A 115,343-nucleotide genomic window follows, 5' to 3' on the forward strand; every position below is an offset into this window, starting at 1 on the left:
ATTGTCCCCTGTGCAATACAGAGTTCAATCCTTAGTAGCTGCTTAATATATTTGTCTAATTTTTTGGGTTCAGTTCAATTGGGGCAGTCTTTTTTTTAACACATTAACTGGGATGAATTTATGCTTATAATGAATGAGGATGGAGAATAGCTTAATGATGTTTAAAACTGAATTTCTCATATTATTTGTCGAAAAATAGAGGTATTTGTTAACTTTGTGTATAATTACAATCATATCGAATACAAATAAAGGAGATTATTATGGGAGTGTATTGGGGTACAAAAAGACATTCTTGGCTTAGTTATGTCTCATTTTGGCTAAGTATTTCATTTTTTGTGGTGTTTCTAATTGAAGTGTTTATTTTAAAAACACTTTCGGATAGCTCGGTGCAAATTGTTAAATATTTTTATTTTATACTCGTACCAGTAAACATCCTTCTTAGTTTAAAGTTACTTTTTAAGAAGAATGAAAAGAAAGCATTACCCATTTTTAGTTTAATTGTCTCAATATTATTTACAATTTTAATTATAGTATTAGCAATAGCAGCTACAGGGAAATTTATTTAGGGAGAGTGATATATCACTCTCCTTTTTTTGTTGTGAGTAAATAAAAAATAGGTGTTGAATAAAACTTACAGTAGAATAGTAAGTAACGGACTAAGAAACATAATAATGAAGATAGAATAAGTATTTTGTAAGTACTAATGAAGCAAATGAATACGGTAAGAACGGTGATATATGGTACAATGACTATGGATAGTGATAGAGATAAAGGGTATATAAAATACTCATCGTTTTTTAGTAAGAGAGGGGTTATCTTATGCTATACGAGGATTTGATGACATTATTTCAAGCAGCTCCAAAAAAAGATAGAGGTGGCTGGAAATATATAATCCAAGAACAAAATGATAAATATGAAATTGTTGATGAAATGTTGAAAAATCAAATGAGTATTGAATTGTATTTTAATGAATATGATGAGGTGAAAATCACTTTATATAAAGATGGAATTCCTATTTCTACTATGCAAAGAATTGCTATTTCAAAAGTTGAATTAGACGAGGATGAAGAAGGGATTCAATTCGTTTTAGAGCGCATGCCTAGTCGAATGATTCGATTGCAATTAAAGCCATATTTGGCATTGGAAATGGGACCGTACTGGGAAATATGTGATGATTGTGAATGAACATAAAGAAAGCATCCAATAAAATGGATGCTTTCTTTATGTTTTTTGAAGTTGTTTAAAAGCAATGATTGGAAGTAGAACGATACTTACCCATCCGATGATTGGATATAGAATGTGGAGTAGTTCACTGTAACCGATGTAACTAAAGCAATAACTAATTAGTAAAATGAAGAAAATAATATTGTTACTTTTCCACCCAGTGATAGATTGCATTTGTTTTGTCATCCCGAACACATTACCAACTAATGTTGTAAACACTTCACCGAAAATAATAAGAACAAAGAAAAAGTGAAAAGTTGCATTAAATCTTCTTATGACTTCAGCCATTGGAATATTGTATTGATAAAATTGGTCGACCGACAAGATAGCTAAATGGCTGCATAATAAAATTAAAGAAAGTCCTGCACCACCTAAAATTCCACCCCACAAAATGGCTTTTCGATCCTTTACTTCACCGGCTAACGGGACGAGAACGCTTTGGGCGAGAGATAGATTTAAAGCGACATATGTAATAGGGCTAGTAATCCACTTCATATTCCAGCTCTCTGCAGGAATTGTATTACTAATAGGTGTTGTACTGTGGAAAAAGGTTGTAATAGCAAGTCCTATAATAAATATCATCATAATAGGTACGACAAGTGTATTTACTTCAAAAACACCTTGTAATCCGCGGCTACCTATAATGAGACAGGCGATAACTGTAATGAGAATACCGAGTTGTCTTGGTAAACGAAGTTGCTCTTCAAATACCGCCCCAGCCCCTGATAGCATAACGCTCGTCACACCAAATAATACGAGTAGTAATAATGTATTTACAACATTTCCGAATACATCCCCAAATAAATATTTGTTAAAATCTTGCGCTGAAAATGCCCCGATTTGTGATGAAAGTAACATCATCTTTGTGCCGAGCCAAATAAAAAAAAATCCACTTACACATATGCCAATTGTTCCGTATAATCCGTTCACTGTAAAAAATTCAACAATTTCTCGTCCAGTAGCAAATCCAGCTCCAACGACAGTTCCGATATAAGTAGCAGCAACTTTCTTTGCTACTTGCCATTGTTGATTGTCCATGTTATCCCTCTTTCTTCTATGATGAGCTTGACTTACTATAATGCATATGTAGCAGCTTGGACGATTAGACATATGAAGTAGTTGAAAAAATACATGAATTGTATGATATTAGGGAAATATTAAAGGTGTTAAAACTTTGTTACATATGAGCCAATCATTCGAAAGGGTAGGAAATGTATGGTAAAATGTAATTAGGTTATTAAAAGATAAGCATTACAAAACGATAAGAGGAGTGGATTGTATGAGTACGAATACAAATGTTGTTGAAGTATTAAACAAGCAGGTAGCAAACTGGAATGTGTTATATGTGAAACTACATAATTATCACTGGTATGTGACAGGACCACACTTCTTTACATTACATGAGAAATTTGAAGAGTTTTATAATGAAGCAGGGACGTATATTGATGAGTTAGCAGAACGCATTTTAGCGTTAGAAGGTAAACCGTTAGCGACAATGAAAGAATATCTTGCAACATCTAGTGTCAGTGAGGGGACAAGCAAGGAATCAGCTGAGGAAATGGTGCAAACTTTAGTGAATGATTACTCTGCACTTATTCAAGAATTAAAAGAAGGTATGGAAGTTGCTGGTGAAGCTGGCGATGAAACATCAGCTGATATGTTACTAGCAATTCACACGACATTAGAACAGCATGTATGGATGCTAAGTGCATTCTTAAAATAACGATAAATATATTTTGGAAAATCCATTGAAAAATTTTTTCAATGGATTTTTTTGTGATTTTTCAGTTTTCTTTTATGCTATAATATAGTAAAAGGGAGGCGATGCAATGTTTCGCTTTTTCAGAACTGGAAAAGAAGAACGGGAAATTACGAAAGATGAATTAGAACAAGCGATGGCTAAGTTTCTAGAGACAAATGCTAATATCGTATATACAGTATTAGTAAATGATGATTATACAGTAAATTATGATTTGTTAAAGCCGTATTTACCTGTATTTCCGACAAATGTTTTTCTTATTACGAAGGAAACGCTTGAGGTATTTGAACATACAGAAGAAAATTTAAACCTAGTTAAAGAAATTGATATCGTACAAAAGGCAGTAGATCAATATGTAACAGAAAAAGAAATGTTTCCAATTGTTGAGGGTAGTGAAGATCGCCTTATATGCGGAATGAAGCTAGGGCCGTACTTAAATCGTCTATTAAAAAGAGACTTATATATTTCAGAAAAACATTATTTAGTTTCAAGTAAACCGGATAGAAAAAAACAAAAGAGCGGGTAGATGTAAAAAACAACAATAATATATTGTTGTCTTTTTTTGTTTAAAAATATATTGACTATTCTGTCTATTTAGTTTTATACTACACGTATTGGATAGGAAGAGGTGATGTATTATGTGTATACATACAGTAATTATTAAATATCATTCTGAGGATCAAGTATGGTTAGGTTGAGTTATTCAATATAACAATGTACATACCATGATCAAAGGATGGTATACAAGTTCGAGAAATAAATATTATAAACGGTTTCGGGGGATTGGTATATGAAAAATAGTATGACTTACATCCAGTTATTAAATGAAACGTTACGTTGTTATGCAAATAAAGGAAGTTTTGAAGCGTATACGTATATAATGGAACATGCTAAAGGTGTAATAGGTAATGAGGCACAAATATATAATTTTAAATATGCACTAGCAAGTGCAGCAGGACTTGAAGAAGAAGCATTGCATGTAATGAAGGAAGCTATTATAGAGAATGGATTTTGGTATGGAAATGAATATTTAATTTCCGACGACGATTTAAAACCACTACATAAGTTTGAAGAGTTTCATAAAATGGTTCAGTTATGTAAAGCAAGAGAAGAAGTAGCAAAGAAAACAGAACGAGCAGATGTGAAATATATTTACAGCGAGGAAAAGGGAAATCTACTAGTTACAATGCATGGTGATCAAGAAAATATAGGAATAATAGAACCATATTGGAAATCAGTTATTACACAAGATTATACGTTAGCGTTACCACAGTCTTCGCAAATTCAATTTTCAGATGGGTTTGTTTGGGATGATATACATAGAGGGAAAGAAGAATTAAAAGAGCATTACGATAAATTTATAGAGAATCATACAGTAGAAAATGTAATAATAGGTGGTTTTTCTGCTGGAGCAAGAGTAGCTTTACTTACGATTTTACAAAAAGATATAGATGTAGATGGTTTTATTTTTATGGCACCGTGGCTTCCAGAGATTGAAGAATGGAATGAGTTGCTGGAAGTGCTACAGGATAAACATATAAAGGGATATATAGTATGCGGGGATCAAGATGAAGATTGTTTCGAATGCACGCAGCAATTTGTACGATTATTAAGAGATAAGAATATAGAACATAAGTATAAAATTGTGCCTAACTTAAATCATGATTATCCTAATCATTTTGATGAGTTATTAAAAGAAGCTATTGAATATATAGGAAGTAAAAACAATAAGTAGTAAGAAAGGGAGATACATCGTCGTTGATGTATCTCCCTTTTACAATTATAAATTAAAAGCATTTGCTAGTAAGCGATAAGAATTTAATTTATGTTCAAATTGATGAGTAATCGTGACAACCATAAATTCGTCAGTATTGTACGCTTTACTTAAATTTACTATTTTTTCTTTCACAGAAGTCGGATCACCTACGATCATACGTTGACGATTTTCTTTTATACGGAATAAATCATACGCGCTGTATGAATAATTTTGAGCAGTTTCGATAGAAGGTGTACCAGTTGTACGTTTTCCTTGCTCTAGTAATAAGATTGATAAATCTAAACTAGAAGCAATTTTTTCTGCCTCTTCATTTGTTTCTCCGCAAATAACAAAAATCGCGACAATTGATTTTGGTTTATCTCCTAAATAGGAAGGTTGAAATTGTTCCTGGTAAGCCCTCATAACTTCTGGGCCTCCGAAGCCATTAATAAATTGTGCAAATGCAAAAGAAGCTCCGTTGTGCGCCGCAATTTTAGCGCTCTCTCCGCTAGAACCGAGCATCCACATTTCAGGTGATGTTGGAATAACTGGAGTAGCCTTTAAATTTGCATAATGATGATTTTCTGGTACTTGATCATGTAAATACATTGCAACATCTGCAACTTGTTCTGGGTATTGATCAAGTGAGACCATTTTTCCTTCTTGTAGTGCGCGAGTTGCTATTGGCATACCACCAGGTGCTCTACCAACACCAAGGTCGATGCGGTTTGGATAAAGTGCTTCTAAAACACGGAAATTCTCGGCAACTTTATATGGGCTATAATGCGGCAACATAACACCACCCGAACCAACTCTCATATGTCCTGTTTTCGCTGCAATATGAGAAATAAGTATTTCTGGACTTGAACCAGCTAAGCTTACGGAATTATGATGCTCAGATACCCAAAAACGTGTGAATCCGAGTTTTTCCACTTCTTGTGCAAGCGTAACTGTATGTGAAATAGCTTGGATTGCTGTGCTACCATCTGAAACAGGTGATTGGTCTAATACACTTAATTTGATCATAGAATATACCTCTCAATCTTAATGTACATCCTATTATATATTTACTTACGAAAAATGCGTAATGAAATGCTCAAAATGAAAAGCGGATCATTTTATATCCGCTTTTAACGAGAAAATCCCCGTTCATAATGATTCATTTCGACTAAGTTTAAAATATATTCATAGTTGTCAATTTCACATTTTAGCTGTTCACGTTCTTTTTCAGATAGTCTCTTATTGCTAAGTTTTTTACATAAGTTTTGTTTCTTTAATTCTAGATGTTTTTTTGTAGCGTGGTAATCATAAGTCTGTTTCATTTTCAACCACTCCTTCGTTGCAGTTGCTATATTATACGAAGCATAAAGAAATGTGAGATCTGTCTCTTATGTACTTTTAGTGAATATTCAAATTGCAATGGTGTTATGTTTATAGGGATTTATGAATAAAATGCACTAAACCACTAATGCGCATTTTATCCCGCATTAACGGGCAGTAAAACTCCCACCTCAAAATTCGGCTGGAGCAATGAAGTTAGGTGGGAGATTAACTGCCCATAAAAGCCCGATTGGTTCAACTAATAATCAGTGGGGGAAGAACACCCACTGATTATAGTTTCACTTTATGAAGTAAGGGGTGGAATTGTGCAGAAAGATTTAATGTATAACACTGAGATGGATGAAACGTTACAAGTTATAAATAAGGGATTGAATAAGACGACACGTCCGAAACAAATTATTGTAGTAGGGGCAGGCATGGCTGGATTAGTTTCGGCATCTTTATTAAAGGCTGCAGGACATGAAGTGAAGGTTTTTGAAGCAAACAATCGTGTAGGCGGCCGCATAGAGACAGTTAGAATGGAAGATACCGGATTATATTTAGATGTTGGGGCAATGAGAATTCCATATTCGCACACGTTAACGATGGCATATATAAGAAAGTTTGGGTTACAGGTGAGTCCTTTTATTAATAGGAATGAGACAGATATCATCTACGTAAATGGTCGGAAAACGACATTAAAACAATACGAAAAAGATCCAAGTATTTTAAGATATCCTGTGGAAATGAATGAAGTTGGGAAAACGTCTGAGGAACTATTATTGTTAGCGGTACAGCCCATTATAAATTTTATAAAAAAGAATCCAGAGAAAAATTGGGATGTTGTAGTAAAGGATTTTGGAAGATACTCTACAGGACAATTTTTAAAGTACCATCCTTATCAATATAATACGTATTTTTCACCAATAACGATTGAGATGATTGGTGTTTTATTAGATTTAGAAGGTTTTTTAGAAAGGTCATTCGTTGAGACGTTACGTTTTTTATACATTATGCAAGAGGAGAGCGGATTTTGTGAAATAATAGGTGGAAACGATAGATTACCAAAATCTTTTTTACCGCAATTAGAAGAAAATATTATTTATAATCAAAAATTAATGAAGCTACATCAACACGATAACGGTGTGACGGCTTTCTATCGAAACGAGGAAACTTTTGAATATAGTAGTATTACAGGGGATTTAGTTATTGTTACAATTCCGTTTTCGACAATGCGTTTTGTGGAAGTAGATCCATTTGACTCTATATCTCATGAAAAGTGGAAAGCAATTCGTGAATTGCATTATATGCCTGCGACGAAAATAGGCATTCAATTTAAAAGTCGATTTTGGGAAGAACAAGGGCAATTAGGTGGCAGAATTATAACAGATTTGCCAATTCGTTACGCCTATTATCCAAGCTATGGAATTGGACAGAAAGGAGCTGCTATGATGTTAGGAAGCTATACATGGTCTTATGATGCGTTACTATGGGATGGGTTATCGAAGGGGGATCGTATTTATTACACATTACACAACTTAGCAACGATATTAGGTGGTCAAGTATATGATGAATTCATGTCTGGAATATCAAAAAGTTGGACATTGGATCCATATGCACTTGGAGGATTTGCTCTTTTTCAAGCTGGTCAAGAATCTGAGCTACAACCAGTGATTGTAAAACCAGAGGGGAAAATATTCTTTGCTGGAGATCATACAACGTTATATCACGGATGGATTCAAGGTGCGATTGAGTCTGGAGTTCGTGTAGCGGTGGAAGTGAACGAATAAAACATTTAAAATTCAGAAATTTCTTTACTGTACAACTTGAGATGGATATTATTATATATAAAAGAATTATAGGGAGTGTTTACAGTGAATCCGTTATTATTTGATTTTCCTTCTGAATTTTATACTGACAGGCTTTTTATTCGAATGCCGAAACCAGGCGATGGTAAAGTTGTATATGACGCAATTCAAGCTTCAATACAAGAATTAAAACCTTGGATGGTTTTTGCACAGAAAGAGCAAACAGAGGAAGAAGTAGAAGAAAGTATTAGAAAATCACATATTCAATTTTTGCAACGTGAGGATTTAAGATTACTAGTATTTTCGAAAGAAACAGGTGAATTTATTGCATCTGCCGGATTACATCGTATTAATTGGGATATACCTCAATTTGAAATCGGATATTGGATTGATTCGAGATTTAGTGGAAAAGGCTATATGGTAGAGGCTGCGAAAGGTATAACGGATTATGCTTTTTCTGAACTGAAAGCAAACCGCGTAGAAATTCGTTGTGATGCTCTAAATAAAAAGAGTAGAGCGATACCTGAGAAATTAGGTTTTAAATTAGAGGGTATTTTAGAAAGTGCGAGTGTTGCGGTAGATGAAAATGGATTAAGGGATATGTGTGTATTTGCAATGACGAGAAATACATATGAAAAAGAAGAGCTGTAAAGAAACAGCTCTTCTTTTTCATATTATGGTACAGGATGACCGTTAGAGCTTTCAAAAATTGTAAACCATTGTTGACGATCTAAGTTAACTTTTGTAGCAAGAGCGGCCGTTTTTACACGATCTAATTTCCCAGAGCCAACGATTGGCATCATGTTAGCTGGATGAGCAAGCAGCCATGCATACATAATCGTATCGATGCTAGTAACACCTAGCTCATTAGCAACTTTTTGTACAGTTTCACGTACACGTACAGCACGTTCAGTTTGACCGGTAAAGATTTCGCCACCAGCAAGAGGTGACCAAATCATTGGATTGATTCGTTTTTCTTGGCATAAATTAATCGTACCTTTTTCAAAGTGCTCAAGCTGCAGCGCAGATACTTCGATTTGATTTGTAATGAGCGGGAAATCTAAATATGAACTTAACATATGAAATTGTGAAGGTAAAAAGTTAGATACACCGAAGTGACGAACCTTTCCTTCTTGCTTTAAGCGTGAGAACGCTTCTGCCAATTCATTTGGATCCATAAATGGATCAGGACGATGGATGAGTAATACATCAATATAATCTGTATGTAAGTTTTGTAATGAATCCTCCGCACTCTTTATGATATGTTCAGCATTCGTATTGTAGTGAGCAACATATCGCTCTGGAAATTTCGGTGATGGGGGAGCGATTCCACACTTGGTAACAATTTGCATGTTTTCTCGTAAGGAAGGCTTTAGTTGTAAAGCTTCTCCAAACAGCCCTTCACACGTATATCCACCATAAATATCAGCGTGATCGAAAGTAGTAATCCCCATATCCATACATTCTTCAATGAAAGAAAGTAACTCTTGTTTCGTCATATTCCATTCTGCTAAACGCCAAAATCCTTGAATAATACGAGAAAATTCTAGTGTTTCGGCCATTTGAACTCGTTCCATTATAAGTACCTCCTTGATGAATGATTATTATTTTGAAAAGGCTTTCTTACTACATATTATTATATAGTTTGAGGAGCGTACAAACAATAAATATGTTTTGCTACAAAAACGATTTTCTCTATATGCTATAATGTAGACATATATAGCTATAAGGAGATGTAAGGGATGATTCCAGTAACAATATTAACTGGTTTTCTTGGATCAGGGAAAACGACTTTATTAAATCGTATTTTATCAGAAAATCACGGTAAGAAATTAGCGGTGATTGTAAATGAAATAGGACAAATTGGTATCGATAATCAGTTGATTATGAATGTTGAAGAAGAAATTATGGAAATGACTAACGGTTGTCTATGCTGTACTGTACGTGAAGATTTACTCGTTGCGTTAAAACAATTACTGGACGTAAAAGCAGAAGGGAAAATGGACTTTGAAGGCTTAGTAATTGAAACAACAGGTCTTGCAAATCCAGGCCCGATTATTCAAACATTCTTTTTAGATCCTGTTATTCAATCTGCATACCAAATTAATGGCGTTGTAACGGTAGTAGATAGTTACCATATACATAAACATTTTGAAAAGGGACTAGAAGCAAAGGAACAAATTGCATTTGCTGATGTAGTGTTGGTGAATAAATTAGATTTAATTGAAGAAAGTGAAAAGGAAAATCTTTTGCATGAACTGCAAGGTATTAACCCCACTGCAAAGCTAATCGAGGCAACTAACTGTGAGGTAGATATACCATCATTATTACAAATTCAAACGTTTAAAACGAAAGATACGTTACAAATTTATCCTCATAAAGAGCAGAATCATTTAGAAGGTGTAAAATCATTTGTACTACGTGAAGAGCGTCCGTTAGATTTACAAAAACTAAATGAGTGGATGTCAGCTGTCGTGCAAGAGCTAGGGGAGTATTTATATCGTTATAAAGGGATTTTATCTATCGATGGAGTAGATAAACGTATCGTGTTCCAAGGTGTACATACATTATTTGCTGCTTCGTATGATAGAGAGTGGCAAGAGGGTGAAAAGCGAGTAAGTGAAGTCGTATTTATCGGTAAAGATATTAATAAAGAATGGTTCCAAGAACATTTTGGGGAGTGTGTGAAATAAGTCTGCGTCAACTGCAGGCTTATTTTTTTATGAGCATTCTATTGAGATTGTACTAGATTTCAATAACGAAACACATAAGGGAAAGAAACGGAAAATAGAAAATAACATTGATAAATATATAATAAAAAGCCTGTTTTCACAGGCTTGTGTTTTCGTTTATTAGTAACTCCATTACAACACCTACAACTGGACCCTCATCATCAATATCCCCGTTTAAATGGAAACCAAATGATTCATATAGGCCCATGGCAAGTTTGTTGTCCGGATGTAAACTTAAGTAAATTATTTTACATGTAAATTGTTGTTGTAAAAATTGAATGAGTAAGCGGAGGAAACGTTTTGCGTATCCTTTTCCTTGATGTTGTTGGTCAATCATAAAACGATCTAACCAGATGCTTTCGTGTTTTTTTGAATACCAACCGTACATTGCGTATCCAACAAGTGTTTCTCCATCATATAAACCTACTGACGTCCCGTTTCCTTCATATAATGATTCTGCTAAAGAAAACGCATTACTTTCAATAAATTGCTGCTGGTTTTTTGCGACGTTTAAAGCAGCTACTGAACGCCAATTTTTTGCTGTTACTTCACAAATGTGAAGATTCATAATTCCAACTCACCTTCTAAAAGAGTATAGCTTAAAGCTAATATGGATAATTTTACTTGTTATTTTGGTCAAGTCAAGGATACATACATAAAAAGGCAGCTGAACAATAGATTCAGCTGCTTAGAAAATATAGTAAATTAGTTTGTTGCTTCTTTCAATGTGTTTACGTTTTCTTCCATTAAAGTAAAGTAATCTTTATTGTTTTTCGCATCATCTTCAGAAATAGTAGCAAGGTGATTTAAGCGTAAAACTGTTGTACCAGTTTCTTTTTGAATAACTGATGCGACTTTTGGCGTAGAGAAAGTTTCAAATAAAATATATTTTAGACCGTGTTCTTTTACTGTTTTTGTAATGTCAGCAAGCTCTTTTTGAGATGGCTCATCAGAAGCTGAAATTCCGGCGATAGGAATCTGTTTTAAACCATAGCGTTGTTCCCAATAACCATAAGCAGCATGAGAAACTAAAATTTCTTTCGTTTTCGCATTTGCTACAGCAGCTTTAAATTGATCGTCTAAATCGGTAAATTTAGTTTGAAGTGCTGCAAAGTTTTTCTCGAATTCTTGTTTATGGTCAGGTTGTAATTCCACAAGAGCATTTTTGATTTTTTCAGCTTGTTTCATCGCAAGAGTAGGGTCTATCCAAACATGCGGGTCTTTATCATGATGGTGATCATCTTCTTTATGACCATCTCCGTGATCGTGATGTTCTTCTTCAGAAGAAGCACGAAGTTTAATTCCTTTTGATGCATTTACAATTTTAACATTTTCTTTTTGTAATGTTTTTTCCATCTTCTCAGCAAATGGTTCTAATTCAGCACCGTTATAAACGAATAAATCGGCTTTTGCAACTTGTACTGTTTGTTTTTGACTCGGTTCAAATGTATGTGAATCGGCACCAGGAGGGTAAATTGCTTCTACTGTTACATAGTCGCCACCAATTTTTTTTGCGAAATCTGCAAGAGGGAAGATAGTTGTATAAACAGTTAGCTTTCTATCTTTCTTGGCAGTACCTTCTTTTTTATTTGAGCAGCCAGTAAAAATTAAAGTGAAAATAAGTAAGAATGAAAATATAGTCAATCTTTTAGGCATGAAGTTCTCCTCTTTTCTTTTTTTACGGATATATCTTCAATTATAGAAGAAAAATATCATTTTAATACAAAACGGAATAATTACGTTTTAGTTTGCGAACTTAGTATAATACATCTTTCATAAAGTTGCAATAAATAATAATCATTACGATTTGATTTTGTTATAAAGTTGTCAAATATAGATGTATTATTTTTGTGAATGCATGCATATGTGACAACGCTGCTTTCATATATTTGAAAGGAAGGTGAAGAGGGGGATGAGCGCTTGGGATATTTAATGGAAGCTATCTTATTGATATTAGCGGTAGTATTGCCATTATCTTTCGTTTTAATCTTTTTAAGACGCTTAATAAGTAATTTAGGGAATGCATCAACGATAACGAAATTACCAGAGAAAGAAAAGAAAAAAGAGTAAGTAAAGCACTATGCATACGCATAGTGCTTTACTTATGGTAAAATAAAAAGAAGGAAACTCCTAAAAGTTGCATGTCACTGAAGGAGAGAAAAGTAAAATAAGAGGTATATGCATATATGAATAAGCGAACAGCGTTAGTACTTGGTGCAAGTGGTTTAGTTGGACAAGAGATAACGCGTCTATTACTTGAATCAGATTACTACGATTCGGTTACTATTTTTGTAAGAGAACCAATGCAATGGCAACATGAGAAGTTACAGCAGAAGAAAGTAGATTATTCGGCATTAGAAGAATATAAAGAATTTTTTGCAGTAGATGATGTTTTTAGTTGTCTAGGAACAACAATAAAAAAAGCAAAAACAAAGGCGAATTTCAAAAAAGTAGATTATGAATATACGTTACGAGCTGCTTGTTTAGCTGAAAAGCAAGGGGTGCAAAACTTCCTTGTTGTGTCTTCGATGGGAGCAAATCCTAAATCATTTTTCTTTTATTCACAAGTAAAAGGGAAAATGGAAGAGGAATTGCAAAAGTTAGTGATTGGTGGTATTCATATTTTTAGGCCGTCTTTATTAGTTGGAAATCGACAAGAGTTTCGTTTTGGTGAACGAATGGCTGAAAAGTTAACTCGAATTATTCCTTTTATATTTAAAGGGGCTTTCAAAAAGTATAAACCAATTTCAGCTAAAGATATGGCGAAAGGGATGTATATAACTGCGCTGCGAGAAGAATCTGGTCTCCACATTTATAATTCAAATGAAATTACAACGATAGAATAAATAAAACCGAGAAGAATGGCTTCTCGGTTTTATTTATTCATATTGATTTTCCCAGGAGCCCGCTTATATTGATACGGTTCTTGCAATTCAAAACCAAGTTCATTTGCGGCTATTCTTGGGAAGTACGGATTGCGAAGTAACTCACGTCCGATAAAAATTAAATCTGCTTCGTTAGTATTTAATATTTGCTCTGCCTGTGGCCCAGTCGTAATCAATCCAACTGCCCCAGTTGCAATGTTAGCATGTTCTTTAATATGTTTAGCATATTGTACTTGGTAACCAGGATAAACATCAATATGTGTCGGTACAACTGCACCAGAACTACAATCGATTAAATCTACTCCTTGTTCTTTCATCCATTTTGAATACCGAACGTAATCTTGAACGGTTAGCCCGTCAGGATGATAATCATTTGCTGAAATACGAACAAATAACGGTCCGTCCCAAACTTCATTTATAGATTCGATGATTTCACGTAAGAAACGATAGCGGTTTTCAGATGAACCGCCATATTCATCCGTTCGTTTATTGGAAAGTGGAGAAAGAAATTCGTTAATTAGATAACCGTGAGCGCCATGTATTTCAATAACGTCAAATCCAGCTTGTTTTGAACGCAGTGCAGCCTTTTGAAAAGCTAGTGCGGTGTCTTTAATTTGCTCTTTACTCATTTCCAGTGGTATTTTCATTGTTTCATTAAATGGAATTGCTGAAGGTGCTAACGCATCTGTTTCTAACTCAGCTTTTCTTCCGGCGTGAGCGAGTTGAATGGCAGCTTTTGCACCATTATCATGTATAAAAGTTGTCGCTGTATGTAATCCTTCAATTAGACTGTCGTCCCAAATACCTAAATCTTTGTTAGAAATGCGACCTTCAGGTAACACAGCTGTTGCTTCAATCATAACTAAACCGACTTGACCGGCAGCCCTAGTTCCATAATGAACGAGGTGGAAATTCGTTACTTTTCCATCCTCATTTTCCGAAGAATACATACACATAGGCGACATGACGATACGGTTTTTTAGTATAACATCCTTAATTGTGTAGGGTGAAAAAAGTTTGGAATGCATCAAACAGCCTCCTTGATTGAATTTTCTTATATTTTACCATTCTCTTTTTTGTTTCTCTAATAAAACGCTTATACGAAAAATTTTGTCTATTCGTGTTACAATGACTAAGTATGAACTGAATTGGAGGATGACATATGTACCAGGCTTATTATAAAAGTGAATTAGGTTTGCTAGAAATTACAGCGAACGAAGAAGGAATTACGTCTGTTATATTTGTTGATGAACGACAAGAAGAAAATACAAATGAAATGATAGATCAATGTATAAATGAGCTAGATGAATATTTTAAAGGAAAAAGAAAAGAGTTTACTGTACCACTGTCTGCAGAGGGAACGTCATTTCAAAAAAATGTATGGGATGCGCTCTACACTATTCCTTATGGCGTAAGTGCTTCATATTTAGATATTGCGGAGAAGGTTGGTAATACGAAAGCTGTACGAGCAATAGGAGGAGCAAACAGTCGTAATCCCATTTCAATTATCGTTCCGTGTCACCGTGTAATAGGAAAGAGTGGAAAGCTTGTAGGGTATGCGGGTGGTTTATGGAGGAAAGAGTGGCTGTTAAAACACGAAGGTATTTTGAAATGAAGTATGAATGGAAAGAGGGATTGTTTTGGAATGTATAAATTGTGGGCAACCTTGTGCGAATGAACAGTTAAATTGTGCAAACTGTCAGCAAAAACTGCATAATAAACAAGGTGAAGGAAGCTCGCTAATAGACAAAGAATTAGAAGAATATGTAGGGAGACAATATCCGTACTACAAAAAAAAATGGGAGCTTGAAAATAAGCGAATTGCAAAATGGAGCTGGAATGGTTGGGCTGCTATTTTTAATGTAGGTTGGCTTGGCTATCGTAAGTATTATTTACCTGCTGCACTATTTATACTGTTATTAGTAGTGTGTGATGCGTTTTCATATTATATGGGCTTCAACGTAGCATTGCCAATCATTAATATGGTGCCTCTTACGTTTTTATTACTCGTTTTTATCTTATTCGGGCTAGGGATTTTTGCGAATGGATTATATTATCAATTTGCAGAAAGACGTATATACCGCATAAAGGCACGTGAAATTAAAGATGAATCGGTTGAAAATTATCTCATTCGTGATAGTGGAGGAACGAGTAAAGTGGGAGCAACGATCGTTACAATGTTAGCAGTTGCTAGTATTTTGCTCAGTCATTTCTTTTTCCCAACTGATCGGGATATTATTCAAAAAGTTCGTACAAGCTCGCTTTATGAATATCCAGTCTTTTCAATTGGTGAATCGTTCGAAAATTATTTTCAAAATTCAGGATGGATATACTATCGTGGAACGGAAGGATTAGAATTAGTAGAATTTCAGGGGGAGAGTCCTGAGATGCCAAGGAAAAAGGTGACAATTCAATTTATTGTTGATTATAAATTGGGAGAAGTGGAACCATATTCACTTACGATTAACGGTGAATCTAAAAATGAAGAAGAGTTTTTGAAAATAATGGAGGAAATATTTAAAGTTCAAAATCCATTTGATATAGAGGATGGCTTACAAGTAAATGCTATTCAACAAAGCGGAGGGAAAGCAATTTCTGACCGCTTTTTTTCTTTTTATGAAAATAAATATTTAAAATAATCAGAATCTTTTGTATAATAAAATATATTATACAAGTTTTAACTTATACATATAGATTGGGGGAAGGAAGAATGAAGAGAAAGACAACAACAATTGCTGCACTTGCGTTATCGACTAGTGTACTGGTTGCGGGATGTGGGAATGGGGAGAAGGCTTCGACAACGAAGAAAGAATCAAGTAAGGGAATGGCAGATAAACAAGTTTTAAATTTGCTAGAAACAGCTGAAATTCCTTCAATGGATACATCTAAATCAACAGATTCTGTATCTTTCCGTGTATTTGTAAATGCAATGGAAGGATTATATCGTCTAGATAAAGATAATAAACCAACTCCAGGTATGGCCAAAGATGTGAAGATTAGTGAAGATAAAAAGACATATACATTTGAATTACGTGATGCAAAATGGTCAAATGGTGATCCAGTTCGAGCGCAAGATTTTGTATATGCATGGCAACGTACATTAGATAAAGCAATAGCAGCAGAATATGCATTTATTTTATTTGATGTGAAAAATGCACAGAAAGTAAATAAAGGAGAAGTACCGTCGGATCAATTAGGTGTTAAAGCGAAGGATGATAAAACGTTGGTAGTAGAATTAGAGCAACCAGCACCTTATTTCCTTGAGCTTACTTCGTTCCCTACATTCTTCCCATTAAATGAAAAGTATGTAAAAGAACAAGGGGATAAATACGGATTAGAAGCAGATAAATTATTGTACAATGGACCATTTACAATGAGTGAATGGAAACATGAACAAAGTTACCAGTTGAAGAAAAACCCAAATTATTGGGATAAAGATGCTGTAAAATTACAAGAAATTAATGTGGGTATAGTAAAAGAGACAAGTACTGGGGTAAATTTATATGATAGTGATCAAGCAGACCGTGTCATTTTAAGTTCTGAGTTTGTAGACAAATATAAAAAGAATAAACCAGATGAATTTAAAACGAAGCTAGACCCACGTATGTATTTCCTACGTTTTAATCAAAAAAATGCAACGTTTAAAAATCAAAAGGTTCGTGAGGCGATTGATTTAGCGTACGATAAAAAAGGAATTGCGGAAGTAATTTTGAATGATGGATCATTGCCAGCGTATTTCTTAGTACCTGAAAAGTTTACGACAGGACCAGATGGAAAAGACTTCCGTACTGTAAATAAAAATTTCCGTGACAGTAAAGATAATGCTGCGAAAGCAAAAAAACTGTGGGAAGAAGCGAAGAAAGAACTTGGTCAAGATACAATTACAGTAGAATTACTAAATGATGATAACGGTAGTCGTAAAAAAGTGGGCGACTTTATTAAAGAAGAATTAGAGAAAAACTTACCAGGTATTAAAGTGAATTTGAAGCAACAACCATATAAGCAGAAGTTAGATTTAGAAAAGAAATTTCAATATGAATTCTCATTATCTGCATGGAGTCCAGATTATCCAGACCCAATGACATATATTGATATGTTCGTTACTGGAAGTTCATTTAATGAAATGGATTATTCAAATCCGAAGTATGATGATTTAGTAGCGAAATCAAAAGGAGAACTACTAAAAGATGACGCAGCACGCTGGAAAGCACTTGCAGAAGCTGAAAAAATCTTAATTGGTCAAGATGTTGCAATCTCTCCTACGTACCAACAAAGTACAGCTTACTTAGAGAAGACGTATGTAAATGGTATTGCTAACCATACGTTCGGTGGCGACTTCAGTTATAAATGGGCATATATTACAAAAAAATAGTATAATAAAAGATGAGTGAATTTTCGCTCATCTTTTATTTGTTTAAGGAGGAACGTGGAGTGTTGAAAGGAATCAATCATCTTTGTTTTTCAGTATCAAATTTAGAAAACTCTATTCTGTTTTATGAAAGAGTGCTAGAAGGAGAACTATTAGTTAAAGGGAGAAAACTTGCATATTTCAATATATGTGGAGTATGGATAGCACTGAACGAAGAGGCACATATTCCAAGAAAGGAGATTTATCAATCTTATACGCACCTCGCATTTTCTGTTGAACAAAAAGATTTTGAACGCCTGTTACATCGGTTAGAAGAAAATAATGTTCATATTTTACAAGGAAGAGAACGTAATGTGAGAGATTGTGAGTCTATATATTTTGTTGATCCTGACGGTCACAAGTTCGAGTTTCATTCAGGGACACTGCAAGACCGTTTAAATTATTATAGGGAAGAAAAACCACATATGACATTTTACTAGGGAGGAAGAGTATTTGCATGCACTTGTAATCGGGGGAACAGGGATGTTAAAGAAAGTTTCTATGTGGCTTTGTGAGCAAGGATTCCATGTTTCTATTATTGGACGAGATGAAGTGAAATTAGAATATGTGAAGAGAGCAAGTTCTGCACCAGAAAATATCACATGCCTTCCGTTAGATTATCATAATAATGACGAAGTAAAGATAGCTATTAAAGGTACAATTGAGAGAAATGGTCCCATAACATTAGTTGTGGCATGGATACATTCAAGTGCAAAGTATGCGTTATCACTCATTTGTAAGGAGATAGAATTTTCGTCTGAGACATACAGTTTATTTCATATTTTAGGCAGTAAAGTATCGCGTATGAATACAGGGAAAATAGGTGGTACGCTTTGCCTGTATCATAGAATTATATTAGGTTTTATTTTAGAAGATACATTCGGAAGGTGGCTTACTCATCAAGAAATATCAGATGGAGTAATTAATGGGATTGAAAGTAATTGCAATGAATGGATTGTGGGGCAAATAGAACCATGGGAATTACGACCAAATTGATAAGGGGGAATGGGAAATGAAAACAACTGTATATGTAACAAGGCACGGTGAAACAGAATGGAATGTAGCGAAGCGAATGCAAGGACGGAAAAATTCAGCTTTAACTGAAAATGGTATGTTACAAGCGAAACAATTAGGGGAGCGTATGAAGGATTTACCACTCCATGCCATATATAGTAGTCCAAGCGAAAGAACACGTCATACTGCTGAATTGATTAAAGGGGAACGCGATATTCCAATTATAGAAGATGAACGTTTCTATGAAATAAATATGGGGATATGGGAAGGACAAACAATTGCTGATTTGGAAATGCAATATCCAGAAGAAGTACATTTATTTTGGAATGAACCACATCTTTTTCAGTCAACATCAGGGGAAAACTTTGCGGCCGTTTATAAAAGAGTAATTGAAGGGATACACTTTCTTTTAGAAAAGCATAAAGGAGAAAACATTTTAATAGTTACTCATGCTGCAGCAGCGAAACTACTTGTAGGACATTTTGCAGGTCTTGAAATTGAACATGTATGGGGAGAGCCATTTATGCATAGCGCGAGTCTTAGTGTAATTGAATTTGATGAAGATCTTGGTAAAGTAAAACAATTTGCAGATATAAGTCATTTTCAGTAAACGTAAAAAAGGCCGCAACGCGGCCTTTTTTGGTGGACATAAAAAACTAGCAATTACGTTTTTTATACCAGAAGTGATCGAATTTTTTATTCTTGCAAGAAGAAGACTTGTGTCTGCTATCTTTGCAATCATTCCATTTGTGTCCGTCATCGTGACAGTCCTTACCATGATCCCACGAATCATCACAAGAACCATGATGGCTATGAGGGAAAAATACACATTTTTTACAGAAACATCGTTTTGTCCAGAAACATTTCTTTTCAAAACGAACGCATTTTGTAACGAAAGTGCATTTTTTCACGCGAGTACGTTTTGTAACTATAACGCATTCTTTTCTACGAGTAACTTTTGTAACAAAAGTCCATTTTTGAACGCGTACACGAGTACATTTTGTAACGAAAGTCCATTTTTTTACATGAGTACATTTTGTAACGAAAGTACAATGTTTCACGCGAGTACATCTTGTTCTTGGACATTTATTCCCTGTTGTACATCTACGCCCTGTTGTACATCTACGCCCTGTTGTACATTTACACCCTGTTGTACATTTATGATGATCATCATCGCACTCAAAAGTACTTGGATCTTGGTGTAAGAAATCCTCCATCCCTGCACTTTTGATTTCTTCAACAGCTTTTCTAATATCACGTTTCATAGAAATCCTCCTTATCATGTATTAAAGTGAAAAGGTATTCTTTTTCCTTAACATGATATGAGATATGACGACGTTCTGAACAGGACAAGAGTGTAATTTTATATAAATAGATGATAGCGGATGTATGGACAAGACAAGGCGCATACATTGAATGAAGAGAACTGAGAAGGGATGAGAAAACATGCTGCCTTCATATGATTTTTTTGTTCATCCAATGTACTTAGTGGAATTGAAAAAAGATATTTGGTCAGATAGTCCAGTGCCAGCAAAATTAACTTATGGAAAAAAGAAGTATGACATTGATATCGTATACCGGGGTGCTCATATTCGCGAATTTGAGAAAAAGTCTTATCATGTTGTATTTTATAAACCGAAAAAATTTCAAGGCGCGAAAGAGTTTCATTTGAATTCTGAGTTTATGGATCCGTCACTCATACGAAATAAATTATCTTTAGATTTTTTTCATGATATTGGTGTACTTTCGCCAAAATCACAACATGTATTTATAAAAATCAATGGTCAAATTCAAGGTGTATATTTACAGTTAGAATCAGTTGATGAAAACTTTTTGAAAAATAGAGGATTACCGAGTGGTTCTATTTATTATGCGATAGATGATGATGCGAATTTTTCATTAATGAGTGAGCGAGATAAAGATGTTAAGACAGAGCTCTTTGCGGGTTATGAATTTAAATATTCGAATAAAAATAGTGAAGAACAACTAAGTGAATTTGTATTTCAAGCGAATACTTTGTCGAGGGAAGATTATGAAAAAGAAATTGGGAAGTTTCTACATGTAGATAAATATTTACGATGGTTAGCTGGAGTAATTTTCACGCAAAACTTTGACGGTTTCGTTCATAACTATGCACTATACCATAACGATGAGACAAATTTATTTGAAGTTATACCGTGGGATTATGATGCAACTTGGGGGCGAGATGTACAAGGGAGACCGCTTAATCATGAATATATTCGCATTCAAGGGTATAACACGTTAAGTGCAAGATTGTTAGACATACCTGTATTTAGAAAGCAGTATCGAAGTATTTTAGAAGAAATATTAGAAGACCAATTTACAGTTTCGTTTATGAGGCCGAAAGTAGAAGCGTTGTGTGAATTGATTCGTCCATATTTACTACAAGATCCATATATGAAAGAAAAATTAGAAACGTTTGATCAAGAGGCTGATATGATTTATGAATATATAAATAAAAGAAGGAAGTATATACAAGACCACTTACATGAATTGGATTAATTTTGAAAGAGATTGGAACATTATCAATCTCTTTTTTTGTATAATAAAGGTGTACCAAAAAAGTGAAATGATATGTATTTGATAGAGAATGGGGTTGTGTAGAGATGACGATTAAATGGATTGATTGGGTAAAACAAATACAATCTATAGCCCAAGCGGGTTTAACGTATTCTAAAGATGTGTACGATATAGAACGTTTCCAACAATTACGAGACATTTCGATTTCGATGATGTCACATTACACAAAAACAGATTGGGAAGTAGTAGCGAAACTATTTGCAAGTGAGACGGGCTATCAAACACCAAAAGTTGATATACGAGCAGTTGTTTGTCAAAATGAAAAGCTATTATTTGTGAAGGAAAAAAGTGATGGGAAATGGGCATTGCCAGGTGGATGGGCTGATGTTGGTTATACGCCAACAGAAGTAGCAGCAAAAGAGGTTTTCGAAGAGACAGGATATGAAGTAGATCGTTTTAAGCTAATAGCTATATTTGATAAAGAAAAGCATCAACCATCGCCTTCAGCAACGCATGTATATAAGATTTTTATTGGTTGTAATATTGTTGGTGGGGAAAAGAAGGTTAGTATTGAAACAGAAGAAATAGAGTTTTTTGGTGAAGATGAATTGCCGGATTTATCAATTGCTAGAAATACAGAAGAGCAAATTAAAGAAATGTTTGCTTATATGAAAGACCCACAGAAAGAAAAAATAATAGATTAATGCTGCTTGAATTGTACATATTGTTAAAATGAAGATATTGGCAGATTGCAATCTTTATGTGATAATGGGATGGTATGTGAAGAAAAAAGGAGATAGAAAAGAACATGTTAGCAAATATAATAGATCAGTTATTGCAATTTTTTGCAAGCTTAGGGTACTTTGGAGTAGCTCTTGCTTTAATGATTGAAGTAATCCCAAGTGAAATTGTACTTTCGTATGCTGGCTTTTTAGTAGCGGATGGTAAAATTAGTTTTGTGGGGGCAGTTATCGCCGGAACGATTGGTGGTACTTTAGCGCAAATCTTTTTATACTGGCTTGGATACTACGGAGGGCGTCCGGTTGTAGAGAAATATGGGAAATATCTACTTATTAATAAACACCATTTAGACATAGCGGAAGGTTGGTTTAAACGTTACGGAGCAGGCGTAATATTTTCTGCACGCTTTATTCCAGTAGTACGTCATGCGATCTCTATTCCAGCAGGACTAGCTAAGATGCCATTAAAACTATTTACACTTTATACGGTTGTAGCGATTATTCCGTGGTCAATTCTATTTATATACTTAGGTGAAAAACTTGGTGGGAATTGGCGTCATATTAAAGAGTATGCATCTGATTATACACATTACATAATTATAGGAGCTGTGCTCTTTATTGCACTATACTTCGGTTTAAAGTATTTGAAAAAGAAAAAAACAACACGTTAAAGTCAATGATGATTCATTGGCTTTTTTATTTGTTTCGGTTCTAAACAAAAGGAGTTGTCCATAATGTGTAATAATAAAGCGTAGCGGAGGAATGTGATGAAAGGGTCACCGTTTATACGTGGAACGATATTTTTAACGATGGCAACGATGATATCTAAAATGTTAGGGTTTATATATATTATACCATTTACAGCAATGGTTGGTACGAGTGGGTACGTTCTATACGCGTATGCATATCGTCCTTATACGATTATGCTGAGTATAGCGACGATGGGGTTACCGCTCGCTGTTTCAAAGATGGTATCAAAATATGATCAACTAAATGATTATCATACAGTTAAAAGAGTACTAAAGAGTGGTATCGTTTTTATGTTAATAATGGGAGTTGTATCGTGTGTCACACTGTATGTATTAGCCCCGCATTTAGCTGAACTTGTAGTTGATGGAAGTGATCAAACGGGGAATAGTGTAACTGCTGTCGCTACTAACATTCAAATTGTAAGTTTTGCGTTAATACTTGTACCAGTAATGAGTTTATTAAGAGGCTTCTTTCAAGGATTTCAGTCGATGGGCCCTTCTGCATTAAGTGTAGTTGTAGAGCAATTCTTTCGGGTCTTAACTATATTGATAGGAAGTTTTGTCGTATTATATGTTTTAAAAGCTTCTGTATCGCTAGCAGTTGGTATTTCAACGTTTGGTGCTTTCATGGGAGCAATAGGTGGATTAGCTGTTTTAACTGCGTATTATGTAAGAAGGAGAAGGCATTTAAAGAAAAAAGAGATGACAAGTATACCGCAAACGACGAAATCTTTCTTCTCGTTGTATAAGGAGCTCTTTACATATTCTATTCCTTTCGTCGTGGTTGGTTTAGCTATTCCTTTGTATCAGACTATAGATACATTTACAATTAATAAACTACTTATACAAATTGGATATATGCAAGGAGAAGCGGAAAAAATCAATGCGATTATTGGTCTTGTTCAAATGGTTGTACTTATCCCAGTTTCAGTTGCGACTGCTTTTAGTATGTCTCTCGTTCCAGAGATGACGAAAGCTTATACAGCAGGGAATACGAAGTTACTATATAAACATTTTACAAAGACGAATCTATTAGTAGTAGGGATTACGGTACCAGCGGCGATTGGAATGATGGTGTTAGCAAAACCAATATATACGCTTTTGTTTAGTACGGGGAATGATCCGGAGATAGGGAGTGTTATTCTACAATATTATGCTCCTGCGTGTATACTATTTTCACTCTTTACTGTAACGGCTGCCATGCTGCAAGGAATTAATCAACAACAGAAAACAGTATTAGGTTTAGTAATCGGAATTATTGTAAAGATAATATTAAATATTGTATTGCTTCCGTATTTCGATTATGTAAGTTTTATCATTTCAACTTACGCTGGCTATACGATTTCAGTTGGTTTTAACTTGTGGATGCTTTCTAAATATGTTATAAAGGCAACATAAGCTTTTTAAGGCAGAGAATCCTCTGTCTTTTTCTACGTTTATAATATTTTTCACGTAAAAGCGTTTTCAAAATAATTTTTCTATTGAAATTTAAACGTATGTTTCATATGCTGAGAATGGCGGTTCAAAAACTGTTATGTAAGAGAGGTAGATTCCTACATGTAAAAAGAATCGGGGTGATAGTATGTTAAATATGTATTTAACAGACCGAAACGGAAAACTACAAGAGATTGAGGAAATGCAAAAGGGTTGCTGGATTAATGTACTTCATCCAACTGAAGAAGAAATTCAGTATTTAGTACAAACTTTAAATGTAGACTTAGATTTCATTAAAGACCCTTTGGATGATGAAGAACGCTCTCGTATTGAAAAGGAAGACAATAATACCTTAATCATCGTCGATATTCCGACAGTTAGGCATGATGAAGAGGGGAATTCGATTTATGACACGATTCCAATAGGTATGATTGTAATGCCAGATTGTTTCGTTACAATTTGCTTAGAAGAGAATCCAATTTTTGAACGTTTTATTAATCAACGTATTAAAGAATTTTATACGTTTAAAAAGACACGCTTTGCACTGCAGCTCTTATATACGATTTCTACTTATTATTTAAGATACTTAAAGCAAATAAATCGAAAAACAATCGATTTAGAGCACCAATTAAATAAATCAATGAAAAACAAAGAAATTTTTACATTGTTAGGCCTTGAAAAAAGTTTAGTTTACTTTACAACGTCACTAAAGGCTAATAAAATTGTAATTCAAAAATTAATGCGAAACAGTACATTTTTAAAAATGTATGAAGACGATCAAGATCTATTAGAAGATGTATTAATTGAAAATAAACAGGCTATTGAAATGGCGGAAATATATAGTCACATTTTAAGTGGAATGATGAATACATTTAGTTCCGTTATATCAAATAATTTAAATAGTGTTATGAAACTGTTAACGTCTATTACAATTATTTTATCTTTACCAACAATGGTTTCTAGTTTCTTTGGAATGAACGTAAAGGTTCCATTTGAAGGTGAAGCGTATGGTTTTGTAATTGTACTCATTATATGTGTAACTTTATCGTTCACATTGGCATTTGTTTTTTGGAAGAAACGTTACTTTTAACAATAAAAAAGCTGCTCTAGCATAGTTGTAAAACTACGCTAGAGCAGCTTTTTTGCTATGAAATCTCAATTTTGGAATAGAATATAACATGTGAAATGTAATGTGTATGAAGGTTATGAATTCCGTATAAGCCTTGTCCAATTAATAAAATGGGGTTAAAATTACATATTGTTAAAGAAAAGTTGGAGGAAATACATCATGGAATTGTTTCAATTACCGAAAGCATTCCTGCAAATGAATACAATTTTTATCTCAATATTAATCGAGGCACTTCCGTTTGTGCTAATTGGTGTATTTATTTCAGGATTCATTCAAATGTTTGTGACAGAAGATATGGTGGCAAAATGGATGCCGAAGAACCGATTTCTGTCAGTTTTACTAGCTACTTTTTTAGGCATGATGTTTCCAGGATGTGAATGTGGAATTGTTCCGATTGTAAGACGATTAATCGGAAAAGGCGTTCCGCCATACGCAGGGATTGCATTTATGTTAACTGGACCGATTATTAATCCGGTTGTACTATTTGCTACATATGTCGCTTTTGGAAGTAGTATGCACATGGTATGGTATCGTTCTATTGTAGCGATTATCGTAGCAATTATCGTTGGAATTATATTATCATTTATGTTTAAAGAACATCAATTACGAGATGATCACTTCCCAGAAGTGAATCATAAGCGTCCGTTACGTAAAAAAATGTGGGAGGTATGTACGCACGCAGTTGAGGAATTCTTCTCAATGGGAAAATACTTAGTACTAGGTGCGTTAATTGCAGCAGCGGTTCAAACGTTTGTACAAACTTCAACACTTCTTGCTATCGGACAAGGGCCGTTTTCTTCATCAGCTGTAATGATGGGACTTGCCTTTATATTATCACTTTGTTCAGAAGCAGATGCATTTATTGCTTCGTCATTCCAAAGTACATTTTCAACAGCATCACTCGTCGCGTTTCTCGTATATGGACCGATGGTGGATATTAAAAATATGTTTATGATGCTTGCGACGTTTAAAACAAAATTTGTAATTGTCGTTATAGTTACAGTTACACTTGTTGTTTATGCAAGCTCACTACTCATTTATGCGATGGGGTGGTAGGTTATGTTTCGAGCATATATATTATTAGGTTTTACAATATTAATTGCGCAGCTTCATATTTCTGGTAATATTACGAAGTATATCAATATGAAGTATGCCTACTTATCAACAACAGCAGCCATTATTTTAGGGTTTTTAACGATTGTTCAAATTATTATCGTTTTCCAAAAAGAACATCAAAAAGAAAAAGATCAGCACAATTGTGGTTGCGATCATAGTCACTGCGGGCATGATCATTCGAAAGATGAGAATACATGGTGGAAAAAAGTGTTTTCTTACACATTATTCTGTTTTCCAATCATTACAGGATTGTTTTTCCCAATTGCAACATTAGATTCCGATATTGTTAAGGCGAAGGGATTCCATTTTCCAGTGGCGCAAGCAGAAAGTAAAGATCCATTTATGACAAGGCAATTTCTAAGACCTGATACGAGCATTTATTACGGGAAAGAAGGATACCGTGGTGTAATGGAAAAAGGGAAGAAAGAGTTTGTTACGAAAGACAGTATTACTTTAAAAGATGAAGATTTCTTAAAGGGTATGGAGACGATTTATAACTATCCTGGCGAGTTTACTGGGAAAAAATTATCTTTTAAAGGGTTTGTGTTCAGAGATGATTCTTCTAAAAAAGAACAATACTTCTTATTCCGTTTCGGTATTATACACTGTGTAGCGGATTCTGGTGTATATGGTATGTTAGTGAAAAAACCAGAAGGGGTAGAGTGGAATAATGATGACTGGATCCAAGTAGAAGGAGAAATAACAACGGAGTTTTATCAGCCGTTCCATGCCAATATTCCCGTTTTAGAAGTAACGAAATGGAATAAAGTTGAGCAGCCGAAAGAACAATATGTATTTAGAGGAGCCGATTGATAACATCGGTTCTTTTTTATGGACTAAAAGTTCTGAATGTTGTTAATATTAAACGTGTAGTTCATTTAGTGTAGTGAACAGTACATGATTAGTTGAACTCATTGAAAGTATACGGACAGCCCGACTTCCACCTAATTTCTTCTGGGAGTCTTACTACCCGCCAATAGCAGGATAATTAATCAAGGGGGCGATAACAATGACTGAAGTAAAGGGAAAAACAGCTAATGAGTCTAGAGTGTTTAAAACGAGCCGAGTATTTCCAACGGATTTAAATGATCATAATACACTATTTGGTGGGAAAATATTAGCGGAGATGGATATGGTTGCTTCTATTTCAGCAACGAGACATGCAAGAAAAGAATGTGTCACAGCGTCTATGGATTGGGTTGATTTCTTACATCCTGTTCGTTCATCTGATTGCGTTAGTTATGAATCCTTTGTAATTTGGACGGGAAGAACTTCAATGGAAGTTTTTGTGAAGGTAGTGGCTGAAGACTTAATTTCAGGTGAGAAGCGTATAGCTGCAACGTCATTTGTTACATTTGTTGCACTTAGTAAGGAAAATAATCCAGTTCCTGTACCACGAGTTATTCCTGAAACAGAAGAAGAAAAAGAATTACATCGTATTGCTGTATTACGTGCGGAACAGCGTAATATTCGTAAGGCAGAGAGTAAGAAAGTAGCCACATTGTTAACTTTTTGAATTGAATATATAGTCGTTAAGGTTACCATAACAAACGATAATGGTTTTAAAATAAAAAGCGGACACCTAAAAATAGGTGTCCGCTTTTATAGTTTTTTCATCCACATATCATATGACAATAACTACTTAGCAGAAGCAAGCAGCACCGACGATGATTAAGAGGATAAATAATACGACTAAAAGCGCAAATCCATTACCATGTGCGAAGCCCATTGTTATTTCCTCCTTTTATTTTAAGATACAACATACAATATGCAAATGAGCTGTTGTTTGATATGGACATATATCATGTAAGGACATTTTTTCTTGAATGATTATGTATAAAAAAAGGGAAGATATAGGAATAACAGTAAGTGGAGAAAGGAAATTATCCATGAAGCACTTTTTCGCTCTAATCCTTTTTTTTATAGGTGTATTCATATGGATGAACATCGATGTGGAAATGGGGAAAAAAATGGCTAGTGAATATGAATTAGGACAAGTTCGATTAGGCGAATTTCAACTATATACGAACGGAGAAGAGTTATATAGGAGATTATTTGAGGATATAAACAATGCGGAAAAGTATATATATATTCATTTTTATATTGTAGGTAAAGATGAAATAAGCAGAGAGTTTTTACAGTTATTAGAGAAAAAAGCATCTAGCGGGGTAGAAGTGAAGTTGTCAGTCGACCGTATAGGTGGATATAAGCTGAAGAAAAAGATACTGAATCAATTAAAAAGAAAAGGTGTCCAGTTCACATTTAGTAAAAAACCTAAACTGAAAAATATATTCTATTCTTTGCATCAACGAAATCATAGACGCATTGTTACGATAGATGGAAAGGTATCATACGTCGGTGGTTTTAATATCGGAAAGGAATACCTTGGACAAAATCCGAAATTTGGTCCATGGCGTGATTATCATGTACGTATCACTGGGAATGGTGCAACTGATATGGAAAGAAAATTTGCTAAAGATTGGAAAGAAGATACCGGGGAAAAAATGCCTGCACATGAAAGTTTACCTGCAAAAGGAAATGTAAAATATCAATATTTGTTTTCAAATGGAAAAGGTTTATGGCAGAAATATGGGGTGCTTATAAAGCAGGCTAAAAAGTCTTTAATAATTGCTACACCTTATTTTGTACCAAGTAAAGAAATGATGAAAGAGTTAAAAGATGCATTACATCGCGGTGTTAATGTAAAAATTCTCGTGCCATTTAAAAGTGATGCCGTATTGTTAAAACAAGCTGCTTATCCGTATTTGAAAGACATGTTACATGCTGGAGCGGAAATTTATCAATATCGCAATGGATTTTTTCATGGGAAAGTAACGATCATTGATGGAGAAATTGTTGATATCGGTACAGCAAATTTTGATAATAGAAGTTTTTATTTAAATTGCGAATCTAACTGTCTCATATATGACAAAACAGTTGTTGCTGACGTATGGAGTCGATTAAAGGAGGATTTTCATAAATCAAAACGATTTTCTGAACAGGATTTTGAGGAAATTAGTAAATGGGATTGGTTTTTAGCAAGAATAGCGAATGTTTTAGCGTCATATTTATAGCATATAGACAAAAGAAGGGAGGAACTTCAATGGACTGTATGAAAGAATTAATGAAGTATAGTTACATGTTAATTTATAAAGTAGGAGAGTATACTGAAAAAATCCGGGATGAAGAATTAAAGGATATAATACAGCACCATTTACCGTATATGTTACAAGCATATAATGAACAAGTGAATTTTCAAGAAGGAGAAAATGTACAGCATATAACATGTGAACCAATTTTGTTTCATTGGTCTGAAATGGAAATGGAAAAGGAAATAGATAATACATATACAGGAGATATCCAAATTGCAATCTGTTATATTTCACATTTGAAACGATTAGCATTGAAGTTTGCTCAAGTTGCAGTGGAAGTTGCAAATCCAGAATTTCGTTCGTTTTTGGAAAACTGTTTCCTGAAAATGAATCGTTACGCTTATAGTGTGTGGCAATATGTTGTGAAGAAGGAATATAAAATTACACATGTATATGAAAACGAGAAATTTGCATAAAAAACTAAGGCGGAATAGTTGTCGCCCTAGTTTTTTACTTTCATGCAGAGAAAAGGGCTAAATGTAATTATTATTAGAAAATTTACAAACATTTACCGTATATTTACTATTTTTCAATCTTTCCTTTAAAAATAGAGAGTAATATGGGATTGTACATATTCTATCAAAGGGAGGAAACGCAAATGAACAAATGGGTTAAATCATTAACTGCTATGGCACTTGCAAGTTCTTTATTAATGGTAGGTTGTAGTAAAGATGAGGACAAGAAGAAAGAAGAAGACACAACAACACAACAGGATGAGAAAAAGGATAAAGAAACAAGTGGAACAGAGAAGTCTACTGATTCTAAAGAAAAGAAATAAAGTAATAATAAAGCTTCCTCTTATATATGAGGAAGCTTTTTTGTTGTATATTGATTGAGAGTATTGAAAAAATAGAGAAAGAATGAGAGAGGAGTAAACAAATGAAAGTATGTGTATTGGGAGCGACAGGTAGAGTAGGTTCGGAAATAATAAAATTAGCATTAAAGGATTCATCCGAAGTGACGGCATTCGTTCGTGATTTAAATAGAATGGAAATAGAACATGACAGGTTACATGTTATAGAAGGAAATATATTAAACGAAAACGATATAAAGAAAGCGATAGAAGGATGTGATATCGTAATTAGCGCTCTTGGAACGGATGGAAATGGGACATTAGCAAAGAGTATGCCAAATATTATAAAGTATATGGAAAAAGAAGGCGTTAAGAAAATTATTACGATAGGAACAGCTGGTATTTTACAAGCGAGAACAAATCCAAATGTATATCGTTTCCAATCATCGGAATCAAAAAGGAAAACGACAGCAGCAGCAGAGGATCATTTAGCTGCATATAAGGCGCTTCATAATAGTGATTTATGTTGGACCATTGTTTGTCCGACGCATTTAATAGACGGTGAGATAACGGGGGTATATCGCACTGAACAACATATATTGCCAGAAGATGGAGCGAAAATTACAGTTGGTGATACAGCACATTTTACATGGGGTTTATGCAATGAAAATATATATGAAAATAGTCGAGTTGGTATTTCATATTAAAAACCATCCCAAAAGCGGGATGGTTAAAAGATGATATAACATACGAAAATGATAATCATAATGATTTGGAGAATAGCTTTCGCTACAGTACTGCTTAAAAAACCAACTACAGTAGCAACTCCTACTAGAAAGGCGTCTTTTGGCGTCTTTTTATGCATGAGCTCTGTGAAAAATACCGATAAGAACGGTATAATTATTAAACCAAAAGGTGGGAAGAAGAACGATCCAACAATGATAGAAATCATACCGACACGTTCGCCCCATTTTGAACTTCCATATTTTTTTAGGAAATATCCATTAGCAATAAAATCAGCGACGAAAATGAATAGGGTGAAAATGGCTTGAATGACCCAAAAAGTAATTGTTAGTTCCCCGCCATTTATACCAAAATGGTAAATCAAATATCCAGCCCATACAGCTAAGATACCTGGGATAATAGGGTAAATAAAGGCGAGAAATGAAATGATGAAACAGGCAATGATACAGATTGTTAAGAAAACAGTCACTTTATAACTCCTTTTTAATATCTAATTTATGTACAGCAATTTTTTTGATTTGATGTCCATCAAGTTCTAATGCTTTAAATTGAAACCCAGCATATTCAATAGAATAACCAGCTTCAATATTTAAGTCAACCGCTTGAGAGAGGAGCCAGCCTCCAATTGTATCTAAATCGCTATCATCAATATGTAGGCCAAACATATCATTTACTTCAGAAATGAGTACTTTTCCATCTAAAACAGTAAGCTTCGGGGTACGCTTTTCAATCATAGGTGATTCATCCGCGTCAAATTCATCTTGAATTTCTCCAATAATTTCTTCAAGAATATCTTCCATTGTTAAAAGCCCAGCAGTACCACCATATTCATCCATAATGATTGCCATCTGAACGCGATTCTTTTGAAGATGTACTAATGTTTTACGGATTGGAACAGTTTCAAATACAGTTAGTACGGGATGTATATAAGATTCAAGTGGTTTATAAATACCTTTCGTTTGATCATGAAATATTTCTTTCGTATTTATCATCCCGATGATGTCATCTTTATCTTTTTCAATTATAGGATAGCGTGTATATTTTTCAGTTGCGACGATATCCATATTTTCTTCTAAAGTATTTTCGGTAGATAAGCAAACCATTTCAGTACGAGGGACCATGATTTCTTTTGCAACCCGGTCATCAAATTCAAAAATATTATTTACATATTTATATTCGGTTTGGTTTATTTCTCCGCTTTTAAAACTCTCACCTAAAATGAGTCGTAATTCCTCTTCTGAATGAGCAAGTTCATTTTCTTTCGCTGGCTCTAAACCGAGTAGTTTTGTGAAAAATATAGCTGCACTATTGAGTAGCCAAATGAACGGATACATAATTTTATCAAATAAAATAAGTGGTTTGGCAAATTTGAGTGTGATTGCTTCTGCTTTTTGAATTGCGAAAGACTTTGGAACTAATTCACCTAATACAACGTGGAAAAATGTAATAACGCTAAAAGCAATAATAAAAGATAACGTGTTAGCCATTGTTCCAGTCATGTTGATTTTTTCAAAAAGCGGTCGTAATATATGTTCCACAGTCGGTTCACCAAGCCAACCAAGCCCTAAAGAAGTAATCGTAATCCCGAGCTGACAAGCAGATAAATAAACATCTAAATTAGATAGGACACTTCTTGCAGCTAAAGCTTGTTTATTACCTTCATTTGCAAGTTGGTCAATTCGGCTTTTTCGTACTTTTACAACAGCGAATTCTGATGCAACGAAAAAGCCCGAAATAAGAATAAGTACAAAGATGAGAAAAATATTTAATATGTCCAAGTGTGTTCTCTATTCCAAAGTTTGAAATAAAGATGTCACCTCCTGCAATTATGTTATACTTTTATAATAAATCCAAATGAAAAGAATAGTCAAAGGAAAAGGGTAAATATTGGCATGTTTATAGTGTAGTTTTAGAGTTTGTTGTTATTTTGTCCTCGATACAAAAGGAATAACCCTCTACTTTCAGAATATAGAGGGCTATGTAACTTTACGGTTTTGGGATACTTCGTGTTATAGTGTATGTTTGTTGTTTAGAGTAGTTTGTTGTCCAAAGTGCTTGGAGAAAAGATAAGACGCTGTATGGGATATACAATAGTAGTAAACCGATTGTGACAATTACAGGTGCAGTACCACCAAATTGAACGATAAATTGTAATAATCCGCTCGAGTGAAAAGTACATTCCATAATTAAAAAGGAAAAAATAATAGAACTTAAAATAGATTTATGATTCGAAGTAAGTGCTAAAAATAATGTATCAACAAGGAAAGCAGAATTTTTCATTTCATATTCACTTGTGTTATACAGGAAAGGGAGCCATTTCTTTATTGCTTGCATAACGATAATCATAGAGGTACTACATACGATGATCAAAGATGAGAAATAAGAAAACTTTATAAAGTTTGCAATATAGAGAAGAAGTAGTAAGATAGAACATTGTAAAAATACAGTGCAAAAAGAGTACGGTATCCAGTGTAGGAAAGTAGTGATCTTTTTAATTGAATTTGGTGCTTTTAAAAATAGATGACCGATTCCTAAACTTATAAAGAAGCCAATTGCAAGAGTGAAAGTGAAACGAACAATTGATAAAAAATATATTTCCCATATGTAAGGGAATAGTGGTGTTGAATGAGTAGAAGTATGTATCATCTGATTTGCTGAGAAAAAAATAGATTCATGCATCCAATCAATTTTTGGAATTGATATAGAAGAAAGTTGATCGAAGTTTTGGAAAATACTTATTAAGCCATTTTGATAAGAATAATTATGTGTAATAAAAAGAGCTGGGATAGGACTTATGAGAAAAATAACAATGACACCAATTATAAATTTGCATATATGCGAGCGTAACAAAGACATATAACCACCTACTCTTTGAATATTCAGAAAATTCTTATTCTTATTTTAGCGTTTTTCTAATAAAGTTACAATATCTTTTTCATTAAGTCATTCAGAGAGAGGCTTTCCTAGTGAAGATATGCAAGTGAAGGATTCATGAATAAATTATGACAAGAAAATGAATAATTTTCAGAAAAATAAAATAAATTATTTATTTTTTTCTGAATATATAATATAGTTATGGCACAGAAAGTATTTTAACATAAGGAGGCTTTTTATGAGGATTAAAGGGAATTACGTGCCGAAAAGGGAAGTTTTACTGTGCTCAAGTTCGATTACGATAGGAGAAGCATTGGAGCATTTAAATAAAACAGGGTATCGTTGTGTACCAGTTTTAGATGAAAAAAAAGAGAAATTTTTAGGGAATATATATAAAGTAGATATTTTAGAATATAAAGGATCACTTGACGAAAGTGTAATACAATTATTGAACGATAAAGAAGGATTTGTGAGAGAAGATTCATCTTTCTTTAAAGTATTTTTTACAATAAAAAAATTACCTTATTTATCAGTAGTTGACGAAAAAGGAATTTTCCTTGGAATTTTAACGCATAAAAAAGTTTTTGAGTTATTAGAAGATGCATGGGGCGTTCATTCTAGTAAATATTCTGTCATGATTGGAACGCAAGACTATAATGGAGCGATCCAAAAGTTATCGACAGTTTTGAAGAAATACACTGGTATTCAAAGTTTAATGACTTTTGATAATGATGCTCTATTAGTTCGTAGAATTATGTTTACATTAGGAGAAGAGTTTGAAGATGGTGAATTAGAAACACTTCAAAAAGATTTAGAAGATCATGGATTTAGAGTTGTGTATGTAGAAGAGATGAATAATCCACGTGAAGTAGAAACGATAGAGTAACATGCAAAAGCCATCTAACATATGTTAGATGGCTTTTGGAATTATTTTAAAATAATAATATAGAATGAGTCTAGTGCTCGAATAACATTTGTGTGAAAGAATATAAAATGTAGATAATTTTGATTTTCAAAAAAATCAATTTGAAAATATGTTTTTATTTTTCAACTAAATATGTTACTATATGTGTGATAAAAACAAAGAGGTCTGACAACTATACTCCACGTAATAACACTCTAATGATTTAAATATTCAAAAAAATCAAAAATCAAAAACAAAAAATAATGACGAGATTAATAATTAGAGTAATAATAAGGGGAATGGAGAAATTATGGAGAAAGACACTGCTTTGTAAGGGGCATATTTTATCATCTTGAGCAGAGAGGAGGATGCATAGCATATTGTGAAAATAAAGATAAACAATGAAAAAGTGCTATGCAAATGAAGAGTATGAAGGGACGATTGAGGCCAGGTGATACGGTAGCAATTGGTTTAATGCTATTTGCATTATTTTTAGGAGCAGGAAATTTAATTTTCCCGCCAGTTTTAGGTCAACAAGCAGGAGAGAATGTTTGGATTGCTACGATAGGATTCCTTGTAACGGGAGTCGGATTACCCCTATTAGCTGTAACAGCTGTCGCGTTTGTAGAGGGGGACTTGAAAGCGCTATCTTCTAGAGTTCACCCTATATTTGCGTTTATTTTCCCATTGGTTAGTTATTTAGCAATTGGACCATTTTTCGCAATCCCGCGTACGGGAGCCGTTTCGTTTGAAATGGGTATGAAGCCGTTTTTATCAGATGCAATGGTTTCAGAGTGGTACATGCTATTTCTTTTCACTATATTTTTCTTCGGAATAACGTGGTATTTATCATTAAATCCATCTAAATTAGTCGATTGGTTTGGAAAATTTCTTACACCATTATTAGTATTAATTGTTGCTGTTATTGTCGGGAAAGCAATTATTGATCCAATTGGAGAACCGGCTGCACCTTTAGCTGCTTATAAAGAGAATGCTTTCTTTGGTGGATTTATTCAAGGATATTTAACGATGGATGCGATTAGTGCACTTGTGTTTGGGATTGTTGTAGTACAAGTTATTCGCTCAAAAGGGATAAAAGAGAGCGGACAAATCGCAAAAATAACAGTTGTATCAGGGATTATTGCTGTATTAGGCTTAACGTTAATATATTTATCACTTGCATATCTCGGATCTACAAGTACATCACTTGGTGTGTCGGAGAACGGTGGTCTTATTTTGACGAATGTTGTAAATGAGTTGTATGGAACAAGTGGCAAAATTTTATTAGGACTTGTAATTATACTCGCTTGTTTAACAACTTCTGTTGGATTAACATCTGCGTGTGCTGGCTTCTTCACAAACTTATTCCCAAGACTTTCGCATAAAACGATTGTAACTATGGTATGTGTATTTAGTTTAATTGTATCTAACCTAGGGTTAACACAATTAATCACAGTAACATTACCAGTGTTAATGATCATTTATCCAGTTGCAATTGTATTAATCGTTCTTTCATATTTCCATAAATGGATAGGGAAGCGTAATACAATTTACATTGGGGCGATTTTAGGTGCGTTGTTAATTAGTTTCTTTAACGGTTTAGAAAGTGCGAACATTAAAATTGATGCGATTTCTAATGTACTTCAAATGTTACCATTATATAAAGAAGGAATAGGATGGTTAATCCCATCATGTATTGGCGGAATTCTTGGTTTCTTCTTCTATAAATCAAATGAATCAAGTGAATTACAAAAGAAAGGTGCTTAGGCGCCTTTCTTTTTTTAAAGGGGATTTTTGTATTTTGTCTAAGTAATAATTGGGAGGAATGATAAAATGGCTAATTTTGAAGATTTTTTAACTTTTGATGTAAGAATTGGAACAGTAACACAGGCAGAGGAATTTAAAGAAGCGAGAGTACCAGCGATTAAACTAGAAATTGATTTTGGGGAGCTTGGGGTCAAGCAGTCAAGTGCTCAAATTACGAAGAGATATAATCCAGAAGACTTAATTGGTCAGCAAATTGTTGCTGTTGTAAATTTTCCGCCAAAGCGTGTAGCTGGATTTAAATCGGAAGTGCTTGTATTAGGAGGAGTTCCTGAAGCTGGTGATGTTGTGTTGCTTCAGCCTAATATGGAACTGCCAAATGGAACGAAAATTAGTTAGTGTGAGGGTAGGGGACAATATGGATATCGGACGAGAATATTTACAATGTGTCATTTCTAATTTCAAAACAACAAAACAGCAAGGAGAACGGGCACTTTCTCAATTATCATACGAACAAATACAATGGTCTTCTCATGAAGAAACAAATAGCATAGCGATTATAATGAAACATTTGCACGGTAATATGCGTTCCAGATGGACGGATTTTTTAGCATCTGATGGTGAAAAAGTTGATCGTGACCGAGATGGTGAATTTGAAGGAGGCTATTCTTCAAAGGAAGAAGCCCTTGCAGCGTGGCAAGAAGGATGGGAATACGTTTTTAATACGATGAATACTATAATGCCGGAAGATCTATTGAAGACGGTATACATTCGTGGTGAAGCACATACGGTCCTGCAAGCAATTGAAAGGCAAATTTCTCATTATGCTTTGCATATTGGACAGATTATTTACATCGGTAAAATGTTAAAAGAAAATGAGTGGGAATGTTTAAGTATTCCGAGAGGACAGTCCACTCGTTATGTAGAGAAAAAACGTTCAACATAATAATATGAAAGAAATCGATATAAAATAGGAAGCAAAAAAATAAGCCAAATGATAGACGGCTCCGTAAGCATAAGAATGCTACCAACAATAAGGCCGTATATAATTAGAAAGAAACAAAAAAGTGTATTCATAGGGATAAAACGTGGGATGAAAAGTTGTTGCTGCTTAAAACAACTGTTGTGAAATAAATAAAAATGGAAGTACCGTGTAGTGGTAATAAGGTCTTTCTTTCGTGTAATTCTTTTTCTACATGTATGACAAATGAACGGTGGCTGCATTTCGTTACGCTCCATTTTTTATTTTCATAATAATGTGAGACAAAAGTAGGTACAAAGTGTATGTTCCTATATACGCTCCTGCAATAAGGAAAAATGGATTCAGTAAAATTCCATGAATGCTCGTCATGAAAACTAAATCTTGTATTAAAACATCGTATATATTAATGGAAATAATTGTACCGAGTACATACAGTGCTAAATACGCAGAAATATGTAACACAATAGAGACTTTTGGATGTTTAGCGGACAAATAAAAAATGAATGATAGAGCGATTGGTAATATTCCTATTAATAGCTTCAATTCATTTCACCTCATTAACAATATAGCCGGAATTTAAACGGTCTATTCTCTAGAGCTTGTACATAACTTGAAATAGAGAGGGTGATAGTATGAATCGAGGCTTTTTTTATGTGAAGTTTACAAGTGTACGTAAGTTAGTTTTATTTATTATTACTACGGTACTAGCGACTTTTTTTCTTATTAGTATGATGGTAACCTCTATGAAAGAGACAAAGTCAACGTATTTATATAATTGGTTAAATGAGTTATCGATGAATGGCTACATGTATGTTCTTGGAAAAGAAAATCATTATTTTACACAAGAGTATCGAAATTTGAATCAAGATTTTTCAATCTCTTCGTTTCTCTTTTCTATGGCTACGAATATTCGTTTTAACGATGTACGTAGTTTTGTCGGAAAAGAGCTTCCTGGCTTTGGTAAGTACGATACAGAAATCGTTATCGCAGGTGAGGGAACAAATTATTCTAACTTACCGATAGAGTCGAGTGTTCCTCTTGAAGAAGTAGTGAAAGAACGGACTGGAGAAGGTGGACAAGCGCCAAAGCCTGATACGAATAAAGAGAAAAAACAACCAGCTCAAACAACTGGAAAAAGACAAGTTGCATTTATATATCATTCGCATAGCTGGGAATCTTATTTGCCGTTACTGAACTTAACGAATGATCCAAACCCGAATAAAGCGACAAGTTCTGTAACGAATATTTCCATAGTCGGCGACCGATTTCGTGAACAATTAGAAAGCGAAGGAATCGGATCTACTAACGATAAGACTGACGTTGGTCAAAGGTTAATTAGTAAAGGGTTAAATAGTAATAGTTCTTACAAAATGTCACGGGAAATTGTACAAGAAGCGATGGCTGGTAATAAAGAATTACAATACTTCTTCGATTTACACCGTGATAGTGCACGGAAAAATGTAACAACAAAAACAATTGGAGATAAATCGTATGCTAAGCTTGCTTTTGTAATTGGGAAAGGTAACAAAAACTATGAAAAAAACTTACAATTAGCAACTGCGTTACACGAGACGATTAGTAAGAAATATCCGGGAATGAGCCGTGGTGTAATTCAAAAAGGATTCCAAACAGGGAATGGAGTTTACAATCAAGACCTATCAGGACAAGCGATATTAATTGAAGTTGGCGGGGTAGATAATACAGAGGAAGAACTAAATCGATCAATTGATGCACTTGCTAAGGCATTTGGTGAATATTTTTGGCAAGCGGAAAAAGTGAATGGATAAAGTGAAATTTGAATGAGTGGTGGGCATTGCCAATGGTTATCAGCCTACATCAATTAGGGGAAAACGTAAGTGTAAAGCTTACGTTTTTTGTTTGTCATGAAACGAGGATGATAAGATGTCACATTATAGACATAATTTATAATTGCTATAGTAATATCGAAATTTGTCTATTTATAATAGGGGAATTAGAAAGGGATTTTCGCAATAATGGAGAAAATCTTTTTACAAGGAAAATTTTTCACAATGAAATAGGTAGGGTGATTTAAGTGATTAGGGAGATCAAAGTAGAAGATGCAGCCCCATTTTTGCAATTAAGTAAGCAATTAGATGAAGAAACGAAATTTATGTTATACGAGCCAGGAGAAAGAAAAACTACAGTTGAGCAACAAGAGCAAATGATTCATCGATTTATACAGAATGAAAAAGCAACAATATTTGTAGCGATTGAAGAAGAGAAAATAGTAGGATTTATTTTAGTGAATGGAAATAACATACAAAGAAAGAGACATGTTGCAGCCATTGTAATTGGTATATTGCAAGAGTGTAGTGGGCGTGGTATTGGAACGAGCTTGTTTAAAGAGGTTGAGAAGTGGGCAAGATTACATGATGTATGGCGTTTAGAATTAACGGTAATGGCCCACAATACAAGAGCTCAGGCACTATATAGAAAAGAAGGCTTTGAGAAAGAGGGTGTCAAAAAAGCTGCTCTTATTATCGATGGACAAAACATTGATGAGTATGAAATGGCCAAATTATTAAAATAAGAGGTCGTTATATGAAAAAAAGATGGACACTACTTGGTATCGTAGCGGCGATACTCATTGTTGGAGTAGCAGGAATCAATTATAAAATGTATAAGGATAAGCAGGCACAGGAAGTGAATGTAAATAACATATTTCCGAAAGCGAAAGAAACGATTGCGAATATGGATGGGGATATTGCGGTAATTAGTAATCCAAATTCGACGCTTGTACTTGTGAATAAAAGTAGGCGTTTACCAGATGGGTATAGACCGCCAGATTTAGTTATTCCGAAAGTACGTTACTCTAGTGAAGGTGATCAAGAAAAGAAAAAAATGAGGAAAGAGGCAGCTAGTGCGCTTGAGGACATGTTTCAACAAGCTGATAAAGAGCGTATTTTCCTTTTTGCAGTCTCTGGATTTAGATCTTTTGATCGACAAAAGGCATTAAATACGATGTATAAAAAACAAGATGGAGAAGCGAAAACTGCGATGTCTAGCGCGATTCCTGGTACGAGTGAACATCAAACTGGACTAGCTATGGATATTACATCGCAATCTGCTAAATTTCAGTTAGAGACAGTTTTTGGGGAGACGAAAGAGGGGCAGTGGCTTTCTGAAAATGCCCATAAATTTGGTTTTGTGATTCGATATACAAAAGAAAAAGAATCAATTACGGGCTATCGGTTTGAACCATGGCACGTAAGGTATGTGGGAAATCCACAAGCTACATATTTATATGAAAATCAACTGACGCTTGAAGAAGTAACAGAGTGAACAATTGAGGGGAGAGAAATATAATGACGATGTTATATAAGAAAAAAGTACATGCATATATTACAAGAGAAAAAGAAGGGATGAAGCAATTACTTGTTTTTAAACATCGTGATATACCTGAAGCTGGTATCCAAGTGCCAGGGGGAACAGTTGATGAAGGAGAAACGTTAGAAGCAGCAGTTTTACGTGAAGTACAAGAAGAATCTGGATTACGTCATTTATGTATAGAGCGTTTCCTAGCAGATTACATCATACACGTGAAGGAAAAACAGGAATATCAAAAACGCCACTTTTTCCACGTAACATTACTAACGAATGTAAAAGATACTTGGGAACATATAGTAAGTGCCGGTGAGGAAGATGAAGGTTTAGTATTTTGCTACGAATGGATTGATATTGCAAAATGCCCTGAATTAGCAGGAAAACAGGGAGAGTTTTTACATTTGTTAGATGTGGTATATGCACAGTAATAAAAAGAGTTTGAAGCGAAGGATGAATCGTTTCAGACTCTTTTTATTTTTCGGGAAATTAAAGGTGTATTAAAAAGTAAGTTGAAACTTTTTAAAGGGATATTAATTTGGAATAGGCTGAGGTGAAAAAATGAAAAAGTAAGAAGTATTCGTAAAAACTAAAAGGGATATAAAGGAGAATATAAATGGAAATTCAGTTTAATCCAGTATTAAAAAAAGAATTAACAATTCATGATATACAGACCGCAATGGAAGAAGGGACGTTATCTTCCAAAGAATTAGTTATATATTATCTTTATAGAATTGCACAATATGATCAAGGTGGACCGAAAATTAATTCTATTTTAGAAATAAACCCGGATGCTATTTTTATTGCAGAAGCGTTAGATTATGAAAGGAAGATAAAAGGTGTAAGGGGACCATTGCATGGTATACCTGTTTTGCTAAAGGACAATATTGAAACGAATGATTCCATGCATACAAGTGCAGGTACGATTGCCCTAGAACAAAATATAAGTAGCGAAGATGCATTTCTCGTTACAAAACTGCGAGAGGAAGGAGCGGTGATAATAGGTAAAACGAATATGACAGAGTTAGCAAATGCAATGTCTTTTGAAATGTGGGCTGGATATAGTGCAAGAGGTGGTCAAACAATCAATCCATATGGAACGGGCACGGATGATATGTTTGTTGGTGGCTCTAGTACAGGGGCCGCAATAGCAGTTGCCGCTAATTTTACAGTATTATCTGTTGGGACAGAAACGGATGCCTCTATTTTGAGTCCAGCTGTTCAAAGCTCTGTAGTAGGCATTAAACCAACTGTCGGTCTAATTAGTCGTAGAGGAATTATTCCGTTCACTTATTCACAAGATACAGCGGGACCATTTGCTAGAACAGTAACAGATGCCGCTATTTTACTAGGGAGTTTAACTGGAGTGGATGAGAAAGATGTAGCTACTCATAAAAGTGAAGGTATGGCATATGAAGATTATACATCTTATCTTGATGTTAATGGTTTAAAGGGAGCGAAGATTGGTGTTTATAGTAATGCTCCAAAAGATTATTACGAAAATGGTGAGTATGATGAAAATTTGTTTGAGGACACGATCCAAGTATTACGTAGTGAGGGAGCGACAGTAGTAGAAAATATTGATATTCCTTCCTTTCATAGAGAATGGAGCTGGGGAGTTCCGCTTTATGAGCTGAAGCATAGTTTAGATAACTATCTTTCAAAATTACCTTCTACTATTCCCGTACATTCTATTTCAGAATTAATGGCGTTTAATAAAAACATAGCAGAAAGAGCTTTAAAATATGGACAAACTAAGTTGGAGGGAAGAAAAGATTATCCTAATACGTTAAGAAATCCAGAATATTTACATGCAAGATTAGAAGATATATATTTTTCGCAAAAACAAGGTATTGATTTTGCATTGGAAAAATATAATCTTGATGCGATACTATTTCCGTCTTATATAGGCTCTACTATATGTGCGAAAGCAGGTTATCCGTCTATAGCAATACCAGCAGGGTATATGGAAAACGGGAGACCTTTTGGAATTACGATTGCAAGTACTGCTTTTCGTGAAGGAATATTAATTAAACTAGCGTACGCTTTTGAACAAGCGACAAAGCATAGAGAAATTCCCAACTTGTCATGAATAGAATGTACAAAAGGACAGGAATTTCCTGTCCTTTTTGATTTATTGATTAAAGTGAAATATCTTTCTGCTCTGTCTTATGATATTTTAATAGGCTAAAAGATAAACAGGCAGAACATAAAATAAGAAAAGAAGCAATCATATAAATCGTACGAACACCGAACATATCAGTAATAATGCCAACGCTAAGCATAGAAAGACCAGAAGCTGTTGAAAGAAGGGCGCCGTGTGCTGTATACATTTTCGATAATAGAGAAGGGGCGACACTAGATTGTAAAACCGTCGTTTGAGAAATATCTCTAATTTGATAACATGGTCCCATTAGAACACATAGGAAAAGCGCAATAAATCCACTGCTTGTTATACCATATAAAAATGTAAGAATACTAAATATAAGTGATCCTATCGCCATGGAGCGTATTAAATTTTTTTGAATATATGTACTTATTTTCCACGCTAATAGACCACCAATTAACGTGCCCACATAATAACTTGTGTTAATATATCCCCACCATTCTTCTCCTTTATGCAGAACAGTCGTTACATATGCCATCGTAATAGCGCCAATCCATATCGTCCCTGCGAAAGTTTCAATTAAGTCCATTAATGTAACTGTGCGCAAAGAAGGATGATGAAATAATAGTTTCCAGCCTTCAAATAAAGCTGTGTTTTTTGAAGAAGAAGGCTCTGTTACTCGTTCGGTATGGATGGAATGTAATGAAATATGCAATGCAATACATCCGAAAATCATTAAAATAATAGTAATCATGAATGTAGAAGTAGCGCCAATGAGCAGAACGATAATACTTGTAAATGAATAAGCTGCCGCTTGTACAATTTGTGATGAAAAGGAAAAGATACTATTTACTTTTACTAATCTTTCTTTTGGTGTTAGGCGTGGAACAATACTGTATAGTAATGGAGCACTCCACCCACTACATAAAGAAATGAAAAAAATGAAAGTTAATAGAGTTACAATGTTTTTGGAAAGGACCGGAAATAATAGCGTTAATAACATGAATAGGGCAGTTTTTGTCCATTGTAATATAAAAAGTACTGAATAAGATGAAAAACGATTCATTATAAGTGGTGCAGATATGTTTGCGATCAAATTTGTGATAACTTGTAATAATGGAAAAAGGGCAGTAATAGTAGCTGATTTAGTTGATATATAGATATGAGTTGTAATAATCATTATGTAAACGATGTCAGCAAGAGTAATACAGATTTTTGATCCTAAATAGTATGATATTGAATGATTCCACATTAAGGATATCACCTTCCAAAAAAATACAAATTCGAGTTAGAATTATTATAAACTGAAAAAAATAATTTTAAAAGAATTAAATTTTTTGTCATTTTTTGAAAGGAATTTTCATGTATAATGAAGAATATATTGATATAGTATTTTATTAATACTTATTGTAACAGCGAATATGTACGATAGCTTGCAGTAAACGCCCAAGTATGAGAAAGGGTGGATAAACCATTCTTTTCTTCATATACATATAGAAAATGAGAAAGAAAGTGAGGGTTGCATATGGCTGGTTGGGTGATTTGGTTTATTATAGCGGGTATTTTATTTATCGCGGAAATGTTGTCGATAACGTTTTATATGCTTTGGCTTGGAATTGGAGCTGTTGTCGGAGGTCTTATTGCTTTATTTGCTCCGGATGCACTATTGTTACAAGTTACTGTTGGTGCGATTGTAAGTTTAACATTGACATTCTTTACGAAAAGAATTTCAAAAAACTTTCGAGAAGCAAAAGGTTTTACGGATACAGTAGATATGCTTGTCGGTAAAAAAGGAATTGTTGTGCAAGCGATTACAAATGAAACGAACGGTATTGTGAAGGTGGATGGAGATACTTGGACAGCTATTGCAGATGTTCCGATTGACACTGGAGAAAAAGTCGTTGTTATAAAGAGGCATAGTACTATATTACAAGTAAAAAAGGAGAGTGAATAAATATGATAGCATTAACGTTAACAATTGTATTCGCGCTAATTGTAGTTACATTTATCGCATTAACAATTAAAATTATTCCTCAGCAAAAAGTTGGGGTTGTTGAAAGATTTGGTAAGTTTCAGCGTATTATGCACCCAGGATTAAATATATTAATCCCAATTGTAGATCGCGTTCGTGTATATCACGACTTACGTATTCAACAAACGAATGTACCACCACAAAAGGTAATTACGAAAGATAACGTACAAGTAGAAATTGATACAATTATTTTCTATCAAATTGTCGAACCTGAACTTGCGACATATGGTATCTCAAACTATGAATATGGTGTTCGTAACATTACTTCTGCAACGATGCGTCAAATTATCGGTAAAATGGAACTTGATGAAACGTTATCTGGTCGTGAAAAAATTTCAACAGAAATTCGCTTAGCGCTTGATGAAGCAACAGAAAAATGGGGCGTTCGTATTGAGCGTGTTGAAGTAGTAGACATTAACCCGCCAAAAGATGTGCAAGCATCGATGGAAAAACAAATGAAAGCAGAACGTAATAAACGTGCGATTATTTTAGAAGCTGAAGCAGCAAAACAAGATAAAGTTCTTCGTGCGGAAGGGGAAAAACAAAGTAAAATCTTGATGGCCGAAGGGGATAAAGAAGCACGTATTCGAGAAGCTGAAGGTTTAAAAGAAGCCAAAGAATTAGAAGCGCAAGGGGAAGCAAGAGCAATTGAAGAAATCGCAAAAGCAGAACAAAACCGAATTGAATTACTTCGTGCAGCAGATTTAGATGAACGCGTACTTGCTTATAAATCATTTGAATCATTGATTGAGGTTGCAAAAGGACCAGCAAATAAAGTCTTTATTCCATCTAATGCAATTGAAACACTTGGTACTCTTGGGGCAATCGGAGAAATCTTTAAAGAAAAACAGGCGAAGAAATTGCCTTCAAATGATACAGGTAAAGAACAATAAGAGTGAGGAAGAGGAATGGGATGCCATTTCTCTTTTTTGTGCGTATATTACGAAAGGCTTGTACATATCCATGTATAAAGAAGGTGATACAGTGAAAAAGTATGCAACTCGTATACATGGGAAAAAACTAATCTCGTTACTTTTTTTATATGCGCTAATAGTAATAATTATCGCGTCAATTTTGACGTCGCTTTTACATACAATGAAATCAAGTTATGCGAATCAATGGTTTGGAAAAGTGTCTATGCAAGGTTTTGTTCAAATGATAGAAAGTGAGAATCACTATTATGGATTTGATTATTTTAAGCAGAATAAACGGGAGTCTGTTGGGAATTTGATGTTCTCTATTGCGACAGATTTGAAAATTAAAGATTTAAGAACATTTGTCGGTAAAGAAGTACCTGGTATGTCAAAGTATTACTCTAACATTATCGTAGCTGGGGAAGGGACAAACTTTACGAATATCCCGAATGAATCTAGTGTACCGATTGAAGAAGTAACGAAAGAGCGAGAGGTAGCAAAAGATAAAGTTACAGAAGCAGAAAAGAATAATCCGGTGCAGAAAAAGAACGGAACGAAAAAAGGTGAAAATGCAGTATACATTTACCATACACATAGTTGGGAATCCTTCTTTCCTTTATTACCAGGAGCTACCGATCCATCGAGTCCAGATGTAAATGTGTCCTTATTAGGAAAACGTATGAAGGAGCAACTTGAAGAGCAAGGAATTCCAGTAGTTCATGATAAAACGAATATGGGTGATTTACTGGCAAGTAAAAAATGGAAATGGTATCAATCGTATACAGCATCTCATGGATATGTAAAGGAAGCATTAGCACAAAATAATAAAATTACTTTTCCAATTGATATACACCGTGATGATCAGCGCAAGAAAGTAACTACAAAAGTAATTAACGGGAAATCGTATGCAAGATTATATTTTATAATTGGGATGGAAAATGAAGGACGTACTGAAAACGAAAAAATTGCAAGAGCAATCAATAGTTATTTAGATGAAAACTATTACGGATTAAGTAGAGGGATTTTTCCGAAGTATAAAAAAGATGGAAACGGCGTTTATAACCAAGATTTATCTAAAAACGCGATGTTAATTGAAGTTGGTGGTGTGGATAATACGTTAGATGAATTATATAACACAATTGATGTATTAACGGAAGCACTTAGTAAGTATTATTGGAATGATGCGGAGAAGGTAAATGGGTGAGGGACGGGAGACCGTTCCTTTTTTATTATGAAAAGTTAAAAATATGATATAATGTAATCTTCTGAACATTAAATCAGGGAGTGGGGGAACGAATGCAAATACTATTAATACGACACGGAGAATCCGAAGCGGACATCCTGAATGTACATGAAGGAAGAGCTGACTTTGAATTAACAGAAAAGGGAAGACAGCAAGTACAAAGACTTATACAGAAAGTGAAGGCTGACTTTCCACCAGATTTCATTTGGGCAAGTACATTAAAACGTGCCCGTGAAACTGGTGAAACATTAGCGGAAGCAATTGGTTGTCCAATTCAATTAGAAGAGGAATTAATGGAGTTTAATAATGGGGTGCAAGCCGGTTTATCTTTTGAAGAAGCGAAAAAATATCCTGAGCCAAAGTTTCTTCATGACCGTTTTGAAAATGGAGAATCATTTATTGAATTTAGAATGAGAATAGAAGGAATCTTTTCTAAAATCGTGACAGAGAATACATATGATCGGATAGCAATCGTTGCACACGGTGGTGTAATAAATAGTCTATTACGAGCATTTTTCCAAATGCCAATTTCAATGGATTATTACTTTAAAATAGGAGATACGGGAATAAGTTTAATTGAAATTGATGGTGAACAAAAAACGGTACATTTCATTAATGATACGAATCATTTAGGCGGGATGTAGAGACTTATGTATAAAGTTGTATTTTTCGATGTTGACGGTACGCTTTTAAGTGAGATTGATAGAAGTATGCACGAAAGTACAAAAGAAGTGATAAGAAGGTTAATAGATAAAGGGATTCACGTAGTTGTTACAACAGGGAGACCATATAGTTTATGCTCACAATTTAAAGAACTAGGCATAGACACATTTATTTCTGCAAATGGTGGACATATAAAGTGTAAGGAAGAAGTTATTCATAAATCGATACTTTCAAGTGAAATTGTTCATGATATTTCAAATTTCGCTGAATTACATGGTCATAGTGTTTCTTACTTTACAGAAGAATTTTCTATGAATGGTATAGCCTCAAAAGATGAACGTGTAATACGAGCATTAAACGAAACTTTAAATTTAGAGCGGTATCCTGATAAAGTTAGAAACTTATCAGAAGAGATGTATTGTATATGTCTGTATGCTGATGAAATGGAAGCTCAAAAATTTTTTGAAAGATATCCAATGCTTACGTTTGAACGTTTTCATGGTTATGTTATGAATGTGCTGGAAGATAATAAAGTATCGAAGCTAACTGCAATCCAAAAGGTATTGGAACATTTAAATATTTGTAAGTCAGGAGCAATGGCATTCGGAGATGGTGGAAATGATATTGAAATGCTACAGTATGTAGGTTTAGGAATTGCGATGGGGAATGGTGGAGAAGAGTTAAAAACAAAAGCTGATTTCGTTACAAAGAAATCAAGTGAAGGTGGCATTTCGTTTGCTTTAAAAGAGTTTAGGATCATTTGAAAAAATAATTAGTAAGTGAAAAAAATCCTGTTTTCATAATAGAATTTTTTTCTAACAATACTCTTGCAATAAAAGGAAGGAAATGAGTATAATATAAAAGTAGTTAGGTAAGCTAATTAAATAGGGGGAAGGAGAGTGAAAATGAATGGATTCAAAAAAAGGTGCTCTTCCTTTAGGGATTGATCCATATGCAGAGTTAATAAAAAAGACAGCATCAGCGGAAACAGATCCAATCGCAGCAAAACTTGGTTTGTTAATGTTATGGACGTCTGATAATGTTCTTGATGCTGTTGACGTAGATTTAGCTCCGCTTGGTATTTCGGAAAGCAAATTAGATTTTTTATTGTTATTTATTTTGCGTGAAATGGAATCGAATGGAGAAGAAGTGAACATGAGTCCGTCGGATATAGCGAGTCGATTAGGGATTACACGTGCTTCTGTCACCGGCTTATTAGATTGGATGGAGAAACGAGAGTTAATCGTAAGGTTCCATCATTCTGAAGATCGAAGAAGATTAAAGGTGAAAATTACTCCGAAAGGAAAAGAACTAGTTACACATTCTTTACCGACTTTTTGGTCATCTTGCGCTTCGTTAGTTAATGACTTTAATCAAGAAGAGCGTCAAGTGTTAGAGAAGCTATTAAATAAAATGCAAGTAATTATGCAGATGAAATTAGGCGAAGGTAGGTAAATAAGTTGATTGTGAGAGTCAACTTTTTTATTTAAACATATAATTAGGTTACCTTATTATATGTTTAGCTAATTTAAAGGGCGATAATGTATTTATTAACGTAAACGAATTAAGTGAGTGTTGAAGGGATTTTATTTTGAGTCATTTACTTTATAAGTTTTCAATCGATGAGGAAAATCAATGTAAGGGGGAGATTTTATGATGGAAATATCAAAAGAAGTAAATAGTGGGAGGAATTATACAGTAATGACAGCGGTGTTATGTTGGGCAGGTATGGTAGTTATGTCCAGCCTATATGTGACGATTCCTTTAATCGCTCTATTTTCAGACATTTTTAAAGTTTCATTAGCGCAATCTGCGGCTACAGGCAGTATATTTTCGGTAGGTTTTGCTATAGGTTGTTTGTTATTTGGGGCAATCTCTGATAAATATGGGCGAAAAAAAGTGATTTTTATTGGATTGCTTGCACTGTCGATTGTTTCTTTTTTCTTAGGGTTTGTGGATAGCTTATTTTGGCTTATTATTCTCCGAGGGTTACAGGGAATAGCAGCAGCTACATTTTCTCCAGTGGCGTTAGCTTACGTTGTAGAAATGTTTCCAGTAGAGAAAAAAGTTACAACGATAGGGTTTGTTAGTACCGGTTTTTTAGTAGCTGGAATTGCAGGGCAAGTAATAAGTACTGCTGTTAGTCAGCATTTTGGATGGCATATGGTGTTCTTTCTTCTTAGCTTTGTCTATATCATTACTGCTGTATGGGTTCATTATTCTCTTCCGAAAGGGGAAACGTCTCAAGCTTATACGGATATTTTGGGGCCAATGAAACAGATGGGGAAAGTTTTTACACATAAAAGCTTAGTATGGAGCTATGTGGTTGCGTTTGTTTTATTAATGGCTTTTGTTAATATGTATACTGTTTTAGGGAATTATTTGAGCTCTTCTACTTACAATTTAACAGCAGAACAAATTCTTTATTTTCGCCTAGCAGGGTTATTTGGTATGTTACTATCACCATTTGCAGGTCGTTTAACAAAGAGGTTCGAAGTAAAGAAAGTTCTTCAAGGAGGATTGTTAGTTGCTATTTTTAGTCTAAGTTCAATGGGATTTATTTCGACACTGCCGTTACTTGTAATGATGAGCGTCTGCTTCGTAATAGGTATTGCTATATCGGTTCCATCTTTAGTTTCTCTTGTCGGCCAATTAGGAGGGAGAGCAAGGGGAATAGCAGTTTCTATTTATACTTTCATTTTATTTTTAGGAACTAGTATAGGACCTATTATTTCTATTTATCTTATGAAAATAGGGGACTATGCTCAGACGTTTATTTTATTAGGAGTCATACTCTTTATTGGCTTTGTTTCCACTCTTTTCATTCAAATAAAGGAATGCAAGGATCTTTAACATGCTCAACTAGTAAAATGTGAATTTGACTGCGATGATGATAAAAGTGAGCGACGATTTCAAGTAACCATTCGAATCGAGAATAAGCAATATCCCAATAAGCAGTCATAATTTCCGCTAATTCTTCATTGGAATAGGATAAAAAAGTTTTAGAAAGTAAATCGTACCCTTGTATCATCATTTGTTGCATTTGAGCAATTGTTTCGGGTGTTTGTTCTATATAAAAGGTATGTAATTTTTTTTCCGAAATACCATTTAAGATGAGTAAATCAGCATGGCAAATAAGGGAAAGATGTGTACACATTTCAAATAATGACCGCTTTGATTCAATCGGTGTTATTTTCAAATCACTTTCATTATATTGATTCAGTATTTGGATAGAAGTATCAACAGCAACTTTTAGTTGATGCAACGCAGATTGTACAAACATTGTAATTCTCCTCATCTCCATATATAATAAATTCTTAAGGGTATTATATCACACTCAAAATTCCGAAAATTCTAGTAGTTTGACTAGCATAGTGAAACGTATTATATTGTAAAAGGTCATATGAAACGTGAAATAGAATGGAATGCAATTATTGAGTTAGGAGTTAGACCAATGAGTTTGAAATATGGAAGAGATACAATTGTTGAAGTTGACTTAAATGCTGTAAAACATAATGTAAAAGAATTTAAAAAACATGTAAACGATGAAAATATTGCAATGATGGCTGCTGTAAAAGCGAATGGGTATGGCCATGGGGCAGTTGAAGTTGCGAAAGCTGCTATTGAAGTAGGGGTGAACCAGCTTGCAGTTGCATTTGTCGATGAAGCAATCGAATTAAGAGAAGCTGGGATCACTGTACCAATCTTAATATTGGGTTATACATCAGTTGCAGCTGTGGAATCCGCAATTCAATATGACGTTATGATGACAGTCTATAGAATAGAAGATTTACAAGGCATAAATGAAATTGCACAACGTCTTCAAAATAAAGCACATATTCAAGTGAAAATCGATACAGGAATGAGCCGTATCGGTTTGCAAGAAGAAGAAGTTAAACCATTTTTAGAAGAATTAAACCGTATGGAGTATGTAGAGGTAGTAGGGATGTTTACACATTACTCTACGGCAGATGAAATTGATAAATCGTATACGAATATGCAAACAAGTTTATTTGAGAAAGCTGTAAATACAGCAAATGAATTAGGGATGCAAATACCGTACATTCATAGTTCAAATAGTGCAGGGTCAATGGAACTAAGCAATACATTTCAAAATATGGTTCGCGTTGGTATTGGGGTTTACGGCATGTATCCTTCGAAAGAAGTGGATCATACAGTCGTTTCCTTACAGCCTGCATTGTCATTAAAATCAAAAGTAGCTCATGTTAAACATGCGACGAAAAATCGTGGTGTTAGTTATGGAAATACGTATGTAACAACGGGTGAAGAATGGATTGCGACTGTGCCGATTGGTTATGCTGATGGCTATAATCGCCAGTTATCTAATAAAGGGTATGCATTAATTAATGGAGTTCGAGTGCCGGTTATTGGTCGTGTTTGTATGGATCAGCTTATGCTGGACGTTACAAAAGCGATGCCAGTACAAGTAGGGGACGACGTGGTATTTTACGGCAAACAAGGTGAAGAAGAAATTGCTGTAGAAGAAGTAGCGGATATGTTAGGCACAATTAATTATGAAGTTACATGTATGTTAGACAGAAGAATTCCTCGTGTTTATAAAGAAAATAATGAAACGACTGCGGTTGTAAATATATTAAGAAAAAACTGAATCGATATGATTCAGTTTTTTCTTTACTTTTCGTAAATGAAAATTGGGCTATTGATGTTTTTTGAACAAGTCATAATAATTATGCTTCATTATAATTTCAAAGCCACAATGTGTATATAACTGTAAAGCATTGTTATTTTTCGTTTCGACGTCTAATTCAATCGTTGAAACTCCTTCTGTAATGAGTGTATGTACCATATAACTTAGAATATCTTTACCATATCCTTTACCTTGATAAGAAGGATGGACTGCGAAGCCTGAAAGTGTAGTAGATCGCTCTTGGCGAGTAACTGTAATCGTTCCAATTGATTTTTCATTCATAAGAGCAACGTAAACTTGATGAGAAGGTGACTTCATCATTTTTTGTAACCATGTGGATGTATTTGCTACAGAATCCCCGAAAGCTTTACTAGAGATTTCTATGAGATCAGGAAGTAATTCTGAAGATGCGATGGAAAGTTTAATAGTATTCTTCATTGTTTCTCGTTTTTTATTTGATTTACACGTCATATTATACTCGCTGTATAGATAAGGTAATTTCATTTGATTTGCAAATGCTTTCCCAGATGAGGAATCTCCGTTAATGATGAGAAGAGCTTCGTCTATGTCTCTTTTTTGTATTTCGTTCATGGCAGTTTGTAAAAGGGTAGTGCCTATATGTTGTTTTCTATAGTTTGGGTGCACGAATCCTATTAACTCCAGTTTAGTCGGTCTTTCAAAGTCGTACATACTTAATGCACCAATTAATTGGGTATCATCAAAAAATAGAAAATTATTGATTTCTTTTTTATTACGAGCAGTTAAAAAGTTAACATGTAAATCTGATGAGTAATCAATTTGATCGTATTGTCCGCAAATATGAGCTAAATCTTTCATTTGCTGAATTTCGTTTGCTGTTAAAGAATTCTTTTTTTCAATGTTCATTTCATAATCCCTCGCAATCGTTTTTAAAAATAGGATGGGTAACTTAGCCATTTCTTTAATTCCACACTACCTTGAACAGATAACAGTCGGTACAAATAACGATAAGGCTGTCTACATTCCTCAAGATGAGGAATAGACATAATTGTTTCGTAACCACTTTTAAAGGCATGAGCCTCTTTTTCTGAAAGTACATATTCTAATCCGATAAAATCAAACTCTCGCGGGGCAACTGCATAAGCTTCTGTATCTACTAAACCAGTAATAGTTAGACCATCTGATAAAAACTGAGTAGGATCCATATCAATTAAGACGAGTGTAGATTCCTTTGGTATTGGTAAGGTAGAAAGTTGTGACTCAAAAGTATGAAATGCGTTATATATGCTCTCGTTATCGAAATAAAACCTATTCACAAGTTCTTTACTCACTTTTAAAATGTGTGGCTGGAATTCCGCTAGTGGAACTTGGAGTGTACGTGACGGATTTCCTACGAAATGGGCTGTATACTTATGTATTTGTGCTAGTCCTTTTCCTAGGCTGAATAAAATAGAATCTGGTTGCCCAATAAAAGATTGAACTGTATTACCTACTAATTTTTCAGCCACAATGAATTCTCGGCCATCTAAAATATGTTTTTCTAAAATTGTTGGGATAGGAAGATTTGTATGTTTTTGCAGCAATGCATGTACCGTTTCTAAATGATGTACGTTCCTTGGATCAATTCCAAAGAGATTTTTGCATCCCCACCAAAAATCATTATTTGGCTCTTCATTCATTTTAGAAGAACGAACGATAACTTCTGCATCTGCTGTTTGAATGAGAAAAACGTCACTTGCATGATCTTCATAGCCTGGATGTAAAGCTCGGATGGATAGAATAGGTGAAGTGAATAGTTGTTGTAACATGAAATCCCCTCATTTTTTCTGTAAATTCTATAAATTTATTATATAACAGAATATGTACCCCGTGGATCATGATAGGGGACAATATAGAGCATACATAAATTTATAGTGAGAAATCAGCATGGAAATTATATTTTTCTAGTTTTGTATGAATTATCAAAATAATGTTTTCGAATGATAAACGTGAAAAATGCTCGAATGTAAAGTTCGTATGATACGAGATATGAAAAGTAAAAGGGGAATGAAGTGTCTATTTATAAGGTTCTGTACTCGTAATAGTGCAGGCTTTAGACAATATTTCTCAATAATAAAATGAAGAGAAAGATAGGAAGAAGGAGAATAGATTCCTATATAATAGATTTAAATTAATTAACATAATTAAGTATTAATTAATGTGTGTTGAATCGAAAGGAGAGAATGGTATGGCGAACGTACTCGTAATAAATTTCCCTGGAGAAGGTCATATTAATCCGACGATAGCAGTTGTTAATGAGTTAATTCGACGTGGGGAAACAGTTGTATCATATTGTATTGAAGATTACAAAAACAAGGTTGAAGCAACAGGCGCTGAATTTCGATCATTTGAGAATTTTCTTTCGCAAATTAATATTATGGAACGAGTTAATGAGGGTGGTAGTCCTTTGACGATGCTGTCCCATATGATTGAAGCATCAGAACGTATTGTTACTAAAATTGTAGAAGAAACAAAAGGAGAAAAGTACGATTACTTAATATACGATAATCATTTTCCGGTTGGACGTATTATAGCGAATATTCTACAGTTGCAAAGCGTTTCTTCTTGTACAACCTTTGCTTTTAATCAGTACATTACTTTTAATGATGAGCAAGAATCGAGCCCAATAGATGAGACCAATCCATTATACCAATCTTGTGTAGTGGGAATGGAAAGATGGAAAGAGCAGTATGGAATGAAATGTAATAGTTTGTATGATATTATGAATCATCCTGGCGATATTACGATTGTATACACTTCAAAAGAATATCAGCCACATTCGGATGTATTTGATGAATCGTATAAATTTGTCGGTCCATCAATTGCTACTCGAAAAGAAGAGAACAGTTTTCCTATTAAAGATTTAAAAGATGAAAAAGTGATTTTTATTTCTATGGGAACAGTTTTTAATGAACAACCTGCCCTGTATGAAAAATGTTTTGAAGCGTTTAAAGATGTAGAAGCGAAAGTCATATTAGTTGTTGGTAAGAAAATGAATATAAGTCAATTTGAAAATATTCCGAATAACTTTAAGTTGTATAATTATGTGCCGCAATTAGAAGTATTACAGCATGCTGATGTATTCGTGACACATGGTGGTATGAACAGCTCGAGTGAAGCGTTATATTACGGTGTCCCGTTAGTTGTAATTCCGGTAACAGGAGATCAGCCTTTAGTTGCGAAACGAGTGACTGAAGTAGGGGCTGGAATAAGGCTTAATCGTAAAGAATTAACTTCTGAATTGTTACGTGAGACTGTAAAGGAAGTAATGGATGATGTAACGTTTAAGGAAAATAGTCGTAAAGTTGGAAAGTCACTTCGAAATAGTGGTGGGTATGAGAGAGCAGTTGATGAAATATTTAAAATGAAAATGAATTTATATTTAAAGCTTAAATAAAGTGAAACTTTAATCAGTTTGGACTTTGTTCATCTACAACTGATTGTTAGCTCACACGAATCGGACGTTTTTGGGTAGCCGACTCCTTGTTTCAGCTGAAATTTGAAACGGGAGTCTACTGCTCGCAAATAGCAGAATAAACGCTTAAAACACACTTATTGTAATATGTAAGTGTGTTTCTTCTATTAGGCTTTAAATCAATTACATAAAAATCACTGTAAAGGTGGAACTTCTGTGTATATAAACTGATATCTTTGTATTAGTAGTAAGATTACGTTAAAATAATACTAAGAAAATATATAAGTTTTGGGGGTAATGAATGAAGAGAGTATTTGAATACGTATTATTAACAATTGGTTCCATTATTGTAGCGGGTTCACTAGAACTAATTTTAGCGCCTAATGGACTAGTAGATGGTGGGGTAACGGCTATTGCTATTATGGCAAATAAAGTTGCAGGATTACCGCTGTATGGCGTGTTTTTAGGACTTAATATTCCTATTTTACTATTTACTGCAAAAGTAATGGGGAAGAAGTTTTTTATACGTACATCGTATGCGAATGTCGTTACAACACTCGGATTGATTTATTTAAAACCATTTCCAGCGATTACAACTTCTGAACTATTAATTGTACTTTATGGTGGCGTACTGTTTGGAATTGGTGTAGGGATTGTAGTGAAAATGGGCGGAGCAATAGATGGCTCAGAAATGTTAGCAGTTTGGATGAACAAACACTTTAAGGTACCGATTAGCACATTTTTACTTGCTGTAAATGCAGTTATTTTCATTTTTGTGGCCATTTTATTTTCAATCGAACAAGCGATGTTCTCATTAGCAATTTTCTATATTGTTACGAAGATGATTGATTTCATATTAGATGGCATTAATCAAGGAAAGAGCGTCATGATTATTTCTGGTAAGAATAAAGAAATAGGCGATCTACTTATGAAAGAATTGCAATTATCCGTTACGTATCTACATGGAGAAGGTGGTTTTTTAGGAGAGCATAAGAGAATCATTTATTGTATTACAAACCGTTTCATTTATCCGAAAATGAAAGATCTCGTTCTCTCTGTAGATCCAACTGCTATAATTGAAGCTTCTTATTCAACAGAAACAACTGGTGTTAAGCGTCCGGGAAGGACCGCTCGATCAGGTGATTAACTAAAAGAAGATTGTCCAAAAAGCTATTTTGGACAATCTTCTTTTTTGTTTTGTTGAATTGTTATTGTATTGCGAGTTAAACTCAGCGTTAGCAAATTCTCTTTTAACTAGGAAACCAAGCTTCATTCAATAAGTTTACTACCGTTTCAATTTTATTTTCGGGAATACTACCGAAACCGAGTAATACGTAAGGTTCTTTGCGTAAATCATTTACAAAATCATAGGGAGAAAGTGGATATAACTTAATACTTTGTTTCTTAGCTGATTCAATAAGTTCTTGTTCATTCATATTGTTATGGATACGTAGAACAATATGAAGACCTGATTGTTCACCAAGAATTTGAACATTAGTACCCATTTCTTTCACAATGAATTTTACTAATGTATGATGTTTTCTTTTATATAACGTACGACTGCGGTTAATATGACGTTCCCAATTTCCACTTTGTATAAAATTAGCGAAAGCAAGTTGTTGTGTAGTAGAGACTGTTTGTTTAAAAATACCTTGCAACGCTTCATACGTTTTTAAAAGATGCGGTGGTAAAACAACATATCCCATTCGTAAAGAAGGTAAAAAAGATTTTGAGAAAGTCCCCATATAAATAACACGTTCATTTGAGTCAAGACTTTGTAAAGACGGAATTGGTTTACCTGTGTAACGGAACTCCCCATCATAGTCATCTTCAATAATATATCCATCGCGATCATTGGCCCATTTTAACAATTCCAATCTTCTAGATAAAGGCATAATCATTCCAAGCGGAAATTGATGTGATGGCGTAACGTATGCGACATTGGAATTTGTATTGTATAAGTTAGAAATACGAATCCCTTTTTCGTCTAATGGAATGGGATGAATTTGTTGATTGCAGCTTTTAACAATTGCATGTATACGGTGAAATCCAGGATTTTCAATGCCGTACTCTTTTGTAGGACCAAGCAGTTGAATTAGTAGCCAAAGAAGTGGCTGTGTTCCGGCACCAATCACAATTTGATCAGGTGAAGAATATACACCGCGCGCATGATATAAATATGTTGAAATATGTTCTCGAAGAACGAACTCACCTTGTGGGTCTTCTTTAGCAAATAACGCATTTTCGTACTTTAGTATTGCTTCTTGTAACGCTCTTTTCCAGTTTGTAATCGGAAAAGCAGTTTGATCAATAAGACCTTGGCTACAATCATATTCAAACGGATCTTCTATTAAATTGCTCTTTTCCTTTGCCATATTTAATTTTTTATTCGGGATAACGTCAATATCGACATTTGCAACAAAAATACCACGCTTCGGTTTACTTTCTACATAACCTTCAGCTAATAATTGTTGATAAGCTGATTCAACAGTAATGCGGCTAATATTAAGTTGTGACGCTAAGTTTCTATGTGAGGGAAGACGTGTACCAACAGAAATAGTTCCCTGTATAATTTCATATTTTATAAATTCGTAAATTTGTAAGTAAATAGGTGTATTGCTTTCTAATTGCAATGGGATAGTAAAATCCATAGTAAGAACTCTCCTTTAAAACTGGACTTATAAAAAATAATTAAACTGTCACTTAAGTGAAGGGCAGATACTCCCTATAATAATGATATAACATTTAGAAAATTATACAAATTGTTAGGGGAGAGTTCAAATGAATGTTAAAGAAGTAGTAACAGAAGCACAATTACATGAAGTATTACCTATTTTACAGCAATTACGAACACAGCTTTCCGAAGAGGAAGCAGGCTTTTTATTTCGAAAAATGAAAGAAGAAAATTATAAACTATTTTCGTTACGTAATGAAGATGATGAAGTTGTTGGCCTTGCCGGTGTAGCAATTTGTACGAACTTTTATAATAAGAAGCACGTTTTCGTATATGACCTTGTAACAGCAGAAGCACATCGTTCAAAAGGATATGGGAATGTATTACTTTCTTATATAGAGAACTGGGGAAAGGAAAATGGATGTGAGTCTATCGACTTAACATCAGCGTTTCCTAGAATTGATGCTCATCGTTTTTATGAAAGGGAAGGGTATGATAAGGTAAGTTATTCTTTTCATAAAAAATTATAAAGAAAGATAGGTTCTATATGACATAATATAGAACCTATTTCATTTAGAAAGGTTTATAATTTATTTTGTATAAAGAAAGAAAATGATTGGAGCGTTTATACTTGGAGAAAATAAAGAAACTATCTATCCCTAATAATGCTAGAGTTATCATAATGTCTGATATTCATGGAGAATTGAACCTTTTAAAAGAATTACTACATAAAGTTAACTTTAAGAATGAAGATTATTTAATTATTAATGGAGACCTTTGTGAGAAAGGAAGCGATAGCATCGGCGTAGTAGACTATGTAATGGATCTTGTAGAGAGTAATTTAAATGTTCACGTTGTTGAAGGGAATTGTGAAGTTTTAGTTGATGCTCTTCTAAATGAAAATCCAGGTCTCATTAATTATTTATGTACGAGAAAGCATTCGATTTTTAATGAATGGTTAGAACAATTACATTTTTCTATTCAGGAAGATACTTCAATTCAGGAAGTGAAGGAAGTACTGTTAAGTCACTTTTCAAAAGAAATAAATTGGCTAAATGAGCTGCCAACAGCGATTGAAACAGAAGATTATATTTTTGTACATGCTGGACTGGAAAATAGAGTAGATTGGAAAGAAACAGCGCGCAAAAATGCGATAGCAATGCCAGAGTTTTTTAATAAATCGCATAGAGCTAATAAGTATGTAGTTGTTGGGCATTGGCCTGTTGTGAACTATTCTGAAGAAGCCCCATCTAACAATCCAGTTATTGATAAGGAGAAAAAAATTATTGCAATTGACGGCGGGAATGCGATTAAAGAAGCAGGGCAATTAAATGCATTTATCATTCAGAGGAAACTAACAGGTGATACGTTTTCTTATACATATGTAGACTATTTTCCAATTTATGAAGCAACAGCAGAATTTAATGCTGATGCAACAATGCAGGGAGGGGTTACATATCCGTATTATTACATAGAGCCGGTGGAGAAGAGGCGAGATTACACAATATGCAAGCAAAAGGAAACGAATAAATTACTCAATGTGAAAAATGAATATATTAGGCAACGTGAGTCAGGTGAATACACAGTGAAAACCGATATTTCTTGTGCGCAAATAGGTGTTAGAAAAGGGGATATTGTTTCTCTCATTGATGGTAGCTGCGCAGGGTATGATTTAATTAAAAAAAATGGAGTAGAAGGCTGGATAGAGAAAGGGATTCTACTTGAGATAAATAAGAAGGAAAGTAAAATATTGAGCTGAAATAGGAGGGATGTAACCTCCTGTTTTTTATTAACTGCGTTACGGTCACATATATCATCTTTAGCTATTATGTAGGCTTTATCTTCTGGTATTCCGTTTTATAAATGTGCGCAAGAAACTTTTCAGTTATTTCGGATACTTCCGTAGTTAATAACATATGAGTGAACAGAAGGAATTCTTTACAATGCTGAAAGTCATTTCGTTTAGCGGTATGATTCCGTTTCATATCTTCTTGGAATCGTTGATACATCTCTTGAACTTTTCCCAAAATAAATTCCTCCTGAAATATGGTGAGATTAAAGGTTAGAAGACTACTTTCTTCATAAATATTAAGTGCCAAATAACAAAATGAAACAATATATTATAGAGTTTTGTTTTGATTTTTCTGAAAAAATATTATAATTATATATGAAATAAAGAGGAGTGTAGGAGGAAATTATGCAAAACGTTATAAAAAAGGGGAACAAAGTTACAATTCGTACAATTGAAGAATCAAATATAAAAACATTATGGAGCCTCGTATTTAAAGAAGAAAATCCAGAATGGAAGAAGTGGGACGCGCCATATTTCCCTTTCTCAATGCAAGAATACGCACCTTATAAAGAAAAGATGTTAACTCGTTTACAAGAAGAACCTCTATCAAATTTAATTATAGAAAATAACGGTCAAATTATAGGTACAGTCGGATTTTATTGGGAACATAAACCGACGCGTTGGTTGGAGATGGGAATTGTTATTTATGATCCAACATACTGGAATGGTGGCTACGGTACAGAAGCATTAACATTATATCGAGATTTATTATTTGAAAAGATGGAGATTGGTAGAGTAGGGCTCACGACGTGGTCTGGTAATGAACGAATGATGAAAGTAGCTGAGAAAATAGGAATGACTTTAGAAGGTAGAATGCGCAAATGCCGATATTATAACGGAACATACTATGATTCTATTCGAATGGGAATGATTCGTGAAGAATGGGAAGCAATATATGTAACGAAGGGGTGAGGACGCATGTACGCTATTATTGCAACATTTGATAGTGTGTTTACTAATAAGATTATAGAATTGCAAAATGAACTAACGAATATAATAGAGTCAAATCAATTAGCTGGAGTAGAACCGCATATCACACTTGCGGACTATAAGGAGTTAGATGTTAATTTATATACTAAGAAATTAGAGGAGTTTGTAGCTATTCAAGAGAAAATGGCTGCAGTGAATTTTTCTTCTGTTGGAACTTTTCCTACAAACGGAACGATTTTTCTAGCGCCGACTCTTACCGATGAATTGTTAACACTTCATCATTCTTATCATGATCATTTCCAAGCTTTTCATGATAATCCAAATTCATATTATGTACCGGGCAAATGGGTTCCGCATTGTACGATAGCGAATCATTTGAACTCGACTCAGTTTTTAAGCGCAATGGAGTATATATATGGGGATTTTGATGTTAAAGCAGCTTCGATTGAAAAGTTAAAATTAATTAAGGTAAATTATGAAAATGGTTCTGCCGTTTCTTCTAGTATAGTAGCAGAATATAATTTAATGAGAATGGAGACATCGAGATGACATATGTAATTAGAGAGATGAAGCAAGAAGATATTCATGCTGTACAAACAGTAGCGAAAGTAGTTTGGCATGATACATATGAAGGCATTATTCCGAGAAAGATTCAAGACAGTTTTTTAGACGAGGCATATTCTGATGAAAAAATGAAATATCGTCTTAAAAATACACATTTATTCGTTGCGGAGGAAGAGGGAGAAGTAATAGGATTTGCTAATTTTTCACCAGTTAGATTGCAAAACGAAGCAGAATTAGGTGCGATTTATTTGTTACCAGATCAGCAAGGGAAAGGAATAGGAAGTGCTTTATTACAAAGAGGGATTAAGGCGTTAAAAGGGATCCGGAAACTGTACATACATGTAGAAGCAGCAAATGAAAAAGGTAAACGTTTTTATGAAGCGAAAGGTTTTGCTGAATTAGAGCAATTTGAAGAAGACTTTGAAGGACATTTGATGCAGACAGTAAGGATGGTTTTATACATATAAGGAGGACTAGAAGTGAAGATTTTTGATTTTAGTGAAAAAGCGGGAAAGCGCATAACAGTATTTCAATCTAATTTCATAATGTCGAAAATAGTAAACCACCAAGGGAATGTACATATCGGTGCTATGCATTTACAAGAGAATGGAATAATTGGATATCATGAAGCAGTTGTATCACAACTGCTTCTTATTATGGACGGAGAAGGATATGTGTGTGGGGCAGATAAAGAAAAAGTAAAGATTAGAGCTGGACAAGCTGTATTTTGGGAGAAAGGAGAGTTTCATGAGACGAGTACAGAACATGGATTACTGGCAATTATTATGGAAGCGGAGAATCTTGAACAATCGATAGTAATGCCTATTAAGGATGGGAGTTGTGATAAATGATAATAAAGGCGGATCAAGAAGATACAAATGAAATATTAAAATATGCAGCCCAATCGCTTTTTGAAGGGACGAGAGGGAATTGCCAATTAAGTACAGAGAAGGCAATTGAAATTACAAAACCAATAGTAGAAAAGGGAGCATGTTATTTAGTCACTAAAGAAGAAAATAAAATATTAGGGTGGATATTAGTAGGGGAAAATACTGACTATTTTTCTCGTGAAAAACTTGGATTTATATATGAGCTATACGTTTTTCCAGAGTATCGTGGGAGAGGGATATCACGAGAACTGATGGAGGCCGGTATTAAGGAATTGAAGGAGAAATATTCAGAAATTCGATTAAATGTATTTGCTGGGAATTTTGCGAGAGAGATGTACGAAGAACTTGGGTTTGTTGAAAGACAGGTAATTATGACTTTGAAGTGAGAAAAATTGCGAGGCTGTATTTCTTTTAATTAAAGAATTCTAATAGAATTTTAATCAAACTTTTTAATGGAAAATATACGCATTCATTTTAGGAAATCTGTTTTTCTATTGTTAAGAATAACATTTGTAGAATTTGTTTAATTGATTTCTATTTTAAAGTAATAGTAGTTTCTTAAAAAATAACAAAATTTATATTATACAATATATCGTTATTATAGTAAAAGATAAATTTTGGAAAAATATCATTTTTTTGTTTAGAAATTTTTAAATTATTGATATAATCAATTTGTAGAATTGATTATTGGTTAATTTTACTATTTTTAAATTTTAAGGGGGATTTAATAATGGCAGGACAAATTCGTATGTCACCAGAGGAGCTTAAATCAAAAGCGACTCGATATGGACAAGGTGCAAATCAAATTGAGGACATTTTACGTCAGCTACAAAACTTACAAAATGAATTAAGAGGAGAATGGGAAGGTCGTGCTTTTGAAGGTTTTGACCAACAGTTCAATCAATTAAAACCAAAAGTACAAAACTTCGCACAGCTATTACAAGAAATTAATATGCAGCTTAATAAAACTGCAGAGGCTGTTGCTAGACATGACGAAGATCTTTCTCGTAATTTCGGTCTACAATAAGACAGATAAAAAGAAATATATAATTTAGCCATGCAACCATACGTTGTATGGCTAAATTACTTTAAAACTAGAGTAAGATACGAAGTCTTTCAATTAATAGACTCGCGGTCGCAGGAGTGATAAGTAGTGAAAAAGTTCAGATGGAGCATCTTGTTGTTTATTATTTTAGCTCTTGTACTATCAACAGGGGTCTCCTATTTAGCATTAAATCAAAATGTTAAGAAAGCTAATGAGAATACTACACCAAAAATGACAGTTGCGTTGGTAAATGAAGATCAGGGCACTGTATTTGAGGGCAATAAAATAGCGTTTGGAGATCAATTTGTTAAAAATGTAAATAAAAATACGAAACAAGAATGGTACGTAGTTAGTCGCGGAGTAGCAGAAAATGGTTTGAAAAATAATAATTACAACATGATGATTGTTATACCAAACGATTTTTCTAGGAAAGCAGTTGCGATTGATTCAGAACTACCAGAGAAATTAACGTTAAACTACAAAGTAAATGCAACTGGGAATAACGATTTGAAAGCTGAGGCTGAGAATACGGCGTCTACAATTTTAGAAGATTTCAATAAGCAAATCATCGACGTTTATTTTGCAAGTATTATCGGTAAGTTGCAAGGTGCACAAGATAATATAGGGAAAATAATTGAAAAAGGAAACGTTCAAACAACTATGTACAAAAAAGATGTACATAGTCCTTTAGCAAATTACACAAATCAATTTAAAACAGTGCAAGATTATACTGGGGTTTCTGTTAATAGTTTTAAAGGATTTCAGGATGTATTAAAAGGTTTCGGTCAAGTGTTAGATGAAGGGAATAAATCTAACAATACTTACTTAGAAGGGTTTAATAACTTCCAAAAAATGCAATCTGATAATAATCTGTTAGCGAATAATTTTACGAGTCAATTTAATCAATACATGAGTGAAATGAATACAGGCGATGTTTTAAAGCAGTTAGGTGCATTAGAATCTGCTAATAAAGTGATTACAAATCAATTTACGCTTTCAGAGAAAGAACCAAATATTTTAGCTGATGCTTCAGCAATTCAAAAACATTTAACAGATGTAAAAAAACAAGTGTCAGAATATGATACAGAACTGGCAGGGAAGTTAGAGAGCGATATTCAAGAGACGGTAATTAAAAAATTAAAGCAATCTATGTCGAACGATGGAAAGCAAGAGATCTTTATAAATACATTAATGAAACAACCAGACGCTCGAATAAAGAAACAAATCGAAAATTTAATTGTAAAATTACCTAGTTTAAACATGGAAGAAATCGTTCAAAGTGATTTGCCAGATACAACGAAATTACAAATGCAAAATGTAATTCAATTTACAAAAAAATATAATAAAGAAAATAATTTTTATTATGATTCTGTAAATAAAATATCTTTAGGAAACGCCATTAAAGAAGTGAAGGATAGTCTTTATAAGGATGGAACTACATTTAGTGATACTGCTAAAGTAATTAAAATGGAATCTCCGCAAATTTTGAAGATAAAGATTCCAGAAGAATTTGAACTAGATGGAAGTACAGGATTCTTACATATTGATGGTGAGGATCGTACAAGTGATTTTCTTCAAAGCGAAGCAGGAGAAATTACAATAGCTCCTCGTAATGAAGGGGATATAAAGATTAGCTTGCATGTGAAGTTAAAAGATCCAAACATCAATATAGATGTTTTCTCTCCTGTAATGTGGCAGTGGGAATTGAGTGGGACTCATAAAAAAGAAACTAGTCCTGAAAAAGAAAAACCTAACAAAGAAGATAAAGGAACACAAACGGAAAATAGCAAGGTGGAAAATGTGGTTCATAAATCACAGTATGGCATAATGCCGTTAGTACACAATGCTAAAAAGCCTATTATCAAAAAAATGGAAAACACAACAGGGAATAATGGAGGAAACCCAGGAGGCGGAAAAGGGAAAGATAACGGAACCGGAGGAAACCCAGGAGGCGGAACGGGAACAGATAACGGAACCGGAGGAAACCCAGGAGGCGGAACGGGGACAGATAACGGAACCGGAGGAAACCCAGGAGGCGGAACGGGGACAGATAACGGAACCGGAGGAAATCCAGGAGGCGAACCGGGAACAGATAACGGTAAAGTTATTGAAAGTACAACGAATCAAGTTGTACATCAAAAATCAGAAGAATTAACAAAAAATATATCTAGTGTATTAATAAAAGAAGCAGTAGATACAGTTGAAAGTTATCAAAGTTTAATTAGTTTATACGAAATGTATTATGGGATTGATTTAAGAACGCAAGATGTAGGTTCTAAGCTAGAAGAGGGAAGCTTAGAGGCAATTGCAACTGAACAATCTTTGTACTATGTATTAAATAAACAAAGCTTAATTGATTTAATTTCAAACCTTGTTTCATCAGGTATTACGGCAGAAGTTAAGCAAGATATGACAGGTTTAAAGCAAAAAATAGACTCTTATCAACAATTCATTACGAGTGCGGATCAAAATTCAATGTTACTAGCAGAGAAATTAAATGTAACGACGCAACAAGCAACTAGTATGAATGAAAATTTAGGGGAATATTTAAAAGGTTTAGCGAAATGGCGTGAGAGTAGCTTAAAGCTAGTTGAAGAACAGCAAGTGCTAACAACAAATAATACTGGTGAGCAAACAGCTGTTTTATCGTTAGATTCAGGTATTAAATCATTAATGTCACAAAGTCAATCATTGGTCGAGAGTTCGAAGCATAGTTTAGCAACTTCAGACGATGTTTATAAAACATTTGATCAAATTAATGGACAAGCAAAAGAAATTCAAGACAGCGGAACGACAATTGTTTCAAAAGCTGATTCATTATTAAATGACTTTACAAAGAAAATGGAAGATGATAAAACATTCTCCAAAAACTTTACTAAAATTTTGGCTAATAGCCGAATTGGTGATCGCCAAAATGAAATGTTATATCAATTTTTATCTAGCCCAGTTCAAAAACAAAATGATGGAGTCATTGTAGCTGGTAATGCTTTTACACCATATTTAATCGTATTAACTTGTTTTATTGTTGCGTTATTTACAGCATACGCAATTGCGAATCAAGAAAAGAAACGAACGCAATTAGATCATTTTGAAGAGAAATTCTCATTAATTGATATGAATGTACCAACTACAGTAGTAGCATTCGGTATATCAATTGTGGAAGGAATTAGTATAGGTATCATTTCTGGACGTCTTTTACAGTTTGGTCAGGATCAAAGTTTACTATGGATTGCGTTTATCACAATCATTATGATGGCGTTTGTATTGGTTTCAACATATTTATTGCGACAAATAAAAATGGTAGGGATGTTTATCCTATTAGTATTTTTAAGTATGTACCTATTTTTAACTGAAGCAGTTGGAAGTAAAGTAGATCAAATGTCATCAGTTGGAAAGGTACGTCAATTTTCACCACTTCAGTATATAGAAAGTTTTCTAAATGATTTTATTAGCGGTAAAGATACGGGGAAAGTTATTTTTATCGTATTGTTTGTAATTGCCATTATAGGGTTAGTTAGTAATCTATTTGTATGGCATAAGAAATGGGAGGAAAAAGAAGTAAATGATCAAACAATGGAGCATAGTGGCTAAGTTATCATTTCTCTCTATCCTTTTACTGTTTGTCGCGCTACCGATAAGGAGCGCGGCGGACAGTTATCTTGGTGATGATGGGAAGATTAAGTTTAAAGTGGATCGAATTGAAGAAAGCGACCAAGAAAAAAATAAAGAAGAACATAAGGAAACAGAATTAGATAAAGCATCAATTGAGTTATTTAGCAAAGACATAGAAGAAGAAATTCAGAAAAAGAAAAAGAAAGAACAAAAAGATATGGAAGCTTTACGAGATTCTCTTTTTATAAAACAAAAAGAAAATAATAGTGTGAAAGATATGAAAAATAGTTTGTTTAGCAGTGAATACGTTGTGAGAAAAAGTGCAGATGAAGTAGCGAGTAATGAAACAATGAACGAAAAGCCAATTGGTACAACAATCATATTATTATTTGGTGGTGGCATTGTACTTATTTGCATCGGTATTTATACGGTTCTTCGCAAAAGTTGGAGGTAAAGTAATGGCGATACAAACGCATATTAATGTAACGGTAGATTTTAGTAAATGGAATGGAAATACATATGATTTACGTATTCCGAATCATCAATCTATTAAATATTTATTGAAAAATTTATTAGATACGCTAAATGTGGATAATCATGAAGGTTCACATTTTGTAATTAAAGTAAAGAATAAGTCAATTGTTTTAACAGATAATGATCGTTTAATCGATCACCAAATAACAAATGGAGATATTTTACAAGTTTTATAAAAAAATTTTTTTACTTATATTTATTTGAAAATAAGTTATTACGGGTTATAAAGAAAAGGAGAAGAGGATAAACATGACGGAAAAAATAATTCAAATTGATGCAATGAACTATCAATTTCAAATAGAAAAAGAAAATTGGAAATTGGAGATGACCAAATCTCAAACACGTATAAAAGACTTCCGTCAATTCGATATAATTACGGGCGTATCATCTGAATTTGTACCATTAACAATAGAAGAAACGGATGATATGTTTACGTTTCTATATCAAGTAGATAAAAAATTATATAAGTGGGACAATCTTAGCCGTTTTGGAAGAAATGAGAAATTAAGACTACTTCGAAATGTTGCGCAGTTTCGTAAATATTTAAATAAAAGAATCACGTTCTTTTTACATCCAGACAATATAGTTTTTAATGCTAATTTAATGCCAAGTATTATACATAGAGGAATTCGAGATATTGTTCCACCAACCCCGTTGTTAGAAGAGCAATTTTTAACACAATATAAGTGTCTAATTATCGCTTTATTCTCCCAAAAGCACAATTTTGATGATTTGTATGCTGGGTTACTAAAAGATGCAAAAGAAACAACATTTGAACAGACAGTTTCTCAAATGGAAAGTATAGATGCATTACTGCAATTTCTTGATGACAGCTTTGAGAAGGAACAAACAAAAACAGAAAAAAATATGCAGTTAGTACATAAAAAGAGCTACAAATCATTTAAATATTTAGCTTTTTCCTTCATAGCGGCGACAGTTGTTTTAGCTGCTCCTTTAATATATTTCACTTTTATAAAAATTCCTTATCAAAATAAATTATTAGAAGCAAATGCGAATTTCATAGCAACTGATTATGACAAAGTAATTACGCAATTAAATGAAGAAGAATTTGAATCATTACCAATTGCATCTAAATATGAGTTAGCATTTGCATACATTACAGCTGAAAAAATGCCTGAAAATCAAAAGAAGGCGGTTATGAAAAACATTAGTTTGAAAAGTGATGAAAAGTATTTACTTTATTGGATGTATAACGGAAAAGGTGATTTTGATAGATCATTAGATTTAGCTAAAACCCTGGATGATCCGCAGCTTATTATGTACGGCCTTCTTCAACAAATGGATGCGTTGAAAAATAATCCGGACTTGTCAGGAGAAGAGCGTGATCAAAAGAAAAAAACATATGAACAACAATTAGATGAATATGAAAAGAAATATGGCAATACATCCAGCGATAAAAATTTGTCGGACACAGAGAAAAAAGAGTAAGAAAGCACTTGATGAGACAGTTGAAAAGGAGCAGTGAACACGCATGGAGCAACTATTAGTATTGACTTATGGAGACAAAATATATAAGTGCACATTACATCCAACTGAGCAATCAATAGTGTCGATTGGAAAAGAGTGGACAAATGATATTACGAATCCAAGTTTAGAACAAGAAGTAGAGTTAAAGTGGAATAATGAAGTAAACGCTTGGATGATACAAAATCAATTAATAGAATTCAATAAGGAATTTGAGATTGGAAAAACGAAAGATGTGAGCTTGAAAATCTTTATATCTATTGTTGGCACAACTAAAGTGTTTGATATCGGAACAAAGCATTCTCTTACATTCAGTCAAAACAGTTATGATGATATTTCTATTACCGGTAGTAGTGTAGATATAATGCTATCTCGTGAAACGCTGCACGATTCATTTAAAGTGAACGTATACGACGGGGAAGTATTTCATAATTATACAAGGCTAAAAGATAGCGCTATGTTAGAAGCAGGAGACCAATTATATTTTGATGGCGTTTTAGTGGAGATAGGCAGTGAAGATATTCAAGTATTGTCTTCAGAAGATAAAGTGAAATCTACGTTACCTATTTTAGTAGAATCAGAAACGAATTATCAAAGTGGTTATCCAGACTATCATCGTTCACCACGTATTATTTACCGTGAACCAGAAGAGAAAATGACAATTGCAAAACCTTCAAGCATGCCGTCAAAACCGACTGAGCATTTGGCGAGAATTATTGCACCTGCCCTTGTCATGATTGTCGTAACAGTATTACTTGCTATCTTTATGAAATATGGAATGTTTATTATCGCATCCATTGCAATGACATTAGTAACGATCATTGTTTCTGTCACATCTTATATAAAAAATTTAAAGCAATATAAAATCGACATCGTTGAACGTGATAAAAGCTATAGAGAGTATATAAAACAAAAAACGAAAGATTTACATGCAGAAAGTGAAAAACAGCGTCATGCATTACATTATCATAATCCAAATGTTGAGGTTATACGTAATATGGCTGTTCAAGTAAATCCACGTATTTATGAAAAAACAATGCAACATCATGATTTCTTAACATTTAGCGTTGGTACAGGGCAAGCTAATACGAGTTTTGAAATTCAGTTTAATGAAGAAGAATTTAGTCAAACGAAAGATGAATTAATTGATATAGCACGTGAACTAAGACAACGTTATCTTTCATTGGAAGATGTACCAGTTGTAACAGATTTAATGAATGGACCAGTGGGTTATATTGGACAACGCTCTTTAGTGTTAGAGCAATTACAATTATTAGTTGCACAAACGGCTTTATTCCATAGTTATTATGACTTGCAGTTTATTACTATTTTTCCTGAAGAAGAAAAAGAAAAATGGGATTGGATGCGCTGGTTACCTCATGGAAGTGTTCGCGATATAAATGTACGTGGATTTGTATACCATGATCGTAGCCGTGATCAAGTGTTAAATAGTTTGTATCAAATATTGAAAGAACGAAAATTAAAACTAGACGAAAAGAGTTCAACTAATGAAAAAATGTATTTTGCACCGCACTATGTCGTTCTCATTACAGATGAAAAACTAATACTAGACCATGTTGTTATGGAATTCTTTAATGATGATCCGAGTCAATTAGGTGTATCACTTGTTTTCGTACAAGATGTTATGCAAAGTTTACCGGAACACGTGAAAACGGTAATAGATATAAGAGATGCAAAGCAAGGAAACATCATATTAGAACAAGGAGAGCTTGTTAACCGTCAATTTAAACTAAATCACGTACCGAAAGGTTTCAATTTAGAAGATGTTTCACGAGCGCTAGCACCGTTAAATCATTTGCAAAACTTAAAAAATAGTATTCCAGAAAGCGTAACATTTTTAGAAATGTACGGTGTTGAAAAAATAAAAGAACTGAATATCACAAAGCGCTGGGAGAAAAATGCAGCACATAAATCTTTAGCTGTGCCACTTGGATTACGTGGTAAAGAAGATATCGTAAACTTAAACTTACATGAAAAAGCTCACGGGCCACACGGCTTAATAGCAGGTACAACCGGTTCAGGTAAGTCGGAAATTATACAATCGTATATTTTATCTCTAGCAGTCAATTTCCATCCTTACGAAGTTGCCTTTTTACTAATTGACTATAAAGGTGGCGGTATGGCGAATTTATTTAAAAACTTACCGCATTTATTAGGAACAATTACAAACTTAGATGGAGCACAAAGTATGAGAGCGCTCGCATCAATTAAAGCCGAATTACAAAAAAGACAACGATTATTTGGAGAAAATGATGTCAACCATATTAATCAGTATCAAAAACTGTATAAAGAAGGCTTAGTAAGTGAACCAATGCCACATCTATTTTTAATTAGTGATGAATTCGCGGAATTGAAGTCAGAACAACCAGAGTTTATGAAAGAGTTAGTTTCAACAGCGCGTATCGGTCGTTCGCTCGGAATCCATTTAATATTAGCTACACAAAAACCGAGTGGTGTTGTAGATGATCAAATTTGGAGTAACTCGAAATTCAAACTAGCATTAAAAGTTCAAAATACGTCAGATAGTAATGAAATTTTAAAAACACCAGATGCAGCTGAAATTACATTACCAGGACGTGCTTACTTACAAGTTGGGAATAATGAAATTTATGAACTATTCCAATCAGCTTGGAGCGGGGCGGACTATGTAGAAAATAAAGAGGATAAAGAACATTTAGACGCAACGATCTATGCAATAAATGATCTAGGGCAATATGAAATATTAAGTGAAGACTTAAGTGGACTTGGTAGTAGTAAAGAAGTAATAAGCGTACCATCTGAACTAGATGCTGTCATTGACTACATTCATGATTACGCAGAAATAAATGAAATTGAAGCGTTAGCTAGACCGTGGTTACCACCACTTCCAGAAAGCGTATATTTACAAGACTTACACGCTATTCAGTTCAAAGAAGCATGGACGAAAAAAAAGAAACCATTAAAAGCAACAGTTGGTTTATTAGACCAGCCTGAATTGCAATCACAAACACCATTAACATTAGATATTAGTAAAGACGGACACGTAGCAGTCTTCTCAAGCCCAGGTTACGGAAAATCAACATTCTTACAATCAGTCATTATGGATGTAGCTCGTCAGCATAGTCCGGAGCATTTGCATGTGTATTTAGTGGACCTTGGAACAAATGGTCTTCTACCTTTAAAAGGATTACCTCATGTAGCGGATACGATTACAATTGACGAATCAGAAAAATGTTTAAAGTTTGTTGAAAGATTAACTCAAGAAATGAAAAATCGTAAACGACTATTAAGTGAATATGACGTTGCGAGTATTGAAATGTATGAAAAGGCAAGTGGGAAAGAAATACCACATATTATTATTGCAATCGATAATTATGATGCAGTAAAAGAAGCAAAATTCTATGAGAGCTTTGAAATGCTAATTATGCAAATTGTCCGAGATGGTGCTAGTTTAGGAATTCATACTTTAATAAGTGCAGGACGACAAAACGCACTTAGAATTCAATTGTACAATAATATTAAAATCCAAACTTGTCTATATATGATTGATCAGAGTGAAGTAGCTAGTATTGTAGGGAGATCTGATATAAAAGTGGAAGAAACAGCAGGAAGAGCGTTAATAAAATTAGAATCTCCTACATTATTCCAGGCTGCATTACCTACGAAAGCAGAAGATGAACTACAACAAATTCAATTATTACAACAAGAAGCAAATGATATGGATCGAGAATGGGATGGAGAACGTCCGAAGGCAATTCCAATGATGCCAGAAGTGATTGATATTGCTACGTATCGTAAAAATAAAGACGTTACAAAAGCTCTACAAGCAGGAAGAATTCCAATGGGGCTTGATTTTGCAAATGTAGAAGTAGTAGCTCATGATATTGCGGTGAATGATCATTTAATGATTTATAGTGTAGATGATAGTATGGGAAAACAAATTGTATCTAGTATCCTATCTCAATTGAATAAAGATTATTTTGAAAGTGTGACATTAGTGGATACAGCAGAGTATAGTTTCGTTCAATATAAAGACAATGTGACGCACTACATTGTAGACGAAAATGAAATAAATATGCATGCGAAGTATTGGATAGAAGTAATTCGCGAACGAGCTTTTGAATTAGCACAAGCAAGACAAGAAGGTAGAGAAATTCCTGCATTCACAAAACAACTCATTATCATGACAAATGTTGAAGAGTTTAGCAAATTTGTGTATTTAGAAATGGAGGAAGCAGCGACTTTAATTGATTTATCTCGTACAGTAGGTATTTACTTTGTATTAGCAGGTCACCACGACTACATGGACCGAAATCGTGAAGCTCTACCTATGAAAATGAGAAGTAAACTAACAGCAGCAATTATCGCAATGCCATTAAATGATCAAAGTATCTTCAATATAAAATATATAAGCAACGAAGCGCCATTAGGTAAAGATGAAGTGTATTACTATCAAAAAGGGAACATAATGAAACTAAAAATGCCTAGAGTAACTAACGAGGTGACAGTATGAAATTAAAGAAGAAAGCTAAGGTGATGATAGTCGTGTCAATAGTGGCAAGTTTATTAAGTGGATGTGGTTTTGGGGAAAAGCAAATAGATTATAAGCCATTTGTCAAAGCTTTGGATGAAGGTGACATGAGAAAGGTTATGTCTGCGAGTGATGATGGGTATGCGTATGTGAAGGAACGGGTTATTGATTTTACGACAGAAAAAAATGGTGATGACAGAATTCATAATACACTATATCAAACTACTGAAGGTATATATAATTTGAAAGAAAATTTATTGTATGGAGAAACCACTCAAAAAATAACAAGTGATATTAAGAACATAAAAGATAGACATAAGGATAATAAATATAAAGAAGAAGAAAAATATAGCACTAGGTTCATGTATAAAGATAGAAAGGGTTACAGTTCTGATTCGAACTTGGATGTTTCACATGTAAAACTAATTTTTAATAGATTGCAAGGTGTTGGGAATTTACAACTGAAAATAGATGGAAATAAAAAGAAATTTAATGAACCAAATACAGTTGGTTTTACGTTAACGGAATCACAATTTCAAGAAATAATTAACGATAAATTGAATTTGCAATATGATAGTTTTGAAACAGCATCAATTGTATTTAATTTTAACGATTCTAAAGATACGAAACAGCATCCAATGCAAATAATACAATTAATAATTTCAATTGTATATGAAAAGAGAAATAGTGAGGGAAAATTATTAACACATACTCAGCAAATATCTGTGAATTTTAGTAGTAAAAAGGATAATGATCAGGAAGCTAAGCAAGATTATGTGAATTATGAAAAGTCTTTTCAAAATAATAAATCATTCTAAGGGAGCTGATTTTTTTTGAAGAAAGGTGTGGAGAAAAAAGAGGATTTAAGAATAACCTCTGATATGGGAAAGTTAGAGCTCGCTGGGCAAGATATATATAATTTTAGAGATGGCAAAGAACCGTATAATAATATTGGGGAGGATGCCCAAGAGAAAAACGAAGATCTCTTAGAAAAAAAATTTAATGCAAGACTAATAGATTCTGCAGAAGATAAAGACACCGGATTTGCTGCTTACGCATTTAAAGATAATAAAACAGGAGAAGTTATTATTTCATATGTTGGGACGGAACCTGGAAAAGACAACAATAGTGATATAGTAGTAGATGCAGAGATAGGTGGTCACAATTTAACCAATGCAAATAAATTAGTGTTTAACGATTGGGAACATGAGTTAGAAGTAAAACAATATGATCAAGGAGAGGCATTTTACGAAAAAGTGAAACAATATGCTGATGGTAAAACCATTAGTATAACAGGACATTCTTTGGGCGGAGGTATTGCAAATACAGTAGCATTAAGGCATCAAGAAGACGATATTGATGTTTTAGCGCTAAATCCAGCACCAGTTTTAAATCGAGATGTAGATAAGTTTGGTAATGGCTTTGATATGAAAAATGTTCGGAATATCATTAATCAGAATGATCCACTACATATTGGGATAAAGGCAGCAGACTTCACACTTCCGGGAAGAATGTATAAAATTTCGAACCAAGCAGGACACTCATATGCTTTTACAGAGAAGGATTATGATGAAAGTGGGCACCTAATATGGATTGATAAACTAGCAAGTGATAACGACACGGGGTGGGATATTATCCCAGGTTTTATGGAGTTTTCTCAATCTACTGGGGCTATATACACAGGAACTATACATGATGTATTTCATAGGAAAGTTTCTATAGAAGAAGAAAAGGTAGCTGGAACTGCAATTAATTTAATACTAAGTGCAACGCCAATTTCTACTATTATAGGTGGAATATTAGGTTACTCGGACATTGTACAAGGTAGTAAGGAGCTTGAAAAGCTAAGAGATAAAGTTCAAGAAGGGTTTTCAAGGTTAAATACAAAGTATGAAGGGCTAAAATCTCAAATTACAGGAGAAGCAATCCAATTTAGTATAATGGCTACAATTGAAATTAAGGGTGCAGTAGATACCGCTATAGAGTGGATTGAAACAACTTTAGCGAAATGTAAGGAAAAAGTTTTAGAAGTACTAGAGTCTGTATTTAATACTGCTATAAACTTTTTAGCTGGAAGTGTTGTAGTATATTTAGCTACAAGTGAAATTTTAGAAATTGCAAAAGAAGTAGCAGTTTCTTATGTGCAAGATTTACTAGATTTATTTAAGGGAGATTTTGTGGTTGATACAAATATAGCTGCAATTGTATCTGAACATATATTAAGTCATCGTCACTCATTATTAAATCTCTTTATGAATGATAACAGCAGGGGGATAAACCGTTCTTTATTAGGTGAAATTGCTAAAGATGTGAAGGAGTTATCGAAAGATTTAAAGCAATTAAACGACGATGTTTCCGAAGCGGTATTTTCTATGTTTGCAAAAGACGAAGAATTAGGAGCAGTTTCATATTATTAAAACTCCAAGTTTATAAATTTAAAAGAGAGGGGAATGAAGGTGGATTTACATACAATAATGTCAAGAGTTCATAGTACATTTCCAGCTAGTGGTGGACGAGAACAAATTATAAACGTTGTAGTGCAATTGGAAAAAGCAGCTGCATCTTTAACAGGGGATATTAGAAGGTTAGAGAGTAGTATTGATAGTACATTACAAGGAAAAACACGTGAGGCATTTATTGATCGTATTCGTCAATTAGAGAAAAAAAGACAAAAAATAGAAGAGAAAATTAGCGTACTAAAAGGGACAGTGAATTAATATGAAAGACTATATGGATAAAGTATTACCTTTAGGAAGTGTTGTGAGATTGGGTCTTAAAGAAGAGGAAGATGTGGAGTATGTAATCACTACGAGAGGTTTATTACTTGATGAAAACACATTCTATGATTATGGCGGAGTGTTGCATCCAGTGGGTTTAACCGAAGAGACGTATAAATTATTTAACCACGCGGATATTGCAGAGGTTAAATTTGAAGGGTATCGAAATAAAATTGAAGGTCAATTCGCAGCTAAGTTTAAAATGTGGCGGAATGAGTTTGTTGAAAAAGTAATTGAAAAAAATAAAAAGCAACAACAAGCACAAGAGTTAGAAATAAAGGGGAAAAAATAAATTTAAAAGGAAATAAGCTTTCCTCTTCCAAAATGGAAAGAGGAAAGCTTATTTTGATTGAATAAGGGTGTCAGTATGAAGTTCAAGAAGAAAGCTAAGATGATGATAGTTCTGTCAATAGTATCAAGTTTATTAAGTGGATGTGGTTTTGGGGAGACGAAGATAGAGTATGAGAGATTAGTAAAGGCATTGGATGAAGGTGATATGAAGACGGTTATGTCTGCGAGTGATGATGGGTATGCTTATGTGAAAGAGAGAAGCATATATGGGATTTTTGAGGAAAAAGAAGACGGTACTCATAGTAAAACAATCTATCAAACAACAGAGGGGATTTATAATACGATTGAGAAAAAATTATTTGGAGAAACAACGGAGGAAATAGCTACAAATATTAAAAATGAAAAAGAAAAGGCGGATATTAGTAATTACAAAGAAGAAGAAATTTATCATACTAATATTATGTATGAAGGTGGGGAAGTTAAGACGGTAAAAACAGCATTTGATGTGTCCGCTGTTAAATTAATTATGGATCGCTTACAGGGAATAAAAGATTTAAAACCGTCAGAAGATACAAAAGGATTCGATGAACCGAATATTGTTAGTTATAGTCTAACAGAATCTCAGTTTCAACAAGTACTAAACGATAAATTAAAGTTAGAATATGATGAATTTATTGGTAGCTCAATTGGATTGCACTTTAATGCTATAAAAGATTCAAAGAAAGGATCTATGGGACTATTAGAAATAAGAATAGCTGTAAGTGTAAAGAAAGAAAATGTTTTAAAACAATAGCAAATATTTGTAAGCTTTAATGATAAAAAAAGTAATAATAAAATAAAAGAAGACTATTTGAACTATCAAAGACATTTTAATTATGTAGGTGATTAATGTGACCAAAAGATTAATTAATAAAATAATTATTATGATGGTAGTAATGATTCTATTAGGTGCGTGTAGTTTTGGTGAAAAAAAGATAGATTATGAGCCGTTTGTCAAAGCTTTGGATGAAGGGGATATGAGAAAGGCTATGTCTGCGAGTGATGATGGATATGCTTATGTGAAAGAGCGGATTGTTGATTTTACTATAGAAACAAATGTTGATGAAAACCATTATAATACGCTATATCAAACAACTGAAGGTATATATAATTTGAAAGAAAAATTGTTATATGGAATAACGTCTCAAAAAATAACAAGTAAAACAAAAGATATAAAGGATAGGCATAAGGATATTAATTATAAAGAAGAAGAAAAATATAATACCAACTTTATGTATAAAAACGGAAAAGTTCAAGGTTCGGATTCAAATTTAGATATTTCTCCTGTGAAATTGATATTTAATAGATTACAAGGTGTAGGGAATTTAAAACTGAAAGCAGATGGTAATAGAAAAAAATTTAATGAACCAAATTCAGTTGGATTTACTTTAACAGAAGCACAATTTCAAGAAATAATTAATGATAAATTAAAATTGCAATATAATAAATTTGAAAATGCATCAATTGTACTTAACTTTAACGATTCAATAGACAATGAAAAACACCCAATGCAAATAACAGAATTAACAATTTCAATTGAATATGAGAAGAAAAATGATGAAGGTAAAATGTTAACACATAGTCAGCAAATATATGTGTATTTTAGTAGTGAAAAAGATAATAATCAAGAAGCTACGAAAGAGTATGTAAATTGTAAAAAGAAATATGAAAATAATAAATGATTAAGTAAGTGAATGAAAGACCGAAAGTTGAGGAGGTTTTAGGTGATGCAATTACTTCTAATTGTATCATGATGGAATATTTAGAGAGATTAGTGTGGTGAATGTTTAATAATTATTTCTAGTTGTATTGGAGAGAATTAGAGCATAAAAATGCAGCCCCAATTGCTAGACTATATGTAACAATTGGGGACGTTTATCTATCCAAATTTAGTTTAAATACATAACATATTTTAGTTAGAGTCATCGCTTCACAAGTAGTTTCTCCATCTTCTTAATAACGGTATGAAATTTTTGTATAATTTGCTTTTATTGCTAAGTGACAACTATTTCCGTATATAGAGTAGCCCTTATTATCGGTACATCATCCACATTCCAATATCTTTAAACCCTAGTCGTTTATAAATACGTCCAGCTGCTGGATTGTTATAAAACAAACAAAGTGTTCGGCCTTCTTTCGTAAAGTCTTGAATCATTTTTTGCAATATAAGCGAAGCATATCCATTGCCGCGGTAGTTCGGATGCGTACATACGCCAACAACCATGGGAGATAATGAATTTTCAGCGGAAGTTGAGGCGGATGTTAAGCCTGGTGAGGTGTTATCTATGAGTGACCACTCTTTTAGTTATTCGTTTAGGAAAATTATAGAGGTTACAGACTTGTGAGTCAATAACTATTCAGTTTGAACTTGTGAGGTGTTCTAACTCGGGGGATTTAGAACTGGAAAATATCGTCTGTTGAGTTAGGACGTGTTATAATAGATAGATATATAAATGAAAGGAGAAATTCAAGATAAATACTTTGTTATCAGAACGTAAATCATTGCTTGAAGAAAGAAAAAAGGAACTGCAACAAAAGATTGCTAGTAGGAAGAGTCTAATTAAGACATATCTATTTTTGGGTACCGTAAATACTTTTCTTCTTTTAGCTTTTTTGTATTATTCAGGAGGAATGATTAAAGATAGTGTTTTAGGAAGATATACAGAGGCTATTTTAGGTTTAATAGCAGGAGGAATGTTAGTGGTTAGTATCGTTAATTTTCTAGCTCCTTTGAGACTTTCATCAAATGAGTATATAACTGAACTTCAGGAGATAGAGAATGAGCTAGATTTATTAAGTATTTCTCATTCATCATTGGAAGAGAGATCGGAGAAGCTTTTTAAGCATCACCATCTTGAATTGAAGAGATACTATGATGAAAACTTAAAACAAAGCTCTTGGATATTTGTTGTTGGTATAGTATGTATATTAATTGGTTTTGCAATAATTGGAGTTACTTTGTATTTCTTAATTGCTAACAGTTCCAACGAGCTAGAAAATAAGATAATTGTAGCCTCAGTAGGTGCGATAGGAGCTATACTTTCTAACTTTATTGCTGTAATTTACTTAAAGATGCATTCTGAGGCTGTCAAATCACTAACAGAGTTCCATAATCGATTTGTAAACACTCATCATTTCTATTTTAGTAATTTCTTAGTATCTAAGATACAGAATGAGGACAAGAGAGAAGATGCACTTATTGAGCTAGCTTTAAAGATTAATGGGATTTCTCCAAAGGCTCCAGCTCAGGGGGAAGAAAGTAAATAGGTATCACCTAAACACTGTTTGAAACTAAGCAGTGTTTTTCTATGGAGTTAGTGCCTTAGTAAGTAGTTGACACTCTGTTGATAAGCTGGGGAGGTAAGGCTCTTAAGCCATATTGTTAGACGTAATAATTCGATTTATAAGTAATTATGAGGAAGAAACTTAGAGAGTGTTTTCATGAAGTCTTATTAACAGACTTGGAATATTGGTATAAACTAGTAATAAGTAAGGAGGAGAAACATGGCTATTAAAATTGATTTGTTTGAATTTCCGACTAAAGAAGAGATGCTACCATTACTACAAGAAAGCCCACTTTACAATTATAAAATTCAGAGTGATTCATTTAATTGGAATAACAAAGAACTTTTTTGGTTTGATAAATTAGACCATCAGATTTTTACAATTGAGCTTGCTAGCTCGTTAAACAAAAGAATCTTTCAGTTAAACTTGGGTTATGCATATCTTTTATATTATTCAAATCGAGGTATTTCAGATGGAGAATATCTATTCTTAAATAACCTTACGGATGAAGATTGGACAAATAAGATTCACTTTGATCAGAATATTGATAGCGTATTTCAAAAAGGTTTCACTGCTTTAGATTTGTTAGCTCATTTGTTATTTGCATGCTTTGGATTGAAAACTGAGAGGAAAAAGGAGAGAAAGCTTATAAGAATTAATAAAAGCTTTCATAATGCAATGTCTCAGATTAAGTTAATAGATAGAGAATTATATAATAAATTAGAGAGAATTAGAGGAGCGAGAGAGTTTCAAGAAGCCTCTAAAGTGAGGAATGATATAGTACATAATCAACCACCGTATGAGAAGTGGAATCAAAAAGTAAAGCACTCAAATGGAACTGAATCAATGGTAACTAAATATACGCCATCTAAAAGATTACTAGAGATTGCGCAAGGTTTACTTAAATGTATAAAACGGATATTTATAATAATTGAGGATGATTTGAATAAGAAAATAGCTTGCTCATAAAGAACAGTTACATTGTTTTACCTTAGTTGAAACCTATTAACCATTGAATTTATAGGTTGATACTCTATAGTATTGCTCTACAGTAGGCAATTACGAGGCAGATACTGAGAGGAGAGGATGTTTAGATCGTCTACGTAATTACCTTGAGAGGTAAAACCCCCACCTCGATGGGGTCACTTTTCAGTACATCAACATAGGAACTTTAAAGTTATAAAAGTCGTACCTGAGAAGGCAAACCCTCCTTAGAGTATACCCTGTAAGGTACTACTCCAATTGTGCTACCTCATCAAACCTATACCAAACAGTGAATGCATAAATATTTCTGGATAGAAATGGCTTAATAGAAGTACCTGTAAGATTATAACCTGCATATTACCTGTTAGAATATTCATCTTTATACGCTAACTTATACAGTAACACCTATACAGTCTTTTATGCAGCAACTACTTGTGAGACAGACAACGTAGTTATACCAACGCATCCCAGCTCATTAGATACCCTCTACTTACTATCGGTTAGTTTACATAATTAATGCTATAGGAAGTAATTGCTTTGGTTACAACTAGACAGCTGAACTCTAACGATCACCTACAGAGGGAGCAGATAAGTCCTGCCTCGTAAGTCCTTTGTTTATTCTTACTTACGATACTGTACCCACAGAGATAGCTCTATATAGACTAGCCTCTCGTAGGCTCTGTATGAGTAGGTAGTTATATGGCTAGTGCTATGCGCCTACCTCTACAGTGCCGTGCCTATCGAGAAGGGCATATAGCATCCGTTCTCACTGTGTATACCTTAGTGATCACTGTATTAGTGTATGCTATGTGTACCGCTCGTTAGTATGCCTTTGTGTGTGCCGATGAGTTGGCTACGGGTACGCTATATAGATAGTCCTGCCTCCTCAGGTATGGCCCAGCAGTAGTCAGCCTCCTTAGCGTACACCTAGGTAGGGGTGCCCTACTTTTATAACCGTAGGGGTATGTCATACGTACGGTAGTTGCCAAACGTCGTAGAAATCATATAGGAAAATCGGCTCCCAACTAGTTACCAGTGAGACAGTATCCTTAGAGTTTCCACCTAGGTAGTAAATTTAAAAAGTTTCCTCCCAGCATTGAACCTCCTCAGGCGCTACCCGTGAATACACCTCAGAAAATAAAACTCTAAAGCTCGTCTTCCTTAGTTAACCTCTCAATAAGCCAACTTTATTGAGAGATCGCCAGCTCCATGTTTTATAAAATTTTTAATCTGTAAAATTGATACCCTAGAGATTTCCGGGCAGTGTAGAAGTAAAGAGAGTTTATTAGATCTACGAGAACATATCTCCTCAGTATTACCTAGGTGATACCTATATTTAGAATATATGGATTATATTGGTTTATTGGATGAGATAGCATATAATTGAAATAAACCAAAAGGGGGAATATTAATGAATAATGTAAAAGTAACTTTCGAGGTGATTGACCAAAAGGAAAAGCGTGACAGTTTAGTTGAACGAGTGGAAGTGTTGGAGAGGGTGAAGGATCTATTATTATTACCTGAAATAGAAGTAGCAACAGCCCAACAAGTAGCTGATTTTTATGGAGTAAACAAGAAAGCCGTAGACAACTTAGTGCTAAGAAACAAAGAAGAAATCACAAAGGATGGGTACTACATTATCAAAACAAGAGATTTAAAGGTTTCACTCAAAAATGAGTATAACCTTGAAGAGTATGGAATCGGTAAGTTTACACCTTCATTATCACTATTCCCTAAGAGGGCTATACTCAGAGTAGGGATGCTATTACGTGACTCCAAGGTAGCCAAAGAGGTTCGTACTCAGTTGTTAAATATCGAGGAACATACAGCTATCGAGATTAAAACTTACGGGATTGCCCCCGAGATGGAATTGCATACAAGACTAAAACGAGCAGTTGCTACAAATCTGCCAGCTCTAGGTGATACATTTGATAACTCTGAGTTTGAAAGTAAACGAGATAGATCTCATACCTTAGAAGGAAATTTCTATAGCTCAATTACCAAGTCATATGTAAATGGACTAGTATTGTGTGGGTTATCGTTTAGTTTACTACTGATAAAGCCATTTACTAATCAAGAACAGGTTAGACAAGGGATTAAATAGTTATTGCACTTAAGGTTACAGTTGTATAGCGTATCTCATGGGTAGGTAAGAAAAGTTATCTTTAAGAATGTAATAAAGGAGTGGACCTCTTCAGTCTAACTCCTTATATCTAAATATCTATAAAGTAATTATTCTTTATCGTGTTTGTTCCACAAATCCAATTTGCCATATTCAAATCGCAGCATAGCAAAATCTATATTTCCTTCCCCTTTGTAAATTATAGTTTCTATGTAGTCCTCCTCTTTGTAGAGTTCACCTACACCGCCAATCAACTGAGCTACTTCCTCACGAGTCATATCATCTTCAAGTGCTTCAAACTCTCCCTCGTTTATGTACCCCTGAGATGGCTTGTAGTCCTCAAATGGTACCTTCGTCGCAACTTCTTCTTCCTGTGAGCAGGCTGCTAATAAGCCGATACTTATAAATAAGGCTCCTAATCCAAAGTGTTTAACCATATAACATCCCCCTTGGTTTATTCTATTCGTTCTCATGGTTGTCCTATTAATATCGCTTATTGGACGTACTCTATAAGTTCCTTACAAGTACCAGCTCTAACAGATTACTCGTACAGTGTTCTCTATTAGTTTGCTGTCTCATGAATACACTATTGCAACTTAACTAATGAATTTAGCTTTAAAGATATATCTGATAGTTAACCAATTAGAATAATTCCTAGAGGAAGAAATAAAAGAAATCTAGAGAATAACCTAATTAGGGATACCTATATAGAATAACCTCTTAAGAAAAGATAAAAGAACTTAAGAGAATACCTATATAGATCTCCTTCCTCAGTATTGAATTTTAAATGAACTTAAAACAATAACTATATGAGAAAGCCAAAAGAGCTATACCTATAGAGTTTAAATCTTTAAAGTATTTCTCTATAGGTATCCCTCTTTTAGTTTATCTTTCTCTAGGTTATAGGTATTTAAAATATTTAAAACAAATATCTATAGTGAGATAGCCTAATAGATTATTCTCTAGAGGTAATACTTTAAAGTCTTTTCTTCTCGTTACCGAGATAGGTAAATCTTTAAAGTATTACTCCTAGAGTCCTTCCTCAGTAGACCTTTATATTTTAAAACTGAGATGGACTAATTAGGGTTAACTACTAGGTTTATTCTCCATAGGTTTAACTACTTAGTGTATGTACGTAGAGCTAGCCGAATAGTGCCGGCCCCTAGCAAAAGCTAGTGATACCAAGGATTACAGGTGTTTTTGAGGTGGCTAAAAAGGTACAGAGTGCCAAAAATGAGCACTTTTAGAAAGACCTACTGAGGACGGGATCTATGAAGTACTAATGCAGTACTGTAAGTTAATAGCTAAACAGGTGGTACTATTGTACAAGATTGAAAGTAGAGGTCGATATCAAATAGGATGGAGAATGTGATTAACTAAATTAAACTACTATTTTTACTTGTTTTATTTATATAGAAGGAGGTATTTATGTTAAAATAATACAAAAATAGTTAAAATGGGAGTGTAGATAAATGGTCAAACCAGGTACTGTAGCTAAATTTGATAGAGTAAAGCAATTTATACATATTGAGTCACTTGGTCAAGGGGGTACTGGAGATACACATCTCTTTAAAGATGAAACTACTGATATGTTTTTTGCATTTAAAAAGTATGTACCTAAAGACACTAACTATATTAATGAGTATTATGAACGGTTTGTTGATGAAATTAAAATTTTATTTACAATATCCCACCCTAATATTGTAAGGGTTTATAACTATTATTTGTATCCTGAAAGTAAACTAGGCTATCTTCAAATGGAATATATTGATGGGGTTTCAATTGCTGATTTTCAACCTTTATTTGGGAAAGGTTGGGGGGAGATTTTTACTGAGACTATATCAGCATTTGTGTATCTAGAGTCTAAGAATATATTACATAGGGATATTCGTGCAGCGAATATTTTGATAGATAAACATGAAAATGTTAAGGTTATTGATTTTGGTTTTGGCAAAAAATTAGTAGGACAAGATCGGGAGGGTAGGAGTGTTCTCTTGAACTGGCCGGTAACGCAATTACCAAAGGAAACGGCTGAGGAAGGGATATATAACCATCAAAGTGAGATCTATTTTGTTGGAAAATTGTTCAGTAATATTATTGGTGAGGGTCTTGCTAATTTTAAATTTAACTATATTATTGATAAAATGATTCGTTTAGATCCTCGTGAAAGATATATGTCGTTTCGGGACATTTCATTTGATATTTCCCAAGGTATATTGGCAATAAACTTTACAGAGGAGGAAAAGGGTCTATATAGGGATTTTGCAGAAATACTTTCGAAACATGTATTAAGCCATACAGATAGATACGAGCCAGTAAGTGACCCTAATATAATAATGAATCACTTATCTACTCTTATTCGAAATAGCTCTCTGGAAACGTATATTCAAGACAATAGTAAATTAATTAGTTGTTTTGTCGATAATGCTTATAGGTATAGAACTGCAGTTGATATCCCACTTTCAATCGTTGTTAATTTTTATCAATTGTTACAACGATTGGAGTCTTATAAACAAAAAATAGTGTTAGATAATATAGATATGAGATTGTCTAAGGTAAAAGTAGAAATAGACCCTGATGATTTACCGTTCTAAAAAAGTGTTGTGCCAAATGTTTTTTATACGAGAAGATAAACGAATATAGAAGGGTCTAATTTTATGTTTAAGTGAGGTGAAGTATTTCACATCAAAAATCAAACAACTATATATTTTAACCCCGTTCTGATTTTAAGGCGGGGTTATACGTGTTTTAGATTTTAAAATTAAATAACTTTATAGTCATTTTACACGGTCATCTTCGTAATTTCTCGGCTATCGAAGGATAGCTCCTCAGTTTTTTCGTGCCTCTGTTTGGACTAATTATCTACAAATTAACACCACATTATCCCCCCGAGTTGGCAGCTTGTTAGATCTAATACAAAAAGGAATAGATTACTCAAACTTGCCTTCTTTTCCCTACACTGATAGTTTACCATTCTCAAACAACAGTGTAGGGCTAATGAGGGATACCCCTCCAGATTGCTACTATATTAGTGAACCACCTAAAAGAGCGTAGTACTTTCTAACTACTATATATAGGGAAAAGGGGACTACCTTATCGCTACTATATTATAGAAGAAAAAACAGATACTGTCACACAAGAAGTACAGTATATATAGGGAGCAAAAGAAGTAGTCCACCTATAACTACTATATCTATAGAGGAAGTAAAACATGTATATATATACGAGAAGGTAAACAAGAGGTAGTTGCTCAAAGCGTACTATATATGAGGAAGTAACAAAGGTAACGGATGCGCTACTACATAGTATAGGAATTAATAAGGGGTATAACTCTACTTTATTAGTGGAGGAAGAAAAACAGACATAGCTCACACTTGTACTAATTTATACGAAATACGGTATTGCATCACATCAAGTTAACTTTTTTATACGAGATTATTAGCAACAAAGTACTACTATATATATGAAGCAATTAATGAGGTGGTAATCTAGCACAGGATAGGTACTATATCTATAGGAAAGCAAATTGATATACGGTATAGCTACTATGTAGTGTAGGGGTTAATAAGGGTTATTGCTATAAAGTCATTTCTTCCCCCTTTGAAGTGGTGGCTTGCGAGGAGTAGCTCTTTACCGCACCCTCTAAAGCGTTGCTCATTATTCATTGATAACTCTCCAGTTATATTAGCCAGCTCGGTGACAAGCCGAACTGGCTCCCTTTTTACTCAAAGGGTATCTGGAGGAATATTATAACCAAGACAACTACAAAGAATCACCACATATAAAATAACCTATGAGGAGGAAAAGAAATGGAACACTATGTTGACTTAGAAGGTTTACTACAGAAGCACCGAATCACATTAGCTGATCTATCCAGATGGACAGGCATTGAAAGACCTAACCTGACTCGTATCAAGAGAAACCAGACAGCTACTCTAGGTAGTATCAGCCGAATTGCTCAAGCGTTAAACATCAAAGATATTAACGAAATAATAAAAGCTCGATAGTACTAAAGGGAGCAATACAACGAACGTAAAAGTAAACTGGAGGAGGAAGAATAATGGATAACACTTGGGATAAATACTTAGAGTGGAGAAACGAAAAAGGTTACATTGGGTTATCTACTGAGGGTCAATACAAAGAGTTTTTATCTCAAGTAGGAGAGGGGCCAGAGAATGAAAATCTAAATAGAAAAGAGCTACATGAGACAGAAGAACTATTCAGCGACCTCACTGTTAAGGACAAGGTAGCTGAAACTTTTGAGGCTATCCGCTCACTAGTCACTGTAGGAACAACTATCACGTATGACGACTTAGCGCAGCTAACTGGTTTATCCTTGAGAACGGTAAAACGCCACGTAGAAGAGCTACAAGAGAAAGGGTACTTGCATATCACACGAGGTATTCACGCTAACACCTATTACTATGGAGTGGATATGAGAGATACTATTGAGAAGAAGAGCATTCACTTTGTAGATACTTTTGAGTGGGTTGGCGGGATTGAGGACGTTGCTGGAGAGGTTACTATCAAGGGTGACATTGGTGAAATCCACGTCACGATTTATAACATTGAGGGGATGCTGGAGAGAACTTCTCAGTTTATGAGAGAGATAGCTTGCCTTTATCGAAGTTGTCATATTACGAAAAAGGCAAGCTAGTAAATAACTAAAAGGAGCTGGAGAAAATGAAAAATAACTTACAGATAAACAACCAAGAGGTAAACTTCATTGATAGCTTAGAGGTCGCAAACATGACAGGTAAACGACATGATCACCTACTAAGAGATATCGACAACTACATGGATATATTTTTAACCAACCCGAATTTGGGGGCGTTAGATTATTTCCAGAAAGCAACTTACTTAGATCTCAAAGGTGAACCAAGAAGGAAGTTCCTTCTTACTCGTAAGGGATGTGAGCTAGTAGCTAACAAGATGACAGGCGAGAAGGGAATCCTCTTCACAGTAGCCTACATTGACAGGTTCCATGAGATGGAAAAAGCTATACAGCAACCAGCTCTACCGACTACCTACAAAGAAGCACTACTCAAGTTAGTCGAGCAGGTGGAAGCTACAGAGCAACTACAAGCACAGCTAGACGAGCAGGCGCCTGCTATCGAATACCACGACAAAGTGTTGTCTATTGGGGGCTATGCTACAGTGACAGATACAGCTAAGGCGCTCGGTATCAGATCCGCACAGATGCTCAACAAGATGTTACTACAGAATAAGATAGTCTTCATGAGCAAAAAAGGTGACTACTTGCACACTGCCAAGTACAACTACATGAGGGAACAAGGAATGATTAATTACAAGGCACTCGAAAAGAAACGACTACAATTGCTTATCAGTGAGACAGGAAAGAAAGAGATAGCTAAACTACTAGGTATCATCGAGCAGTAACCCCTACCCAATTGCTTCACTAGGCTCACCCACCCCGAGCCGACTCTATATAATTCCCAAACTAAACCATAACCCAAAGGAGAGATTATTATGATGAACTCATTAAGAAACTTATTCGCAGGTAACACAAAGGTAAAAACTATCGAGGTAGCACAGAAGGAAATCGACAAGTTACAAGCTCAAGAGAACGAACTACAAGGTCAACTATCAGAGGCACAAGCAGGACACGCTAAAGTAGGACAAGCTTTACTAATCGTGGAAGCTAGCTTGATTATTGACGAGACAGATAAGACTGCCTTAGCTTCTCAAAAGAAGGCGCAAGCTAAGTTAGAAACACTTGCTAAACAGATCGAGTTTACACAAGAAAAGCTATCAGAGGTTAGTTCCAAGAAGCAAGCAGCAGTGCAAGAAATGTATCGCTCTCGTGGTGAAGTAGCTCGTAAGCATAACATTAAAATCGAACGAGACAGATATGTTACTTGGGGATTCAACAGAGCGTTTAATATTGAGGATTACACATTCCAGTTAGCTGTAGAAAATGAACGACATATGGATTTAGGTATGGAATACGGACTAGGTTCACTCGAAGAGAGAGACCCACAAAGCCCTAACTGGATTGCTCCTCATACTGAAGATTGGAATTTCCTTGCTAAGTTAGGACAAGAGGATCTTGCTGAGGGGGAAACACAAGCGATGGCAATTCGCAAAGAAATACAGGAAGCTATCAAGGGAGTATTTGATAAGCATGACATTAAGCTCCAAGCACAAACATTAAACAACCTATCTCGTATCTAATCGAGAAGGATAACCATATAGAGTTGAATACTTGGGTTACTTGCTTGCTGAAGCTCATAGGGGTGGAGAGCGGTAACCCAGTAGATTGACTCCACCAGACATCTATATGAAGGCTAGACAGTCACCACTCAGAGGGTGGCTTTTACTATAACAACTGAATCGAAGGAGGTACACATGAAGATACAACAGTTTAAAGAGAGTGGTCAACTAGTAGAGTCCTTTTCGGCAGACTCACAGGGCGACCTAATCAAAGACGCAGAGTTATTCTCCACAGGTACACACAGGGGTAGGAACTACACAGAGTCAGACTTACAGGCGCTTGCTGAATCATTTAACCACGAGGAGAGCGTACCGGTCCAACTAGACCATTCAACCTCTGTCAGGGACACCGTGGGTTTCCTGGAGAGCGTAACTGTCAAAGGCAACAAGCTAATGGGAAAACTAAGAATCGTAGAGGAGGACATCAAGAAGAGAGTAGCTAACAAGCTAGCTAAAAAGGTTTCAATCTCCTTTTACACTGACTCCATAGGTAACCCTACAAGACTACGAGAGGTATCGATTGTAGCATTCCCCCAATTGAAAAGCGCTCAGATGTTCAACGAGCAGGTAACATTATCCCCACGTAAGCAAGAACTCTACAAGAAGGCTATCGAGTTTCAACGTAAGATGCAACAACGAGCTACAATGCTAGCTCAAGTGGAAAAGAATAAGATCAAACTAGAGCAGGCTAGACAAGATGAAGAGTACTATCAGTCCTACATGGAGTCAATCAATGGTAAGCAATCAGCTATCAAGATGACTACAGAGGACGAGAAGTACTACAAAGAGTACATGTCTAGCTTAGGCTTAGGACACAGGAGGTTGTAATATGGGTAGATTACCTTCGCAACTTAAACCTCTTCCAGAAGGATTGAGGGAGTATACCAATGAGATAAGAGACAGGCTCATGAGTGGTGACCTCAACAGAGAATCTGAGGAGATGGCAGCTATCAAGGAGAAGCTACAGAAGGAAACGAGTATCTGTGGAGCGATCATGAAGAACAAGGTATGTACTACTAAGCCATCTAATGAGATTAACCTCCGCTGTAACTGGCATGGAGGGAAATCTACAGGAGCTAAAACTGAGGAGGGAAAAAATAAGATGAAAGAAAACCTAGAAAAAGGACGAGCACCTATTCATGGATTGTACCAAAAGGATTTCCTAGCTAACTTAACCGAGGATGAAAAGAATTGGTATAGCGACAACCTAGAGTGGTACAAGGAGAATTACGACTTAGACCCACTAGACATTACCAAGTTAGACCTAGCTCTCATTAACTTCATTAAGAGTTGGAGAAAGAATGGTACATCTATGAAGTATGCGGTTAACGAGAAAGTTAGTATGGTTGACTTTGAGAATCGGGCTGTCAAACTGTTAGACGATTTAGGGTTATCTCGTAAGTTCCGTAAGTCTAAGGAGAATGCTGGTAATCCATCTAACGTAAATATCTACAATCAGTTGTTTGATAATTAATAACTAGTGAGGACGACAACTCTCTAGCCTACTTTGCAGGTAGGCTATTTGGTGCGTTTTCATAACTAAAAGGACGTGAAACTAAATGGCTTCAGTCATAGATATTATGATACAAGCTCAAGACAGAGCTAGTAATACTTTCAGGAACACCTCAGCAGAGGCTAGAAAGATGCAAGCTATTATTGGCGGTATCACGATAGGTGCTTCTGCAATGACTCCTGCTCTGTTAGGTGGGCTAGGTGCTATTGCTTCCCTATTCGGTACTGCTGGGGTAGCTGCCGCAGGATTTGGAGCACTGGCGTATACCACGATAGGAAAGACTGTGGAGACCGCCAAACAACTGGAAGAAGCCCAGCTCAAGGCTAATGCAGCTTTGATCGCTGGGGACACTAAAGGATACGCTAAGCAGATGGCCTTCGTGCAGGCTATCATGGAAGATCTAACCGAGGAGGAAAAGAAAGCTGTAGTAGCTATCAACCAACTTAGTGATGCTTGGCGAGATATGGAAAACAAGATGGCTCCTACTACGTTAAGCCTCGTAGCCAACTCCACAGATTTCCTCCGTTTGACTATGACTAAATTGTTCCCTGCCTTCCAAGGGGTTGGACAGTCCTTTTCTAATATGATTGGCAAAATGAATGAAGGAATTACTCAAGGGAAAGCTGATAAGTTCTTCGAGCATATGAACACATTTGCAGTACCTATGTTTGAAAAGGTAATGATATCGGCAGGTAACATCCTTAAAGGATTAGGGGATATCATGATAGCCTTCACTCCACTAGGGATGCGACTAGGAGATGGCATGGTTAGTTTGACTGATAAGTTCGCCAAGTGGGCTGCTGGTCTACAGAGTAATTCAGCTTTTCAGAACTTCGTTAAGCAAGTACAGGAAAGTACCCCTGTCATTATGAATCTAATCGGGCAATTAGTGTTAACTCTGTGGGATATTGTCCAAGCGTTATATCCTGTATCGTTGCAAGTCTTACAATTAACAGCAGACTTCTTACAGTGGGCGAGAGAGTCGGGTGCTTTAGATACCGTTTTAGGTCTAGTGTCAGCAGCTATTAAGCTCGTAGCAGATAACGCTAATTGGTTAATACCTATAATAGCAGCAGTGTGGGTAGGCTTTAAAGCGTTCATGGGGATTTCCGCTCTCGTAGGGATAATCAGTAGTGTAGTAGGTTCATTGAAAAACTTAATTACGTTCCTTAAGAACTCTCAAGCAGTCTTAACTTTATGTAGAACTGCAATGTTACTATTCAACGCTGCTCTGTGGGCTAACCCAATAACTTGGATAGTTGCTCTCATTGTAGGGTTAATCGCTGCAGGTGTCCTGCTCTATAAAAACTGGGATGAGGTTGTTAAGTTCTGCAAGCAGATGTGGGCTGTGGTGGAAAAACAGTGGGACGACGGAAAAGCTAAGATTATCAAAGCTTATGACGATATGGTTGCTGGAGCTAAACAGTGGTGGGCTGAGACTAAGCAAAAATGGAATCAAACGGTCGAGGATGCTAAAGCTAAAGCTCAGGAGATGAAAGACAAAGTAACTCAGAAATACGAGGAACTTAAGAGGGAAGCTGTACAGAAGATTGTTAACCTAGTAATTGACGCAGCTCAGAAGTGGGAGCAAATGAAGACAGATGCTTCTAATAAGGCTGAAGAAATGAAAAATAAAGCTATCCAGAAATACGAGCAGATGAAAACTGATGCAGTTAACAAGCTTAACCAGATGGTAAATGACACTAAACAGAAGTTTAACGATATGGTTAGAGCTGCGGAGGATAAAGTTAGCTCGATGGGAAGAGCCGCTACTAATATGATGAACGGATTCAAAGAAGGAATAGCTAACGGGTTTAACGATGCGGTATACAAAGTTAGTAGTGGAATCAATAGTATGGTGAGCCAGTTCACCGGATTCTTTAGAACGTTCTACAACTCTGGTAAAGGACTGTTAGGATCGTTCGTTAATGGTATCACATCAGGCTTTGGAGACGCTGTCTCGGCGGTCTCTAGAGGTATGTCAAACATCCGAGCTTACTTACCATTCTCCCCTGCGAAGAAAGGCCCTCTATCAGACTTAGACAAATCAGGTGAAGCATTCTTCCCTACTTGGTACAACGCAGCATTAACTCAGGTAGGAGCTATGGAGCGATCTATGGGTAGAGCCTTCGGAGGAGTTGCTAATCAAGCTGATGTTGCCTTAGCAGGCACAGGCTTAGAAGCGTTCACTGGAGGGCGTAGCAAAATAGTAGTAGAGCATATTCACAAAGGCGAGGTAGATATCAATGGAGAGGACTTGAAAGCTAGTATCAACCAAGTATCTCGTGAGGTAGTAAATACTGCACAGATTGGATCAAGATTCGACTATGGAGGCCTTCAGCAGTCAATCAGAAAGCTTTAAGGTACACCCCGCAGGATAACTAATGAGGTAGCTCGTTCTACCTCTAAGTTTCCTAGTGGAATAAACAAAGGGAGAGATGACAGGTAAGAAATTACTTTGTAGTAGTATCATGTTACGAACAGAACGGTGATCTATTCGAGGCTAACTATTGGTTTGATGTTGAGGATGATGTACAAAAAGCAATGGCAGTATATACAGAGACAACTAGAAAGGCTTACGAAAAAGCAATGGCAATTACTAAAGGAGAACTAATCAGCGTGACTTCCAGAGAGGTTAGTGAGTTCGAATACAAAAGACACGCTCTCACAGAGGAAGGTAAAAGAGAGTTAAACATGCAGAAGAGGGGGAGAAACTAATATGAACTACTACCAAGTAAATATAACCTACCTAGATAACGGACAAGAATTTACTACGCAACAGTGTTTACCTATGGAGGGGGAACCTATCATAGCACAAATGAGGTTCAAGCGGCTAATCAAGAAGTACACTGAGGAGGCAATCACCTCTGCAGGTGGCGAACTCGAAGAGGTTAAGACTAAGAGAGTAACAAAGGAATACTATGAAGCTAATAAACACTTACAGATATTCGAAGGAGCGAGAAGCTGGCATGTATAGTGCTGCTGAGTTCCTTATATGAAGTCCGAGGATAGATCTGTATCCATGAGGTGGCTGCCTTATAGGTCATCTAGATAGTCACAATAATAAACAGAAAGGAAGATAGAAGCTAATGAGTGCACCGCAGAGGAAGTCAGCGCTAAGAAGATTAGATCTAGAGAGTCGATCTCATAGGTGGAGATTATACTTGTATATAGCTCTAATGTACCTAGTGTTAGCTGGATCTATATGGTTTGGTTTACAGAGTTTAATATTATTGTTTCCGATACTGTTTAAAATAGGAATATCAATGAGATAGCCGCTTTAGGTTGTCTCATTTTTTTTTATGTCTATAAGGGAGGGTGTGCCTGTGAGATGTATTCTTACACAGAAAATACGCATTTGTAATATCAAGGTATTACCCCAGTAGACCAATCTCGCATAGGGTATTCCTTTTGTCATTTGACAACTCTATAATCATTTATGAGAGGTGGTAATAAGATGATACCTATGATCGAATATAAAGGTAGTTCAAATCAAACTCTAAAAGTAGAGCTTATCTTAGGTTCAATGTACTTTACACTTAAAGATGATGAATATGGAAGCTTTGTCCATTGTGTATTCTCAGGGGATAGAGCTCGTGAGTTTAGGGGGATCTTAAGTAATGGAGAGCTGGCTGAAGTGTTTGATCGTGGAGGAGATTTATTGAGAGTTCGCCCTCTAAAAGATGGTTATTTCGGTATTGAAATTGAATCGAAGGGGATGGCAAGGGGGTTTGTGTTAGATAAAAAGCAAGTTCAAGAGTTATCTGATTGGTTTCAACGAGTGCACAAACTATAATTTCAATTACTGTAATGGTAACCCTAAGGAGAATAAATGGAAAGAGCCTACCTTGGTAGGTAAGCTCCTAAATTAGTTATTTATTAATTTGAACTGAGAAGAAACAAGCTTCGTAGCTATGCTGTTAGTTTTATTTATTATGTTGAGCTTCAAATTCTTTTTGTAAAGCTTGGAGCTTACTAGTGTAATAGGATTCGAACTCATTGATAAATAGTTCTAGAGCCTGCCCTGATTTTGTTTGAAAGAATTTTGGGTACTCAAATAGCTTGGTAGCTTCTTCTTCAATCAATTTATTTATTGAAGTAAACTCAGTTGTAGTTTGATTTAGTACCTCGGAGATGGCACCTTTTAAAGTTTCGTTGCTAGTTTCAGCGTGTAGGTCAGGTAACTTGTTTAGTAGCGTGTAAGTTTGTTTTGCAATAGCTTCTTTTAGTGGCTTATCGGTTATAGTGTTGCCACCTTTTGTTGATGCTACGTGAATTAATGACTTGTAAGGTGTAAGTATATTTCTGATGCTATTTTCTAGTGGAGTCATCTCTTTCAGTTTATTTTCCATAGTCTCCCATTCCCCTTTGGTTATATATTTAAGAGTGAGAAGTTGGTTTGTTCTTCAGACTCTTGAGTTAATCTTACTACAGATAGTATAACCAATTAATTGTTTGTTTAAACTTTTTAGAATTGTTATTCTTTTGATTCCTTGAAGTTTATTTCGCTGATTCCTCAGTTATTTCGTTTAAATTAAAACTAAGAGTTTTAGAGATTTTGCCAGCTCGTAAGATAACTACATACGTAAGGCCTAGTTGGAATGTATCTACTGTGCAAACTTTATTAGTAATGCGAGATAGTGAGTCTTGGAAGTTGGATACTAGAGTATCGATCTCCTCCATAGCGATATCTAAATTAGTTGGTTGAATAGTATTTGTTGTCATAAAAAATCTCTCCCTTTAGTTTTTGTTTGTTTACACGAGATAGGTAATGCTTACAGGTGTACAATCATGAGTGAAACGATGTAACCGACTGCGTAAAGAAAGCTTATGCTGCCGCCAGCTACCAAGGTTGACTTAACCCAGTCTTTAAGTTTCAACTTATTCGCCTCCTGTGAAGTCGAACCTTTACAGCTATTCCTGCTCGTGATACCATAGGGAGGAAAGAGCCTTATAGGTTCGACTGAATTGCGTAGCCTTGTTCGGTATACTCGCCAAAGTATAACTACCGAGTAGGGCTATTTTGTTTTGTGTAGTTTTAGGTTAGTCAGTTAACTTCTTACCGGCGTACATACGAGTTAACATTTTATCGATCTTATTAGCTTTATCTACAGTGTTGATCTTGTTGAGTTGATTAAAAGCTGTATAAAATCTCTTTGCATCCTCGATGGACTCCAGCTCATAGAAGTCTTTGACTTTACCATAAAACTTTTGTTGCTTGCTTTCCAATTGCCATGTTCACCTCATTCCCTGAGTGGCTTAATTACATATTAATTAAAAGTTCTAGAACCGTCAATACTTTTCTGAAACTTTTTTCGGTTACTTTTTTACCACACTGTTTATCCTTACCACCAACTATGTCAGCCGCTTCCTCTTTTGATTACCTAAGAAAGCCTGCATAAGTGGAAATCTCGCTAGAGTTCGTACAAGCTCGCTACAAACGGTATAACTTGTTCAGGTGAAACGTAATGAGAACGCTGATAAATCTTTGTACAGAGTAATCTGGAGCGTTGTTTTGTGGGCGACTCGGAAATGGAGGTGTTATTTTTACATCATATGGTATTCCATCGAGCATATACCTAATCAGTTGCCTGCTCTGCAGATACAACCTACCGAGGACTATCCTAAATTGGATAATCGTACAAGAACCAGATGCAATGCCACTCTGGTAACCAATCGGGCATAGCTAAATAGAGATACCTCCTGTGTTAAAGAGCTTTAGGACAGCAACCAGATAGGAGGGATTATTACCTACAGTAATGCTACTGAAGGAAGTTGAAAAGTTTGCACTTAAGAGATCGCTGAGCAGTAGATAGCTTCTGAGCCAGAACGCCATAGAAATATCCAGTGAAATCACGTACATGTTTCATCTTGCTAATAAGTACACTAGCTCGTAACCCGGAGACGGCCACATCTACAATATCAACTAGATCGGGTGCATACTTTCGAGCAGCCAATTGAACGCGACTCCATAGCTTGTACACTTTGGTTGCATCGAAGTAGGAGATAGCCGAGTTAACGAACTCAATAGGAACACCAGCAGCTACTAAGTGGTCTATGCCTAACGCGTCTACGTATGTATTATCTTGAGAGATTTTAGTTTTGTAAGTAATTGTATCTGTATGAGATGGTGACTCTTCAAGACACTCAGGAGTAGGTTCTACAGCTTCCTCACAAGGTGACTTAGCGAGGTGACTCTCATAGGGATTGATCACTGTTATTGAAGCACTATAGCCGCCCTTAACGGGCTTAAATTGGTTGATACGAGTAATGATTCCTAACTCAGATAAACCCTTAAGAGCACGCTGTATAGTGCGTTTGGAGTATCCGGTGAGGTCAGCTAAAGAGTCTACTTTGAGGTAGCTGACTCCTATGAATTTGCATGAGTAACAAGCAAGCTTCCATAGTACTGTGTGTTCTGACTCTTTAAGTTTGTACACTGACAGGTATACACTAATAGAATTGTCCATCTCAGTAATTGAATTAAAAGATTGATATTTTCGTAGTTCCTTCATATTGTATATTCTCCTTAATAGGAGCTACTTGCAGAGTGTATCTTAGGGTAGTACAATATAAGCAAATAGCTCCATAGTTATTTTGTGAAAGAGTCCTGTCTGGCCGCCAAACTAGAGCAGGGCTCTTTTGTGTATACTTATAGGTCGAACCTATTGAGAGGGTTATACTTATCGTTGGATTCAGCTAATGAGTTACCGAAAGCATGTAGGTAAACCTCAGTAGTTCTTATCTGGGAGTGATGCATCAGCTTACTCAAGGTGTATATATCCATTCCAGCTCTCAAGCAGTTACTCGCATAGGTATGTCTAAACATGTGAGCTGTAGTTTTGAATCCCATACGAACTGATAACCTGGTGAACATTAACTTGACAGCGTTCACTGTGAGTGGGTTACCTCTGTGATCATTAAACACATGAGCAGGCAACTTAATGTAGTACTTCTCGCAGAATAATCTCCACTCGTACAACTCCCGAGCCACCTTATCCGTTAACGGAGTAGACAGGCTCTTGCGATTCTTCCCAAAGATAGTGATAGTCTTATTGAGTAGATCTACAGAATCCCACCTCATTGATACTAGCTCGCCTAGTCTTATGCCTGTACCAGCGAGGACGACTATCACGGTATGACCTCGGTAGCTATACAACGTGTTTTCTCGAGAGCGCATCCTCCTGTAGTATCTAAGCATCTGCTTTATCTGTTCGTCGGAGTACACCTTGATTGTCTTGTCCGTCTTAGCAGGCTTAATCTTGTTAGTGGGGTTGCTACGGATCTCTATAACGTCCTCATCCTCTAGGTACCTAAAGAATGTCTTCAAGTGCTGGAGCTTACCATTACGAGTAACTACAGCGTTTCCTCTCTCCTTGGAACAGTAGAGGAGGTAGCTCTTTATAACCTGTGGAGTAATATCCTCGATGTTAATGATTTCCTTCTTGGTAGTGAGCCAGTGAGAAAACTCATTGAGTGTATCTCCGTAGCTCTGTATTGTCCTAGGAGCTAGCCCACTGAGTTCTTTATCTTCTAGGTAATCCTTTATCATAAATCTGAGTAGTGCCATTTAGTTTCCTCCTTGAGTACGCACAAAAAGACCACTTCCATAGGCTACTTGTGAGTAACCTAGAAAGTGGTCTCTTGTGAGAATATTGTTTCTGTCATAGATAACCATTCAGCAACACCTTGTGAGGCTTGTCCTACCTCGGTAGCTTCAACTCGCCTGTTTAACCATGGGAGATAATGAATTTTCAGCGGAAGTTGAGGCGGATGCGATGATTGCACCGTCTTTTTCAATATAATATGTACGTCCTGTATTTGTATCGATAGCTTGCCTTAACATTTTTTCAGATTCATTTGCAGTCGGAAATTCAGCAATGTCACTTCGTAATTTCATAATTCGTTCTATATCATCGAGTGAGGCAAGTTTAATTGTTTCATGAATTGGCGTGCTAGGTAAGTTGTTTTCATTTAGACATTGGCAAAAATACATTTCATTTTTGGAGCCTAATTGTAGACTTGGAGCAGTTTCAAATCTTTCTACAATAGTTGACTTGCCAGAGAGTTTAAGCGGCTTATATGCGGAAAGAAGTGCCTCATAATCAATGGTAACAAAGTCTTCTTTACTATAGGGTATAAATGAATCGTGGAATCGGAGCAAAATTGATTTTAATGTCCCATTCTCTTTAAATACTCCCCATAATTCTTGAAAATCTGTGTCATAACCGAAAGCTTCAATATCTCCAATAATAAACAAGTTAAGGGCTGCTTCTTCTTTTAGGTAAGCGAATACTTGTTCATGATCGTTCTTTGTTAATTTTCGCATCATAACGAATCGACCTCTTTTTTTGTTTTTCTGAATATTACAACTTAAGTTTTTTGAAATCAATATGAAATTTTATGTTTAGTTCACAAACTTTCGGAAAAACTAGGAAAGATATGACAAAGGAGGTTATGAACGGTGGATCATCCAATTCAAGGGTTAATGAAAGCAGCAATGGAAAATTTAAAAGAAATGGTCGATGTGAATACGATTGTTGGAGAGCCTGTTCAAACGGCTGACGGTGGTGTGGTGTTAACGGTTTCTAAAGTAGCGTTCGGTTTTGGAGCAGGAGGTTCTGATTTCCAAACGAATGATGGACAAAGAGCGAACGGTAACCCTGCATTTGGTGGCGGTAGCGCGGGTGGTGTTTCTATTACACCAGTAGCATTTCTTGTGGTGAATAAAGATGGAGTAAATATTCTTCATTTGCAAAATGCGACACATTTAGCAGAAAAAATGATTGAATTAGCTCCACAAACAATTGATAAAATTCAATCGATGTTCCAAAAAGATGAAAAGAAAGAGGGAAATCATCATCCTCAAAACCCAGATGAAATCCTTTAAAAACGCCTGCTTATGAGCAGGCGTTTTTTCTTGTAATCACTATGTAATAAAACACATGAAATTGTAAATAGTTTTTGAAGTTTTTTCTATGTTTCTAAAATTTTTCATGTTAAAATATGCTATAGAATTGAAACATATAAAACGAAGGTGGCTAGGTGCTTTGTCTGGAGGATCTGACCAAGTAAAGAATATGATATATATTAATGGTAATCGTCGAGGTCATTGTTTTATTACATCAGGAATTACGTTTAAAGAGTTTGCAAGTAACATCCCTTCACCGCTTCATCAAGTGTTGCTTTTGAAGCATAACTTTGAATGGACGGATTTTCATTATCATACTTTATTTGAATATGTTGAGGAAGAAAATATACATAAGCTAATTCAAGCAGAGATTGATGAATTTGATGAATTTTGTTGGGTAGATTTTGATGATGCAAGCGATTTAGATGAATTAGAGCCAAAAGAAATTGCAGAACTGTTATATTTGGCTCACAAAAAAGAACCACTTGCAAGAACATTCTTTCCGTTGTTGAAAAATAGATTTGTTTATTTTTCACATGATGACGGTTGGTACAACAAAGTATATTACCGTAGAATTGCTGATTTTGTTGGAATGTTAAGTAAAGTCATTCCTTATAAACTCGGTGCTTTCGGTAAGAAACGTTTTTCTTTCTTCCAAAAATCAAAAATTTTCCCAGCAATTTCAAAAGAAGTGATTATGGGGCTTATTCCATTAATGGAAGATGGTCTTTATATTGATTTAGCAGGGAAAATTGAGTCAAGAAGAGGTCTTGAAATTCCGGTATATGTAGTTGGTTCGTATGAAAGTACGGATGAGGTGCTAGATAATATCGATGAATTGAAAGAGGAAGCAACAGAAACAGGTTGGCTCATTTTTGATAAGAAGGAACAAGAGTGGCAATGGGTTGTTGACTAAGAAAACTTGGCGCATGAAGTCAAGTTTTCTTGTCATTTGAAAGGAGAACAAATGAAGAAATATTATACAATTGTGGGTATTGTAAGTATTATTCTCGTGGCGATATTGCTTATTACGTGTCCGAAAGAATCAGATTTTAATTCGTATGTAGAGGATAAGTATGCGTTGAAATGTGATGAGAGTAGTTTTGAATGCACACAAAATGTAGATGGTAAAAAAGAAAAGCTACAATTTGAAAGTACAGATGCACGAAATGGTGTATTCTTTATGACTGTAAAGCAAACGTTTAAAACAGAAGCTGGTGTTACGAAAGAATATAGCGGAGTAGGGATGTTTGGTACATTTCTTTTTGTTTCAGAAAAGACTTTCTAGTAATAGAAGGTCTTTTTTTTATGCTTATGTTCATATAGATGAAGTAAGACAAGCATAGGAGGGGTAGTGATGAAGAATACATGCATCGTTTGCGGTGGTGAGGAGTTTTTTTCCTCAACGTTGTACGCTCGTACGAAACAAGATTGGGCATATGCGCCAAACATGTATCGATTTGAAAAAGTATTTATTGAACATAGGGATGAAGAGAATTATCCGGTCTTTCAAGAAATTACAGCAAAGCACTGTTGTGGATGCGGTCATATTATGTTGTATCATGAATGAACACACCAAGTATAACTTGGTGTGTTTTTTTAAAACGCTGACAAAGCAAGCGGATAAAGTAAAGTAAATAAAACAGAAAAACTACCAAAACCAATTGCTGTATATCCAAGTGTTCTTGCTCCGAAATTAACAGCTAATAAACCAACTAAAATCGCAAGAGAACCAAGTGTAACTGGATAAAAAGCAATTGAGAATAACGAAAGAAATAATGCGACATAGCCTATCATTGCTCCGGTATTTGTACCTTCTATTTCATTTGCAATTTCTTTGCGCTCATGTCTAATTGGAATGCCGGCTGGAGATATTTCAGCTGCATACTCTTCATTTTTTTCACCACTTTTAAAATGATGATTTCTCTTTCTTCGCATGTACATCCCTCTCTTTCAATTGGGTGTATCTATAGTATCTTTCAAAATGAGAAGAGCATGAGTATGAGTTAAACCCAAGTAAAGCAAAAAATGGAGAAAATAGATTTCGTTGTTATCTTACTTATCCCGCTATTTGCGGGCAGTAAAACTTCTATTTCAAAATCGGCTAGAGTAAAGAAGTTATGTAGGAGCCGGGTTGTCTGTAAAAGCTCGATTGGTGTGGGCTAATAATCAGTGGGAACGAATAAAACCGCCACTAATTAAAGTTTCACTCTATCTCCTTATGAAGATAAACAGGGATTTTGGAAAATGATGTAGAATGAATTGAATGATAATACGTGAAGGTAGGGGAATGTATGACGAAATTCAATTGGCATGAATCAGCAGAGAAGAAGTGGGATAGTAGTGCGGAATATTGGAATCAAAATAGTCAGGAAATGTGGGATAGCGGGAGCAGGAGTACAATTATTCCATTTTTTGAACAGTACGTAGAGAAAGAAGCTCAAGTGTTAGATGTTGGCTGTGGTGATGGATACGGTACATATAAATTAAGTCGCGTTGGCTATAAAGCAGTTGGAGTAGATTTATCGGAAATTATGATTCAAAAAGGTAAAGAACGTGGGGAAGATTCAAATTTATCTTTTGTGAAAGGAGATCTTTCCGCTTTACCATTTGAAAATGAACAATTTAAAGCGATTATGGCCATTAACTCTTTAGAATGGACTGAGAATCCATTACAAGCATTAAATGAAATAAAACGTGTTTTAAAGAAAGATGGATACGCATGTATTGCAATTTTAGGACCGACAGCAAAGCCTCGAGAGAACAGTTATCCTCGTTTATACGACAAAGACGTTGTTTGTAATACGATGATGCCTTGGGAATTTGAACAGTTAGCGAAAGAACAAGGCTTTGAAGTTGTAGATGGAATTGGTGTATATAAGCGCGGAGTAAATGAAAAGATGCTAGGTCAACTACCTACAGAGTTACAACAATCGTTAACATTCTTATGGGTATTTATGTTAAAAAACGTATAAAGAAATGAAAGAATTTTTAGGAGGTAAATAAGTGCAGAAAATACAAAAAACTGATACAATATCATCAGAATCAATTAAAGGGGGACTAGGGTATATGACAACTACTACAACAGTTAAATCCGATATTGAAATCGCACAAGAAGCGAGTATGAAGAAGATTCAAGAAATTGCAGCTGATTTAAATATTTTAGAAGATGAATTAGAGCCATACGGGCATTATAAAGGTAAGTTATCTCTTGATATTTTTAAGCGCTTACAGGATGAGAAAGACGGTAAAGTTGTTTTAGTAACAGCGATTAACCCAACTCCAGCTGGAGAAGGTAAATCAACAGTAACAGTTGGTTTAGGTCAAGCTTTTAATAAAATTGGTAAGAAAACAGTAATTGCACTTCGCGAACCATCTCTTGGACCAACGATGGGACTAAAAGGCGGAGCAGCAGGTGGTGGTTTTTCACAGGTTGTACCAATGGAAGATATTAACCTTCACTTTACTGGAGATATTCACGCAATCACAACTGCGAATAACGCGTTAGCGGCGTTTATTGATAATCATATCCAACAAGGAAACACACTTGGAATTGATACGCGTAAAATCGTTTGGAAACGCTGTGTTGACTTAAATGATCGTGCCCTTCGTAACGTCGTAATTGGTCTTGGTGGACCAGTTCAAGGTGTACCACGTGAAGACGGTTTTGATATTACAGTAGCATCTGAAATTATGGCCGTATTCTGTCTTGCAACGGATATTCAAGATTTAAAAGCACGTTTATCTCGCATCGTAGTTGCTTATAACTTTGCAAACCAACCTGTAACGGTTAAAGATTTAGGTGTAGAAGGTGCGTTAACATTACTACTAAAAGACGCATTAAAACCAAACTTAGTACAAACGTTAGAAAATACACCAGCTATCATTCATGGCGGACCATTTGCGAATATCGCTCACGGTTGTAACAGTGTTATCGCTACAACAATGGCAGCAAAATTAGGTGATTATGTTATTACAGAAGCTGGATTCGGCGCAGATTTAGGCGCAGAGAAGTTTTTAGATATTAAAGCTCGTGCAGCTGGCATTAAACCAGAAGCAGTTGTTATTGTTGCGACTATTCGTGCGCTTAAAATGCATGGCGGCATAGCAAAAGATCGATTAAAAGAAGAAAATGTAGATGCATTAGCAAAAGGTATGGAGAACTTACAGAAGCATGTTGAAACAATTCAAAGCTTCGGTGTACCTTTCGTAATTGCAATTAATAAATTCATTACAGATACAGATACAGAAGTTACATACTTACAAGAATGGTGCAATGAGCGTGGCTATGCAGTATCCTTAACAGAAGTTTGGGAGAAGGGTGGCCAAGGTGGAGTTGACCTTGCTGAAAAAGTACTAAAAGAGATCGAAAAAGGTGAAAATAACTACGCGCCACTTTATGAATTAGAATTACCATTAGAAGAAAAAATTCGTACAATTGCTCAAAAAGTATATGGCGCAAAAGATATTGATTTTGCTCCGAAAGCACGTAAGCAATTAGCTCAATATGAAGGAGAAGGTTGGAGTAACCTACCAATTTGTATGGCGAAAACACAATACTCTCTTTCTGACGATGCAACAAAGTTAGGTCGTCCATCTGACTTTATCGTAACAATTCGTGAATTAAAACCATCTATCGGTGCAGGGTTTATCGTTGCATTAACAGGAACAATGTTAACTATGCCAGGTCTTCCAAAACAACCAGCAGCACTGCAAATGGATGTAAATGAAGATGGAAAAGCAGTAGGTTTATTCTAAAAGGTTGTAATTCATCTCGTTTATCTGTAAACTATATATACATCAAGTGGCGCCTTTCCATCGAAAGGCGCCTGTTTTTTGGAGGAAATTATGTTTGATCCAACTGCTTTTGACAATTTAAAAGTAATCGTAGAAGGTGCTGTTTATGATTTTGACTTACATGGTGATATTCTTGTAACAGATCGAAAAGATATGATGGACCTTGCTTCATTAAGTCGTATATATCATATCTCGTTTCAGTTAACAGAAACGTTCGAACCATTAGTAGAAGCGACATTTTCATTATCTGTGGATGCAAAGAACTTATCTGGTGAAATACTAGAAGTGCCTCAGTTTACACCAGGATGTGAAATGAAGTTAGCATTTTCATTCCCGATAGAACAGCCAGAAGGAGTATGCGAAGAAATTGAAACTTTCATGCGTTCTATATGGGGAAAAGAAAGAATGATTATGCAAAAAGTTTCATACGAATATAATAAGCAAGCGATTTCATATCATAATAAGGTAGAGGTTCTATTTCAAAAAGCGATTACAGAAGACCATGTTGATGATTTAATAGCTGTTATTTCACACATGATAGAAACGGTGCGAACAATACAGCATTTTCTTCAAAAATAGAGATAAAGGAGAAAAACAAATGATAAAAGATATGCAACCATTTTTACAACAAGCTTGGGAGAAGGCTGGTTTTAAAGAATTAACTGAAATTCAAAAACAAGCGATTCCAACTATTTTAGAAGGACAAGACGTTATAGCTGAATCTCCAACTGGAACAGGAAAAACATTAGCGTACTTATTACCACTTTTACATAAAATTAATCCTGAAGTAAAACAGCCACAAGTTGTTATTTTAGCTCCAACGCGTGAACTTGTCATGCAAATTCATGAAGAGGTTCAAAAATTTACAGCAGGAACTGATATTTCAGGTGCATCTTTAATTGGTGGTGCAGATATTAAGCGCCAAGTGGAAAAATTGAAGAAACACCCGAAAGTAATTGTTGGTTCACCAGGACGTATTTTAGAATTAATTCGTATGAAAAAGCTAAAGATGCATGAAGTGAAAACGATTGTATTTGATGAGTTCGATCAAATAGTGAAACAAAAGATGATGGGTGCTGCACAGGATGTAATTAAATCAACGATGCGCGATCGTCAATTAGTATTCTTCTCAGCGACAATGACAAAAGCAGCAGAAGATGCAGCACGTGATTTAGCAGTTGAACCACAATTAGTACGTGTAACACGTGCAGAGTCAAAAAGCTTAGTTGAGCATACGTATATCATTTGTGAGCGACGCGAAAAAAATGATTACGTAAGAAGAATTATGCATATGGGCGATGTAAAAGCAGTTGCTTTCTTAAATGACCCATTCCGTTTAGATGAAATTACTCAGAAATTGAAATTCCGTAAAATGAAAGCAGCAGCTCTTCATGCAGAGGCAAGTAAGCAAGAACGTGAAGCGACGATGCGTGCTTTCCGCGGCGGAAAATTAGAAATTCTACTTGCTACTGATATTGCAGCACGTGGAATAGATATTGATGATTTAACACATGTAATTCATTTAGAGTTACCTGACACTGTAGACCAATACATTCACCGCTCAGGACGTACTGGACGTATGGGCAAAGAAGGAACGGTCGTGTCTCTTGTAACAGAACAAGAAGAGCGTAAATTACTTCAATTTGCGAAAAAATTAGGTATTGTGTTTACGAAGCAAGAAATGTTCAACGGATCATTTGTAGAAACGAAACCGAAAGCACCGAAGAAAAAGAAACCAGCATTTACTGGGAAGAAAAAGCCTAGATAAATAATGGGAAAGACGTAACTATTTGTAGTTACGTCTTATTTTGTTCATTGGTAAAGTAGTGAACGAGTAAGTCGATAAATTTTGTAAAGAAGTACATATCAACTCAAAAGGAATAACAATAGCACTTGTAGAAACCTACATAGAATATAAAAACCATTAGGAGGAATACAAATGATTCATAAAGTCGGACAAATTATGTTATATGTAAATAATCAAGATGAGGCAGTAAATTTTTGGACGGAAAAGGTAGGGTTTCATGTAGTAGCAGAGGAAGATAACAAGCAAGGGATGAGATGGATTGAAATCGCTCCAACTCAAGATGCAGAAACGAGTATCATACTACATAATAAAGAAGTTATTTCGAAAATGAGCCCAGAATTGAATCTTGGTACACCATCCTTAATGTTCTTCTCAGAAAATCTTGATCAATTATATACAGATTTAACAAATAAAAAAGTTACAGTTGGCGAAATGGTAACTATGCCTTCTGGTAAAGTGTTTAACTTTGCTGATAGTGAAGGGAATTATTTTGCGGTTATGGAAAAGAACAAATAATGATGTTATGGAAAAATCCCCCTCGTATAAAATGAGGGGGATTAAATATTTGAAGTGGACTTTTTATTCGACAGTTGTTCGATATAAAAAGCGCCTTTCTCAATAGCGGTTTCAATATAACCGACAATTTGATTAAACGTGAACACCTGTAATTCTTCATGCAAATGTTGCTCTGGATACAACATATCTTCAAAAAGGTATGTTCGAAAAGCTAAAACATTTCCTTTAGAAACTTCTGCGATATCCACAATGTGAGCCTCTTGATTAAGAAGAGAGAATAGCTGTTGTTCTTTGTCGTAATGATGAAGCAACTTTGCATTTAACAATTTAAAATCGTTATAGTACATAGGTGCGATAGTTTCGTCATTTTCTATTCTATTTTTTAGCCAAGGTAGAAAAAAACCTTGTAGCCAATTATCGTCGGCAATGAGGTGGGTGTAATAGCCTAAAATAAATGGAGAATCTATATGTTCTTCATATTTATGAATAAATGAATCATAATCTATTCTTCTCGTATAGTTCTTCGTTGTACCGGCATAAAAATGTGAGGTGCCTTTTTCTTTTTTTGAATGAACAGCATCAGGGGCTACAGCTCCAAGTAAGAAAGAAGTTTTATCTTGAATACATAATTTCTCAGCAATACCGTTAGCGATAATCACATGCATAATTCTTGATCCCATGAATGCCACCTCTGTTTCAAGTATTCATTTCAGGAAGGGGACTGAACGTTTAGTATTACTTTCCCTGTACTTTTTCTACTTTCGACCCATTCATGTGCTTTCCCTGCATCTATAAAGGGAAAAGATTTTGTAGCCTTAATTTGCAAACTTCCATCACGTAAATAACGGAAAACTTCATTTGCAGTTTCTTGGAGTAATTCAGGACGTTTTTTCCGTGTAGTGCCGAAGCTGAATCCGAGTATAGAACGGCAACTTGCGTGTAAGTCTTTCGTTTTGAAATTGCCAATTTCACCGCTCGCATTGCCGAAATGAACGAGGCGTCCGTAATAAGCGAGACATTTTAAACTTCTTTCCGAAACCGTTCCAGAAATAGAATCTAAAATTACATCAACCCCTTCGCCATTTGTCAGTTCATTGACCTTCTCTACAAAATCTTCATCTTGATGACATATAACATAATCAGCTCCAGCGTCTAAAGCAATTTCTTTTTTTGCTTCATTTCCGACAGTACCGATAACTTTTTCAGCCCCTAATAGTTTTGCAAGTTGAATAGCAGTAGTGCCAATTCCGCCAGCAGCTGCATGAATGAGTACAGATTCACCTTGTTGAAGCCTTGCAACATTTGTGAGTAAATTATAGCTTGTAAAAGATACGATAGGGCAAGCGGCTGCAGTTTGGAAATTAACTTCATCAGGTAAAACGAAAGTAAGATTTTCATTTGCAACAATATATTCTGCGTAAGATCCATTTTGAGGAAAAGCAATGACACGCTGTCCAGGATGAATATTTTTAACTTGAGAACCGACTCGTTCTACAATACCAGTGGCATCTATCCCTGGAATAAAAGGAAATGTTTTATTTCCTTTTTTGCCATAACGTGATTTAATATCGGCAAAATTAACACTAGTAGCAACAACACGAATTAACACCTGATTGTCTGAAATAGTCGGCATATCCACATCAGTATATTTCATCACTTCCGGACCACCGAACGACGTTACAACGATAACTTTCATCATATATCCTCCTAAATTTGACTATATAAATCATTTTAAAGCGTCATTAGAAATTGGAAAATTATATAATAGTTATGCAAGGTTATAAGTGAAGCTTATGAACTCAGTGAATCATTATATTAATTTATATAAAAAACTTTAAAAAAATCGAACGAAATATGAATTACTTGCCAATATAAAGTGTAAGACAAAGGAGGGCTGGGATATGAAGGGTGAAATAGATTACTTGCATTTAATTCGATTAACTTTATCAGGCAATAAAGAAGCGTATAGCGAATTGTATGATGTAACGATTCAAGAAGTATATAAAACAGCACATTTTTTAATAGAAGATAAAACAGATGTAGATGATGTCGTTCAAGAAGTATACATACAACTATATGAATCGCTTCGTAAGTATGATAGTGAGAAGCCATTTCGTCCTTGGTTAATTGGACTTGCGATTAAACAAATTCACTCTTATAGAAGAAAGAGGTGGATGCGACTACGAATTATAAAAAAAGCAGAAGAGTAAAGAAAACCAGTACAAATTGATTTTTCTAACGATCTGGTAAGTAAAATATCAAACCAAAAACTAATCGAACTCATTCATAAATTACCGTATAAATTGAAACAAGTTATTATCTTAAGATATTTACACGGTTATTCACAAGAAGAAGCCAAGAGGATTGTTGCCCCGCCGGAGTTGAAAGAAAAAGTAATCGTTCAAATAAAAATGAAGCGTGGTGGAAGTAAGAGAAAAAAACGCCTTATCGCAGGAGTACTTGCAGCAGCTCTTTTAATCCCGACGACTGGTTTTGCGTATCAATCTATTATGGCGGATGGTATATACGGATCTTTTGAGAATTTAAAAAAACACGCCGGAGCGATGACGTTAGAAGCGTATATGCGTTTTAATGCAAAATTATCAGAAGCGAAAGATGAAATGGATGCGAAAGAATATGAAGAGTTTACAAAAGAACTAAAGAAATTAACAAATGCAAAGCTTGCGTACGGGGATTCGAACGGTAATATTGATTATGATGCATTATCACCAGCAAAAAGAGAAGAAATGAAAAAGGTAAGTATGGGCCTTCAACCATACTTTGATAAATTAAATGGTCATAAATCAAGTAGAGAAGTATTAACGCAAGAAGAGTTTGATCGCTATATGGAAGCTTTAATGACACATGAAATAGTACGAGTGAAGACAAAATCAACCGGTGCAATAAAACTAGAAGAAGTACCTGAGGCATATAAAGAAAGATTTATGAAAGCGGAGCAGTTTATGGAGTATGTAGACGAAAAGGTGAGATAAGTAAAAAAGCTCAGAGTCTAAGCTCTGAGCTTTTCTTATTGAAACGTAAATATATTAACCACCTATGCCTTTTGCTAGCAATAGGAAGTATACAACTAATAATATTACGCCATTTAATGCAGTACCAACTATTCCGAATAACCAATTTTTTGATGCGATTGCAAAAATAATACCGAGTAATGAAAGTATACTTAGAATCACAATAATTAACGTTAAATTCGCATTAGGTCCTCTAAGGATAAAGAAAGAAAATATACTTGCGATAACCGTTAGAAAAGAGAAAGCCCCTAATTTATACATAATAAATCTCCTCGGTTAAAATGCATTTTGACATAATATACGACCAACTTTATTTTAACAGAATTCCCCTTTTCATTTATGGAGATTTTTACAAATAATAGCGCACTTATAAACAAAATGTCCTAATCAGCAACACTTAAAAATTGGTTATCAATTATATTTTTTCATATTTGCAGTATCTTTTTGTATAAAACAATCTAATAGTGAATAACCAGCTATTAAACTAATAATCGTAACAAAAGTTGTATTTATAAGAATGATATTAGCTAAATAAGGTAAGTATTCGCCAAGTGGTGAAAAGAGTAATGCAGGGGAAAAGGAAATGAATAGTGTAGGCACTGTAATAGCAATAAATTTATCCGGCTGAAAGCTCCAGTTTTGTTTACTCGTTGCGTAATTAATAGATTGAAGGAACCGTAATAAAATACCAACTATAAGAGGGAAGAGTGTAAAGTAGAATAATCTTGGATAAACGTTAAAGTTCACCTGCGCGTCTGTATCTAAATAAAATTGAATTTTTACTCCAACAAATAATAATAAGACGATAAATAATGTAAAGCAGAGGTATAGCATTACTTTTTGCATTCCATTCCACCATCCTTTACTAAAAATATATTCAAAGAAGAGATATACAATAACTACTATTGTATATCTCTTCTTTTACTGTTATTAAATAGTGGAATTTGTTTTTTCTTGCTTCGTGAAATAATCAATAATACCCATCGCACTAATTTCTATATCTAGATGTAAAATGTTATAAACGGAATGATCGGATGGAACGTTTAATTTTGTAAGGTGAGAAGAAATCTTATCCATTAATGCAGTTTGTAAAGCTTTAGTTGCTTCATCGAAATCATTATACTGTTCAAAGACCTTTTTACCAGTATGAACGAAAATAGGTAGCCAATGTTCAAGCTGGTTATATACTTCTGTAACATTGGATGATGCACCGTAATGACCGAAATAAATAGTATCTACATTCATACTTTGAATGTGATTTTTTGAAGCAATCATCGCATCTGGTTGGAATTGTGAAGGAGACGTTGATGGGAGATATAGTTCTATACCAACGTCTGCGAGTTCTCTATAATAAATGCCAATTGTATCGCCAGTAAAAATGCCGTTTGTTAATGAATCGTGAATGCTAATATGGTGCTTAGCATGCCCCGGTGTATCGTAAAATGTAAGTGTACGGTCTTCAGCAATTTTTAACGTATCACCATTTTGTACAATACGAACACGTTCTTCTTCTATAGGAAGAATTGGATCAAACAGTTTATTGAAATCTTCTTTGTATACAGCTTTTGCGCCTAAAATGAGTTTTGTTGGATCAATCATATGACGAGCGCCGCGAGAATGCACATATAAGGTAGCATTTGGGCACTTTTCCATCATTAAACCAGCAGCCCCGGCGTGATCTAAATGAACGTGTGTTACGATAATGTTTTTTACATCGTTTAAATCAATATGTAATTGTTGTAAGCCTTCTAAAATATACGGAAGAGAAGGGGCTGCACAAGTTTCAATTAAAGTAATATCGTCACCTAATAAAACGTACGTACCTGTTCGTTCATTATGTTGTAAGTCGTAATCATCAATAAGATATAGGTGAGAAGATAATTGTTCTACTTTTTTCATACTTATCACTCCTTATATACGGTATGTATCTATTATACGCTAAAAAGAAAAAAGACAGAAAACGAAAGCTCGTCTTCTGCCTTTTTAAAGTGTTTTTATTTCGTTTGTTCTTTATTGATAGACATAACGAACAGTCCAACAATGCCACCAACGATCGGAAGCGTAATCTCTCCTGCTAAATTAAAGTAGGAGCTTAAAAATAAACCATTTACATCGATTACCCAACCAGTAACATACAATAACATCATATATAGTACGAAATAAAACTCGCGATTTGAAATCGTTTCAGGTTGTGCAGTTTTCATAATGAACACCATCCTTTTCTATTATAATAGAATATAAACTGTCACATTTTGTTCACAATTCAATTGTAAAACTTTCCATTCTAAAAGTCTAGTAGTTTGTGTCGAATTTTCGAACATAAATAAAGCGCTATCATTTCGGTGTGTAAGTATGTAATAGAAGCTGTATATTCACGAATGTAGTATAGTATAAACATAGAATAATAGTATAGAGAGGGGTAGGAACAATGACAGTTTATGATTTTTCAGCTAAAACAATAACAGGTGAAGATAAATCTTTAAAAGATTACAAAGGAAAAGCACTTCTTATTGTAAATGTAGCTAGTAAATGTGGATTTACACCACAGTATAAAGGATTACAAGAAGTATATGATAAATATAAAGACCAAGGACTAGAAATACTCGGTTTCCCTTGTAATCAATTTGGAGGACAAGAACCAGGTACAGAAGCGGACATTACTAGTTTTTGTGAATTAAACTACGGTGTAAACTTCCCGATGTTTGCAAAGGTTGATGTGAAAGGTGATAAGGCTCATCCTCTGTATACATACATGACAGAACAAGCGCCAGGTTTACTCGGTATGAAAGCAGTGAAATGGAATTTTACGAAGTTTTTAATTGGAAAAGATGGGAAAGTAGTAGGGCGTTTTGCGCCGCAAACGAAGCCAGTTGATTTAGAGGTTGAGATTGAGAAGGTACTTGGGGAATAATTAGGAGTTTGTTATCTTTTATTATAGTTATTAAAAAATACCTCAAAGAACAAAGTTGCTCTTTGAGGTATTTTCTTTAAACTCACATGATTAAGATTAAATCATTGTATCGAATTCATTTGATTTAGGAAGAGAAGTTGCTTTTTTCATAAGCACTTCCCATAAGTGTACAGATTTTTTCCATTCGGCTGCGGATTGTCCTTTTTGATACATAGCGTTTTCATAACTGAAAGTAAGTTGTTGCATATGAGCCGAGTTGTAAAGTGTATCGATGTGAAGAGCGTATTCTCGGAATGTTTGACTTTCCCTCCGTGGTATGCCGATTCTCGCAAATTGTTTTAAAAGTGCGCCGTAAGCTTTTTGATAAACAACATCATCTTTTCGGTATTTATAGAAAAGAATAATAAAAAATGTAATCCATTTCATTCTAGTAGTGAAGAGAATGTATCCGATGATACTAATTGGTATCGTAGAGAGGAATACGTACCACCAAGAAAAACTAGTTTTAGAATTTGTGACCTTTTTAGTAGAGGCTTCTTCTATATTTTCTATTAAACTTTTAAGTTTTGCTTCATTATTTCGTTGATGTATTTGCTGGTTATTAGAATTATTTGCTTCGCTATTTTGTGAAATAGGAGCAGGCGTATTATTTATAAAATTATAGGGATAGGTAAATCCTTTTGTTGGTTCGAATGGAATCCATCCGTATCCTGGGAAATATACTTCGACCCAAGAGTGTGCGTTATCGTTCGTGATTTTATAAATATCCTGACCTTCTGCAGAGGCAAGTGTATTGTCAAGAGTTCCTTCTGTATAACCTTTTACCCAGCGAGCAGGAATCCCAGCAGAACGAAGTAACACGATCATAGACGTCGAAAAATTATTACAGTAGCCGCTTTTTGTATCGAAAAGGAATTGATCTACATAATCTTGACTTTTGGCAGGGTACAAGACATTCGTTGATTCGTATGTAAAAGAGTTGTCTGCGAAGTAATTTTCAATAGCTAATACTTTATCATACCGGTTGTCTTTATCATTTGTAAGATTGACAGCCAAGTCTTTTACTCGCTGTGGTAATGATTCGGGAAGTTGTGTGTACTTTGTCATGAAATAAGGATTTGTTTCTTGACCTTCATTCGTGTTTACAGCTTTCAAGTTTTCTATGGGAAATTCCGGGATCTCATACGTTACTTTATATGAATGTAAAGTAGTAGAGGAGTCTCCGTGCATTGTATAGATTTTTTCGGAAAATGGGTCAACGCTGTATGATACATCTGAGGAAGCCTCAACTGATATTAACCCTGCTGGATAGGTAAGATGCGGATAACTTTTTTGCATGTTTATTGTTGCCTTTGTTGTCTCCGTTTTTGTATTTTGTTCGTACCAGCTCACGACGTCGTTTTTACTTTTAAAAGAAATCTTTTTTTGATTTTCAGAAACTTCCCAGCCTTTTCCTGTATAAAAATCTTTCGTTTCTACTCTCCAATATTGTTTGTTTTGCGTTTGTGCTGTGAAAACAATTGTAGGATCAGCCTGAAAAGGACCACCTAATCTCGAGTCATCTAAACCATACCCAATTGTAGAAACTTCTTGTTTTTTACTCGCTTCGGATGTGTTGAATTTTAAAAAATTCATTGGGTTTGGCCATTGAGGGCCGAATTTTGGAGCAAAGTATGCGATGGTTGCTGACAATACAATAAATATTGTAAGAGGTCTAAGTAATTTTGAGATTTCTCTAGCATAATTTTGTAAGTATTCCATCTCTTTTATTCGTTC

At 34.8% G+C, this 115,343-nt stretch carries 123 protein-coding genes and 6 pseudogenes (1 of these 129 running past the window's edge); 93 read left to right on the top strand and 36 right to left on the bottom strand.

What is annotated here, in order from left to right:
- Nucleotides 1-260: 260 nt before the first annotated feature.
- Nucleotides 261-566, top strand: a complete 306-nt coding sequence (locus JDS92_RS01035; protein WP_199631372.1) for a hypothetical protein — start codon at nt 261-263, stop codon at nt 564-566.
- Between the two features lie 253 nt (nt 567-819).
- Nucleotides 820-1,185, top strand: coding sequence for a DUF3979 family protein (locus tag JDS92_RS01040; RefSeq protein ID WP_000965090.1), 366 nt, complete (start codon nt 820-822; stop codon nt 1,183-1,185).
- 36 nt (nt 1,186-1,221) lie between these two features.
- Here the strand turns inward: JDS92_RS01040 and JDS92_RS01045 are convergent, their stop codons facing one another.
- Nucleotides 1,222-2,262: a YkvI family membrane protein gene (locus JDS92_RS01045; RefSeq protein ID WP_000370197.1), complete on the bottom strand. Its 1,041-nt coding sequence runs from the start codon at nt 2,260-2,262 to the stop codon at nt 1,222-1,224.
- Between the two features lie 241 nt (nt 2,263-2,503).
- Here JDS92_RS01045 and JDS92_RS01050 point away from each other — a divergent pair, with 241 nt between their 5' ends.
- From JDS92_RS01050 to JDS92_RS01060, 3 genes are all read left to right on the top strand, one after another.
- Nucleotides 2,504-2,947 carry a Dps family protein gene (locus tag JDS92_RS01050; RefSeq protein ID WP_000106367.1) on the top strand — a complete coding sequence of 148 codons (444 nt, stop codon included), beginning with the start codon at nt 2,504-2,506 and terminating at the stop codon, nt 2,945-2,947.
- A 106-nt stretch (nt 2,948-3,053) separates the two neighbouring features.
- Nucleotides 3,054-3,509, top strand: coding sequence for a DUF3939 domain-containing protein (locus JDS92_RS01055; protein WP_000488204.1), 456 nt, complete (start codon nt 3,054-3,056; stop codon nt 3,507-3,509).
- 264 nt (nt 3,510-3,773) lie between these two features.
- On the top strand, nt 3,774-4,718 hold the full coding sequence (locus tag JDS92_RS01060) for an alpha/beta hydrolase (RefSeq protein WP_199631373.1): 945 nt from the start codon (nt 3,774-3,776) through the stop codon (nt 4,716-4,718).
- A 45-nt stretch (nt 4,719-4,763) separates the two neighbouring features.
- Here the strand turns inward: JDS92_RS01060 and JDS92_RS01065 are convergent, their stop codons facing one another.
- Nucleotides 4,764-5,765, bottom strand: coding sequence for an LLM class flavin-dependent oxidoreductase (locus JDS92_RS01065; RefSeq protein ID WP_199631374.1), 1,002 nt, complete (start codon nt 5,763-5,765; stop codon nt 4,764-4,766).
- Between the two features lie 104 nt (nt 5,766-5,869).
- Nucleotides 5,870-6,061: a DUF3896 family protein gene (locus JDS92_RS01070; RefSeq protein WP_000815495.1), complete on the bottom strand. Its 192-nt coding sequence runs from the start codon at nt 6,059-6,061 to the stop codon at nt 5,870-5,872.
- Nucleotides 6,062-6,385: 324 nt separating this feature from the next.
- Between JDS92_RS01070 and JDS92_RS01075 the strand changes: the two genes are divergently transcribed.
- Nucleotides 6,386-7,849, top strand: coding sequence for a flavin monoamine oxidase family protein (locus tag JDS92_RS01075; RefSeq protein ID WP_142307072.1), 1,464 nt, complete (start codon nt 6,386-6,388; stop codon nt 7,847-7,849).
- Between the two features lie 84 nt (nt 7,850-7,933).
- The gene (locus tag JDS92_RS01080) at nt 7,934-8,518 is read left to right on the top strand and encodes a GNAT family N-acetyltransferase (RefSeq protein ID WP_097959179.1); all 585 of its coding nucleotides are present in this window, start codon (nt 7,934-7,936) and stop codon (nt 8,516-8,518) included.
- 23 nt (nt 8,519-8,541) lie between these two features.
- Here JDS92_RS01080 and JDS92_RS01085 read toward each other — a convergent pair whose 3' ends face one another.
- Nucleotides 8,542-9,444, bottom strand: a complete 903-nt coding sequence (locus JDS92_RS01085; protein WP_199631375.1) for an aldo/keto reductase — start codon at nt 9,442-9,444, stop codon at nt 8,542-8,544.
- Nucleotides 9,445-9,609: 165 nt separating this feature from the next.
- On the opposite strand from JDS92_RS01085, the gene JDS92_RS01090 reads away from it, so the two are divergent.
- Nucleotides 9,610-10,560: a CobW family GTP-binding protein gene (locus tag JDS92_RS01090; RefSeq protein WP_097959183.1), complete on the top strand. Its 951-nt coding sequence runs from the start codon at nt 9,610-9,612 to the stop codon at nt 10,558-10,560.
- A 136-nt stretch (nt 10,561-10,696) separates the two neighbouring features.
- Here JDS92_RS01090 and JDS92_RS01095 read toward each other — a convergent pair whose 3' ends face one another.
- Nucleotides 10,697-11,167, bottom strand: a complete 471-nt coding sequence (locus JDS92_RS01095) for a GNAT family N-acetyltransferase (RefSeq protein ID WP_001048672.1) — start codon at nt 11,165-11,167, stop codon at nt 10,697-10,699.
- 137 nt (nt 11,168-11,304) lie between these two features.
- Nucleotides 11,305-12,255, bottom strand: a complete 951-nt coding sequence (locus tag JDS92_RS01100; RefSeq protein ID WP_199631376.1) for a metal ABC transporter substrate-binding protein — start codon at nt 12,253-12,255, stop codon at nt 11,305-11,307.
- Nucleotides 12,256-12,519: 264 nt separating this feature from the next.
- Between JDS92_RS01100 and JDS92_RS01105 the strand changes: the two genes are divergently transcribed.
- Nucleotides 12,520-12,669 (top strand): hypothetical protein, encoded by a 150-nt coding sequence (locus JDS92_RS01105; protein WP_000540935.1) that lies wholly within the window; start codon nt 12,520-12,522, stop codon nt 12,667-12,669.
- 116 nt (nt 12,670-12,785) lie between these two features.
- Nucleotides 12,786-13,445 (top strand): oxidoreductase, encoded by a 660-nt coding sequence (locus JDS92_RS01110; RefSeq protein ID WP_199631377.1) that lies wholly within the window; start codon nt 12,786-12,788, stop codon nt 13,443-13,445.
- 29 nt (nt 13,446-13,474) lie between these two features.
- On the opposite strand, the gene namA is transcribed toward JDS92_RS01110, so the two are convergent.
- Entirely contained in the window at nt 13,475-14,512 is a 1,038-nt protein-coding gene (gene namA, locus JDS92_RS01115; protein ID WP_199631378.1) for an NADPH dehydrogenase NamA, read from the bottom strand.
- Between the two features lie 134 nt (nt 14,513-14,646).
- Between namA and JDS92_RS01120 the strand changes: the two genes are divergently transcribed.
- The 6 genes from JDS92_RS01120 to JDS92_RS01145 all read left to right on the top strand — a co-directional run bounded on the left by JDS92_RS01120 (nt 14,647) and on the right by JDS92_RS01145 (nt 19,516).
- On the top strand, nt 14,647-15,099 hold the full coding sequence (locus JDS92_RS01120) for a methylated-DNA--[protein]-cysteine S-methyltransferase (RefSeq protein ID WP_000283917.1): 453 nt from the start codon (nt 14,647-14,649) through the stop codon (nt 15,097-15,099).
- Nucleotides 15,100-15,124: 25 nt separating this feature from the next.
- A complete protein-coding gene (locus tag JDS92_RS01125) occupies nt 15,125-16,123 on the top strand; it encodes a DUF2628 domain-containing protein (RefSeq protein WP_106080520.1) in 999 nt (332 codons plus the stop codon).
- Between the two features lie 71 nt (nt 16,124-16,194).
- Complete coding sequence (locus tag JDS92_RS01130) at nt 16,195-17,856, top strand: peptide ABC transporter substrate-binding protein (RefSeq protein ID WP_097959187.1); 1,662 nt, start codon at nt 16,195-16,197, stop codon at nt 17,854-17,856.
- Nucleotides 17,857-17,915: 59 nt separating this feature from the next.
- Complete coding sequence (gene fosB, locus JDS92_RS01135) at nt 17,916-18,332, top strand: FosBx1 family fosfomycin resistance bacillithiol transferase (protein WP_097959188.1); 417 nt, start codon at nt 17,916-17,918, stop codon at nt 18,330-18,332.
- A gap of 13 nt (nt 18,333-18,345) precedes the next feature.
- A complete protein-coding gene (locus JDS92_RS01140) occupies nt 18,346-18,888 on the top strand; it encodes a short-chain dehydrogenase (protein WP_097959189.1) in 543 nt (180 codons plus the stop codon).
- 16 nt (nt 18,889-18,904) lie between these two features.
- A complete protein-coding gene (locus JDS92_RS01145; RefSeq protein ID WP_000859191.1) occupies nt 18,905-19,516 on the top strand; it encodes a phosphoserine phosphatase 1 in 612 nt (203 codons plus the stop codon).
- 46 nt (nt 19,517-19,562) lie between these two features.
- Here JDS92_RS01145 and exsB read toward each other — a convergent pair whose 3' ends face one another.
- A complete protein-coding gene (gene exsB, locus JDS92_RS01150; protein WP_033662989.1) occupies nt 19,563-20,171 on the bottom strand; it encodes an exosporium protein ExsB in 609 nt (202 codons plus the stop codon).
- A gap of 181 nt (nt 20,172-20,352) precedes the next feature.
- Here exsB and cotH point away from each other — a divergent pair, with 181 nt between their 5' ends.
- From cotH to JDS92_RS01190, 8 genes are all read left to right on the top strand, one after another.
- The gene (cotH, locus tag JDS92_RS01155; protein WP_000938007.1) at nt 20,353-21,429 is read left to right on the top strand and encodes a spore coat protein CotH; all 1,077 of its coding nucleotides are present in this window, start codon (nt 20,353-20,355) and stop codon (nt 21,427-21,429) included.
- Between the two features lie 104 nt (nt 21,430-21,533).
- Nucleotides 21,534-22,151, top strand: coding sequence for an NUDIX hydrolase N-terminal domain-containing protein (locus JDS92_RS01160; RefSeq protein ID WP_199631379.1), 618 nt, complete (start codon nt 21,534-21,536; stop codon nt 22,149-22,151).
- A 104-nt stretch (nt 22,152-22,255) separates the two neighbouring features.
- Nucleotides 22,256-22,858 carry an undecaprenyl phosphate transporter UptA gene (uptA, locus tag JDS92_RS01165; protein ID WP_000880689.1) on the top strand — a complete coding sequence of 201 codons (603 nt, stop codon included), beginning with the start codon at nt 22,256-22,258 and terminating at the stop codon, nt 22,856-22,858.
- 96 nt (nt 22,859-22,954) lie between these two features.
- Complete coding sequence (locus tag JDS92_RS01170; protein WP_097959191.1) at nt 22,955-24,334, top strand: putative polysaccharide biosynthesis protein; 1,380 nt, start codon at nt 22,955-22,957, stop codon at nt 24,332-24,334.
- Nucleotides 24,335-24,518: 184 nt separating this feature from the next.
- On the top strand, nt 24,519-25,460 hold the full coding sequence (locus tag JDS92_RS01175; protein ID WP_000933700.1) for a magnesium transporter CorA family protein: 942 nt from the start codon (nt 24,519-24,521) through the stop codon (nt 25,458-25,460).
- Between the two features lie 198 nt (nt 25,461-25,658).
- Complete coding sequence (locus JDS92_RS01180; RefSeq protein ID WP_087970089.1) at nt 25,659-26,555, top strand: permease; 897 nt, start codon at nt 25,659-25,661, stop codon at nt 26,553-26,555.
- Between the two features lie 3 nt (nt 26,556-26,558).
- Nucleotides 26,559-27,428 (top strand): TIGR03943 family putative permease subunit, encoded by an 870-nt coding sequence (locus JDS92_RS01185; RefSeq protein ID WP_000488051.1) that lies wholly within the window; start codon nt 26,559-26,561, stop codon nt 27,426-27,428.
- 196 nt (nt 27,429-27,624) lie between these two features.
- Nucleotides 27,625-28,131 (top strand): acyl-CoA thioesterase, encoded by a 507-nt coding sequence (locus JDS92_RS01190; protein WP_000141169.1) that lies wholly within the window; start codon nt 27,625-27,627, stop codon nt 28,129-28,131.
- A gap of 126 nt (nt 28,132-28,257) precedes the next feature.
- Here JDS92_RS01190 and JDS92_RS01195 read toward each other — a convergent pair whose 3' ends face one another.
- Entirely contained in the window at nt 28,258-28,344 is an 87-nt protein-coding gene (locus JDS92_RS01195; RefSeq protein WP_000505094.1) for a YjcZ family sporulation protein, read from the bottom strand.
- A gap of 160 nt (nt 28,345-28,504) precedes the next feature.
- Between JDS92_RS01195 and cls the strand changes: the two genes are divergently transcribed.
- The 4 genes from cls (at nt 28,505) to JDS92_RS01215 (ending at nt 31,267) form a co-directional block, all read left to right on the top strand.
- Nucleotides 28,505-29,689 carry a cardiolipin synthase gene (cls, locus tag JDS92_RS01200; protein ID WP_199631380.1) on the top strand — a complete coding sequence of 395 codons (1,185 nt, stop codon included), beginning with the start codon at nt 28,505-28,507 and terminating at the stop codon, nt 29,687-29,689.
- Nucleotides 29,690-29,718: 29 nt separating this feature from the next.
- On the top strand, nt 29,719-30,183 hold the full coding sequence (locus JDS92_RS01205; protein ID WP_199631381.1) for a spore coat protein: 465 nt from the start codon (nt 29,719-29,721) through the stop codon (nt 30,181-30,183).
- A 182-nt stretch (nt 30,184-30,365) separates the two neighbouring features.
- Nucleotides 30,366-30,545, top strand: a complete 180-nt coding sequence (locus JDS92_RS01210) for a hypothetical protein (RefSeq protein ID WP_001045958.1) — start codon at nt 30,366-30,368, stop codon at nt 30,543-30,545.
- Between the two features lie 101 nt (nt 30,546-30,646).
- The gene (locus JDS92_RS01215) at nt 30,647-31,267 is read left to right on the top strand and encodes an NAD(P)-dependent oxidoreductase (RefSeq protein WP_097954772.1); all 621 of its coding nucleotides are present in this window, start codon (nt 30,647-30,649) and stop codon (nt 31,265-31,267) included.
- Nucleotides 31,268-31,290: 23 nt separating this feature from the next.
- Here the strand turns inward: JDS92_RS01215 and JDS92_RS01220 are convergent, their stop codons facing one another.
- The 3 genes from JDS92_RS01220 to JDS92_RS01230 all read right to left on the bottom strand — a co-directional run bounded on the left by JDS92_RS01220 (nt 31,291) and on the right by JDS92_RS01230 (nt 34,160).
- Entirely contained in the window at nt 31,291-31,773 is a 483-nt protein-coding gene (locus JDS92_RS01220) for a DUF456 domain-containing protein (RefSeq protein ID WP_000215663.1), read from the bottom strand.
- Between the two features lies 1 nt (nt 31,774).
- The gene (locus tag JDS92_RS01225; protein WP_000353739.1) at nt 31,775-33,082 is read right to left on the bottom strand and encodes a hemolysin family protein; all 1,308 of its coding nucleotides are present in this window, start codon (nt 33,080-33,082) and stop codon (nt 31,775-31,777) included.
- A 208-nt stretch (nt 33,083-33,290) separates the two neighbouring features.
- Nucleotides 33,291-34,160 (bottom strand): hypothetical protein, encoded by an 870-nt coding sequence (locus tag JDS92_RS01230; RefSeq protein WP_199631382.1) that lies wholly within the window; start codon nt 34,158-34,160, stop codon nt 33,291-33,293.
- A 256-nt stretch (nt 34,161-34,416) separates the two neighbouring features.
- Between JDS92_RS01230 and cbpA the strand changes: the two genes are divergently transcribed.
- The 4 genes from cbpA to JDS92_RS01250 all read left to right on the top strand — a co-directional run bounded on the left by cbpA (nt 34,417) and on the right by JDS92_RS01250 (nt 37,792).
- Nucleotides 34,417-35,064 (top strand): cyclic di-AMP binding protein CbpA, encoded by a 648-nt coding sequence (cbpA, locus tag JDS92_RS01235; RefSeq protein WP_001220521.1) that lies wholly within the window; start codon nt 34,417-34,419, stop codon nt 35,062-35,064.
- A 447-nt stretch (nt 35,065-35,511) separates the two neighbouring features.
- On the top strand, nt 35,512-36,849 hold the full coding sequence (gene brnQ4, locus JDS92_RS01240) for a branched-chain amino acid transport system II carrier protein BrnQ4 (RefSeq protein ID WP_395935011.1): 1,338 nt from the start codon (nt 35,512-35,514) through the stop codon (nt 36,847-36,849).
- 66 nt (nt 36,850-36,915) lie between these two features.
- On the top strand, nt 36,916-37,245 hold the full coding sequence (csaA, locus tag JDS92_RS01245) for a chaperone CsaA (protein ID WP_001263027.1): 330 nt from the start codon (nt 36,916-36,918) through the stop codon (nt 37,243-37,245).
- Nucleotides 37,226-37,792, top strand: a complete 567-nt coding sequence (locus tag JDS92_RS01250) for a DUF1572 domain-containing protein (protein ID WP_199631383.1) — start codon at nt 37,226-37,228, stop codon at nt 37,790-37,792. The genes csaA and JDS92_RS01250 overlap by 20 nt, the downstream gene beginning before the upstream one ends.
- Here JDS92_RS01250 and JDS92_RS01255 read toward each other — a convergent pair.
- Nucleotides 37,765-38,070, bottom strand: coding sequence for a hypothetical protein (locus tag JDS92_RS01255; protein WP_044810160.1), 306 nt, complete (start codon nt 38,068-38,070; stop codon nt 37,765-37,767). The two genes, JDS92_RS01250 and JDS92_RS01255, sit on opposite strands and share 28 nt — an antisense overlap.
- Nucleotides 38,071-38,074: 4 nt before the next feature.
- Nucleotides 38,075-38,371: a hypothetical protein gene (locus JDS92_RS01260; RefSeq protein ID WP_000770731.1), complete on the bottom strand. Its 297-nt coding sequence runs from the start codon at nt 38,369-38,371 to the stop codon at nt 38,075-38,077.
- Nucleotides 38,372-38,460: 89 nt separating this feature from the next.
- On the opposite strand from JDS92_RS01260, the gene spoIIP (JDS92_RS01265) reads away from it, so the two are divergent.
- The 5 genes from spoIIP (JDS92_RS01265) to JDS92_RS01285 all read left to right on the top strand — a co-directional run bounded on the left by spoIIP (JDS92_RS01265) (nt 38,461) and on the right by JDS92_RS01285 (nt 43,262).
- Nucleotides 38,461-39,615, top strand: coding sequence for a stage II sporulation protein SpoIIP (spoIIP, locus tag JDS92_RS01265; RefSeq protein ID WP_001079305.1), 1,155 nt, complete (start codon nt 38,461-38,463; stop codon nt 39,613-39,615).
- Between the two features lie 266 nt (nt 39,616-39,881).
- Nucleotides 39,882-40,379 (top strand): GNAT family N-acetyltransferase, encoded by a 498-nt coding sequence (locus JDS92_RS01270; protein ID WP_199631384.1) that lies wholly within the window; start codon nt 39,882-39,884, stop codon nt 40,377-40,379.
- Nucleotides 40,380-40,390: 11 nt separating this feature from the next.
- Nucleotides 40,391-41,131 carry a M15 family metallopeptidase gene (locus JDS92_RS01275; protein ID WP_016091007.1) on the top strand — a complete coding sequence of 247 codons (741 nt, stop codon included), beginning with the start codon at nt 40,391-40,393 and terminating at the stop codon, nt 41,129-41,131.
- Nucleotides 41,132-41,154: 23 nt separating this feature from the next.
- Nucleotides 41,155-41,601 (top strand): NUDIX hydrolase, encoded by a 447-nt coding sequence (locus JDS92_RS01280; protein WP_097854932.1) that lies wholly within the window; start codon nt 41,155-41,157, stop codon nt 41,599-41,601.
- A 185-nt stretch (nt 41,602-41,786) separates the two neighbouring features.
- Complete coding sequence (locus JDS92_RS01285; RefSeq protein ID WP_199631385.1) at nt 41,787-43,262, top strand: amidase family protein; 1,476 nt, start codon at nt 41,787-41,789, stop codon at nt 43,260-43,262.
- Between the two features lie 49 nt (nt 43,263-43,311).
- Here JDS92_RS01285 and JDS92_RS01290 read toward each other — a convergent pair whose 3' ends face one another.
- A complete protein-coding gene (locus JDS92_RS01290) occupies nt 43,312-44,529 on the bottom strand; it encodes an MFS transporter (protein ID WP_199631386.1) in 1,218 nt (405 codons plus the stop codon).
- A gap of 273 nt (nt 44,530-44,802) precedes the next feature.
- On the opposite strand from JDS92_RS01290, the gene JDS92_RS01295 reads away from it, so the two are divergent.
- The 7 genes from JDS92_RS01295 (at nt 44,803) to JDS92_RS01325 (ending at nt 50,982) form a co-directional block, all read left to right on the top strand.
- Nucleotides 44,803-45,231, top strand: coding sequence for an NfeD family protein (locus JDS92_RS01295; RefSeq protein WP_000929499.1), 429 nt, complete (start codon nt 44,803-44,805; stop codon nt 45,229-45,231).
- A gap of 2 nt (nt 45,232-45,233) precedes the next feature.
- Nucleotides 45,234-46,202, top strand: coding sequence for an SPFH domain-containing protein (locus tag JDS92_RS01300; RefSeq protein WP_199631387.1), 969 nt, complete (start codon nt 45,234-45,236; stop codon nt 46,200-46,202).
- Nucleotides 46,180-47,427, top strand: a complete 1,248-nt coding sequence (gene spoIIP, locus JDS92_RS01305) for a stage II sporulation protein P (protein ID WP_306472800.1) — start codon at nt 46,180-46,182, stop codon at nt 47,425-47,427. The genes JDS92_RS01300 and spoIIP (JDS92_RS01305) overlap by 23 nt, the downstream gene beginning before the upstream one ends.
- Nucleotides 47,428-47,519: 92 nt before the next feature.
- Nucleotides 47,520-48,110, top strand: a complete 591-nt coding sequence (locus tag JDS92_RS01310) for a histidine phosphatase family protein (RefSeq protein WP_087970095.1) — start codon at nt 47,520-47,522, stop codon at nt 48,108-48,110.
- 6 nt (nt 48,111-48,116) lie between these two features.
- Entirely contained in the window at nt 48,117-48,893 is a 777-nt protein-coding gene (locus JDS92_RS01315) for a Cof-type HAD-IIB family hydrolase (protein WP_087970096.1), read from the top strand.
- Between the two features lie 145 nt (nt 48,894-49,038).
- Nucleotides 49,039-49,584 (top strand): MarR family winged helix-turn-helix transcriptional regulator, encoded by a 546-nt coding sequence (locus JDS92_RS01320; protein WP_000377478.1) that lies wholly within the window; start codon nt 49,039-49,041, stop codon nt 49,582-49,584.
- A 201-nt stretch (nt 49,585-49,785) separates the two neighbouring features.
- The gene (locus tag JDS92_RS01325; RefSeq protein WP_199631447.1) at nt 49,786-50,982 is read left to right on the top strand and encodes an MFS transporter; all 1,197 of its coding nucleotides are present in this window, start codon (nt 49,786-49,788) and stop codon (nt 50,980-50,982) included.
- Here JDS92_RS01325 and JDS92_RS01330 read toward each other — a convergent pair.
- Nucleotides 50,951-51,412 carry a DinB family protein gene (locus JDS92_RS01330; RefSeq protein ID WP_000498011.1) on the bottom strand — a complete coding sequence of 154 codons (462 nt, stop codon included), beginning with the start codon at nt 51,410-51,412 and terminating at the stop codon, nt 50,951-50,953. The two genes, JDS92_RS01325 and JDS92_RS01330, sit on opposite strands and share 32 nt — an antisense overlap.
- A 171-nt stretch (nt 51,413-51,583) precedes the next feature.
- On the opposite strand from JDS92_RS01330, the gene alr reads away from it, so the two are divergent.
- Nucleotides 51,584-52,759 (top strand): alanine racemase, encoded by a 1,176-nt coding sequence (alr, locus tag JDS92_RS01335; RefSeq protein ID WP_199631448.1) that lies wholly within the window; start codon nt 51,584-51,586, stop codon nt 52,757-52,759.
- Between the two features lie 48 nt (nt 52,760-52,807).
- Here the strand turns inward: alr and JDS92_RS01340 are convergent, their stop codons facing one another.
- Together JDS92_RS01340 and JDS92_RS01345 are read right to left on the bottom strand one after the other, a co-directional pair.
- On the bottom strand, nt 52,808-53,683 hold the full coding sequence (locus JDS92_RS01340; protein WP_199631388.1) for a GNAT family N-acetyltransferase: 876 nt from the start codon (nt 53,681-53,683) through the stop codon (nt 52,808-52,810).
- A gap of 23 nt (nt 53,684-53,706) precedes the next feature.
- Nucleotides 53,707-54,585, bottom strand: coding sequence for a protein kinase family protein (locus JDS92_RS01345; protein WP_087970097.1), 879 nt, complete (start codon nt 54,583-54,585; stop codon nt 53,707-53,709).
- A 419-nt stretch (nt 54,586-55,004) separates the two neighbouring features.
- On the opposite strand from JDS92_RS01345, the gene JDS92_RS01350 reads away from it, so the two are divergent.
- On the top strand, nt 55,005-56,213 hold the full coding sequence (locus JDS92_RS01350; RefSeq protein ID WP_199631389.1) for a macrolide family glycosyltransferase: 1,209 nt from the start codon (nt 55,005-55,007) through the stop codon (nt 56,211-56,213).
- A 319-nt stretch (nt 56,214-56,532) separates the two neighbouring features.
- Complete coding sequence (locus JDS92_RS01355; protein WP_000831972.1) at nt 56,533-57,378, top strand: YitT family protein; 846 nt, start codon at nt 56,533-56,535, stop codon at nt 57,376-57,378.
- A gap of 103 nt (nt 57,379-57,481) precedes the next feature.
- On the opposite strand, the gene pdxR is transcribed toward JDS92_RS01355, so the two are convergent.
- A complete protein-coding gene (gene pdxR / locus JDS92_RS01360; protein WP_087970098.1) occupies nt 57,482-58,882 on the bottom strand; it encodes a MocR-like pyridoxine biosynthesis transcription factor PdxR in 1,401 nt (466 codons plus the stop codon).
- A gap of 130 nt (nt 58,883-59,012) precedes the next feature.
- Here pdxR and JDS92_RS01365 point away from each other — a divergent pair, with 130 nt between their 5' ends.
- Together JDS92_RS01365 and JDS92_RS01370 are read left to right on the top strand one after the other, a co-directional pair.
- Nucleotides 59,013-59,435 (top strand): GNAT family N-acetyltransferase, encoded by a 423-nt coding sequence (locus JDS92_RS01365; protein WP_001101103.1) that lies wholly within the window; start codon nt 59,013-59,015, stop codon nt 59,433-59,435.
- Nucleotides 59,436-59,536: 101 nt separating this feature from the next.
- Nucleotides 59,537-60,664 carry a metallophosphoesterase gene (locus JDS92_RS01370; protein WP_199631390.1) on the top strand — a complete coding sequence of 376 codons (1,128 nt, stop codon included), beginning with the start codon at nt 59,537-59,539 and terminating at the stop codon, nt 60,662-60,664.
- Nucleotides 60,665-60,731: 67 nt separating this feature from the next.
- Here the strand turns inward: JDS92_RS01370 and JDS92_RS01375 are convergent, their stop codons facing one another.
- Entirely contained in the window at nt 60,732-60,932 is a 201-nt protein-coding gene (locus tag JDS92_RS01375) for a hypothetical protein (protein ID WP_199631391.1), read from the bottom strand.
- A 170-nt stretch (nt 60,933-61,102) separates the two neighbouring features.
- On the opposite strand from JDS92_RS01375, the gene JDS92_RS01380 reads away from it, so the two are divergent.
- From JDS92_RS01380 to JDS92_RS01460, 18 genes and pseudogenes are all read left to right on the top strand, one after another.
- Complete coding sequence (locus JDS92_RS01380) at nt 61,103-61,669, top strand: GNAT family N-acetyltransferase (protein ID WP_087970099.1); 567 nt, start codon at nt 61,103-61,105, stop codon at nt 61,667-61,669.
- A gap of 6 nt (nt 61,670-61,675) precedes the next feature.
- Entirely contained in the window at nt 61,676-62,236 is a 561-nt protein-coding gene (locus JDS92_RS01385; RefSeq protein ID WP_199631392.1) for a 2'-5' RNA ligase family protein, read from the top strand.
- Nucleotides 62,233-62,718 carry a GNAT family N-acetyltransferase gene (locus JDS92_RS01390; RefSeq protein WP_199631393.1) on the top strand — a complete coding sequence of 162 codons (486 nt, stop codon included), beginning with the start codon at nt 62,233-62,235 and terminating at the stop codon, nt 62,716-62,718. The genes JDS92_RS01385 and JDS92_RS01390 overlap by 4 nt, the downstream gene beginning before the upstream one ends.
- 12 nt (nt 62,719-62,730) lie before the next feature.
- The gene (locus JDS92_RS01395) at nt 62,731-63,102 is read left to right on the top strand and encodes a cupin domain-containing protein (protein WP_199631394.1); all 372 of its coding nucleotides are present in this window, start codon (nt 62,731-62,733) and stop codon (nt 63,100-63,102) included.
- Entirely contained in the window at nt 63,099-63,527 is a 429-nt protein-coding gene (locus tag JDS92_RS01400) for a GNAT family N-acetyltransferase (protein ID WP_199631395.1), read from the top strand. The genes JDS92_RS01395 and JDS92_RS01400 overlap by 4 nt, the downstream gene beginning before the upstream one ends.
- Before the next feature lie 344 nt (nt 63,528-63,871).
- A complete protein-coding gene (locus JDS92_RS01405) occupies nt 63,872-64,168 on the top strand; it encodes a WXG100 family type VII secretion target (protein WP_000918601.1) in 297 nt (98 codons plus the stop codon).
- Between the two features lie 126 nt (nt 64,169-64,294).
- Entirely contained in the window at nt 64,295-67,777 is a 3,483-nt protein-coding gene (gene esaA / locus JDS92_RS01410; RefSeq protein WP_307838326.1) for a type VII secretion protein EsaA, read from the top strand.
- On the top strand, nt 67,749-68,252 hold the full coding sequence (essA, locus tag JDS92_RS01415) for a type VII secretion protein EssA (RefSeq protein ID WP_000595649.1): 504 nt from the start codon (nt 67,749-67,751) through the stop codon (nt 68,250-68,252). Before esaA ends, essA begins: the two co-directional genes overlap by 29 nt.
- 4 nt (nt 68,253-68,256) lie before the next feature.
- Nucleotides 68,257-68,508, top strand: a complete 252-nt coding sequence (locus JDS92_RS01420) for an EsaB/YukD family protein (protein WP_001007574.1) — start codon at nt 68,257-68,259, stop codon at nt 68,506-68,508.
- 73 nt (nt 68,509-68,581) lie between these two features.
- Nucleotides 68,582-69,781, top strand: a complete 1,200-nt coding sequence (gene essB, locus JDS92_RS01425; protein ID WP_199631396.1) for a type VII secretion protein EssB — start codon at nt 68,582-68,584, stop codon at nt 69,779-69,781.
- A gap of 43 nt (nt 69,782-69,824) precedes the next feature.
- Nucleotides 69,825-70,103 (top strand): annotated as a pseudogene (locus JDS92_RS31685) (FtsK/SpoIIIE N-terminal domain-containing protein); the annotation flags it as partial.
- A pseudogene (gene essC / locus JDS92_RS01430) lies at nt 70,101-74,330 on the top strand (type VII secretion protein EssC); the annotation flags it as partial. The pseudogenes JDS92_RS31685 and essC, both read left to right, overlap by 3 nt.
- Entirely contained in the window at nt 74,327-75,166 is an 840-nt protein-coding gene (locus JDS92_RS01435; protein WP_199631398.1) for a DUF3952 domain-containing protein, read from the top strand. The pseudogene essC and the gene JDS92_RS01435, both read left to right, overlap by 4 nt.
- A 15-nt stretch (nt 75,167-75,181) precedes the next feature.
- Nucleotides 75,182-76,765: a lipase family protein gene (locus JDS92_RS01440; RefSeq protein ID WP_000715954.1), complete on the top strand. Its 1,584-nt coding sequence runs from the start codon at nt 75,182-75,184 to the stop codon at nt 76,763-76,765.
- A gap of 39 nt (nt 76,766-76,804) precedes the next feature.
- Complete coding sequence (locus JDS92_RS01445) at nt 76,805-77,065, top strand: hypothetical protein (RefSeq protein ID WP_000363098.1); 261 nt, start codon at nt 76,805-76,807, stop codon at nt 77,063-77,065.
- Nucleotide 77,066: 1 nt separating this feature from the next.
- Nucleotides 77,067-77,417, top strand: a complete 351-nt coding sequence (locus tag JDS92_RS01450) for a DUF4176 domain-containing protein (protein ID WP_087950122.1) — start codon at nt 77,067-77,069, stop codon at nt 77,415-77,417.
- Between the two features lie 75 nt (nt 77,418-77,492).
- Nucleotides 77,493-78,305: pseudogene (locus tag JDS92_RS01455) on the top strand (DUF3952 domain-containing protein).
- A gap of 34 nt (nt 78,306-78,339) precedes the next feature.
- The gene (locus JDS92_RS01460) at nt 78,340-79,137 is read left to right on the top strand and encodes a DUF3952 domain-containing protein (RefSeq protein ID WP_098710803.1); all 798 of its coding nucleotides are present in this window, start codon (nt 78,340-78,342) and stop codon (nt 79,135-79,137) included.
- Nucleotides 79,138-79,487: 350 nt separating this feature from the next.
- On the opposite strand, the pseudogene JDS92_RS01465 reads toward JDS92_RS01460, so the two are convergent.
- Nucleotides 79,488-79,721 (bottom strand): annotated as a pseudogene (locus JDS92_RS01465) (GNAT family N-acetyltransferase); the annotation flags it as partial.
- Between the two features lie 215 nt (nt 79,722-79,936).
- Between JDS92_RS01465 and JDS92_RS01470 the strand changes: the two are divergent.
- From JDS92_RS01470 to JDS92_RS01480, 3 genes are all read left to right on the top strand, one after another.
- Entirely contained in the window at nt 79,937-80,722 is a 786-nt protein-coding gene (locus JDS92_RS01470) for a TRADD-N-associated membrane domain-containing protein (protein WP_242475977.1), read from the top strand.
- 237 nt (nt 80,723-80,959) lie between these two features.
- Nucleotides 80,960-81,709, top strand: coding sequence for a Cthe_2314 family HEPN domain-containing protein (locus tag JDS92_RS01475; RefSeq protein ID WP_064473613.1), 750 nt, complete (start codon nt 80,960-80,962; stop codon nt 81,707-81,709).
- A gap of 1,426 nt (nt 81,710-83,135) precedes the next feature.
- On the top strand, nt 83,136-83,828 hold the full coding sequence (locus JDS92_RS01480; RefSeq protein WP_199631399.1) for a hypothetical protein: 693 nt from the start codon (nt 83,136-83,138) through the stop codon (nt 83,826-83,828).
- 128 nt (nt 83,829-83,956) lie between these two features.
- Here the strand turns inward: JDS92_RS01480 and JDS92_RS01485 are convergent, their stop codons facing one another.
- On the bottom strand, nt 83,957-84,283 hold the full coding sequence (locus JDS92_RS01485) for a hypothetical protein (RefSeq protein ID WP_242475978.1): 327 nt from the start codon (nt 84,281-84,283) through the stop codon (nt 83,957-83,959).
- Between the two features lie 1,035 nt (nt 84,284-85,318).
- On the opposite strand from JDS92_RS01485, the gene JDS92_RS01490 reads away from it, so the two are divergent.
- The 11 genes from JDS92_RS01490 (at nt 85,319) to JDS92_RS01540 (ending at nt 95,389) form a co-directional block, all read left to right on the top strand.
- Nucleotides 85,319-86,440, top strand: a complete 1,122-nt coding sequence (locus JDS92_RS01490) for a protein kinase family protein (RefSeq protein WP_199631401.1) — start codon at nt 85,319-85,321, stop codon at nt 86,438-86,440.
- Between the two features lie 1,215 nt (nt 86,441-87,655).
- Nucleotides 87,656-87,853: a helix-turn-helix domain-containing protein gene (locus JDS92_RS01495; RefSeq protein WP_098909992.1), complete on the top strand. Its 198-nt coding sequence runs from the start codon at nt 87,656-87,658 to the stop codon at nt 87,851-87,853.
- 53 nt (nt 87,854-87,906) lie between these two features.
- A complete protein-coding gene (locus JDS92_RS01500) occupies nt 87,907-88,503 on the top strand; it encodes a winged helix-turn-helix domain-containing protein (RefSeq protein ID WP_199631402.1) in 597 nt (198 codons plus the stop codon).
- Nucleotides 88,504-88,529: 26 nt separating this feature from the next.
- The gene (locus JDS92_RS01505; protein ID WP_199631403.1) at nt 88,530-89,246 is read left to right on the top strand and encodes a Rha family transcriptional regulator; all 717 of its coding nucleotides are present in this window, start codon (nt 88,530-88,532) and stop codon (nt 89,244-89,246) included.
- A 90-nt stretch (nt 89,247-89,336) separates the two neighbouring features.
- Nucleotides 89,337-90,041 (top strand): hypothetical protein, encoded by a 705-nt coding sequence (locus JDS92_RS01510; RefSeq protein WP_199631404.1) that lies wholly within the window; start codon nt 89,337-89,339, stop codon nt 90,039-90,041.
- Nucleotides 90,042-90,215: 174 nt separating this feature from the next.
- On the top strand, nt 90,216-90,908 hold the full coding sequence (locus tag JDS92_RS01515; RefSeq protein WP_199631405.1) for a hypothetical protein: 693 nt from the start codon (nt 90,216-90,218) through the stop codon (nt 90,906-90,908).
- Between the two features lies 1 nt (nt 90,909).
- The gene (locus tag JDS92_RS01520; protein WP_199631406.1) at nt 90,910-91,554 is read left to right on the top strand and encodes an HGGxSTG domain-containing protein; all 645 of its coding nucleotides are present in this window, start codon (nt 90,910-90,912) and stop codon (nt 91,552-91,554) included.
- Between the two features lie 85 nt (nt 91,555-91,639).
- Nucleotides 91,640-93,955 carry an apolipoprotein A1/A4/E family protein gene (locus tag JDS92_RS01525; RefSeq protein ID WP_199631407.1) on the top strand — a complete coding sequence of 772 codons (2,316 nt, stop codon included), beginning with the start codon at nt 91,640-91,642 and terminating at the stop codon, nt 93,953-93,955.
- A 182-nt stretch (nt 93,956-94,137) separates the two neighbouring features.
- Nucleotides 94,138-94,311 (top strand): hypothetical protein, encoded by a 174-nt coding sequence (locus tag JDS92_RS30755; protein WP_242475979.1) that lies wholly within the window; start codon nt 94,138-94,140, stop codon nt 94,309-94,311.
- Nucleotide 94,312: 1 nt separating this feature from the next.
- Nucleotides 94,313-94,570, top strand: a complete 258-nt coding sequence (locus JDS92_RS01535) for a hypothetical protein (protein ID WP_199631408.1) — start codon at nt 94,313-94,315, stop codon at nt 94,568-94,570.
- 480 nt (nt 94,571-95,050) lie between these two features.
- On the top strand, nt 95,051-95,389 hold the full coding sequence (locus JDS92_RS01540) for a hypothetical protein (RefSeq protein WP_199631409.1): 339 nt from the start codon (nt 95,051-95,053) through the stop codon (nt 95,387-95,389).
- A 130-nt stretch (nt 95,390-95,519) separates the two neighbouring features.
- On the opposite strand, the gene JDS92_RS01545 is transcribed toward JDS92_RS01540, so the two are convergent.
- From JDS92_RS01545 to JDS92_RS01570, 6 genes and pseudogenes are all read right to left on the bottom strand, one after another.
- Entirely contained in the window at nt 95,520-95,945 is a 426-nt protein-coding gene (locus JDS92_RS01545) for a hypothetical protein (protein ID WP_199631410.1), read from the bottom strand.
- A gap of 148 nt (nt 95,946-96,093) precedes the next feature.
- Nucleotides 96,094-96,318, bottom strand: a complete 225-nt coding sequence (locus tag JDS92_RS01550; RefSeq protein WP_199631411.1) for a hypothetical protein — start codon at nt 96,316-96,318, stop codon at nt 96,094-96,096.
- A 318-nt stretch (nt 96,319-96,636) separates the two neighbouring features.
- On the bottom strand, nt 96,637-96,822 hold the full coding sequence (locus JDS92_RS01555) for a hypothetical protein (protein ID WP_000444252.1): 186 nt from the start codon (nt 96,820-96,822) through the stop codon (nt 96,637-96,639).
- Nucleotides 96,823-97,355: 533 nt separating this feature from the next.
- Entirely contained in the window at nt 97,356-98,108 is a 753-nt protein-coding gene (locus tag JDS92_RS01560; protein ID WP_199631412.1) for a helix-turn-helix domain-containing protein, read from the bottom strand.
- A 137-nt stretch (nt 98,109-98,245) separates the two neighbouring features.
- A complete protein-coding gene (locus tag JDS92_RS01565) occupies nt 98,246-99,163 on the bottom strand; it encodes a tyrosine-type recombinase/integrase (protein WP_199631413.1) in 918 nt (305 codons plus the stop codon).
- 162 nt (nt 99,164-99,325) lie between these two features.
- A pseudogene (locus tag JDS92_RS01570) lies at nt 99,326-99,925 on the bottom strand (GNAT family N-acetyltransferase); the annotation flags it as partial.
- A gap of 132 nt (nt 99,926-100,057) precedes the next feature.
- On the opposite strand from JDS92_RS01570, the gene ytfJ reads away from it, so the two are divergent.
- The 4 genes from ytfJ to JDS92_RS01590 all read left to right on the top strand — a co-directional run bounded on the left by ytfJ (nt 100,058) and on the right by JDS92_RS01590 (nt 102,074).
- Entirely contained in the window at nt 100,058-100,483 is a 426-nt protein-coding gene (gene ytfJ / locus JDS92_RS01575; protein WP_000349987.1) for a GerW family sporulation protein, read from the top strand.
- 160 nt (nt 100,484-100,643) lie between these two features.
- A complete protein-coding gene (locus tag JDS92_RS01580; RefSeq protein ID WP_000014090.1) occupies nt 100,644-101,420 on the top strand; it encodes an oxalate:formate antiporter in 777 nt (258 codons plus the stop codon).
- A 51-nt stretch (nt 101,421-101,471) separates the two neighbouring features.
- Nucleotides 101,472-101,792 (top strand): hypothetical protein, encoded by a 321-nt coding sequence (locus JDS92_RS01585; protein WP_000761187.1) that lies wholly within the window; start codon nt 101,472-101,474, stop codon nt 101,790-101,792.
- A gap of 69 nt (nt 101,793-101,861) precedes the next feature.
- A complete protein-coding gene (locus tag JDS92_RS01590) occupies nt 101,862-102,074 on the top strand; it encodes a hypothetical protein (RefSeq protein ID WP_000798747.1) in 213 nt (70 codons plus the stop codon).
- Between the two features lie 29 nt (nt 102,075-102,103).
- Here JDS92_RS01590 and JDS92_RS01595 read toward each other — a convergent pair whose 3' ends face one another.
- Complete coding sequence (locus JDS92_RS01595) at nt 102,104-102,442, bottom strand: hypothetical protein (RefSeq protein WP_001253195.1); 339 nt, start codon at nt 102,440-102,442, stop codon at nt 102,104-102,106.
- Nucleotides 102,443-102,798: 356 nt separating this feature from the next.
- On the opposite strand from JDS92_RS01595, the gene JDS92_RS01600 reads away from it, so the two are divergent.
- The 5 genes from JDS92_RS01600 to JDS92_RS01620 all read left to right on the top strand — a co-directional run bounded on the left by JDS92_RS01600 (nt 102,799) and on the right by JDS92_RS01620 (nt 107,624).
- Nucleotides 102,799-103,479: a class I SAM-dependent methyltransferase gene (locus JDS92_RS01600; protein WP_199631415.1), complete on the top strand. Its 681-nt coding sequence runs from the start codon at nt 102,799-102,801 to the stop codon at nt 103,477-103,479.
- Between the two features lie 94 nt (nt 103,480-103,573).
- Entirely contained in the window at nt 103,574-105,262 is a 1,689-nt protein-coding gene (locus tag JDS92_RS01605; RefSeq protein ID WP_098710804.1) for a formate--tetrahydrofolate ligase, read from the top strand.
- Between the two features lie 90 nt (nt 105,263-105,352).
- On the top strand, nt 105,353-105,880 hold the full coding sequence (locus tag JDS92_RS01610; protein ID WP_142345930.1) for a hypothetical protein: 528 nt from the start codon (nt 105,353-105,355) through the stop codon (nt 105,878-105,880).
- Nucleotides 105,881-105,899: 19 nt separating this feature from the next.
- A complete protein-coding gene (locus JDS92_RS01615; protein WP_000588603.1) occupies nt 105,900-107,069 on the top strand; it encodes a DEAD/DEAH box helicase in 1,170 nt (389 codons plus the stop codon).
- Between the two features lie 171 nt (nt 107,070-107,240).
- Complete coding sequence (locus tag JDS92_RS01620; protein ID WP_000581483.1) at nt 107,241-107,624, top strand: VOC family protein; 384 nt, start codon at nt 107,241-107,243, stop codon at nt 107,622-107,624.
- Nucleotides 107,625-107,665: 41 nt separating this feature from the next.
- Here the strand turns inward: JDS92_RS01620 and JDS92_RS01625 are convergent, their stop codons facing one another.
- Complete coding sequence (locus tag JDS92_RS01625; RefSeq protein ID WP_098912169.1) at nt 107,666-108,304, bottom strand: zinc dependent phospholipase C family protein; 639 nt, start codon at nt 108,302-108,304, stop codon at nt 107,666-107,668.
- 29 nt (nt 108,305-108,333) lie between these two features.
- Complete coding sequence (locus JDS92_RS01630; RefSeq protein WP_199631417.1) at nt 108,334-109,320, bottom strand: quinone oxidoreductase family protein; 987 nt, start codon at nt 109,318-109,320, stop codon at nt 108,334-108,336.
- Nucleotides 109,321-109,525: 205 nt separating this feature from the next.
- Between JDS92_RS01630 and JDS92_RS01635 the strand changes: the two are divergent.
- Nucleotides 109,526-109,985 (top strand): annotated as a pseudogene (locus JDS92_RS01635) (sigma-70 family RNA polymerase sigma factor); the annotation flags it as partial.
- Between the two features lie 20 nt (nt 109,986-110,005).
- A complete protein-coding gene (locus JDS92_RS01640; protein WP_199631451.1) occupies nt 110,006-110,617 on the top strand; it encodes a DUF3600 domain-containing protein in 612 nt (203 codons plus the stop codon).
- Between the two features lie 54 nt (nt 110,618-110,671).
- Here JDS92_RS01640 and JDS92_RS01645 read toward each other — a convergent pair whose 3' ends face one another.
- The 4 genes from JDS92_RS01645 to JDS92_RS01660 form a co-directional block, all read right to left on the bottom strand.
- Nucleotides 110,672-110,917, bottom strand: a complete 246-nt coding sequence (locus JDS92_RS01645) for a hypothetical protein (protein WP_000277246.1) — start codon at nt 110,915-110,917, stop codon at nt 110,672-110,674.
- Between the two features lie 150 nt (nt 110,918-111,067).
- Nucleotides 111,068-111,502: a hypothetical protein gene (locus tag JDS92_RS01650; protein WP_001174537.1), complete on the bottom strand. Its 435-nt coding sequence runs from the start codon at nt 111,500-111,502 to the stop codon at nt 111,068-111,070.
- A gap of 84 nt (nt 111,503-111,586) precedes the next feature.
- On the bottom strand, nt 111,587-112,555 hold the full coding sequence (locus JDS92_RS01655; RefSeq protein ID WP_199631418.1) for an MBL fold metallo-hydrolase: 969 nt from the start codon (nt 112,553-112,555) through the stop codon (nt 111,587-111,589).
- Nucleotides 112,556-112,650: 95 nt separating this feature from the next.
- Nucleotides 112,651-112,860 carry a DUF3925 family protein gene (locus JDS92_RS01660; protein WP_000844989.1) on the bottom strand — a complete coding sequence of 70 codons (210 nt, stop codon included), beginning with the start codon at nt 112,858-112,860 and terminating at the stop codon, nt 112,651-112,653.
- A 224-nt stretch (nt 112,861-113,084) separates the two neighbouring features.
- Between JDS92_RS01660 and bsaA the strand changes: the two genes are divergently transcribed.
- Nucleotides 113,085-113,567 (top strand): glutathione peroxidase, encoded by a 483-nt coding sequence (bsaA, locus tag JDS92_RS01665; protein WP_000219431.1) that lies wholly within the window; start codon nt 113,085-113,087, stop codon nt 113,565-113,567.
- 96 nt (nt 113,568-113,663) lie between these two features.
- Here the strand turns inward: bsaA and JDS92_RS01670 are convergent, their stop codons facing one another.
- Nucleotides 113,664-115,343, bottom strand: the 3' portion of a protein-coding gene (locus tag JDS92_RS01670) for a transglutaminase TgpA family protein (RefSeq protein WP_199631419.1). 549 nt of this gene lie beyond the right edge of the window; the window shows 1,680 of its 2,229 coding nt (coding positions 550-2,229); the start codon falls outside the window, past its right edge — the gene reads right to left on this strand; its stop codon occupies nt 113,664-113,666.

This window comes from Bacillus cereus group sp. N12 (assembly GCF_016483575.1).
In the GTDB taxonomy this organism is placed as follows: Bacteria; Bacillota; Bacilli; order Bacillales; family Bacillaceae_G; genus Bacillus_A; species Bacillus_A toyonensis.

Coding starts and splice junctions, on each gene's coding strand:
- JDS92_RS01035 (WP_199631372.1), top strand. CDS start 261: ATGGGAGTGTATTGGGGTACAAAAAGACATTCTTGGCTTAGTTATGTC.
- JDS92_RS01040 (WP_000965090.1), top strand. CDS start 820: ATGCTATACGAGGATTTGATGACATTATTTCAAGCAGCTCCAAAAAAA.
- JDS92_RS01045 (WP_000370197.1), bottom strand. CDS start 2,262: ATGGACAATCAACAATGGCAAGTAGCAAAGAAAGTTGCTGCTACTTAT.
- JDS92_RS01050 (WP_000106367.1), top strand. CDS start 2,504: ATGAGTACGAATACAAATGTTGTTGAAGTATTAAACAAGCAGGTAGCA.
- JDS92_RS01055 (WP_000488204.1), top strand. CDS start 3,054: ATGTTTCGCTTTTTCAGAACTGGAAAAGAAGAACGGGAAATTACGAAA.
- JDS92_RS01060 (WP_199631373.1), top strand. CDS start 3,774: ATGAAAAATAGTATGACTTACATCCAGTTATTAAATGAAACGTTACGT.
- JDS92_RS01065 (WP_199631374.1), bottom strand. CDS start 5,765: ATGATCAAATTAAGTGTATTAGACCAATCACCTGTTTCAGATGGTAGC.
- JDS92_RS01070 (WP_000815495.1), bottom strand. CDS start 6,061: ATGAAACAGACTTATGATTACCACGCTACAAAAAAACATCTAGAATTA.
- JDS92_RS01085 (WP_199631375.1), bottom strand. CDS start 9,444: ATGGAACGAGTTCAAATGGCCGAAACACTAGAATTTTCTCGTATTATT.
- JDS92_RS01090 (WP_097959183.1), top strand. CDS start 9,610: ATGATTCCAGTAACAATATTAACTGGTTTTCTTGGATCAGGGAAAACG.
- JDS92_RS01095 (WP_001048672.1), bottom strand. CDS start 11,167: ATGAATCTTCACATTTGTGAAGTAACAGCAAAAAATTGGCGTTCAGTA.
- JDS92_RS01100 (WP_199631376.1), bottom strand. CDS start 12,255: ATGCCTAAAAGATTGACTATATTTTCATTCTTACTTATTTTCACTTTA.
- JDS92_RS01110 (WP_199631377.1), top strand. CDS start 12,786: ATGAATAAGCGAACAGCGTTAGTACTTGGTGCAAGTGGTTTAGTTGGA.
- namA (WP_199631378.1), bottom strand. CDS start 14,512: ATGCATTCCAAACTTTTTTCACCCTACACAATTAAGGATGTTATACTA.
- JDS92_RS01120 (WP_000283917.1), top strand. CDS start 14,647: ATGTACCAGGCTTATTATAAAAGTGAATTAGGTTTGCTAGAAATTACA.
- JDS92_RS01130 (WP_097959187.1), top strand. CDS start 16,195: ATGAAGAGAAAGACAACAACAATTGCTGCACTTGCGTTATCGACTAGT.
- JDS92_RS01145 (WP_000859191.1), top strand. CDS start 18,905: ATGAAAACAACTGTATATGTAACAAGGCACGGTGAAACAGAATGGAAT.
- exsB (WP_033662989.1), bottom strand. CDS start 20,171: ATGAAACGTGATATTAGAAAAGCTGTTGAAGAAATCAAAAGTGCAGGG.
- cotH (WP_000938007.1), top strand. CDS start 20,353: ATGCTGCCTTCATATGATTTTTTTGTTCATCCAATGTACTTAGTGGAA.
- JDS92_RS01160 (WP_199631379.1), top strand. CDS start 21,534: ATGACGATTAAATGGATTGATTGGGTAAAACAAATACAATCTATAGCC.
- uptA (WP_000880689.1), top strand. CDS start 22,256: ATGTTAGCAAATATAATAGATCAGTTATTGCAATTTTTTGCAAGCTTA.
- JDS92_RS01170 (WP_097959191.1), top strand. CDS start 22,955: ATGAAAGGGTCACCGTTTATACGTGGAACGATATTTTTAACGATGGCA.
- JDS92_RS01175 (WP_000933700.1), top strand. CDS start 24,519: ATGTTAAATATGTATTTAACAGACCGAAACGGAAAACTACAAGAGATT.
- JDS92_RS01180 (WP_087970089.1), top strand. CDS start 25,659: ATGGAATTGTTTCAATTACCGAAAGCATTCCTGCAAATGAATACAATT.
- JDS92_RS01185 (WP_000488051.1), top strand. CDS start 26,559: ATGTTTCGAGCATATATATTATTAGGTTTTACAATATTAATTGCGCAG.
- JDS92_RS01190 (WP_000141169.1), top strand. CDS start 27,625: ATGACTGAAGTAAAGGGAAAAACAGCTAATGAGTCTAGAGTGTTTAAA.
- JDS92_RS01195 (WP_000505094.1), bottom strand. CDS start 28,344: ATGGGCTTCGCACATGGTAATGGATTTGCGCTTTTAGTCGTATTATTT.
- cls (WP_199631380.1), top strand. CDS start 28,505: ATGAAGCACTTTTTCGCTCTAATCCTTTTTTTTATAGGTGTATTCATA.
- JDS92_RS01205 (WP_199631381.1), top strand. CDS start 29,719: ATGGACTGTATGAAAGAATTAATGAAGTATAGTTACATGTTAATTTAT.
- JDS92_RS01210 (WP_001045958.1), top strand. CDS start 30,366: ATGAACAAATGGGTTAAATCATTAACTGCTATGGCACTTGCAAGTTCT.
- JDS92_RS01215 (WP_097954772.1), top strand. CDS start 30,647: ATGAAAGTATGTGTATTGGGAGCGACAGGTAGAGTAGGTTCGGAAATA.
- JDS92_RS01230 (WP_199631382.1), bottom strand. CDS start 34,160: ATGTCTTTGTTACGCTCGCATATATGCAAATTTATAATTGGTGTCATT.
- cbpA (WP_001220521.1), top strand. CDS start 34,417: ATGAGGATTAAAGGGAATTACGTGCCGAAAAGGGAAGTTTTACTGTGC.
- brnQ4 (WP_395935011.1), top strand. CDS start 35,512: ATGAAGGGACGATTGAGGCCAGGTGATACGGTAGCAATTGGTTTAATG.
- csaA (WP_001263027.1), top strand. CDS start 36,916: ATGGCTAATTTTGAAGATTTTTTAACTTTTGATGTAAGAATTGGAACA.
- JDS92_RS01250 (WP_199631383.1), top strand. CDS start 37,226: ATGGAACGAAAATTAGTTAGTGTGAGGGTAGGGGACAATATGGATATC.
- JDS92_RS01255 (WP_044810160.1), bottom strand. CDS start 38,070: ATGCAGCCACCGTTCATTTGTCATACATGTAGAAAAAGAATTACACGA.
- spoIIP (WP_001079305.1), top strand. CDS start 38,461: ATGAATCGAGGCTTTTTTTATGTGAAGTTTACAAGTGTACGTAAGTTA.
- JDS92_RS01275 (WP_016091007.1), top strand. CDS start 40,391: ATGAAAAAAAGATGGACACTACTTGGTATCGTAGCGGCGATACTCATT.
- JDS92_RS01280 (WP_097854932.1), top strand. CDS start 41,155: ATGACGATGTTATATAAGAAAAAAGTACATGCATATATTACAAGAGAA.
- JDS92_RS01285 (WP_199631385.1), top strand. CDS start 41,787: ATGGAAATTCAGTTTAATCCAGTATTAAAAAAAGAATTAACAATTCAT.
- JDS92_RS01290 (WP_199631386.1), bottom strand. CDS start 44,529: ATGTGGAATCATTCAATATCATACTATTTAGGATCAAAAATCTGTATT.
- JDS92_RS01295 (WP_000929499.1), top strand. CDS start 44,803: ATGGCTGGTTGGGTGATTTGGTTTATTATAGCGGGTATTTTATTTATC.
- JDS92_RS01300 (WP_199631387.1), top strand. CDS start 45,234: ATGATAGCATTAACGTTAACAATTGTATTCGCGCTAATTGTAGTTACA.
- spoIIP (WP_306472800.1), top strand. CDS start 46,180: ATGATACAGGTAAAGAACAATAAGAGTGAGGAAGAGGAATGGGATGCC.
- JDS92_RS01310 (WP_087970095.1), top strand. CDS start 47,520: ATGCAAATACTATTAATACGACACGGAGAATCCGAAGCGGACATCCTG.
- JDS92_RS01315 (WP_087970096.1), top strand. CDS start 48,117: ATGTATAAAGTTGTATTTTTCGATGTTGACGGTACGCTTTTAAGTGAG.
- JDS92_RS01320 (WP_000377478.1), top strand. CDS start 49,039: ATGGATTCAAAAAAAGGTGCTCTTCCTTTAGGGATTGATCCATATGCA.
- JDS92_RS01325 (WP_199631447.1), top strand. CDS start 49,786: ATGGAAATATCAAAAGAAGTAAATAGTGGGAGGAATTATACAGTAATG.
- JDS92_RS01330 (WP_000498011.1), bottom strand. CDS start 51,412: ATGTTTGTACAATCTGCGTTGCATCAACTAAAAGTTGCTGTTGATACT.
- alr (WP_199631448.1), top strand. CDS start 51,584: ATGAGTTTGAAATATGGAAGAGATACAATTGTTGAAGTTGACTTAAAT.
- JDS92_RS01340 (WP_199631388.1), bottom strand. CDS start 53,683: ATGAACATTGAAAAAAAGAATTCTTTAACAGCAAACGAAATTCAGCAA.
- JDS92_RS01345 (WP_087970097.1), bottom strand. CDS start 54,585: ATGTTACAACAACTATTCACTTCACCTATTCTATCCATCCGAGCTTTA.
- JDS92_RS01350 (WP_199631389.1), top strand. CDS start 55,005: ATGGCGAACGTACTCGTAATAAATTTCCCTGGAGAAGGTCATATTAAT.
- JDS92_RS01355 (WP_000831972.1), top strand. CDS start 56,533: ATGAAGAGAGTATTTGAATACGTATTATTAACAATTGGTTCCATTATT.
- pdxR (WP_087970098.1), bottom strand. CDS start 58,882: ATGGATTTTACTATCCCATTGCAATTAGAAAGCAATACACCTATTTAC.
- JDS92_RS01365 (WP_001101103.1), top strand. CDS start 59,013: ATGAATGTTAAAGAAGTAGTAACAGAAGCACAATTACATGAAGTATTA.
- JDS92_RS01380 (WP_087970099.1), top strand. CDS start 61,103: ATGCAAAACGTTATAAAAAAGGGGAACAAAGTTACAATTCGTACAATT.
- JDS92_RS01385 (WP_199631392.1), top strand. CDS start 61,676: ATGTACGCTATTATTGCAACATTTGATAGTGTGTTTACTAATAAGATT.
- JDS92_RS01390 (WP_199631393.1), top strand. CDS start 62,233: ATGACATATGTAATTAGAGAGATGAAGCAAGAAGATATTCATGCTGTA.
- JDS92_RS01400 (WP_199631395.1), top strand. CDS start 63,099: ATGATAATAAAGGCGGATCAAGAAGATACAAATGAAATATTAAAATAT.
- JDS92_RS01405 (WP_000918601.1), top strand. CDS start 63,872: ATGGCAGGACAAATTCGTATGTCACCAGAGGAGCTTAAATCAAAAGCG.
- essA (WP_000595649.1), top strand. CDS start 67,749: ATGATCAAACAATGGAGCATAGTGGCTAAGTTATCATTTCTCTCTATC.
- JDS92_RS01420 (WP_001007574.1), top strand. CDS start 68,257: ATGGCGATACAAACGCATATTAATGTAACGGTAGATTTTAGTAAATGG.
- essB (WP_199631396.1), top strand. CDS start 68,582: ATGACGGAAAAAATAATTCAAATTGATGCAATGAACTATCAATTTCAA.
- JDS92_RS01435 (WP_199631398.1), top strand. CDS start 74,327: ATGAAATTAAAGAAGAAAGCTAAGGTGATGATAGTCGTGTCAATAGTG.
- JDS92_RS01450 (WP_087950122.1), top strand. CDS start 77,067: ATGAAAGACTATATGGATAAAGTATTACCTTTAGGAAGTGTTGTGAGA.
- JDS92_RS01460 (WP_098710803.1), top strand. CDS start 78,340: ATGATGGTAGTAATGATTCTATTAGGTGCGTGTAGTTTTGGTGAAAAA.
- JDS92_RS01475 (WP_064473613.1), top strand. CDS start 80,960: ATGGCTATTAAAATTGATTTGTTTGAATTTCCGACTAAAGAAGAGATG.
- JDS92_RS01480 (WP_199631399.1), top strand. CDS start 83,136: ATGAATAATGTAAAAGTAACTTTCGAGGTGATTGACCAAAAGGAAAAG.
- JDS92_RS01485 (WP_242475978.1), bottom strand. CDS start 84,283: ATGGTTAAACACTTTGGATTAGGAGCCTTATTTATAAGTATCGGCTTA.
- JDS92_RS01490 (WP_199631401.1), top strand. CDS start 85,319: ATGGTCAAACCAGGTACTGTAGCTAAATTTGATAGAGTAAAGCAATTT.
- JDS92_RS01495 (WP_098909992.1), top strand. CDS start 87,656: ATGGAACACTATGTTGACTTAGAAGGTTTACTACAGAAGCACCGAATC.
- JDS92_RS01500 (WP_199631402.1), top strand. CDS start 87,907: ATGGATAACACTTGGGATAAATACTTAGAGTGGAGAAACGAAAAAGGT.
- JDS92_RS01505 (WP_199631403.1), top strand. CDS start 88,530: ATGAAAAATAACTTACAGATAAACAACCAAGAGGTAAACTTCATTGAT.
- JDS92_RS01510 (WP_199631404.1), top strand. CDS start 89,337: ATGATGAACTCATTAAGAAACTTATTCGCAGGTAACACAAAGGTAAAA.
- JDS92_RS01515 (WP_199631405.1), top strand. CDS start 90,216: ATGAAGATACAACAGTTTAAAGAGAGTGGTCAACTAGTAGAGTCCTTT.
- JDS92_RS01520 (WP_199631406.1), top strand. CDS start 90,910: ATGGGTAGATTACCTTCGCAACTTAAACCTCTTCCAGAAGGATTGAGG.
- JDS92_RS01525 (WP_199631407.1), top strand. CDS start 91,640: ATGGCTTCAGTCATAGATATTATGATACAAGCTCAAGACAGAGCTAGT.
- JDS92_RS30755 (WP_242475979.1), top strand. CDS start 94,138: ATGGCAGTATATACAGAGACAACTAGAAAGGCTTACGAAAAAGCAATG.
- JDS92_RS01535 (WP_199631408.1), top strand. CDS start 94,313: ATGAACTACTACCAAGTAAATATAACCTACCTAGATAACGGACAAGAA.
- JDS92_RS01540 (WP_199631409.1), top strand. CDS start 95,051: ATGATACCTATGATCGAATATAAAGGTAGTTCAAATCAAACTCTAAAA.
- JDS92_RS01545 (WP_199631410.1), bottom strand. CDS start 95,945: ATGGAAAATAAACTGAAAGAGATGACTCCACTAGAAAATAGCATCAGA.
- JDS92_RS01550 (WP_199631411.1), bottom strand. CDS start 96,318: ATGACAACAAATACTATTCAACCAACTAATTTAGATATCGCTATGGAG.
- JDS92_RS01560 (WP_199631412.1), bottom strand. CDS start 98,108: ATGAAGGAACTACGAAAATATCAATCTTTTAATTCAATTACTGAGATG.
- JDS92_RS01565 (WP_199631413.1), bottom strand. CDS start 99,163: ATGGCACTACTCAGATTTATGATAAAGGATTACCTAGAAGATAAAGAA.
- JDS92_RS01585 (WP_000761187.1), top strand. CDS start 101,472: ATGAAGAAATATTATACAATTGTGGGTATTGTAAGTATTATTCTCGTG.
- JDS92_RS01590 (WP_000798747.1), top strand. CDS start 101,862: ATGAAGAATACATGCATCGTTTGCGGTGGTGAGGAGTTTTTTTCCTCA.
- JDS92_RS01595 (WP_001253195.1), bottom strand. CDS start 102,442: ATGCGAAGAAAGAGAAATCATCATTTTAAAAGTGGTGAAAAAAATGAA.
- JDS92_RS01600 (WP_199631415.1), top strand. CDS start 102,799: ATGACGAAATTCAATTGGCATGAATCAGCAGAGAAGAAGTGGGATAGT.
- JDS92_RS01605 (WP_098710804.1), top strand. CDS start 103,574: ATGACAACTACTACAACAGTTAAATCCGATATTGAAATCGCACAAGAA.
- JDS92_RS01610 (WP_142345930.1), top strand. CDS start 105,353: ATGTTTGATCCAACTGCTTTTGACAATTTAAAAGTAATCGTAGAAGGT.
- JDS92_RS01615 (WP_000588603.1), top strand. CDS start 105,900: ATGATAAAAGATATGCAACCATTTTTACAACAAGCTTGGGAGAAGGCT.
- JDS92_RS01620 (WP_000581483.1), top strand. CDS start 107,241: ATGATTCATAAAGTCGGACAAATTATGTTATATGTAAATAATCAAGAT.
- JDS92_RS01625 (WP_098912169.1), bottom strand. CDS start 108,304: ATGGGATCAAGAATTATGCATGTGATTATCGCTAACGGTATTGCTGAG.
- JDS92_RS01630 (WP_199631417.1), bottom strand. CDS start 109,320: ATGAAAGTTATCGTTGTAACGTCGTTCGGTGGTCCGGAAGTGATGAAA.
- JDS92_RS01645 (WP_000277246.1), bottom strand. CDS start 110,917: ATGTATAAATTAGGGGCTTTCTCTTTTCTAACGGTTATCGCAAGTATA.
- JDS92_RS01650 (WP_001174537.1), bottom strand. CDS start 111,502: ATGCAAAAAGTAATGCTATACCTCTGCTTTACATTATTTATCGTCTTA.
- JDS92_RS01655 (WP_199631418.1), bottom strand. CDS start 112,555: ATGAAAAAAGTAGAACAATTATCTTCTCACCTATATCTTATTGATGAT.
- JDS92_RS01660 (WP_000844989.1), bottom strand. CDS start 112,860: ATGAAAACTGCACAACCTGAAACGATTTCAAATCGCGAGTTTTATTTC.
- bsaA (WP_000219431.1), top strand. CDS start 113,085: ATGACAGTTTATGATTTTTCAGCTAAAACAATAACAGGTGAAGATAAA.